Below are 115,343 nucleotides of genomic sequence, written 5' to 3'. Positions count from 1 at the left end.
GTTCTATCTAGTTGGTGGTTTTGTTAGCAAAACCTACCTCCACTCCTCATGCACCTAGCGTGGTGGGTCAATAAAATGACGGCTCTTGCTTGAGATTAAACTAGTATACTTGCACAGCATTAACATTATACTATATAAAACTTTCAAAATAAATTATATATTTTACTTCTCACAATAATATTGATCAGATGAGTATAATATTTTAGTTAGCTTATAAACAATCTTTGACAAACACTTCGTAAATTGGGTGTTCAAAAGTAGAAAGCGATATGCTGGCTAGAGTGAGCCAACCTTGAAAAATTACCCGAGCATCTTCATCAATTTTATGTTCTGTAATAGTGAATAACATATAAGTATCTTCATTATATGGATCAAGATTTTTCATACATTTATGGAGCTTAATCTGGATATTACCAAAATATTGTGGTTCCTGTGGCTTAAGCAATAATTCTTGGGAGGTAGCGGTGATTTTATTTAAGGCAATAATCCTGCCCGAGGAACAGCTTGTTAATTGTGAGCTTTGATTATCTAGCTTTCCTGCAGAATCATGAGGCAAAGTATTATTGAAGATAAAATGATTTTGTTCATCAGTATTATTAATGATTTCATCAGTAGTATCAAGGACGTCTATATTAGTGAATACAGAATCTTCTTGTCCGTAAGCTGGCAAAGTACATAAAAAAAACGCTATATTTATAAATATCAAATATTTTATTAGTGGTTGTAGCATTGAAAATAGTGATTATAATTAAATGGTAAGTTACAGTAATCTTTGCACATTACTTTGCAATAAATTATATATAAGAATATTAAGCTTGTATATATTTATATTGAATAGCATAATGCGCAGTTGCTCAGGCTATATCCTGAACGCACGGAATATATAAATGAATATATAAATATTTAGTAGTTTTAGTAATTTTTCTATTGTAATTTATTTTTCTATATAGCATATTTATTACTTATTGTAATTCTAAGCCAATCTTAAGAGTTTAATGTTAAGTTGGTGTTGTGTGCTGAATTTAATATATTCATTTGCTTTCAAGAATTATTTTTCATTTTATCAAGGACTTAGCTTTGCTCAGTTGCTAGTATGCTATTTCTGCGGGCCTACTTACTGGTAAATAAAATGAGGGTTCCTGAGATCAAACGAGTATATATTATATATTTTAATACTATTTGAGTGAATATTGATGCAAGCTGTTAATCATTTGATGTTAACTGACCAGCAGGTTAGTAATAAAATTAGAGTTGTCCTTTCATATTGTTCTATATTACTTTTTATAGGTTTTACTATTTTTGTCACTTTATCTATCAATAAATTTGTTAATGATAAGATGTTCATTACAGTAGTACAGCCAGAAGCTGAAGCAGTGCCTGAAGAACTACCTGAGGCAATTTCAAAAACTATCATTGTGCAAAAAGGGGATACTTTAAATGCCATCTTGTTACAACAAAAAATTCCAAATAATGAAATAGCGTCAATAATAAAATTAATACAAGACAAAATCTCTCAATTTGCATTAAAGGTAGGGCAAACTCTCATATTTGATTATGAAATTAAAATTACTGAAGAAGAAGGGCAGGATCTTGCCTCTGAGTCATGGACTCTTAGTAAACTCACTATAGTTTTTGATAAATTAAATTCTTTGGAAATTATTAGAGCAGATCAGGGTTTTTATGCCCAAAACGTTGTGGTGGCTCTTAATAAGTTTTTAACTAAGTCATCTGTAGTGATTAATTCAAGTTTTATGGCAGCCCTAAAATCTTTGGGCTTATCGAATAATAGCATTAATGAGTTAGTGAATGCTTATAGCTATCAAATTGATTTTCTGCGACAAATTAAAAACGGTGATACTGTGTCTGTTATCACTGAAAAATTTGTGACTAAAGATGGTAATTTTTCTCATCATGGAAGGGTTTTATATGTGAATCTTAATTTATCAGGACAAGAATATAATATTTATCGATATTCTCCAGATAATCTCAAAGATAACCATTCGTTTTTTTCGGAGGATGGGAAGAGCGTTAAGAGAAGCTTATTAAGGAATCCAGTTAAATTTATGCGAATTTCTTCACATTATGGGATGCGAAACCATCCAACTTTAGGTTATAGTAAAGCGCATAAAGGGGTTGACTTTGCGGCGCCAACTGGTACTCCAATTTATGCGGCAGGCAATGGGGTGATTACTGAAATAGGGTGGAAATCAGGTTATGGAAAATGGGTGCAAATAAAACATAGTCAAACTTTATCCACGAGTTATGCCCATGCCTCTAATTTTGCAAAAAATCTTAAAGTAGGCAGTACAGTAAAACAAGGACAAGTAATTGCATATGTCGGGAGTACTGGCAGGGCTACAGGACCCCATTTGCATTACGAAATTAAAATTGCTGGTAAAAATGTTAACCCTATGCACGTTAAAACTACTCCTGGAGTAGAGCTGACAGGTAACAAGCTGGCTCAATTTAAACAATTTAAAAATAAGATAAAAACTTTAAGTAATGAACTTGATACTAAAATTGAAGTGGCTGATAATGCGGATACAAAGTTTTTTTGAGTCATTTTCTTAGAGTTAACTATTTAATGTTCTTGATATTAACCCGCACCCTATGAAAAGTTGCAATTTAAATCATGTATATCCCATTTAAATTAAAAAAATTTTTACTCATTATACGCCGCAGTAGTAATATAATGCTTAAGTTAGTGATTATAGATCAGGCAGTAAAATGGTGGTTTATAAATTATTTCATAAGCAATAAGGTAAGTTCATTAAAAATAACCAGCTTTTTACACATGGTTGAGAGCTGGAATTATGGGATAAGCTTTGGATTATTACGACATTATTATCAATATAGTAATATGCTATTTTCAGTATTAAATTCTGCTATTACCATATATTTATGGAGTATCTTAGTCAGGTGTAAGTCCATGATGGAATTTATTGGGTATAGTTTTATAGTTGGAGGGGCAGTGGGGAATTTAATGGATAGGTGGTTTAGAGGTGGGGTATTTGATTTTATTTATTTTCATTATAAAGATATTGGTTTTCCAATCTTTAATTTAGCCGATAGTTTTATTTCATTAGGGGTCGGAGTATTATTATATGATTATTATCAAATTAAAAAAATCGTTGAACAACGCAAGGTAGTGCAATATAATGATGCGGTAATTCAGAGTGAAGCGAATAGGATTCGTGAGCTTGCTTATAAACACAATATGAATGAAGGAGATTAAGTGCGTATATTCTTTTTATTAATCGCTATTTTCTTAACATTGTCTGCGTGTAATAAAAAAATAAAAGAAACTATAGGAATGGCCACCACAGGGCCTAATGAATATTTAGTGAAGCGTAATAAGCCGTTAGAAATGCCTCCTCATTATGAATTGCCTTTAGTAAAAACCATTGAGGAAAAAAGTAATACTCAGCAAGTGACAGATCAGCTTAATGATGGAGAAAAAGCTTTAATCAACGAGATAGGTAGATAATAGATTGCTTAAATAATTTGAGTTACGCGACAAACTCTATCTCTATATTAGAGAAGATAAATCATCTTTTTGATATCCACAATAAATGTTAATACAATATGTCATTGCTGCTTTCACAAAAGCATAAAAAAATCGGTATATTTGGTTTAGGCAAAACTGGTATAGCTTCTTATGAAGCGCTTTATAAAGTGGCGCAAGTAATATGCTATGATCAAAATAGTGTTAGTAGAGAGGCTTTTACTAAAATTTATGGCGATGATAAACTAGTGGATTTATCGGATTCTAGATGGCAAAACCTAGATAAAATTGTTTTAAGCCCTGGCATTCCCTTATCTCATGAGATTGTGCAATTAGCTACTGCTAATGATATATTAATAACTTCCGACATAGAATTATTATTTGATGAAGTGAGAGGGGCAAATTTCATCGCTGTGACTGGCACGAATGGTAAAAGTACGACAGTATCATTAATTGGTTATATTTTACAAGCCAGGGGTTTTAATTATCCAGTTGGTGGCAATATTGGTATTCCAGTTTTGGGTATGGATTTAACAGCTCCTGGCTATGTATTAGAAGTGTCTTCATTTCAGCTAGATTTATTACAAAACTTTAAAGCGAAAATTGCCATACTTCTCAATATTACTCAAGATCATTTAGATAGGCATGGTAGTATGGAGAACTATATTGCTGCTAAGCAGAAGGTTTATGATAGATTAGATAAAGATTCCTTTGCTGTAATTAGTGTTGATAATGAAATCACGAAGCAGCTTTTTGAGCAGTTAGCCACAGAAAATAGGACTAACTTGCTTCCTATTTCTACCCGTAAAATTCTTGCTACAGGAGTGTCAGTTTATCATAACATGATTTATGATAATATAGCATCCTCTCTTATTTTACCACTTGCTAATAATAAATATTTATTAGGCTCTCATAATCAAGAAAATATTGCCGCTAGCTACGCGGCTTGTCGTATCCTTGGCGTTAGGCCAGAAGAAATAATTACTGCTATCATGGAATTTAAGGGCCTCCCGCATAGGATGCAGTATATTGGTACAATCTATTCAGATATTGCTGATTTTAGTAAGAGGCATTATTTAGGCGATAATAATAGCAATAAGGTGAATTTTTATAATGACAGTAAAGCTACGAATGCGGATGCTGCTTCTAAATCGCTTGCCTCTCTTGATAATATATATTGGTTAGCAGGAGGAATCTCCAAAGATGCTGGTATTGCGGAGTTAGAACCACTATTTCATAAAATTCGTAAGGCTTACCTTTTTGGTCAGGCTAAGGAGATATTTGCTTTAACACTCGAGAAGAAAGTACCATATCAAATTTGTACGGATTTAACAGAGGCGTTTAATATGGCTATGCGAGATATCAAGGTAGATGAGAGTAAAATAAAAAATATTTTATTAGCGCCAGCTTGTGCTTCGTTTGACCAGTTTAAAAATTTTGAGGAACGCGGAGAATTATTTATAAAATTATATAATGCTGCGGTTAATGATATAAAAAACATGGCATAAATAACGATGAATGGTAATCCAACGAAAGACATATCTAATAATTCTATCAAATGGTGGTGGCGTAGTATTGATCAAAAATTAATTATTGCTGCCGTCATTTTATTTGTTTTTAGTTTAATGTTAGTGACCACTACTGGTACCACAATAGCTAATAGGGTTGGGTTAAGTAAGCATTATTTTGTTATAAGACAAGCAATATATCTAGCCTTAGCTGTGGTGTTGATTATTTTTTTCTCATCAATTTCCAAAAACTGGTTAAAAAGATTTTCGATTCTAAGCTTTATTATCTGTATAATAATGTTAATTCTAGTTAAATTTTATGGATATGAAGTGAAAGGCGCTACGCGTTGGATTAACATTCTTGGCCTATCTATGCAGCCTTCCGAATTTATCAAACCTTTTTTTGTTGTGATAGTAGGGTGGATATTATCTCTTAAGTTTAAAGAGAATTTCCCAAGTTTTTTTGTTTGTTTAATGCTCTATAGTTTAGTTGCTTTATTATTGATTATTCAGCCTGATTTTGGCATGCTAGTAATGATTACTTTGGTTCTAGGGGTCCAGCTTTTTATTGCGGGAATGCCAATATTTTGGATTATACTTGCTACTTTTATGGGGCTAGTAGGTATTATAGTAGCGTATTTTTGGCTACCTCATGTCACAAAAAGAATTAACAGTTTCTTAGATCCAGATAGTAGCGAGAACTACCAAGTGAGCAAATCAATTCGAGCATTTGAGCATGGAGGTTTATATGGTCGCGGTCCTGGTGAAGGAGCAGTGAAACAGGTACTACCTGATTCTCATACTGATTTTATTTTTGCCGTTGCTGGGGAAGAATTTGGAGCTATGATTTGCCTTATCATTATTGGAATCTTTGCTTTTATAGTAATTGGTAGTATACTAAAACTGATAAATGAAAAGGATAAATTTACTCAATTAGCGGCCAGTGGGATTGCAGTGCAGTTAGGCTTACAATCTGTAATTAATATGGGAGTGACATTACACTTGTTACCAACTAAAGGTATGACCCTGCCATTTATTAGTTACGGGGGTTCTTCTACACTCGCCACTGCCACTGCCATAGGTATGTTATTAGGTTTTACTAGGCATAAAACTTCTTTGACTAAATATAAAATTCAAAATATTGATATATGAAAACAATAGTTGTAGTCGGTGGAGGGACAGCCGGGCATTTATTTCCTGCTATTACTTTAGGGGAAGAATTAATCAGGCGTGGTTATAAGCTCCATTTGTTTACTGATATTAGATGTCAGAAATATATTACTAAAGATTTAAAATTAATCGTACATATAATCAATATTAGACTCTTTCCTAAAGGTATAATTAATAAACTGAAATTATTTATATCTTTATTATTGGTAACGTTAAAGTTAGTATTCTTGTTAAGCAAAATCAAACCTTCAGTTATAATTGGCTTTGGTGGATACCCAACTTTTGCGCCATTGCTGGCAGCTTTATTTTTACGTATTCCTATAATAGTGTACGAACAAAATTGTTTCTTAGGAAAAACCAATAGATTTTTCTTAAAATATGCAGCCAAGGTAGCGCTGACTTATGACGATACTCAAAATTGTACTGATTTGGATAGTAACAAGAAAATAGTGATCGGTAATATTGTGCGGGAAAATATTAGAAACTTAGAGATAAAAAATGATTTTAATCATATTCCTTTTAGGATTTTTATTTTTGGTGGAAGTCAAGGAGCAAAGTTTTTCTCCATTCTAATACCTACGGCAATTCAAATCTTAGTTACTGCTAATCCTAATATTCAACTGCATGTCACAGAGCAAGCAGCGCTAGAAGACCATGCCAGTATTATTGGGGTTTATAGTAATTTAAAATTATCCTATAAATTGGCCGATTTTTTCTATGATATGCACTACCAATATTTAAATCATGAATTAGTAATAGCAAGGGCAGGAGCATCAACTATTGCTGAACTGAGCTATATAGGGCTTCCTGCGATATTTATTCCCTTGCCTAGTGCTGCTGATAATCATCAATTTTATAATGCACGGGCATTAGAAGAAAGTGGAGCAGGGTGGTGTTTTGAGCAAAAAGACATTACTGCGTCTATATTAGCAGATAAATTATTAGTGTTAATAAAAAATCGTGATATATTAAAACAAACATCTTTAGAATTGTTAAAAAGAAAAAATGATGGTACTAAAATTTTAGCAGATGCAATAGAAAGAGTTGTGAGTTAACTCTTATACCAAATTGCTTTCTTCACATTAGGTCGTCGTATTTCGGGATTCGTCGTGCTCACCTAGATCTCCTAGGTTCCGCGCGCCTCACCACTCATACTCCTACTACTGTCTTGAAAGCAACTTGGTATTATTATTTGTGACCCATCGGGTTTAACAAATCAATTGTATCAGTGCCATGAAAGTTGATAAAAGGATAATTAGGTATGCTTATGTTAAAGAAAATTATTATTAATGTGTTGGGATTATGTCTACTGTCTGGTTGTACTGACAATTTTCGAGGATATTTTAAAAGATCAGCTAATAATAAATTGATAGATAGAACAGGCTTTGAAGGTAGAAAACGCCCGCCGCTTTATAATAAAAAATATATAGCAACTGCCAAAAGGAATGTGGTAGAAGAAAATTTTGATGATGAGGAAGAAGAGTTGCTTAGAGAGGATGAGACAGAAACAATAAATCCAACTTTAAGGAATCGGAAAATGTATCTCAAAATGATTAAGCAAGATATGGAGCATATTAAAGATAAACCATCGCCTAAAGAAACAAGAAAAGGGGCTGCTAGGTTAGCGGTAGCCAATAATAAAGTCAAAAGTAAAAGCCAAGATGATGCTAGTGTAGGGATGCAAAAGCAGTTAGAGAATATTAAAGCTCTCCTCAATGAAACTAAGCAAGAATTGGAAAAACATAGATGTCCTGGTACTATTTTGCCACAGGATGATAGTATCAAAAATTCTGAGATAATATTTCCTAACAAATTAGAAGAAGGAAGAGTTGAACAAAATAATAAATTAGATCGGAATAATCTTAAGAAATCTGAGATAAAAAAGAGATTTTTAACTGAAGATTTTGATGAACCAATAACAAATGAGTCTTTACCACCTCGTAGAATAAATAATACTATTATAGAAGAATATGAGAAGACAATAACTCCCCCGCGTGAGATATAACTTCTTCAATTCACTACCTATATCTCATTATACCATAAAACTATTAAATCATAGTATATATACTCGATGAAAATCAAGAATTGCATTGTCGTCTTCAGGGTTTAAGGTAGCAACGTACTAATATGTACTGCTTTTGCTCCTGCTACTCTTGATTTTGATTCTATCGTCTATCAACTCTTCAGGTGAGAGCAGTATTCTCCTCTTCAGATAAATTTTACAAAAATCATCTATAAAACTATATAATTCTGTGATATCTTTTTTCATGTCTATGCTGTATTTAACTTGTTCAAACACACTATTTAACGCAGGTGTCATGACCTTGCAACCCCTATTCTAATCAACTATTTCTTCTTACCTTATCCCGAATTCGCGTAAATCGTAATATTTATATAGATAGTAAATATCATAGTACCCCACAGATTTTACAGGAGGGTTAAAATAATAAATTGAATAAGTGACTGAGAGTCACTAATCTCCGCTGAGAAACAAGCAACAGGAGGTATTAATGGACTCTCAATCACTATACCAAATATTATACATATTTTTAGATTGGCACCCAGCACGAATTAAAACATTTGCAGAATTAATTTGTGCAGTAGTAAAAGCTAAAACTGTGAGAATCAAAGAATTAGCACTGTATGTCGCTTCTAAAGGCAATTTGCATGCCAAGATTGTTAAAGTTGAGCGTTTGCTTTTAGAACAAAATATGTGCTTTATCATAGTACCCCACACTTATTGTTGAAGTTGAAAGGCATGCATAATGTGTTTTCGTAGTAATGAAAACAACATAGCAGGGGTATCACTTAACGAGTTATAAAAATAATCTTTTATCCAATCAAATCCGTAAGTAAATAATGAGTATAATTTACGACCATGTTTTTTGATCTTTATAGGATAAATTTTGTTCTTAATGTCACCAGCAAGCACGCAAATAGCTAAGGATAAAGATACTATTGCAAATAGTTTTTCCAGCTTTTTTTGATCTGTAATGTGGGTATCTTCAATATTAAATCCAGATGACTTGAGAGACAGAAAAGGTCGCTCAATGCTCCACCTCTGCTTATATGCTAGCAAAGCACATTCACCAATAAGCACATTACTAGCAATAAATAGTTGCTCTCTTTCTAATTGCAAACAAGTTATTTTAATTGCCATACCATTGTAAATTTTGCTTTCTATAGTTTTAGTGTCACCCATTTGCATATCGGCAAAACATTTATTCAACTTCATCTTGCCACCGTTGAAATGCTTGACCTTCTCACTTTTTCTTAGCCTGATAGCAAAAGGTAATTTTTGGATTCCACCCATATATTGCAACCATTCCTCACCAACAAATTCCCGATCGGCAAGGATAAGCTCTATCATTTCCTTAGGTATAATTGTTAAAATTTGCTCAATCAATTTCTTTCTTTCATTAGTAGAAGAGTTGCCTTTTTTATCAAGTAACAACCATGCTATAGGAATTGAAATATTACCATAAACGATAGTTGCAACAAAAAAATTCAAATTTTTAATACCAAATTGCCAGCTGGTTCTATCTATGGCAAGGCTAATTTTACCTGTTAGACAGAGCAATTTAACAATAATTTTCCCTAAACTTATAAAGCACATATTTTGTTCTAAAAGCAAACGCTCAACTTTAACAATCTTGGCATGCAAATTGCCTTTAGAAGCGACATACAGTGCTAATTCTTTGATTCTCACAGTTTTAGCTTTTACTACTGCACAAATTAATTCTGCAAATGTTTTAATTCGTGCTGGGTGCCAATCTAAAAATATGTATAATATTTGGTATAGTGATTGAGAGTCCATTAATACCTCCTGTTGCTTGTTTCTCAGCGGAGATTAGTGACTCTCAGTCACTTATTCAATTTATTATTTTAACCCTCCTGTAAAATCTGTGGGGTACTATGGGAGAAGGTATGTTGTTAAAAGAAATACTTACTTCTTTTTTAAGATTCTCTATATATTTATTAAGGTGTTTGTGCTTATTCTTAGAATTTCCTCCTTTCTTCTTAATCTTAAAGCTTTTACTTTCCTTCTTTCTCAAGTATTTTTCTCTCTTAAAGTCATCCGCCGCCTTCTCTATACTTGCTTCCGTAGCCTTTATCATACCTACAATATACTCAGAATCTGCATTTGTGTTATTATCTGAAACGCTGTAACACAGTCGATATACCGCCCGTTGATATGCAAGTTGTTGTTGTTCTCCCACTGCAATAGGAAGAGGTAAGGGGGTGTTCCCGTTTTTGTGATCTTTTGGTGTATTATTTAAGTCATTCAAAAAGAGACTAGCTAAAGAATCGCTTTCAATATTTTTTTTAGGGCTCCAGCTCTCAAAAGGTTCAAGCGAAGAAAAATTAGCACGACCACTCGCTTGTGCGGCAGTGATGAATATAATTGCCAAATTACTCTTTATAAAAACAATAAGGCAATATTTCAGCAGACTAACTCTACTCTTTTGCTTTGAAGCATTGGTTCCAAAAAGGTGCCAGGAATTCGTGCGCTCAGATAATATACCTACCTTCCTATCACTCCCCCCTTGTTGTACGTTCCAATTTTTAGAGTCATTTGAGAATATATTAAATCTCTTGCTCATACCTTACTCAAGTTAGTTAATGATGTTTTAAGCTGTTAGATTAGTGGGGAACGTTAATTAAATTGTTTATTAAAAAGCAATAGATATATTAAAGTACGTATGAATCATATATCTTGACTATTACGAATAAAGTCTGATAAATAAATTACCTTACCATATTGTTTGGATGAAAAACTTTTTGATTCTAACATTTCAAAGTGGCGTATCCCAAACGCAAATCCTAGAGATACTGGAACCATAATAATTAATATCCCCCAATGACCACAATATTTGGTCAAATACACTATCCCAAAGAAAGTAAGAAGGTGCATAACAATACGCGACAAAGCAAATAAGATACTAGCGTAAGTAAAACGTTTGAATATAGGAAAGTGTTTTAAGGTAATTGAAACAGCGGGCATTATATCAATTGCAACTAGGACAATAGATGATTGTATTACTAATAAATGAAAGGAAGTACTTATATGACTTATTAAATAGGGAAAACACAATATAAGAATAAAAAATATAATCATCCTAACTTTCACAATCTTTAATGGATATATTCTATAACTTAGAAAAGCAAATAAAAATATGCCCAGTAATTGTATTATTGATACAATAAAACTCTGATGAATTACTTGGGCAGAGTTGAACCCAAAAGTAGACTTTAAAATAGTTCCACAATAAATATACGAAAAATAAAAGCAGACAGGGTAGCCACATGATATTAGAAAATAAGATAATATTGTTTGCTTACTAACTTTTATGTGATCAGTTAGATTACTTGTTAATTTTGTATTCCTATTAATTTTAGCTAATTCCTTTTTAATTTGATATTTTGCTTTAATAAATTCTGGTGTTTCTCGTAGCGATGTTCGCGCTGCTATGCCAATTATTGCTACTGCAGTACCAATCCAAAATGCTAAACGCCAATTAAGTTGAAAGGAAGTCACAAGCGAAGCAATACATAAAGCAGTGGCCCCACCTGCAACAGTAAAAACTGAAATTAGTGTTACCAGTAAATATTGTGCAGGACGTTTTGTTATTTCAATTATATAAAGCTCTGCCCCTATTAGTTCACCCATAGAAGCCACTCCTTGTAAACCACGACAAATTATAACTAATATGGAGGCGGAGATTCCTATTTCTTTATAAGTGGGAAGGTTAGCCATAATTAGGCAAGAGATAGCCATAATAAAGGTGGTTATCGTAACAGTGGCCTTACGTCCTATCTGATCTCCGATATATCCAAAAATTAGTGCCCCTACAGGCCGTAGTAGATAAGTAGTACAGAAAGAAACAGCGGTAATAATAGAAGTGGTATGAGGATCTAGCTGAGGAAAAAATAATTCATTTAACAATACAACCATATGCACATAAAGCATCAAGTCAAAATATTCTAAGAAAGTACCGATATAGAGTAACCCTACAGCTTCTTTTTGCCATCTTTTTAAAGAGGTAATAGCTCCTTCATTATTTAGTGCATATTCTTGCATCGACAATATTGCTAAATTATTAGTTACTAAAATGTCTTATATGTTTTTGCCTACTAGCCTAAAATTTCTCTATCACAAAGAACAAAGTAGTGTGTATAGTGCTAAATTGGGCTAATTTCCCCAGCGAATATCTTCCTAATAACTTACATAACTTGTAAATAGGCTATTGTTAATTAGGTAGATTAGTTTTAAATTCTTAATAAGAATAAGATAGTAAATAAACTATTTGATATAAAATGTGGCGCATTTACGATATATTATATATTCTGCCCTTAGTAGCGGTTGTTTTTCTTTCATATTGCCAATGATCTGCTGTCCCATGCTTGGCATACTCACTCATGGTGTGGGTGCGTATTTGAATCTCTATATTTTTTTGCTCTGGCCCTATAACTACAGTGTGCAAAGATTGATAACCATTAGGTTTTGGAGAGCAAATGTAATCGTGCAATTGTTCTACCCCACCTTGATATTTATTATGTATAACCTTAAGTGCCTGATAACATTGCTGTAAATTATCAACTATAATTCTAAACACTAGAATATCGTATAATTCTTTTACACGAACATTTTGCGGTCGCAGTTTTAACCAGATAGAGTAGGAAGTTTTAATTTTACCGAATATTTTAGCTTTGATACCTTGTGCCCTCAAAGTATCATGTAATACATGCACGGTTTTAGCTATTGAAGCTTTGATATCTCGACCAAAGATTGTATATAATCGTCTCACAATATATTCTTTCGTGCCTGGTAGTATGATCATAAAACAAATTTCCTGCAACTCAGCTGCAATTTCTTTGAACTCAAGTTTTTCCATTAACGGGATATAAATTTCCATGATTTCTAAAACAGTAGTAATATGTTGCTTAAGTGATGGATTTAAGTTAAAGACACTAATATCATGTACTAAGTAACTTAGCTTGATACATAATACTTCTTTAATCATTTTTTCTGACATTAGCATTAATAAGTCATAAAATTTCTGACCTTGAGTACTGTCATAAGGTAAATAATTAATTGTTGATAACTTAATAACCGCTTCTACAATATTTGCTACTTCTCCACCAAAATTATTAGAAATTTCTTGTAACTGCAAAATAGCCGTGGGCAAAGTGGCTTCCTTTAAAGTGCTAAATAACAACCCTGCAACGAGTGTATTAGTAGTTGGGTAAATTTCTAGAAGAATGGCAGTTATTTCAAATAGATAAGCGCTATAGTGGCCACGATAAATAATATAATCTATAGCTTCTTGTAATTTTTCTTCATTAAGCTTAACAATACTTTGAGTGAGCATAAATATAATATTTGTAATATTGAATTATGCGACTTTCTTGCTAAGTTTAGGGAAGTGATTTTACTGAATCAGCAAATAAACATATAAAGCTTCCCTTTGATACAGTGATATTGGGAGCTAAAAACCATGCAAACAATCATACCCTATCACCTTCACGCAGAAAAGCGCTATTGTATAGTGATAAGACTCCCAGCATAAAGCACAAGGAGTCCGATATTACAGTTCAGAACAAACCGTTGTTTGTATGGCGTTTTTAGTACCAAAGTTATTAACTTTAATAGAAATTGTAGAGCTCGTCAATATTTAATTAAAATTTATTAATTATAATTAATTATTCTTCATTGCTTATATTATCTTTCTCTCTTCTCTTAATTAGTACAGCATAATCCATTAAGTTTCTGACATTATTATAAAATTAATTTAGTAATAAGATATTAAGAACATAAAATTTTATTATTAGAATGAGTAAGCCATATCCGTACGCACTAAGAATAAGAGCCTTAAAGCTAATAGGGAAATGGTATTACACATAGTTGATTATAGTTTTATTGAATATATAACATATTATATATTTTACTGCGTTACTTTAACACGAAATCAGCCACTCTTTAAGTTTAGAATAACGCTGGATGTGCGTTTTATCTTGAACTGCTATAGCTATAGCCTTCTTTTGGCCAATTAGTATCACTAAACGTTTTCCTCTGGAAATAGCTGTATATAACAAATTTCTTTTTAACATGATATAACTTTGGATAGTAATTGGAATAATGACCGCAGGATATTCAGATCCTTGAGATTTATGAATAGTTATAGCATAAGCCAACGTAATCTGATCTAGGTCATTATAATCGTATATAATATCACGTTTATCAAATGTAATAACTAATTCCTGTTCGATATTATCAATATTTTTAATTATACCAATATCTCCATTATAAACCTCTTTATTATAATTATTCTCAATTTGCATCACTTTGTCATTAATTGCAAAATACTGGCCAAACTTAAAAATTCCAGCTTCGTAAGTAGGATTTAAGGCTTTTTGTATCTCAATATTAAGAACTCTAACTCCAGAGTTGCCTCGTTGCATTGGGGCAAGGATCTGAATATCATTTATGGGATTGAATCCAAATTTTTGAGGGATACGTTCCTTAATCAAATTAATTATTTTAGTTAAGAGATCATCACCTGGCTCTGCATTAACGAAGAAAAAATCTGAACTCTGAGCAGGTAGTAAATCAGGCATTTGCCCATGGTTTATTTTATGAGCATTCTTAATAATATTACTAGCAGCTGCTTGCCTAAATATTTGTGTTAGCTTAATGGTTGTTATCACGTTCGAATTAATAATATCGTGTAAAACTTGCCCTGCGCCAATTGAAGGTAGCTGATCAACGTCACCCACTAGTATTAAGGAGATATTTTTAGGTAAAGCTTGCAGGAGTGAATAAAACAATGAGACATCAACCATAGACATTTCATCAATAATCAGATAATCACATTGCAGTAAATTATCTTTATTGTACTTGAAACTACCATGATTAGGGTCAGTAGCTAATAAGCGATGGATTGTTACTGCTTCTAGCTTGGTAGTTTCTGCAAGTCTTTTTGCCGCTCTACCTGTAGGAGCGCAGAGTTTAATAATTAAATTTTGTGTTTGTAATACTGTTAGTAGTATGTTAATTAGTGTTGTTTTACCCGTTCCAGGCCCACCTGTAATGACCATCACTTTGCTCTGCAAAGCGTGAATTAAGGCTTGCTTTTGATGTTCTGCTAAGGAAATATTCAGCTTATCTTCTACTGATGCGATAGCTTGTTGGTAATTTATCTCGTTACAGATAACAGACTGCTTGTTTAAGGCAAGCAAAGTATTAGATATGTATTTTTCATATATGTAATAAGATTTTAAAAATATAATTCTGTTATTAGCTATAGTATCTAGAATAATCAATCCTGCTGCACTCTCCATATTAACTGCTTCTATTACCAGATCTAGATTTATTCCAAGAAGTTGTCTGGTTTTTTGTATTAGTGTATCTTGCGGTAATCCACAATGCCCTTCTGAAGTTGCTTCTAAAAGCACATGTTTAATACCTGCTCTTGCTCTAATAATTGAGTTTTCTGCTATACCAATATTTTTAGCAAGAATATCCGCAGAAATAAAGCCTATACCTCTTATGTCTTGTGCAAGTCTATATGGGTTTTGTGAAACAATTTCTATTGCCTGCTCTCCATAAATCTTATAAATACGGGTTGCTCTATTGGTACCAATGCCATGAGATTGCAAAAATACCATAATCTCACGTACCATTTTTTGTTCATGCCAATTTTTACAAATACTGTCTGCTCTGACCTTGCCAATGCCAGAAACGGTAGATAATAAATGAGGTTTTTGTTCAATGACTTCAAATACTTTATCACCAAATGTGTTAACTAATTTTTCAGCGTAGTAACATCCTATACCTTTAATTAAACCTGAAGCAAGATATTTTATTATTCCTTCTATGCTGCTTGGAGGTAACGCTTTAATAAAAGTTGCTTTAAATTGTTGACCGTAATTATGGTCATTATACCATATACCACTGCATTGAATATATTCTCCTACGGTTATACTAGGTATATTGCCAGTGATTGTTACTAAATCTTTATAATTCTTTACTTTGATGCGTAAAACACAAAAGCCATTTTCAGGACTATGGTACGCGATACGTTCTACAATGCCAGAGAGATATTCTTTGTGATTTTGAATGTTGGTCAATGAATATGACTATTTTCTTATTAATATCTTAATTTTAGCGCAATAGCTCTGTTCTTAGCAATTAGAATAAGCTTTACTTGAATAATAAGTCTATTTTGGCTGCTAGAATAAAATCATTTTCGGTAAGACCGTCAATTTTATGTGTCCATATTGCAACGGCACATATTCCCCAGGCAATCATTAAATTAGGATGATGAGCTTCGGCTTGTGCAAGCGTTGCAATATGATTGGCAAAATTCATAGCGCTGATAAAGTTTTTAATGGTCGTTTTCTCCATTTTAGTTGGTCTAAGGGTGATAAATGATAAATCCACTTTAAGTATTATACTAATTATGATATGTATGATGTTGTTTTACATTAGTTTTGGCATTGGTATCCCAAATATACTCAGTAAAGGCACTCATGTGCTATCAAGATACTATAGGTGCTGCTAGTTCAATATTTGTCTTTGGTATTGGCGCATTGCTACTTAACTCGTTACTTACTATGCCCCTTTATTTTTTAATAATTAGTTTGCTGATGGTAAGCTGTACTAAATATATTACCAATAAAATTATTGCAAGATGAATCATCCAGTTTCCTTTCTGTGGTCAGTAATAAAACCATACAAATACGCATACCTCATAATGATGATTGCCCCATTTGCCAATGGTGTATATCCGATTATGTACAATTATGCTGTAAAGCTTTTAATTGATTTATTTACTCAGAATCAGCATATTACTTTTATGCAAAGCTGGCAACCAATAGCATTATTCGTAGGAGCACAAGTTATTCTTGACACCGCATGGCGCGCCCATAATTTTGCTCAATTAAGATGCATGCCGTATATTTTGCAAAATATATTGGATAAAGCTTGCAAACATTGCTTTAATTTATCATATAGTTTTTTTCAAAATAATCTTTCTGGCTCAATTGTTGGCAAGATAAAGGGCATTGGTGATCACTACTTTAATATGCATCAAGCTCTTGAACATCAACTTAGTAAACCGCTATTAGTTACATTATTTTCTGGAATTGCCTTGTCTTTCACTAATATAAAGATATTTCTTTTTGTGGTGATATTTATAGCTATTTACTCACCACTAGCATTTATCTTTTTTACAAAGCTTGCTAAAATGGAGCAAGATAAACTAGATTCTTATTATCATTTATTTGGAACAGTAGCAGATCGTGTTGCCAATATTTTTACAATTTTTTCTTTTGCTACAAAATATCTAGAATTACAAAAGATTCGTGATTATTACGATAATGTACATAATCCCCTAATGATCAAATATTATAAGTATGATTTAATTATCTCCATAATAGTATGCCTATTTTTTTGGGCATTTTTAATATCGCTATTTTGCTATGTTATCCATATGCGAAATAGCGGCGAAATTTCAATTGGTGATATTGCCTTCGTTATGTCCCTGACATTTTTATTTACTGAAAATTCTTGGATTGCCTCAATGGAGGTTAAAGATTTTTTGGAAAATATAGCTGCTTTTCGTTCTGCTTTTACAGTGATGCAAGTTCCTCAAGATACAATTGACAAACCTAACGCTACTGAAATAAAAATCTCCAAAGGTGAAATTATATTCCAGAATCTCTCTTTCAATTATCAAGGCAATAGCAATATATTAAAAAACCTAAATCTTTCTATCCAGCCAGGTGAAAAGGTTGGTATAGTGGGGCATTCTGGGGCTGGAAAATCAACATTAATCTCTTTGTTGCTCAAAAACTTTCCAGCAACAAATGGCGATATTATCATTGATGATCAAAGCATCTATGATATTTCTGCCGATAGTTTACGTTCTCAAATATCATTAATCCCCCAAGATATTATGCTTTTTCATCGCTCTATTGGCGCAAATATTGGATATGCTAGAGAAAATGCAACCCAAGCTGAAATAGAAAACGCTGCAAAAGCAGCGAATATCCACGAATTTATTAAAAGCTTACCTGACCAATATGCTACCTTAGTAGGCGAAAGAGGTGTAAGGCTAAGCGGTGGACAGCGTCAACGTATTGCCATTGCCAGAGCTATTCTGAAAAATGCACCAATTTTGATTTTAGATGAAGCAACTTCGGCCCTTGACAGCCAAACTGAGCAGGAAATTCAGAAATCAATAAACACCATGCTTGCAGCTAATAACTCTACAGTAATTGCCATAGCACATCGCCTTTCAACCCTAAGGCATTTGGATAGAATTGTGGTGATAGAAGAGGGAAGAATTGTTGAAGAGGGCAATTTTTCAGCACTACTAGCAGTGCAAAATGGTAAATTTAAGGCGCTTTGGGAGCATCAGGTAAATGGGATGCTAGTTTGAAGAGCGTTGCCTTCAACAACCCGCAAGCTACTCTTGCAACATACAGCAGCCAGCCAAACCTCCACAGTCTATCATGCCACAATCGCTCCAACCAGAACAGCAGTCATTATTAGCATCTACTTGATATGTATGAGGTAGAGCTTCTGTATTATCATCCCATGATCCTGCTACCACCTTATTCTGGGTGGGGTTTTTGTAATTAGCGTACTGATTATTTGACCCTATGTACTATTCTCTAATAGACCTCTTGCATAACCTAAAGATAATTGAGGAATTTTTAGGAAAAACGAAGTCGAGTACCGCAACGTACTTAAATTGTACGTGAGGAACGGAGATGAGTTTTGACAACAAAATTACCAATTAGATTAGGTTATGCAAGAGGTCTAATGTTTATCTTCATAAAACAATTATATACTATTGTTTATTAACTATAACCTTATGTACAAATCTACCAAAAAGGACAAATAGGGCGGCAAGTCCTAAGTTAAATATTGCTATTTTCCAGAAGCCTTCTTGATATATCTCCAAAGATTGTAAACAATCGACTTCACCATTTACAGTAGGGATTGACATAAATTTGGATATTATAATTCCAGCCAAATTAGCAAATGCTGCCGCAAGCATTACTATACCCATGACAAAACCTTTCAAGTTTTTAGGGGCAAGTAAGCTAGCTTGCTCTTGAATTAATGGGGCGATACATAGTTCTCCAAGGCTCATAAATGATATAGCAGTGACCAGATATAAATACCCTACTTTACCTTGCAAATCAGCATTTAAACATCCGATATATAGGATGAAAAAGCATATCGGCATAGTTAAAAGACCAAAAGCAAAGATAGAAGTTGCGTATTTCTTGTCAAACTTCATATAGAATCCAAGTAATACTCCTAATATGATTATCGATAAAGGGTTAATGGCTTGAGAGATAGAAGCTGGGATTTTGGTACCTAATAACATACTTACCACATTTCTTTCAGCAAATAAATTAATTAAAGAGCCAAGCTGCATCTCTAACGCAAAGAAACAAGTAAAGAATATTAAGAGTATAGATAACGCTATTAACTTTTTTCTTTGCTCTTTTGACGATCTCAATATCATATAAGCAAATATACCGAAAACTGTTACCCCTATCAGTATAAGAATATTAGCGAAAAATTCACTATATTTAAGCATATTAGAAACTAATATTGCTACAAAACAGCTACCAACAAGCATCATGCTAAACACTGCTTTAGTCATTAGGTCAGGACGTGGTGAGATCCCATTCTCTCCTAAAAGATACTGAAATTTAGTAAAGGTAATAAGCCCTATGAACATGCCAATACCTGCTAGACCAAAACCATAGTGCCAACCATATAAGTAAGCGATATAACTGCATGAAATAGCAGCTAGGAAGGAGCCGACATTTACACTGACATAGAATAAGCTAAATCCTCTACTACGTTCTGGATCGTCCTCTTGATAGCAAGAGCCGAGCAAATTTGTTACATTCCCCTTAAACATCCCAGTACCTACTGCTATTAGCGTTAGTCCAAAATATATTAATTCTGGTTTAAGCTCAACTAATGTCATAGATACGTGACCTGCAGTAATAATAATGCCGCCTAGCATCACCATGTTACGAAATCCCATTAATTTATCGGCTATGAAGCCGCCAAGTACGGGGCCCGCATACCCTATTGCTGCAAATAAAGAATAAATCGCATAAGCTTTTGCATCTTCAAATCCTAAATTAGAAGTTAAAAACAGTACTAATAATGATCGCATACCGTAATAACTAAAACGTTCCCACATCTCAACAAAAAATAATATTTTCAAGAAAGGAGGAAATTTATCTGTTTTTGATAAGTCTATGACTTTACTCATAAAATTTACTTCATATTATAAATGTTAATTTTACATAGATTAAAAAAAGTTAAAATGCTTTAGATTAAGCTATGTACCAAGGAAAATATATTGCTCATTAAGAATTGGATTTTATTTTAAGTAGTAGAGTGAAGCATACAAATAGTAGCAAGAACGCTATCACGCAAAAACAATGCTTAGAATAGGAGCAGTATATAGAATTTAAATTATTTTTTGACTATTAGAGCCAATGAGAACAGAGAAGAGAGGAATGCATGAATAGAGAGGAAGATAAGGAAGCTGTAATATTATTTCTATCTATTAATATTTGCCGATTCTGTGAATCGCTTGGCGCTTTTGACATAAAAACCTAAAATATTGTCTAAAAAAAGTGGTGTATATACAATAAATTTAAAAGTTTTAAAGGTCAAGCTTAATTTACAGATTGTCCGCACGCTAAATAATTCTAGTAAAATTGCCTTCGAAGAATTAATTTATTCATAGCTAAAAAAAATCATGTTTTTAGTTGAATCAGTCAGGAATTCATATTCCTTGGATAACCTTTAAGCGCAAATGCGACTTTTAACCCGCCATGACTATAACTTTGTCCCCTAAACTGTTGCCACATCTCTTATGTAGCAATACATTTAATAGACTTCTTTCCAAACTCTACGGGCGATGGTAATTTGGACAATAAATCTAGGCTCAAATCCTCACATACATTTAAGTATAGCCTTCGTTTAGCTGGTGACGCTTGAATTTAAAGGTGAGGTTGCGAAAACAGTATAAAAGAATAAGTAAGCCTAACAAAAATCCTGCAAAATCAAGTGTCACCAGCTAAACGAAGGCTATACAAGTATGATCTTTATGCAAGCAGTTTATTGAGACCCTCCTGGCTCTGGTGAGGTTGCTGTCATTAATTGAGCTAGCACCTCAACCTCTTCTAGAGATAGTGCTACGTTATTTGAATCTGAAGCGTCAGAAATATTATCTTCTGTATTTGTTAGTTTACTCCTTAAATATTTATAGAGCAAACCAATACCAAGACCACTAATAAAAGTGGCCACTCCTACTAGACAAACTTTAAATATGCCGTCTTCTGTGGTGGTGGCCTTTCCTTCTGCTTGGTGCAAAGCCAAGGCTGTAGGCCGATCTACAGATACTATAAATTGCTTTTGTTGATTCTCGGTTATGCGATAAGATGGTGATCTTCCATCTTCTGGGGGGTTCATAAATCTTTCACGAAAATCAGCATTAGATATTGCAGTCTGAGCTTCCTGTAAGATCTTTTCAGCTTGCACAATTGCAGTTATTTCCTCTGGCGTCTTTATTTTGATACAACGAGTACCAGAAGCTGGGGTATCTATCTTAACAATTTTACTTTGTGCAAGATAAATCACTCCCTGATTATTAATTCCCTGCACCTGATGATTAGTACCATTTGGTTTAACTATTAATAGTGGTGTATTGCCACTATTTAAAACTGGATGTCGCAGGTAATTTCCCTCTAAAGCCATGATAACCAAGGGTCCTTCTATGCTTATAGGTGTGTTACATTCAGAATGTTTAGCAAGAGTTATTAAAGCATTAATTAGAGTTGGAGCATTCCTGATATTAGCAAATGGAGTGTTAAGTATATATTCAGAAGAAAATCTACCTATGGGCGCTTGTGGTATTGGGTTGAGAGGATAAGGTGCAGTGGAACTTGTTGTGTCATGATACAAGGATGATACATTATATACATTATCCTGATTGTCTTCTATTGTTCTTTTATTCCTAACCTCTCTAATATGATCGGCTATAGGAGTGAATTCCATCTTCTTATCAAAATCCGCATTTCCTTCTTCAACATTATCAAAATTTTTAAGGACAGATTGGGCTCTCTTTATTGTGTCATTTGAAAACGCAGTGAAATTCGGCTTTAGAGAAGATTTGGCCTTAGCAGAACGGAAATCGGAGTCACTTGGAGGTATATAACTTGAATTATTATAGAGAGGAGATAGTGAATTAGTTGTAACATTGAAATTTAGCGGCATAATAACCTCTTTTTTAAACTATGTTATACGAATTTTATTAGTAACAAGTCATACTACACTAAGTTTTTAAGGTAAAAGCTTTGTTGCAACCTCATTGCGAACCTGTGTTAGCAGGCATGACAATCCAGACAAAACCTTCCAAAATGCAATAACTTAATTATTTGGAATTTTCCTGGCTTGCCGCACTTTCTAATGTTTGCTCGCAACGACAAGAGGGTTGTACCTCCTATAACAAATGTAGGGTAGTATGGAGGCGCACGAGCTTGCGTGGCTTCAACAAGATGGCACGACCACTGCTTGTCATTACTACTTATAGTACAAGTATTAGCGCCATTATCAATTAATAGATCAATCGCGCGAATAAGTCTAGCATTTTTTAAGAACCAGTCCAAACTTTCTTGTTCCCTTTTTGTTAAGTTTATACGGACCTAACTACCAACTAGATCGGCCTAGTACTACACCATCCTGTCGCATGTATTTACAGGTAAGGTAAAAGCTGATATAAAGGTATAAAATAAAGTTAGCAACCTTAAAAGGTCATTTCAAAACCTAGCATATTGGGCTTAAGTGACTTATTTTTTTATGTTATTTACACTATTGCGATAGCTGTCTACATTTTTATTATGCTCACTGATATTGCTAGCAAAATTATGTCCGCCATTACTATTCACCACGAAATATAAAAAATCTACGTTAGCAGGGTTGACAACCGATTCTATGGACTTCGCACCTGGACAAGAAATAGCTCCTGGTGGTAAATTAAAAACATAATATGTATTATATGGCGAAGGTAACGCTAAGTCTCTTTTAGTCAGCATCCTACCTAGCTTTCCTTGTCCCAAAGTTATAGCATAAATAGTAGTGGGATCTGCTTGTAATTTCATTTGTTTCTTAAGGCGGTTTAAAAATACTGCTGCTACTAAAGGTTTTTCTGAATCTAAATTTGTTTCTTTTTCTACAATGGAGGCTAGAATTAATACATCAAGACGAGTTTTGAGAGGGGAATCGGTAGGTAATTTTTGAACCGCTTTGTCAATTGCTGCAGTCATTAATTTACGCATCTTGTTAATAATTTGTTCTTTTTGATCTCCATATGAGTAATAATAGGTAGAAGGCATTAAAAATCCTTCTGGTACCGCTCCTAAAATCTCTCCCATTAAACGTTCTTCATCGTTAATTTTTTTTATTATCTCACTTACCATTACTCCTTCAGGTATAATTAGCTTATGAACTATTGATTTTCCATGAGCTAATATCCTCAAGGTTTGTATGGGAGAAATATTTTGAGTAAAAGTATATTCGCCACTTTTTAATAAATGTTTTAAGGAGTATATCTTGGCAAGTATAGTAAATAAAGCAGGCAATTTTATAATTTTATTCTCGTATAATATGCTGGTCATTTGCTCAATTGAGAGCTTGGATTTGATTATTATGGTCTTCTCCTCTTTTAAGGAGCCGGGAACAAATAAATAAACTATAGCAAAATTAATTCCGCTAATTAACAAAATTAATATGGTAGTTACTAAAGCAAATTTGATCCTTAATATTTTTTTAAACAATTTAATACCTACAATATAAGGGGAATTTCATAAAATCTAGTTATAGTCAATTGATGAGAAGTTGGTGACGTCGTTACTCGTCGCTCGCCTATTATCTATAGGCTTCGCTCCATCGCGCCTAGCACCAAATTCTCCTGAATTGACTATAGCAGCATATGAATGAGGGGAGTATTATCACTTTGGCTAAGGTAGTGGCTATTTCTCATACCAAATTGCTTTCTTCACATTAGGTCGTCGTATTGCGGGATTCGTCGTGCTCACCGAGAGCTACTAGGTTCCGCGCGCCTCACCACTCATACTCCTACTACTGTCTTGAAAGCAACTTGGTATCAGACTGTGTTCAAAAAATTAAGATGAGATTTCTGGTATATATGTTAACCGAGCAATCGTATTATCTCTACCAATTATAGAAATAATTTCAAAAATACTTGGAGAAGTTATAGAGCCAGTTAATAATGCTCTAATTGGTTGCATCAGTTCTCCCAGTTTCATATCATTATTTTGCGCTATTTCTTTAAACCCTATTTGTATTGCATCTTGATCGAAAGTTGTTATATTTTCCAATGTATAGATAACTTGTTTAACTAGCTTTTGATCATAATGAACAAGTATTTTTTTAGCTTCCTCACGATAGATCAATGGAGAATTAATCAAGTAAATTTTAGCCAGTTCAGCGAGTTCAATTAAATTAGTACTTCTAATTTTTAAACTAGGCATTGCTTTTAGAATATACTCGACTTCTTGTTGACTAATTGTATGATGGCGGCGTAAAATATTAGCAACCCTCTCTGTTAAGATGCGGGGATCGATTTGCCGTAAATAATGAGCATTTAAATTATTCATTTTAGCACTGTCTAAACGTGAAGGAGATTTCCCCAATCCTTCAAGGTTAAACCAGGCTATAGCTTGCTCTCTAGAAATAATTTCGTCATTTTGATGAGACCAGCCTAATCTCAATAAATAATTGCACAAGGCTTCCGGTAAATATCCCATCTCTTGATAAGCCTCAATTCCTAAAGCACCATGTCTTTTTGATAATTTTGCTCCATCCTCCCCATGAATTAAAGGTATATGGGTCATATTCGGTATAGGCCAGTCAAAAGCTTGGTATAGCAGAATTTGCCGCGCTGTATTAGTTAAATGATCATCTCCCCTAATAATATGGCTAATTTGCATGTCATGGTCATCTACTACTACTGCTAGCATATAAGTTGCTGTGCCATCGCTACGCAATAATACCATATCATCAAGATGAGAATTTTCGATTACTACCTCTCCTTGCAAATTATCACGAATAACCGTTTGGCCTTTTCTAGGCGCTTTAAGCCTGATCACTGGCTTAATATCCTTAGGATAAGCAGCAGGGCGCGCCTCCCGCCAAGGGCTATTAAATAGAAAATGGCCTTTATTAACTATTGCTTCTTCTCTTTGTTGATCTATCTCACTTTGTGAGGTAAAACAATAATAGGCCTTGCCTGCCTCCACTAATTTTAATGCAGCTTCTTGGTATAAGTGATTGCGTTTAGATTGGAATACTACTTCCCCATCCCAGTTAAGACTAAGCCATTGTAGTCCTGTAAATATTGCGTCTAGGGCCTCTTTTGTTGATCTAGCTTTGTCAGTATCTTCAATTCTTAGTAGAAACTGGCCATTATTATGTTTAGCAAATAAATAGTTAAATAAAGCAGTGCGAGCCCCACCAATATGCAGAAATCCTGTAGGAGAAGGAGCAAATCTAGTAATTACCTTTGCTTGAGTTGCGTGTGTAGCCATAATATTTTACAATATTTCTAGGTTAAGAGGTTAAAGGAGTTAAATAAGCAAAATAATTAACTTCAATATTATCACTTAATTGCCACTCCTGATTTAATAAATTATAACTAAGACCTTTTAATGCTTTAAGTGCAATATTATTTTTATAAAACATTGAATAAATTTCAGAAGGTTTTAAAAATTTACGGTAATCATGCGTACCTTTTGTTACCCAATGTAAAAAATATTCAGCCATAATAATAGCTAACATATAAGCTTTTAGGGTACGGTTAATAGTAGAAATTATAATCATGCCATTTGGTTTCACTAAATTAGCAAGGTTTTGTATAAAATCCGCGATATTATCCACATGCTCAATTACTTCTAAACATAACACTATCTCATATTGTTTATTATCCGTGATTAATTCTTCAACCGTAGATTTAAGATATTTGATAGATAAGTTTTGTTCTTTAGCATAGATAGTAGCAATATCAATATTACTTTGCAGTGCATCTATACCGGTAATAGAAACATTTTTTATATATTGAACTAAACCAGCGCTCACTAACCCTCCTCCACACCCAACATCCAATATATTTAACTTAAGATCTGGATATTCAGCTTCATTTATATTGAAGTGGGATCTTATTGTGTCCATAATATAAGAAAGACGAATGGGATTTATTTGGTGTAGTATTTTAAATTCGCCCTCGTTGTCCCACCATTCTGTAGCTAGCGGCTCAAATTTTTCTAACTCTAGTTTATTAATAGAAGTTTTGCTAGACATAGTTACTTGCTAATTATACAATTCTCTCTAATATAGCACAAAAATGTTGGTCTACTAACTGTTAGATTAGGTTCTGTTGATAAAATTTCATGTTCTTAATAATATTAACCATCATTCTAATTAGTTTAATTTTTGCGCCGCTTGGTTGTATAAGCCTATGGAAGAAATATGTTTATTTTGGCGACGGGCTAGCGCATGCTAGCTTACTTGCTGGCAGCATTAGTATTATCTGCCATTTTTCTGTTATTTCCTCAGGCGTAATTGTTGCTATTCTCTTTGCCATTTTAGTATTTATTCTAAACAATAAAGCAGTTGGCAGTAGCGTGGTGATTTTAGTATCAAGCTTTATGCTATCTTTAGCGTTAGTAATAAGTTATTTAAAACCAGCGCAAATCAACATTAATAATTTGCTATTTGGCGATATTTTAGCAGCCTCCTTCAATGATATAGGAATTTTATTGCTATTACTGATATTGGTCGTTTCGTTTATTTGGTATTTTTATGATCAAATTCTATTAATTGTGATCAATAAAGATATTGCCAAGATTAAAGGTATAAACGTCCGAATTATTGAATTAGTGTTTTTAATATTTTTATCTTTAGCAATATTTTCAACTATCAAGATAGTGGGTTCTCTTTTAGTCACTAGTATTTTGCTCATCCCGGCCATGACTTCGCGCCTTATTTCTCGTACTCCAGGACGAATGATTATTAACGCCGCAATTATCAGCTTAGCGATAAATTTTATAGGTTTAATTTCTTCCTTTCATTTTGATATTCCTCTTACCCCTATTATCACTTTAATCAATACTATTATTTATTCCCTAATTTATTCTATTTCTTACGTTAAGAAAATCCTCCTCTAAATTTATTAATCTATTAATCTATTAATTTCTCATTAAATTTCTATCGTTAGTTCATGTAAAAAATTAACCATTAGTTTGATAAGCTAACCCACATTGTTACTTAACAACACATAAGTTACAGTTAATTTGTCGATTAGTAAATTAATTATTACAAAATTAATTGACAGCAGCAAAATTTAATATATATTGTCGGTCAAGACAATGCAATTATTAACATCTATTAAAATATTAATAATTTCTAAAATTAATCTATTGACTAATTGTTCCAAAACTTAGTACTTACGCCCCTTATACCAAGTTGCTTTCAAGACAGTAGTAGGAGTATGAGTGGTGAGGCGCGCGGAACCTAGTAGAGCTAGGTGAGCACGACGAATCCCGAAATACGACGACCTAATGTGAAGAAAGCAACTTGGTATTAGATTTCATTTTACGCCTATAAATATCCATATAAATATTAATTATGGGCGGGGAAGCAAGTAACACCATATCCTGGAAACATTAATTAAATATTTAGCATGGAGAAAATAATGACGAAAAATAATAAATCACGACCTTTAAAATATCTGGTAACCTCAAGTCTGTGTGTGCTTCTGGCCTCTACTTCGGCGTATGGGGTAATAACCCCAATACAGGAGAATACTATAGCAAAATATGTCCTTAGGGAACCTGAGAAGTCTGCTAAGGAGATAGCCCACCAAATAAGTAAGAACCCTAACGATATGCAGCAGCTGAACTACATGGAAAGTGAGCGCTTGGAACAACTCATTAAGGAATATCATAACTCGTGTATGCTAAACAAACAAAATATAGAAACAGCTGGGGCAGTAGCACACGCTCCAACAACACGCAAAACAGGTTTCTTGTCTAAAACATTAGCCAAAGCTAAGTCGTCAGTCACACAGCAAACTAATATAGCTGGAGTACCAGCTATAGGTACACCGCTAGCTCCCGGAAATACAGCTCAACCTCAACAAGAAAAGAGGCCTCAAGATTCACCTACAGCAAATACCGCCCCTAAAATCGCTACAGCTTCAAGCTCAGGTGCTTCTACTTCGGTTTATGAGGGAAACCCAACGCGGGATGCTATTATAGCAAAACATATAACAAAAAATCCTGGTAGTAGTGTTGAGTATATAGCCCAGCAAATACGTAAGGACCCTGATAGTTTGGAGCAGTTTGGCATAATAACTAATAGAGACTTCCAACAACTCGTTAAGGAATATAATCTGTCGAGTCAGCAAGTAGGAAATCAAAATGTAGGTGCAGCTGTGAGAGGAGGGCAAGCTTCAACATCAGGTGCAACAGCTTCAGATATAGCTAAAAATAAACAAGGAAATAGTAGGCCTGCAGCGCTCCCCCCTTCACCGCCAGTGGAACGTAAAATGGCACAAGCTAGACTGGATTCAATACCGGAAGAGCAGAGGGCACCTATACAGCTAACTTCATCAGGTACAGCACCTAAGCCTTTAGCAGCTTCTACTTCGGCTTATGGTGTGCTCTCTACGGAGCAGGAAAACGCTATAAAGAGTACAAGGGAAGATTTTCCACAATACGATGAGGTAGGTATAGCGACGGCAATATGGACCGATCCAGAATATGACTCCCTATTTCATAGTGATAAAGAAGTCCTGAAGGCAGTGCAACAATATAACGCTACTAAGTCTTCTTCTCCCGTTAGAGCAGCTAATGCAGGTACATCTAAAGTTAACTCAATCGAACAACCAACTAAAACAGCGGAAGGGTCAGCTAACGCTACCCTGTCTACAAAAGATACAGCTGAAGCTAACACAGTAGTTAGGCCTAGAGTGCCACCCCTTCCAGCGCTAGGGGCACCTAAAGGGGCAACAGCTTTCCCTGAACACGGTCATCTAGATTCAACTTCAGCTGATGCGGGTACATCTAAAATGGCTACAAAAGAGATAACTCGTGTTGTAAAAGAAGAGAAGCCGAGAATATCGCCCCCTCCAACGCCGAATGGTACTAATGGTAAAAAAAATCTAACCCCGCCACTTATAAAAATTACTGATGCAGATGGAAAAGATGTAAGTAAGCAAGAATCCAATTCACCTCCTTTATCTCCAACTTTAGCAGAGGTAACACCTAATTTAACAAAGTCAATAGATAGCCTAACTACCGCCACCCGTAACATCGATCTAGGTGCTTCTAATTCAACTATAAAGAAGCAGCGTTCACCTGACTCAGTTGTTAATACTGATACGGAGAGGAATAAGGTATGGTTCACTAGCCATGAAGCAGCTGAGATAATGACAGAAAAGGTGGATCAGAAAATGGAGCAGCATCTAATGCCAATACACAATGAGCACAAAGAGTTACGCACTGTGCAGAAAAAATTCAGTGACCGCTTAACCGCCGTTGAAAAGTCAATTCAGTCTTTCGAAGAGCAGCAATTAGCTATAGATGAGCAATTGGTCAAGTTAAGAGCTGACTCCTCTCAAGAGAATGGTAACGTTCAAACAGCATTAAATGCGTTAGGGCGAGTATACAAGAAGTTAGCGCATGAAATTGCAGAAATAAAAAAGCAATCTGCAGAGTTAAAACATGCGATAGTTTTAACCCCACAATTTATCAGTGAGCAAGAAGAGTTAAATCTAGCTAACCAGAATACAGCACAACACGTCGAAGAGCTCCAAACACTAAAAAGTGAACAGAGTGCAATAAAACAATCCCTAGTAACATTAGAGTACGATCTAAATAAGGTAGAACAGGAATGTCAAAAAGAACTAAATAGGATACAGAATCAATGGGTATCCCAACAATCTGTCCCTGTAATAAAGGTGCTAGGAGTTGAAAATATTGGAACTCAAACTATAGAAGAGAATATGCGGTCTGAAACAGATACAGTACCTAAAACTCCAATCAAAGGCATTCTACGTGCAAATAGTGCTCCTTCTTTACCTAACAAACATATACATTCTCCATATCCAAAATTTGTATCTTGGGGTGAGAAGAGGGATGATGATACCGATAGCTACCGTGAGCATCACCAAGCTCTGACCAGCAATGCCCAAACTGCGCAGAAAAATTTAGAAGTTGCAAGACAAGCTTTAGAAAATGAAGAGCAGAAGAAATTGGACGAGTTAGCTTTAATAATTTTACCAAATAAAATACAAGAACGGGAACAGGAAATTTTGGCTAGCAGTTCATACCAACAAGCAAGACAAGTATATAAGAAAGCGCAACAAGCAGTGCATAAAGCACACACAGCTCTACAGGAATTTTATGGTAACAATCCTTCTTCTGGGTCTTTACAAGCAAAACAAAAGCAAGAACCAATAGAAGCTGCAACTCACTCTAGTACTGCTATAAATGGTATAGGCGTGATTAGTGCTAACTTAGCTTCCATGCACGCAAAGAGCAAACAGGCTGATGCAGACTATAGGTTGGCTGAAGCAGATTATAGCAACCATGAAAGGAATTACCAGCAAGCTAAAGCAGCTTATAATCAAGCATGTACAGAAGTGAAAAATGCAAAAGTTGCTTTCGTACAAGGAGATGCGGATCAAATGCAATTAAAAGTTGCATTAGAAAAGCAAAAGCAAACCAAATTGCTATCAATACAATTAAAGAGCGATCAAGACCAAGCTCGCACTCAAGAGCGATCTGCATGGCAAGCTCGAAGTCAAGCTATAAAAGCAGAACAACAACTGCAAAATCTAGATCGTGATCTTCGAGCTCAACTTAAGGGAGGTTCTAGTACAAAAATTCAGTCAGTTAAAATTGTTCCAACACGATTGGAATCTGCAGAGCAGGATGTAGTACACGCTAACAAACGATTAGAAACTGCACAAGCCACATCAACGCGGACGCAATCTCCTTATGATACTTTAACCGCTCTGGACCATTTAAGAGCTGCAGGCGAGATTGTTGACCTCGCTAATACACAATTCTACAACGCAAAACGCGAACAAGAGGCAAAAAATGCTCTAGAACAAGCTGGAGAGCAGGTAAAAGTAGCAAAACTCGCAACTGCACAAGTCCATGATCTATACTCTGCTGTAACAGCATCAAGACTAGAAGAGGCTGCACGCAATGCGGTAATATTCGCTACAGCCCAATTACAAAATATACCTATTGATACTGTGGATGCATCGATAGATTCAAAGACATCAAATAATAGGCGTAAAAGAGTAGTGAGTCTAAATTCAGATATGCAAGTAAATGGAGCACAGGAATCGAACAGCCAGCCAATGTTAACAGTTCCAACACGATTAGAAGTTGCAATACAGGACCTAGAGCAAGCTAAACAACAATTCGCAACTTTAAGTAGTAACACACCATCTTCACTTCAGTCTCCACACGATGCTCAAATCACTGAAAAACAGTTAGAGACTGCACAGCGTACTTTACAACGGGCCGAAATACAACTTCGTATTGCAAGCCAATTACAGGGGGCAAAAAATGCTTTAGAACAAGCAAAAGCAGAAGAGGTATTAGTAACAGATCTGGCAGTAGCAACCCACTCTCTAAACTCTAGAGATCTACTAACCTCCCGCTCATTAGACGAGGCACACAACAACGTAGTACAAGCAGAAAAAGTAGTACAAAAGCTCCAAAAAATACAAGACAAACATGATGCAGCAGTAGAGGCTCAAGTAGAAAAATTACGAGCTATCACAGTAGTTCAAGAAGATGATAATATGCTTGGTCATGTTGGAAGGATCTTGGGAGAAGATGATCAAGATGTACTGGAAGATCCAGATGCACCACGTAACAGGCGTCCAAGAGCAGCTCCAGCAGCGCCGCCTGGGAGAGCTGCGAATCAACCAGGTGCAGCCCCTGCAGCTAACCAGCAAAACCCAACGAATGATCAAGTAGCCGCTCAAGATCAAGCAGACGCTCAAGCCCAAGCTACAGCAGATGCAGACTCTCAAGCTAAAGCTATAGCAGATGCAGATGCTAAGGCTAAAGCCGCAGCTCAAGCAGCCGCCGATGCAGCAGCGCAAGCTAAGGCGCAGATAGAGGCAGCTGAGAAAGAGCAAGCTCAAAATATTGTTAAAATGCATACACCAGTGGGGTCAAATTCAATTAAAGTAGGTGTTGATTCTATCCAAAACAGACTTGGCTCATTTGTCGAGCAAACCCTGGTAGCTGCTGGTGATGAGCCGGATAGTTTACCTAAAGGTGTGTGGATTAGCGGAGTGTATGGCAATAGTAAACAAGGCACCACGCCTAACAACGCTAAGTATAACGCCACTCATTTTGGTCCAACTATTGGGGCGGATGTAAATATTAATGATAATAATATTGTCGGAATTGCCTATAGCTATATTTTAAGTAATTACAAATTTAAGGATAACTTAAATAGAAAGCTAAATGCTAAAAGCAATGTTATATCCCTATATAGTCATTCTCAAATTAATGAAGATATTATATGGGATAATATTTTATCTGTCAGCTTTAGTAAGGTGAAAGTAAAAGATTTGGGGTTAAATCCTGGTACCAGCTCACAAGTCAACGGAAAATATAATAACACGGCTTATAGGTTAGATACCAAGCTTGGTTATAGAATTCCAACTGATGATAAGAGTTTCAGTATAATACCTTATATTGGACTTGGGATCGGGCACTCTAAAGATAGTAGCTATACTTTAGGTAAAGTGGCGGTGGATGCGAAATCCGAATCACCAGTGGCAGGCGTTATTGGCGCCCAGATAGCTAAGAAGTACCGGGTTTCAGAAACTACCACCATTACCCCGGCCCTTGATTTAGCGATAGAGAAGAATTTCAACAATAAAAACAAAGTAGTAAAAGCTAAATTTGTTGGAACGAATGAATATTTCCCAACGCAGGCTTATAAAAAATCCAAAGGCTTAGAATATAATATTGGTGCTAGCGTGCTAGTTAACCATAAAAATATTGATATAGGAGTTGGTTATAATTGTAATCTGCAAAAGAAATATCAGGCTCACCAAGGTTATCTAAAACTAAAAGTGGCGTTATAAATCTTCTATATACTGCTCGCATCTGAAGAGTTGATAGACGATAGAATCAAAATCAAGATAGTAGCAGGAGCAAAAGGGTCAAGGAGCAAAAGCAGTACATATTAGTACGTTGCTACCTTGAACCCTGAAGACGACAACGCAATTCTTGATTTTCATCGAGTATATATCCACTATGATTTTGTAATTGTTAATCAAACATTACAAAATCAAGTTGATATACCTTAAACAAAATGTTCCCTCTATTACCTTCAAACCCTCCCTCTACTGTTAGAAGGCTCTGTAGTTTTATTATTAAAAAATGTTTTTACAAAATTTTCCCCTATTATCGCGCCAGCTTCTAACCCTGTTTTTGTCTTATCAAGCTGGGCCAAGATGCTAGCGGGCAGAAAAGTTTTAGTATTACTTTTAATTAAGTTTCCAACATCTGCGATTATTTTTTGACCGCCAGGCAGAGTTTCAACTTTATCCTTGATGAGCTTCTCAAGTTTAAATAAACTTGTTACAGCTATACAAGTGTCCTTTATCCTATCATAAATATTGTGTTTTGGGTCTAATGCTCGATGAAAATTTTCTTTGATCTCAACAGAAGCTTTGGTAATAGAATTGTTTAACTCTTGATCGTTGCCCAGGATGTTGTTCAGAATCTTCTTAATTTCTTTAGTTAATATATCTATTACTTCCGTTATTTTATTAGGAGAACTAGCTGCAGATGATTGTATAAACTCCTGCGATTTAAAAAGCTCTATTAATTTTTTTCGGTTGCATTTCTGCAACTCTTCCAGAGGTAAGTGGGGTTCTGCTATCTGCACGGGAGTATATACACCTTTTGTTTCCTCCGATAGCTCGACAATTTGTTTTACAGTTTGGTATTTTTGTTGAAAGCTTTTATCGTTTTTTATATCGGAGATTTGCGTGTCCAGCGTTTTTGCTTTATTGTGCCAGCGTTCTTGTATTTTTGTTAAAGATTCCGAAGTAAAAGCACTTTTTATGCGATCTACTAATGGCTCAAGGATACTATCTCTCCCCACTTTAACCACTAGCGCCACTATAGGCATATGGGTCGCTAGTAGGGCAATTAAAAAGTGATCTATAGCATCAATTATTTTTTTTGATGCATCAGGATATAGACTATCTAGCATTTGTTGAAACTTTATAATGGAGTTGATCACTTTTATTAGCAAATCTAGAAATTCAGTTTCAAGTAATAATGCTTCTTTTTTTATTTCTTCTTGCTCTCTAAGATATTGTGCTAATTTCTCTATATCAGGTCGTAGGTTTTCTTCAAAAGCCTTAATGATGTTTTGGGAATATTGTTCCTCTGGTGAATATAACAATGTGTCTTTTAGATATGTAATTTTGTCCTGTAATCTTTTAATATCATCAGAAAAATTTTTTATTTTTTTATTGATATCATCTAAGATACGCATAGAGTGAGCAGATGATCCAAATGCGGAATGATTGTTACTCATAATTAAATATTGATTTTAAGTTTAAATTTTAAATTATTTTATATATTTTCGTTAATAAAAGCTATAGTTATATTGCTCTTACGGTCGGTTTTTGCTATGGTAAGTGCTTGCTTTATCACAATAGGAATAGCATTTATAAAAACAAAAACATTTTTAAGATTTTTGTATTATTACCGGTTCTTATATCATAAACATTTTAAAAAGCCTAATTATGAAGAGATTGATTTACCTTATTATTATTTTTTTATTTCACCCTTCTGTTTTCTCTATAGAATTGCAAGAAGCTTTAACTACTGCATATACTAAAAACCATGAGCTCCAACATATTAGAACCAATTTTTTAATTGAGATCGAACAGTTCTCGGCAGCGTTCTCTGGTTTTTTACCTAAAGTGGCATATCAGATTAATCTTGAACATACTAAAGGAAAAGTGATAGGTCGATATAGTGAAGATCCTAGTACTAGAGAGAAGGCTCGTAGTACTCAAGGAACTCAGAGTCAGCAAGGAGCTTTCATACTAGAGCAACCTATATTTAGTGGGGGCAGTAGTGTGGCAGAGTTGAAGGCAGCGCAATCTGCGTTTAGGGCAGCAAGGGCTAAGTATTATGCTGGAGAACAAAAAGTATTATTAGATTTAATTACTACCTATATTGGTTGTTACGAAGCAAAAGAAAAGTATAATATTGCGGCAATTAGTGTAAAAATTAATAAACAGCAGTTAGAAACAATTGATGAAAAGCTCAAATTAGGGGAAGCAACCTTAGTGGATATAGCTGCTGCTAAAGCTGGTTTGGCAAAGGCAGAAACTGCAGAACTTACTGCATATGCTAATTTACAAGCAGCAAATGCTAAGTTTGCTGAGGATTTTGGTATAGAAGTAGAGGATGTGACAATGCCGCAGTTGCCCGATAATATACCTAGCACCAAAGAGGCTTTAATGCAAAAAGCTATAAATATAAATCCTAATATCGATAGAACAAGGCATGAAGTTAAAAGCCTTAAAGCTAGCGAACTCGCAGCTAAAGCTGACCTTTTACCTAAAGTAAGTTTCAAGGTGCAAACAGGTAAGATTAATTATGACCATCAAGATCGTTATAATAATAAAGTAAATAATAGAAGTGTTACCTCAACTTTGTCAGTAAATATTCCTATTTACTCGCAGGGAGTTGAATATTCAAGAATTAGAAAGGCAAAAAACAACACTAGGAACACTGTAATTCAATTAGATAATACAATTAAACAAGTGCAAACAAATGTTGTGAGAAGCTGGGAAGGATTTGCCGCCGCTAAATCCAAGATTATTGCGGCAACGCAAGGGGTAGAAGCCAGCCAGATAGCATATGATGGAGTAATGCAAGAAGAAATAGTGGGCTCTAAGACAGTCTTAGATGTTTTAACAGCAGAAGAGAATTTATATAAGGCGAAACTATCAAAAGTTGATGCTCATAAAGAAGAAATTTTAGCAGCTTATCAGATCAAATCATTAATTGGTGAATTGACCGCAAGAAGCTTAAAATTAAATGTCAAATATTTTACTCCTGAAGATGCACTTAAATCGTTGAAGAAAAAGCTAGTTATCGGTTCGTAGGTTATGAATATGGAATGTACAAAAAATCTTGATATGTCTGTTGAAGAGATATTAAAGTCTATTAAAGAAGTAATTAATAATCACAATTCTCAAGATAATGACGATATATTGGAACTAACTCATATAATCGACAATAAAACAGTTTTAGACAACACCAAAAAACTTCCTCAGAGCTTATGCAATGATTTAAATAGCAAAAACTCTCAAACAGTACCAGAACCTTTAATATCAAGGAAAACTGGCGTAGACACTACTAATATCTTGCAAAATTTTTCCAAAATAGCTGGGGAAAGGGAAGAAAATACTACGGACTTTAAGGCGAAAATTTTAGAGGATTTGATAGTTGAGTTATTACGTCCACAGTTAACTAAATGGCTGGACCAGAATTTACCGCTTTTAGTAAAGCAACTGGTAGAACAAGAGATCCAAAGGTTAATGCCAAATAATCAAAAATGATTCTATACTCGTCAGCTTTCAAGTACCCTCATTTTATTGGCTAAAGGGAACGCCTTGCTATTTATTATTGTCTTATGGTAAAATTGAAATAAAGCTTTCTATTTTATTTCTTAAATCTTAGTAAAAACTTGAAAATTGCTTTCCTAATTCTTTAAGTTTTTGCAGTATATAATAAAAATATAATGTAGGAATTAGAATGTATATTACTTTAGGGGTAAAAAGTAAAAACATAAATATTCTAAAATTATTAGCTAAATTCAGCTTGAATAAATCTATACTAATAATTTTAATAGCTATGTTCCTATTTATTAACCGTGCTGATTCTGCGCTGCCTCCTCTTCCTTCAGATTTACCTGAAGCAGAAAATTCTAAACCTACCAACAAGCAATCCTGGTTTGAAAAAATTTTTAAGACTAACAAATCTGACTCTCCTACAGTGCAGGCAAGAAAGCAAGAAACAGCCGAGCCTTCTCCTGATAATAATATAGAATCAGTAGAACCTATCATTGATTTAGGTGATAAGAAATTGCCTATTTTAGAAGGGGGGAGTACGCCAGAAGAACGAAAAGCTATTAGACAAGTATCTGAGCCCTTATATAACACAAATTCCATTGACTATATTAAAAAAGATCAACAAAATATTGATAATTTGGTTCCTTCGCTACCTGTGGGTTCTAAGCATAACGTGGCACCTTCTTTATCATCACCGCTCCCTCCTGATGCCTTACCTGTTCTTCCATCTGTGCTCAATAATGCCCCAGATAACCCTCAGCAAGTTGAGGGAGTAGAGGGAGCGTCCCCTACAGCTCAATCTGCTACTAAGGACAATATGCCAATTACTAAGGTACCAGAACAACAAAAAGTTCAGGAAAACACCAACCTACCTAAGGCAGATAAAGAAATATTGCCACAGCTAGATAATAATCCAACTCAACAGCAACAAGCTCCGAAATTAGTAATCCCGTCTACATCTCAACCTGCTACTAAGGACAATATGCCAGTTACTAAGGTACCAAAACAACAAAAATCTCAGGAAAGTGTTAACCCTAAGGCAGAAACTTTATCTTCTTCGCCTCCTGCAGCTATTGCTCCTGGTCTAATCATGCCTGAGTCCGTGCCAGGTAAGGTACCAGGCAATATTGATGTGAAAGCAGGAGAGGTCAATTCTACACCCACTACTCCCCTGCAGCTCAAAGATACTATAATTAGTAAACCAGAGGAACATACTCCTATACCAGTATTTGTAAAAGAGAAACAACAAATTGATGAAGGGGACCAAGATATTCAAAAGAAAAAGAGCACAGAAGCAGGAAGAGAGGAAAGCAATAAACAAGAATCAGCACATAAACCTACCTTATTAGATAGTACTGCTTCTCACGTAAATAAGGGGGTTGATAATACTAATTCTGAAGAAAATACCAAGGAATTAGCGCTCTTTATTACAAAAGAAAGACAAATGCTATTAGATGTAGAAGATGATGACGTAGTACTAGGGGTACTTACGGAAGAAGCTCGCATAGGAGAACCAATGGATATCCGAACATTTATTACTATATTCCGGCCAATTTACGAACGACAGAAACGAGAAGTACAAAGAAAAAAGATAGATAATTTTATTAATCATTATAGCCTGTATTTCCGTTTTAACAAACGCCCTATTAACAATAGTATTTTATTGGACAACGCTTTTGAAGCTATTAGAACAAATAACTTGATTGCCTTAAAGGCTATATTAGATTATTACCCTATTTTACAAAAACAGGGAATGGATGATGATACACTTTTGCATGCAGCAGCTGAACTAGGCAACTATTATATAGCCAAATTTTTGATTATTCGTGGTATAAATATGAATATTTTAGATAAAGAATGTAGAACAGCGTTAGAAGTGACGAATAAGTATGAGAATATAGCTTGTATAATAAGGCAAGCTATGGGATCCCAATAGACTGAGACTCTGAGATGGTAATGATACAAAGCTAGGTATGGCTTATTGTCATTTTGTTGTGCTTTATTAGGTAGTGAATAAGCTCCTCAATCACACCATTTTTGATATTATTAACAATATTATCTTTGTTTTTTTCTTGAATGACCTGGCTTTTGGTGTGATCAGTTTTGACTGATTTGATATAAGCAAAATAGGCAATATCTTGAGATTGAAAAACAGGAGTGGCAGATTTAGGAGTAGTTTGAAAAATTGATAATAACAAATCTTCAGGCAAGTGTTTATTATCCCGCAACTCAGACCGGATAAAATGGGCTGCTTTATTAATAGCTATTCCAGGAATAGAGATTTTTTTACCTAAGACATAGTCAGTAGCAAGAGCTTGTATTTTTTGAAGATTATAATCCTTTAAATATTCTTCCCTCCATAATTTTTTTAATTGCTCTTTTACCAAAGCAAGTTCTTGGATTTGATTTGGTTTAATCTCTTTAATTGCCACTAATATAAAAGAATCTTTTTCTTCTAGGGGATATGACAGTTCTCCATCTGTTAGTTTAAAAATACTATCAGCATTTTGTGAAATATCAGGATTCTTAAGGGCTTCACTGTAACTTATATAGTTCATGTTGTGTAGAGGTAATTTATATTTCTTGGATATTTCTACTAAATTTGAGCCAGCTGCTACTTCATCTCCTAACTCTCTTATGAACTGCTGGAGCAATATATCAAATTGCTGTTTTTGTAATAATTGCTCCACTTGTTTTTGTACTTCACTAAAATTTTTATTATTAAATTCCTCTTTATTAGCAAGATAGAAATTTAACAATTCTTCCTGACTAATATGAATTTGTTTTGGTAAGATATCATTGGTTATTTTTATATAAGCTATACTGCGTTGTTCTGGTAATGCGAATAAACTCTTATTTTTTTGGTACAAATCTTCTAGCTGCTCTTGAGTAGGAGCCGGGATAATTAAGCCTTTAGGTTGTTGTTTCAAATTAATTTGTAGAAGATCCACCTCTCTTATTTCCGCCATATAATTCACAATATTTTGTACCATCACATTAGGTACTGGTAAGTTTTCTAAAAAAATACTAATCACGGTATTCTTTAGGATTTGTTCTTTCACTTCTGCTAAATATTTGGCTTCATTAATATAAGAATTTTTTAAGAAATTTTTAAATAAATTTATGTCAAATAAACCTTGTTGATTTTTAAAATCAGGCGCTTCTTTGATAAATTGCAACATAGTATTATTTGATAGATCTAGATCATAGTAACTAGCTAAGTAATTCAAAATATTATTATTGATAAGTTTTTTGAGAATCAAATCATCCAGGTGTAATTGTTTTATATCTTCCTCATTCAGAGCTACCTTTGTTTGACTTTGAATGATACGTATTTGTTCAGATTTGGCTTTCAAGAAATCATCTTGACTAATATTTGAGGCATAGGTAAATTTCACTAAGTCAAAATTCTTATTAGATTGTAATACATCTTTTATTCCCCAACCAACAAAGGCAAATATAATCATGCCAAGCAGAATTTTCATTACAAAACTATCGGCAGTTTTTCTAATATTATTTAGCATAAATTATACATTATTTATTTAGAGCTCATTATTCTTTAACGTCTTCACAAAATATTAAGACAGACTAAGTCAAATTAGTAAACCTTTACTAAAATAGTTCTGTGCTTTAATATCTGCAAGTTATTTTCTCTACTTATGAGTAATTTTATGACAAAGCTAATCATTGCTAATTGGAAAATGAATTTGAGTTTAAAGGATTCATTTGCATTTTGTATTAATCTCTCTGCTCTACAATATGATAATACTCTTATTATCGCACCTCCCTCTCCTTATCTTGCGTATTTATCGGATAAATTTAAATCACTTACATTTTGCGCGCAAAATGTAAGCAGGTATGAAGGACAAGGCAGTTATACGGGAGAATATTCTAGTTTACTACTTAAATTGAGTAATATTAATTATGCTATTGTGGGGCATAGTGATAGGAGGAATTTATTTAATGAAACCAATGAAGTAATAAAACAGAAAGTAGAGAAATGTCTGCAGGTGGATATTACGCCTATTATTTGTATTGGTGAGGATTTGGAGGCAAGACAAAACAAACATTATCAAGAATTTTTATTAACTCAGCTTACCGAAACGTTACCGAATAATTATAAGTTTCTAAATAAGAATAAAAATATCATAAGTGCCTATGAACCAATTTGGTCTATAGGCACTGGTAATCTTCCCATAAAAGAAGAATTAATAGAAATATTTATGATTATCAATTCATTTCTTCAAGAAAGCCAAGTTGCAAATAATTTCCGGTTGGTGTATGGTGGTTCTGTTAATTTAGCTAATACCAAAAACATACTAAATATACCATATATTGATGGAATTATGGTAGGGAGAGCTTCTCTTAATCAACAAATCTTATTTAAAATGTTAAATCATAGGTGTTTATAGATGATAAATATATTACTTTTTATTCATATTGTAATAGCAGCACTATTAATCATAGTAATATTAATGCAAAAAACTGGGAATGATGGTCTTAGCAGTATAGGAGGCAATAATATGGGTGTTATGGCTGGACGAACTGTAGTGAATTTTTTAACTAAAACTACAGTAGTATTGGCAATTTTATTTATAATCAATGCTATTATTCTGGCGAATCTTTCTTCTAGAAAAAACCCCAGTATCATTGAACAAATTGATACTAAGCTAGAAAACACTAGTTTACCGATTGCTAAATAGTAGGAAGAATTGCAGAATAAATGTTTTTAGGTCAAACTTAAGCTAATGCAAGGAGGTATAAAAATGCAACAAATAATTACCCTGAACAATATGAAGATTGCTAATACACTACCATTTGTCCTTATTGCTGGTCCTTGTCAGATAGAGAGCTTAGAACATTCCTTATTTATGGCTAAAAAACTAGTTGCTCTTACTTCAAAGCTGCAGATCCCATTTATCTATAAATCATCGTTTGATAAAGCTAATAGAACTTCAGTAAATGGTAAAAGAGGGGTTGGTCTTGATCAAGGATTAGAAATTCTAGCTAAAATAAAAGGAGAATTTAATTGTCCTATACTTACTGATATCCATACCGAAACTCAATCTATCGCTGTGGCAGAAGTTGCAGATATACTACAAATTCCTGCGTTTTTATGCAGGCAGACAGATTTACTCCACGCTGCAGCAAAAACTAATAAAATTGTGAATGTAAAAAAAGGCCAGTTTCTTGCACCATGGGATATGAAAAATGTCCATGCTAAGCTTGAAAAATTTGGGGCAAAAAATATTATGCTTACGGAAAGAGGTGCAAGTTTTGGCTACAATACATTAGTATCAGATATGCGTAGTTTACCGATTATGAAGGAAACTGGCGCCCCAGTAATTTTTGATGCTACGCACTCTGTGCAACAACCTGGAGGTAGTGGAACAAGTAGTGGTGGGGAAAGAAAATACGTCGAAATCTTTGCAAGAGCAGCAGTGAGTGTCGGGGTTGCTGGCATTTTTATGGAAGTGCATCAAGATCCTGATAATGCTCCAAGTGATGGGTCATGCATGATAAAATTAGATAATTTAGAGGGAATATTAACCTTATTGCAAAAATATGATTATTTAACTAAAGACAACTTATAAAAACGTTGTAGTATAGATATACTCCTACGATTTGAAAAGTTGGTATATTCTTCGGCTTTCAAGAGTTGTTTTTGCATTTTATCGGGGTTTTGCGTGCTCACGTACAAGTGTACGTTCCGCGTGCCTACCTACCGCTTAAAATAAAATCCAACTCTTGAAATCCATTGAGTATAGATGATTGAATCAACTTCAAGAAGCGTTAGGCAGTAGCAAAGCCTGAAGGAATGCAAGCAGTACTATATACGGTACGTGAAGCACCTTGCTAGCTTGAGGACACGTGTAAGTTCGCCAATTCTTGAAGTGCCTAGAGTATCATGCATATTTTCCCTAAAAAGCTGGTTATTTCCTCAAATTATTATCAACAAATTTTATTAATATTGAAACAAGGCGGAGGAGCAGCTAGGGTTGTTGGAGGAGCAGTTCGAGACGCAATTTTGAATCACCAAAATTATGACATTGATATAGTAACCAATTTATTACCACAACAGACAATAAAAATTTTAAGCAAGTCCAATATTCAAGCCCTGCCTACAGGAGCTAAATATGGTACAGTTACTGCTTTTTTAAATAAAGAAAAATTTGAAATTACCACTCTTAGAAAAGATGTCCAAACTGATGGGCGATATGCTAGCGTCATGTTTACCGATGATTTTTTCCAGGATGCTGCTAGGCGAGACTTTACTATTAATGCATTAAGCTATTGCCCATTTGAACATAAAGTTTATGATTATTTTAATGGGTTACAAGATCTACAGGAGTCGAAAGTCAGATTTATAGGACAAGCATATAAAAGAATTCAGGAGGATTGCTTACGAATATTGCGATTTTTTCGCTTTTCATGTTACTATGCTAAACAGTTAGATAGTAACGGGTTAAATGCGTGTGTTGAGTTGAAAGAAAATCTAAGGTTTTTATCTAAAGAGCGCATAAAATGGGAAATGGATAAACTACTTATTGCAGTTAATAGTCCTAATATTTTACAACAAATGTTTAATGTAATGATCTTACAGTTAATATTTCCTATTACTAAATTTGATCAAACAATTTTGTTAAGGGCTATTACTCTTTCTAAGCAAATAGGTGGTCTTAAATTATATCACATATACTCATTATTATTTTACCATATTCCCAACTTGCAGCTACGTGACTTACTAGATTTAAAATTTTCGCGACAAGAAGCAAGCAAAATTATTTCTATGATTAAGCTCATTAATACTGAACTTTTAGCAGTGAATACTCATATACTAAGAAAAATTTGGTTAGAGAACAGTGATTATTTGCAGTGTATTAATATTTTAGTAGCTCTTGATAAATTAGAATTAAGAGTAGCGCAAAAATTCATTACGGACTACTCTTTATTAAAACCGCGTCCCATATTTCCATTAAATGGGCATGATTTGCATATACGAAATATTCATGGTAAAGTTATTGGTAATTTAATAGACAGATTAAAGAAATTATGGATAGATAGCGATTTTATGTTAACTAGGGAGCAATTACTTAACATGTTAGAAAATGAACATGAAAACTATTATTAGTATTTTTATTTTGTTATTTCATTATCAAGGCTTTGCAGATCAAGGTAAAATCAAAATTGTTACTAGTATCACTCCGCTTGCTGCTATTATCGCAATGTTAGTTAAAGAACAAGCAGAACTTGTTTCTATTGCGAATAATAGTGGCTGCCCACATCACTATAATTTAAAACCTAGCGATTTAACAAAGGTACGAAATGCTGATATCATATTCCACATTAATGAGCAGTTTGATGGCTTCATAGGAAAATTAATGAATGGTTATAGTAAAAATGTGATTAAAATTAGTGATTTTCCAGGTTTAAATATTGTTAAAAATGACTCTTATAATAATTGGCATATTTGGCTAGATTTAGATAATATCATAGTCTTATTAGAGCAAGTGGCTAAAATATTAGTAGAACAATTCTCTGGTACTAATATATATATTCATAATAATTTAGAAGAAGCAAAAAAACAAATAGAAATACTGCGTCAAATTAAAAAAGAGCGGTTATCTTTACTCTCAGATGTGATTTTACTTACCGATAGTGTGGAATATTTTTTTGCTGATCAAAAGTACCCTATAACAAGGTTATATAATTCTAACCAAAAAAGTCTTAAATATATAAGTAATATTGAACAAATATTAAGCACTTCTAATAGTAAATGCTTAATAATAAGCTCTGACCAAAATGCATTGATTTATAACAATCTTAATGCTAATACAATAACAATTGAAAGTGAAAATTGGCAAGTAAATAAAATCAATGAGAGGTTATTTTATCAGCAATATTTTAAAATGATTAATCAAGTAGCTAAATGCTTAAATTATTAAACCCTCATTATTTTAGTAAGTTAGTACAATTTATGGCTCCCATATTAGGGGTAGCAATGTTGTTAATAATGGGCATGGGGATATATCAAGCTTTAATAGTTTCTCCTCCTGACTATCAACAAGGTGAGATGGTGAGGATAATGTACATCCATGTGCCTTCTTCGTGGATGGCTCTAGGGGTTTATACTTTTATGGCTATTTGTAGTCTTATTAATATCGTATGGAAAGTGCGATTGTCATTTTTAATGGCGGTGGCAAGCGCGCCTATTGGGGCAACTTTCTGCCTGATTAGCTTAGTTACAGGCTCTTTGTGGGGTAAACCTATCTGGGGTACTTGGTGGGTCTGGGATGCTAGGCTTACTTCTATGTTAATATTATTTTTACTATATTTGAGCTATATAGTAGTTGTAAATAGTGATGATAATATAAGGCGCAGTGAAAAACCAGCATCAGCAATTGCGATAATTGGTTTTATTAATATTCCGATAATCAAATTCTCCGTAAATATTTGGTATAGCTTACATCAGCCCGCAAGCATTTTAAGGTTAGATGGCCCTACTATCCATAAATCTATGTTATTACCATTAATGTTAATGTTTATAAGTACTATCTTATATTTCTTACTGGTTTTTGGATTAAGATGTAGCCTGTTAATAGCAAATCTTAAGGAACAAGAAAATTCATGACTTATGTAGTTACTGATGAATGTATAAAATGTAAATACACCGATTGTGTAGAAGTATGTCCGGTTGATTGCTTTTATGAAGGAGAATTAATGTTAGTAATTAATCCTGAGGAATGTATTGATTGTGGGGTATGCGAGATTGAATGTCCAGTAAATGCTATAAAAGCTGAAGCAAAAGAGCTAATTGATTGGGTCGAGCGCGCTAAATTTTTTTCTAGTCAATGGCCAAATATTACTGTCAGGAAGGCCGCATTTCCTGGGGCAGAGTATTATAAGGGTGAAAAAAACAAGTTTGAAAAATATATGACTTAATAATTATTAACTAAATAGTGTGATTTTTGCAACAGCTCAGCTTATTTGCTGAGTTGATTAATGATATATCTAATTTTTTATTTTGATAAGAGTAATATCATGCTATATATAATCGGGTTAAAGTGGCCAGTGGAATCTAAGAGAAATTTTTTGTTTCGCAGGTGTTGTTGAAAAGAGTTGTGAGCTCTTATTTTATCATTAAGGAGAAATAAATTATGAAAAAATTACTTTTAATCGCAACCATCAGTACTACACTTTTTACCTCTACTATCTCGTTTGCTGAAGAAAATGAGTTTTATGTTAAAGCAGAGGCTGGGGCAACCTTTCTCAATAATATAAAAGATAAATTTTTTAATACAAAGATGAAATCTAAAGCTATTGGGGTTTTTGGCCTTGGCGCTGGTTATTATGTAATGGAGAATGTGAGGACTGATTTGTCCCTTCATTTTCTTGCTAATCCTCAATTTAAAAAATCTACTGGTGGAAACTGGGTCAACAATTCTGTAAAACATAAAGGGAAAGTAATGACATTATTATTGAACGGTTATGTTGATTTATTTGATGGAGGAGTAGCGAAATTATTTGCTGGGGCAGGTATTGGTTGGTCTCAAGCAAAGGAAAAAATTGAGGGTCTTGTGAGTGGGGTCACAAAGAAATATTCTACTAAGAAAGCAAATAATTTCGCTTATCAGTTAACTATAGGTGCTGCTGCTGAGGTAACTGAAGGGGTCGCAGCCGAGCTTTCATATAGATGGAGCGATTATGGAAAAACTAAAAAAGTAAAAGAAGAACAGCAGCTAGGTAACACTAGTTATAAAGGACATAACGTGATTCTTGGGGTAAAATTTGATATATAATCTATTAATAGGTTATGTCACATCTGAAAGAAAATATATCAAATTTTTCCTAACTTTTCTAGCTAAACAGGCTGGTATGTGTTAAATGTTAGTGACGATAGAGTAAAAAAAATAGGTGATTACTTATATTTGAGAAATTAAAGTACTAATGTTTATTAAAGTTTTTATTTAATAACAAATATTTAAGGAGAAATAAATTATGAAAAAATTACTTTTAATTGCAGCTACAAGTACTGCTCTTTTATCTTCTGTTTCAGCATTAGCTTGTGATGGTTGTGAACCTGAAGTAAAAGTAATGCCAGTCGCTACAGTTACCACTGTTACAACTGAAAACCAATTTTATGGCAAAATTGAAGGTGGAGTAACATTTTTAGATGGAGCTAAAGATACCTTCTTTAAAGTGAAGATGAAAGGTAGACCTGCGGTAGGTTTTGGTGTTGGCGCAGGTTATTACATCATGGATAATTTTAGAACAGATCTAACTTTTCATATGCTAGCGAACCCAGCATTTAAAAAGTCTTTTGACCCAAACGGTAGAGCGTTATCTGTAAAACATAAAGGTAAAGTGTTATCTGTATTACTCAATGGTTATGTTGATTTATTCGATCTTAATGGTGCCAAAATCTTTGCTGGAGCTGGTCTTGGTTGGGCACAAGTAAAAGAAAAAATAATCCTACAAAGCGCAGGTAACGCTCCTGTTAGCAAGTCTAGCAAGGTTAAGAATAATTTAGCTTATCAATTATCTCTTGGTGGTTCGGTAGATCTAAATGAGACTATAAAAGGGGACCTTTCTTATAGTTGGAGAGATTTTGGTAAAACCAAAAAGATATTAGAAGGCGGTAGGGAAAACGGTAAAACTCCGTACAGAACTCATAATATAACACTCGGCTTAAGATTTAGTATGTAATTTTTTTTAGAACTCCCACCTAAGTTCGAGGTAGTTTACTATATCGAACTTAGCGGGATTGAAATTATTATATATATTCCTAACTACATAAATTTAATAGTGACCTAAGTAACCAATATACTAGCTATGATCATATTCAGAAGTTAATAGGTCATCACATTTAAATATCTCATGAATGGTAAAGGTAAAAATATTGATAAGGTTGTGATCAAGCAATTCTTTAGAATCTTGAAATATAATTTTATCTTTATCAATTTAAAAATATTAGACTTGCTGCGAGGTAAAAATTTAGTTAGTATTGATAATTTAAGCTTATTTTTGCAGAAATTGGGAAAATAAAACTCACACAAGATCTGTAGAATAGCAAAGCACGATGTTTTCTTTATTGTTGTAACCTTTTCAATTCTAACCTTAAATATTTTGAATGTTTCGCAGCAGGTCTATTAAAGCTCTTAAAGAGAATATAGATGGTTACTTTATGAAAAAACAAGAACTAACATTATCAATCTTTTTCCTTAATGCTTAAGTCCATTATAATTGTGTAATACCATTTCCAAAACTAAATTAGCACTAGGAGTACGAGGGTCGGCTACCTGCGCGTAAATACTAGTATGTGAGGAGTAGAAGATCATGAAGTACGACGAACGTAGATAATTAGTTTTCGGAAATGGTATAATATAGTATAGGGTGAGCCTTTATTTTGCTTAGGCAGTTTGGGTTGATGTACTCATGTAACATTCAACACCTAGCTCTTCCTTTAATAACAATTTATGGTATATTCAGTTGCGTTCCAGTACAGCTTTTTTTATTGTATCAAGGATTTTAGAGCTATGCACATGTACTAGTATGTCACACTACTGGACAAAAATAGAAGATGGTTGAAAAAGTACAAAAATTGTTATCTGCTAAAGCTCGTTTTTAGCAATTATTATCTCAAATAATAACATTTTGTACTTAAAATAATATGTTTTTTTAACCATTTTCTATTTTTGTCCAGTAGTGTGACTAGTATGTACACAACGCGTTCCTACCGCTGGAAAATCAAATCCAATTCTTGAGATCAAGTGAATATATACACTAATATAGAGATAAATAGTTAAAAGCATCATTGAGCAAGTTATGTTCTCTCAATTATTTCTTTAATAGTCACTTATGAACCTTGACACCAGAATTAACTTTATATATATTTCCACCTGTATATTACCATTGCTTCAATATTATTGTTCAGTTTAATGGTTGACAATTTCTGGGGGTGTAGCTCAGCTGGTTAGAGCGTCTGCCTGTCACGCAGAAGGTCGCGGGTTCAAGTCCCGTCACTCCCGCCAAAGACTTATTAGGGTTTCAGGACTTTTCCAATTTCACTAAAAAATCCATATGTGTTCTATATGTGTTATCCAAGTTAAAATTCCTGACATATAACATCCTAAAAAGTCCATCTCTAACTGGTCTACAGAGGGAGGTTATATGACGGAAATTTTAACTTTTCCCTCCACTTTTGTCGATAATCGTGATACTATCTTTTACAATGTAGTTGACAATTTCATTCCATATGAGTGGCGAAATCTTACTAACAATTATGGCAAGCGATTAAGTATCACCGCTCGTCAACTTTTGTCGTTGATAGTTTCTCGCCTACAATTTGATAACAAGAGGGATAAGCAAGTAGAAGAATTACAGGAAGGCTATCTTTTTTTCCAGCAAAAGCTAGGAGTTGGTCAAAGACGGGTAAGGCAATGTCTATTAGAACTAAAAGACAGTGGTTTGATTGATTTTTATTCAACCACTCTGATTATACGTAATATGAGATGTCCTCATATTCAATGTATCAAACTTCTTAAAAATTTTGTCAGTTCCCGTAAAACTAATTATCACTCTAATCAACAAGAATTTTTAAAACAAACTGAAACAAACCATAACTCAATAGGTCAGAATATTCAGCCTAACCCGCAAAAAATTTCAGGTCAACCTGAAAAAAATTGCACCTCAACTGAAAAAATTGAAAAAAATTTTTTTCCACTCAATATAATAGATAATAATATATTTATATCTAGATATGGCAAAAAAAAATTTTTGAAGAAAATTGTGGACAAAGTTTGGAAGAGAGTAAATCAACGGAAGAGCAAAGTTTACAATCGGAAGCAACGGTAAGTTCAGTAAGTAAGATACTACCGTTAAATTCTAGCGATGATTGTGGGGAAAATAAAAAAAATTGTGAACAAAACTGGGTAGAAGGTAAGTCAACGCAAGAGCAAAACTTTCAATCAGAAGGAGTAGTAAGTTCAGTAAGTAAGATACCACCCATAAATTCTAGTGATTCCTCTCCAATCAGCGATTCAGGCAGTGAGTCAGACTCTGACTTAAAAGATGATGATGCAGGTAGTGGTGGGGTTAATCAACAATCTTGCCACAAATTGGCTGGTGTGATTAGCAAAATTGCCAGCAAGGTTAAAGGTTGGGGTTTGCCTCAGAAGTTAGAGGAGTTTCACCCATTGACTGAAGACGATGGCGATGTGCTAAGAATGAGATCAGGCCGTGACTTCAAATTGAGTTTTATCAACAAGTTGTTGATGAGACTAAGCGAGCAACGTCCCAATAATTACTTTCGCAATAAGCAAGCCGTGCTAAGTTACATGACTTTGGCTTTGATGCATGAAATGCGTCAACCGGCTTTGGCAAATAACGAGAGCTTTAACTTCAAAATGGATGATACTACTAGGACTAGAGAGAGTTATTTGCAGAAGGTAGAAGCGAGTCTAGACACTAGTCCAACAAATCAACTAAAATATAAGATTGCTGGAGTCTTTGAGCGTGATACTGCCTATAAGTTGCTGACTAGTTGTAGTTTCTTAGGGGTCTTTGGCGATGCATACAGGATTAAGCTAACACAGGATATTAGCTTGCTTGAGCATGAAAAAAGCAAATTATTCAATCAAGTACAAGCGGTATACGGCAACAAGGTACAGCACTTGGAGATTATTAACAAACAAACTACCACAACTACCGATAAATCAAAATCAAACTATTTAGGACTAAGCCAGCTAAATCCACAGTCAGTGTGGTACAAAGTACGGCAATATTTACTGGAATCTTATGGTGAATTTGTTGATAAAGCATGGTTTAGCCAGTTAGAAGTGGTTGAAGAGGATATGAGTTGCAAAAAAATCATTCTCAAGCCAGCAACAGCCTTTATTGGTGATTACATTAAGCAGAAGTATGGTATGGATATAAGGCATGCTTTTAACAGTCATAATTTTACTTTTGAGTTTATAAAAGTTGATAATGGTGCAATGGCAATTTAGAAAGATAGCACTTAAAGCTATTTAAAGCATATTTATAAGAGGATTATAATTTTTAGCTAGAAAAGAAGATATTAAAAACAAATAACACTATTGTACAAGCCTGTATTTGCGAAATTTTAAGATGTTATTTCAATAATTGGTCAATTTGTTTTAAAAAAACATAGTTTAGAGTGATGAAACGTGAGAAAAGCGAAAATTTGAATTGGCAGTTATAGTTTAATAAAACTAATTGTATTAGTTGAGAAAAAATAATTACGATAGAGTAATAAATAATAGAAATTTGGTTAATGAAGGTGAAAAATACATATAGAACACATATGAACAAGAATTTGTTAATTCTAAGAGTTATAGGGTTTATAAGACTTCCGCCTTCTGCCAGTTTGGCAGAGACTCTTGCCCTAAATTAGTTATTGATAGCTATTTTAGCAAGATTTTATACTATTTTTTATTGGTTTTTTCATTTTTTTGCAAAAATAACCCCGCAGAGTCAATAGGGGGGGCTATGAGGCATAAAATCAAGTATAGGGGGGCTTTTTGTAAACTTTTTTTTAAGGTAATTAATCGCTTATTATTAATAATTTTCATTTTTTTATTACTAGCAATAATCTGTGTTATTTGATAAAGTTAAATCTAAAAAAAGGGAAAGTTATGAGTAATATTAACACTAAGTTTTATATACCATTGGTGTCACTACTTGGTATATTCATTTGTTTATTAAATTTAAATTATTTTAATAAAATATCTCAGTGTTCTTTAATATTTGTGTTTTTAGCTGTAACTACCAATATTATATCTGAGCTATATGGTAGAAAGAAAGCTTTGACTGCTGTGGCGTTATGTATAATAGTAAGTTTTGGTTTGTTATGGAACTTCAATTATTATATTCATGGTCGTGTTATTAAAGGAGTTGTTTTTGCATCTTTTGTATCTGTATTATTATCAACATATTGTAGTACAAGTGTATTTTCACAACTTAAGCCAAGATGTTCTTTGAATACAAGAAATTTTGCTAGTTTAATAAAATGTGTGCGGTCGTAGATGGTATTGTGATGTCAGGATTTTTTATAAATGTATTCTCTACAAGTAGAGTTTTTTCGATATTTTATAAAGAAGTATTATATAAATGTGCATATTCATTAACAGTTTATATATGTATATTTTTAGGATCATTTTTAGTTCAAAAATTATATGGCAATAATGGGAGTATCCGCGAACTGAAAAATTTTTGAGTAAAAAATATAGCTAACCTCAGCTCGATGTAACAAGCTATATAGTAAATTTAGTATTCTTGGCTATAAGAGTATGAAAATGTAAAAAGTAATTCATTTGCAAGTAACACTGAATAGAGCTATAATATAAGATATTGCAGGTATTCTATGGATTATTAATGATCAAGAGTTACAGTTTATTTGAAAAATATTTAAAAAAGATATCATCTAACACTATCAGCAAGTTTGGCTCAATAGATAAGATATCTAGTTTTCTGTTGTATCTTGGTGAGTGTGGCAACATTATTACTGCTGTTAGCAAGGCTGGGTGTATTTCGCCGCTTATGTTACACCGGATCATTCATAGTGATAAATACCTAAACAAATGTGTTAATTTAGCTTTGCAATGTGCAGTAGATAGAGCAGAAGGGGTTTTGTATGATCGAGCTATTAACGGCTATGAGGAAATAACCTATAACAAAGATAATCAACCTATTGCTATTAAGAAAAAATATTGTTCCAAATCCCTGCTGGAATATCTTAAAGCTAATTCTAAGAAATATCAAAATCAAACTAGGAAAGGTGATAGTAGTAGTAATAGGAAAAGTGCTAATAGTACTGAGCAAAGAGCAAGGGATGTAGATATAACTAGGATGGTAACTAATTTTGAGGTAGAATCCTACGGAGCAGAGAGTTGCAGTAATGAAGAAAAATGATGTTAAGGTAGAAAAAAGTATTAGCAAAACTACTACTGCTGAAGCTACCAAAGCTATTCCTAGCTCTAAAAGCTTTAAATTCCCAGTAGACTGGTCACCCTATCCATTCCAACTACCTTTGTGGAGGTATTTGTATGCTGGCGGTAAGAAAGTCATAGCCATTTGGCATAGAAGAGCTGGTAAGGATATTATGGGTATTAACTGGATAACTGCTAGTGCTATTCGGGAAGTTGGCATTTACTGGTATGTCTATCCTACCTATAATCAAGCTAAAATGTCTGTTTGGGACGGTATGACCTTGTCGGGTCGTCCCTATATGTCATTTATCCCTGATGGTATTATTGCCCGCAGTCAGCAATATAAGCAACGGATATTGTTTAAAAATGGTTCGGTGATTCAGTTTGTTGGTAGTGATCGTTATGCCAGTATCAGGGGTAGTGGTATTAAGGGAGCAGTAATTTCGGAATATTCCTACCATGATCCAAGGGCTATGAGTTGTGTTATAGAGCCAATGGTAGTTCGTAATGATGCTTGGTTGCTTTATTTGTATACGCCAAGTGATAACCCGAAACTAACGCATGGTGAGGAGTTGTATCTTAAATACCAAGATAGTCCTGGGGTGTTTTGTCAGGTCAGAACTATTGAAGATACTACTGATAATGAGGGCAAACCATTAGTTGATAAAAGTAAACTTGATTCAGTCGATATGACTAATGAAGAGATTCGCCGAGAATTCTATTGTGATTTTGCTGCTTATCGTTATAAAAGGGCTGATCAAGGCGGTACTTTTGTTGAACAATTACGGCTAGCTGAAGAAGAAGGACGTATTGGTTATGTACCACATGACCCAGCCTATCAGGTTCATACTTACTGGGATATTGGCATTGTTGATTATACAGTGATTTGGTTTGTCCAAGAAAAAAAGGACTCTATTGATATTATCGACTTTTACATGAACAGGGGCAAGGATTTAGAGTTTTACTTGAATCATTTAAGAACTAGACCTTATCAATATGGACGCAATGTGTTACCGCATGATATGAGTCGAAGACAAATGCCAACTTTGGATACTAGGTTACAACAAGCCAACGAGATTGCCCCGCAAGTAGGATTTTCACCTTTTACCATTGGTAGGAAATATTTACGAGAGGAGATGATAAGTAAGGCAAGAATGCTACTAGGTAAATGCCGTATCGACGTCCAAAAATGTCAACGTGGTATTAACGGACTTTATGAGTTTGATGCCAGCAAAAGAGGGGTGCATTCTAATTCCTCTAGAGCTACTGACATAGTAGAAAGTTTTTGTTATCTCGCGATGGGCGTTAAAACTGGTAATGAACAACAGCAGTCACAATATAATATATTGCAACACCGTAGGGTAGTGAATGATTATAATGCCTTGGAGATAGGAGTTAAGAAATGAGATTAACATTTTGTTCAGTTATATTTTTACTATTAGTAGGTACTATAGTAATATCTAGTAATATCTATAAATAATTTACGATAGGATTATGGGTGGAATTTGGAATTATCTTACCGGTAAAGATAAAAGACTACAGAATCGTCTGTACAATGAATCACGAGATCGTTACAATAATTACGCTAGTGAAGCACAAACTACTATCAATAATTTATCACAGCAATTGCAACATGCTCAGCAGGGTTTGCGTTCTTTAGAAGAGCAACAATACCAAGCTAGCATGAGAAGCTATGAAATGCAGAACCAACTAGATTATTATACTAGACAATATGAGAGTGGTTTAAAAAACTTAGAGTCACAAAGATCTAGTTTGTCCGCATCAGCCAATCAACTGCAACAAGCTTTTGAAGGATTTAAACAAAAAACTCCTGCTCTTGATGCAAAAATAAGTGAGGTAGAGCAATTACCAAGCAGCTTCCAAAACCTGTATGATCAGATAGCCCAACGAAAAGAAAGTTTGAAAGGTTTAACTGAAGAGGAAGCCGGTAGCCACATTTCTAAATATCAGCAAGACGTAGAGAGTCTAAAAAAGCAACGTGGCGAAGTGGAAAGCAAAATACGCCATTCGATGGATAGTATCACCAAAGAGCATCAACAACTAACAAGGGAAAAAGCTAATCTTGAACATCAGCTTGCTCATCACCAATCACAGCAAAATCGATTGTTGCAGGATAGTAGTAACTTTGATAATACTAGACAACAATTAACCAGAATTATTGAACAATACAAGGAAGAACAAAATAGACAAGAGCAAATTGCTGCTGACTATGCAAGACAGCAATCGCATGCTGAAGGGTTGCAAAACCAGTTAAAGAGTTATGGGGCAGCAGCTCAGAGTCAGTTGGATAGCTATGGCAGAGATTTAGAATGGCGGGCTGGGAAGTATCAAAAATCTGCAAGAACTACTGGATTAGTACAAGGATTGGGGCTAACGGCTTTAACCTTTGGACTTGGGTCAGGATTAGGAGCAATTGGTGCTAAGGGTTCAGTACTTGCTGGGATAGGTTCAGGAATCAAAATATTATCTCCGCTTGTTGGTATAGGTCATTATATGAATAGAGCCGATATTGGTCGTAAACTTGCTGGTTTTGAAAGAATTAATCTTAACAACAATGATCCAAGTATAGGTGCTGATTTGTCGCGAATAGCAAAATACGGTCCATCAGGATTAGGAAAAATGGCAATAGCTGAGCTTGGTGGTCTAAAACAATCGCTGGAACATTTTAATATGCGATCAGTACCACGATTAAAAGATTTACCGCCGTTACATGAATCTCTTGGCAAGATCACATCCCTTAGGGATATTGAAGGATTAACCCTAGGCTTGCCTAGTATGACTGCAGCTAGTGGCAAAAAATATAACCATGAAGTGCTGTATAATAGTGATTTCCTCAAGAAACTTAAGAAAGTATCAAGAAAATTGGCAACACCATATTTAACAGCTAATACAAGTTTGAACTCAAGAGTTATGAACTATGCATGATAATGAATTAAACAAAAAGATTGAATATTTTGATAATCTGAAAAGCAAGCGGGAAAAATGGAATCAGATATGGGATGAGCTAAAGAGATATGTCTGTCCACAAACTGAGAGTAATAAGGTAATATTTGATTCTACTTCCATTTGGTCAAGGGAACAATTAGCCTCAGGTTTACAAAGCTTGCTAGTTAATCCATCAATGAACTGGTTTAACCTGAGCATAGTAGTTGAGGATGAAAATCAATACCAAAGTAAATTAACATCAGCTGAGCTGAACATGTTAGCCCAAATGATAGAAAAAGCCATAATGGATATATTCAACAATCCAGCTTCTAATTTCTACAATCAGATTCATCAGTTTTTTCTAAATCTAGCTGCCTTTGGTACAGCGATATTCTATGTTGAAGAAGACCTATTATTGCCCCAAACTCTATTTTTTCGTAATATTAATTTACAGGAATGTTACTTTGAAGAAGATAAATTTGGTTTTGTTAATACCATGTACCGACTATTTAGCATGCCAATTAAAGCTGCATCAGCTAAATGGTCAGACTTTGCCGATTTCAAGGAAAGACTAGCTAAGAATCCTGATGAAACAGTAGAGATATTGCACATAGTTAGCCCACAAAGTGAGAATCAGAGAGGTAAAGGTGGAAAAGGGTTAATGACAACACTTGCCTATAGCTCAGAATATATCTACTTATCTGAACAAAAAATTATCAGTCAATCAGGATATTCGTATTTTCCGTTTTTTGTTACGCGGTGGATTAAAGAAGAAGGTCAAGTATACGGCTATGCTCCAGCTCACCATGTACTACCCGATATAAAACTACTAAATAGTTTAAGACAAATTACCCTGAAAGTAGCCCAAAAACAATTAGACCCACCATTATTAGTTCCCAAAGATGGCTACTACTTACCGCTCTATACTACTCCAGGTAGCGTTAACTTCTACCGTAATGGTATGGCAGATAAAATAGTACCATTAACTGGCATGGAGAGTATCATTCCAACTGAAATTGAACAAAATCAATGCCGCGATGCGATATTTAAGGCATTCTATATTGACATATTCAGAATGCAGAAAGAAAACAAAGAGATGACTGCTACTGAGGTACAAATTAGAACGGAGGAACAATATCGGTTAATGTCACCAATGGTTGGTAGAATCGAGACGGAATTTCTAAACCCGTTAATCACTGTAATATATCAGACTCTTATAAAATATAACAGAGTACCGATCCTAGAAGGAGCAACTAACCCACCTGATATTGAGATTGAATATGTCTCACCATTATCCAAGGCTCAAAAATCATCAACGATATCTGGGGTTGAGCAAGTAGTAAGTTTTTTCCAAAGGAGCGGCATTAGTAACTTTTATCCTGAAATTTATGACAATATAAATTGGGATGAGTGTTTTAAACTATTTTGTCAATTGCGGGGTACACCGAGCTCAATTCTCAAGAGTGAACAGGAAGTATTACAACTTAGACAGCAACGCAAAATGATGCATTTACAACAACAGATGCATCAACAAATACAAGGGCAACAAAATGAAACTATCAATTAATTGTTCAGCAATTTCTCAATCTTCATTCCAATGCTCAATACTCACAAAAGAGCAATTAAAATCAATTTATTGCAAGCTTTTTAATGGAGAAGATGGTAGAATAGTCTTAGAAGATTTAGCCCAAGTCAGTGGTGTATATCGTAGCAACTTCATTCGGCAAGAAAGTGACTATACCGCCTTCCTAGAAGGGCAAAGAGCTTTGTTGTTGTATATATGCTCACAAGCGTCAAGGGATGAGGGAGTTAATAATATCGATGGTGCTAAAAATACTAATGAGTCAGATAAATAAAGGCAACATTTAGTAACAATTAAGAGGTTATATTATATGGGTTTGTCAAAGTTTCTTGATCCTAAAAATGATTTTTGTTTTCGCCAAATCTTTGGTACTGAAAAAAACAAAGACATACTTGTTCATTTCTTAAATGATGTTCTCAAGTTTGAAGGAGATGAGAAAATAATTGATGTAACATTTTTACCAACTATCCAAGACCCTGATATTGCTGCATATAGGCAATCTATTGTTGATGTGTTATGTAAAGATCAACACGGTAATCAAATAATCGTAGAGATGCAGGTAAGTAAGCATCCAGGATTTGAGAAAAGAGCTCAATATTATGCTGCTAAAGCATATTCTAAGCAAGTACTCAAAGAAGATGAGAACCATAAAAAGCTGGCAGTATATGCAAAATTAAAGGAAGTAATATTTTTAGCGATAGCGGATTTTGTGATGTTTAGCGATAGAAAACATTGGAAATCAGAACATCGTATTTTAGAGACAGAGACCTATGCCAATGATTTAAAAGATTTTCATTTTATTTTTTTAGAGTTGGCAAAATTTAAAAAAACTATTAATGAGCTAAAAACGATTGAAGAGAAATGGATGTACTTTTTCAAGCATGCAGAACATAGTACATTTAAAGAAATAGAGGAGTTAATAGGTAAGGATGTAATTATTAGAAGAGCGTTTGAGGCTGTAGACCAAGCTAGCTGGTCAGAGGCAGAACTTAACACCTATGAGCAAATAACTAAAACTCGTCTTGATAATTTAGCGGTAGAGCTGCAAAAAATTGAAGATGCTGAAGCTAGAGGTGAAGCTAGAGGTAAGGCTGAAGAAAAAATAGCAATGGCAAAAGAGATGTTGAAAGAAGGGTATCCTATAGAGACTATAAGTAAATTAACAAAACTATCTATAGAAGAAATAAAAAAGCTACGTGATGATTTGGCTAAAGAGACAACTACTGATAATTAATGAAAATTAAATGGCAAAGAATATGGGCTTATTGTATTGCCAAAATAGAGGATTACGTTGGTCATCCGCTACATAGCTAAGGACTCTAGTAGTCATAACCATAATACTAATTATATTGTTAATGAATATTATATAAAGTTTTTTGTCAAATTTCTAAGAAAATTACGTATGAAATTATCAATGAGTAAAATATGAGTGAAGAAGCAAATATTATTAACCATGAAACTGGCAGCAGCAATAGCAATGATTCATGGTTAGCTAGTTTGCCGGAGGAGATACGCAAAGCTGAATCACTGAGCAAGTTTAAAGATGTCTCTTCTTTGGCACAGAGCTATTTAGAAGCAGAAAAAAGCTTGAATCAGCGGGTTGTTGTGCCAAAGTCTGAAGCTTCAGAAGAGGAATGGAGTAAATTTTATTGTCGCTTAGGCTTGCCTGAGGATAAGAAATATACTGATAAAAGAAGTAAGGAAGATGAAGAATATCTAGCTCGCTATGAGGAGATGTTTTACCAAAGCGGTTTATCTAAAAAGCAGGGCGAGAAGTTACTGGAGAATTTGTATGCTTTCTCGCAGGATTTGCAGAAGCAGCAGCAAAAAGCTATTGAACAAGCTAGCCACTCAAATATTGATTGGCTAAAAAATAATTATGGTAATGAGTTCGACAGCAAGATGATAGTAATGCAAGCAGCCTTGTCTAAATTCGGTACTAAGGAACTAGCTAACTTAATTGAAGAATCAAGTTACTCGCCAGCTTTAGTAGATTTATTAGTTCGGGTTGGTGAAACCTTAAAATCTGATTCATTGGTTACCGGTAATGAACCACCGACAATTAGCAGTCAAGATAAGGCATTGCAAGAGATTAATAGACTTGAATCTGATGGGGAATTCATGGTAAAATTAAATAGCAAAGAGCATACGGGACATGATCAAGCTGTTAAACGTATGGAGGAATTGTACAAGATAGCTTATGATAAAAAACAACAATGAATAACAAAAATAAAGTGAAGAAATAACAACTAAAATAGGTGATGACTCGTTTTAAAGGCTGCTGCTCGCAATAACCTATCCTAAAAGAGCCACTGAATATAGTGCTTTAAATATTAGATTTTTTAAAATAACAAATTATTTCTCAAATTAGATTTTAAAAAAAAATTATTGATAGGAGAAAGAAAATGCAACAAATAACTGATAGCCTTAAGGAACAATTTGCTAAAAATATTAGCTTAGTGATCCAGCAGGAAGGATCAAAGTTACGGAAATGTGTTACTAACGGTACGCAAGATACCGAGGTAATTAGCTTTGAGTCAATGACTAACCATGAGGTTGAAAGTAGAAACCGGCAGCCAATTGATCCTGATGATCATCTGCATGGTCATTATGCGGAAGCCGGCAATGCTCAGCGATTAGAACAAATAGAGTTTAAAATACCGACTATTTCAAGGCGGTTTCTGACGGCATCGAGCTATCACTGGAATGCTACAATGGATAGGAACGATAAGCTAAACCTGTTAACTGATCCAACCTCGCATTTTCCTAAGATGGCCGGTTGGGCAATGGGCAGACAACAAGACCGAGTAATTATCAAAGCTTTTGCCGGGTCGGTTCGAGCAGGTCGTACTGGCAGTAACGTCATTAACTTTGATATAGCTAGTAATTTAGTACCAGTGGGCTTTAAGGTTACTGATGCTGATTTAACTTTAAATGCTCAGGTATCGGCTGTTGAGAACAAAGACATCATTCTACAGAAAAGAGCGGGATTAACTGTTGAAAAATTAATAAAAGCCCATCATATCTTAAAAAAACGTTCTTTTGGTATGTATGATAAATTATACTTACTATGTTCAAGCAATCAAATCTCTGACTTGCTAGGTGATCCGCAAATAACCAATTATGATTATAATAACGTTAGAGCCTTAGTTAGCGGTGAAATTAATAGCTTTTTAGGATTTACCTTTATTACTAGCGAAATGCTGGGCGGGATATTTGATAATACCGGTGATGCCGGTCATCCTAAATATGCTGTTAGGGATTGTTATGCTTTTAATGAAGGAGCAATGAGATTTAACACAGTCAATGGTTCTAGCAAGAAAGGTATAGAAGAGCTAGTACAATATCATTATGCCAAGGTGCTATATTACAGTGAAGCATTTGGTGCGAGTCGAGATAATGAGCAAGCAGTGGTAGTAATTAAATGTTTAGAGAATTATGACCCAACTAGCCATAATGGTTCACTGTGGCAAGCAGTAGCTAATACTCCTCACCGAAAAGGTTTACATAGTATGACTATGCCGTGGCAGATGTTTGGTAGTCAATGTCGTAATGTTAATAATAGTGAGGATATTGATGATAAGCATTTAGCAGTAATGGCCAACAACAACTTAGCTACTATTAAAAAGCCACGGGTACTAGTAATGAGAACAGCAGGTGGCGATGTTGGTGGTGACAATGATGATACAGATGGTGGTATAGTTGAGAGTGAAGATGATGGTGATGATAAAACGATAAATGATTAATTACCGTGAAACAGGAAATTATCAAGAAAGCAGTGGTAATACTTGGAGCAAATGGCGGTATTAGTAGTAGTAGCGGTAGAATATCAAAAGCCGAAGAATTATGTGAGGAATTTGTCAATACTGCCATTGAAGATACTGTACTAACGGTTAAATGGTCATTTGCCCTGAAGAGAGTTGATAATATTGAAGCTCATGAAATTACTGGCAACAACTTTACTGAAGTAGCAAATATTAATGATTGCATTAAATGTGCAGTAATAGTGCCATCTAATCTGCAATTTTACACTGAAGCAGGTAGGATTTACTTCAAGGGAGATAAACTTACCTCGCTGTTTTATTACTCTAAAAGAATTATTGATAATTTGCTAAATAACGATACTACTACTTGGCAACAAGTATCATCTGGGTTTAAGTTACTAGCTGCTTTATCATTGGCTTGGCAAGTATCATTTGCTATGTATTCTGATAGTTTGTTTACCGATGGACTGAAGAAGCAATATTTAATTAAATTAGATGAGACAACAAGGATTTACTCTGTCGATTATAATCTGATTAATTCCGGGGAGATATGATAATTTTGCCAATAAATTATATATATGCAGCAAGAACAATTTGTCTATTCGCAAAAAAACAACTTTTCAGGTGGTGAGCTAACTCCAACCATTGAAGGAAGAACAGAGCTAGCTTTGTATCAGAATGGCGTTAAGAAGCTGATCAATTTTATGCTACTACCGTCAGGTGGTATTATGCGAAGGCATGGGACGCAGTTTGTTCATTTGTTCAGTGATAATGTGCCAAGGAAAATGGCAGCAGTGATGTTTTCAAGGAAATTATCATATTTATTAGTCTTTGAATCGCACAAGTTATACACCAACTGCTTATTTTTTGTTGGCGGTGAGTTGTTGCTAACCAGTAAGATTATAAAGGATGATGGGCAGGATTTTCATTTCCGTCTCAAAGATTTTTCTTATGTAGTGTTTCAAGGAATTGCTTATATTTCTTTTGGCGATAAACGACCAATTTTTAAATTCTCTATTGACCCGGAGATTGTCGAGCAGTTTTATGAGCATATTAAAGATCAGGGTAGGCAAAGACAGGAAAAATATAATGAAAGAGCTGAAATAGCCTCGAATATTAGCATGGAGCTAGCCGGCAATTTTCCTGATAAAGATAAGATGTTTATTATTGAGCCGCTAAAATGTCAGGTAAATTATTTTACCACAGGACAAACTAGCTTAGATAGGCAAGCTAACAAGATACAAAAACCTTTCAACGAAGTAATTTATGGAGCAGAAGTAGATAAAATTAATGATGAGCTAAAAGCCATTCACCAGCGGGCAATTAGACAAGCAGCAGGGCAAGAAGCTGGTCAAAGTAATATCTATCAAGCTAGGTCGGAGAAATTATATTGTGCTTCGGTAGTAACTTTCGAGAACCGACTATGGTGCTTTGGGGTTAATAAAAACATCCACTCAATTTGGGCAAGTTATAAGGGTGATTTCAGTGATTTTAGAATGGCTTATAAGACTTTACTGGAAGCCCGAAATCCATTAACTGCTTTTGCAGCTACTTTTTCTTCGGCTACTTTTGATAATGTCCTATGGTCGATTCCGTTTGGCGATGAATTATTACTAGGCACTAGTGACGGTATTTATTTGGTTAAAGAAGGCGATCGAGCTAAGGGCGAGTTTATTAAAATCCACAAAGAGATTGATCTACCAATATCCTTAATTCAACCAGTAATACTTGGTAAAACTATCTTTTTTGTTTCCGGTAACGGCTGTAAAATTAACAGTTTATATTATTCACGGGAAAAAGGTGGTTTTCAGATATCTGATATCACTGCCTATGCTGAACATATGTTTGCTGGCGGTATTAGGCAAATTGTTGGTAGTAATAGTCCATTTTCGATGATAGTGGCAGTACTAAAAAACGGATCTTTTGCGAGTTTTATCTATTCGCAAGATTTAAAGATTATGGGCTGGTCCATAGTACCCCACACTTATTGTTGAAGTTGAAAGGCATGCATAATGTGTTTTCGTAGTAATGAAAACAACATAGCAGGGGTATCACTTAACGAGTTATAAAAATAATCTTTTATCCAATCAAATCCGTAAGTAAATAATGAGTATAATTTACGACCATGTTTTTTGATCTTTATAGGATAAATTTTGTTCTTAATGTCACCAGCAAGCACGCAAATAGCTAAGGATAAAGATACTATTGCAAATAGTTTTTCCAGCTTTTTTTGATCTGTAATGTGGGTATCTTCAATATTAAATCCAGATGACTTGAGAGACAGAAAAGGTCGCTCAATGCTCCACCTCTGCTTATATGCTAGCAAAGCACATTCACCAATAAGCACATTACTAGCAATAAATAGTTGCTCTCTTTCTAATTGCAAACAAGTTATTTTAATTGCCATACCATTGTAAATTTTGCTTTCTATAGTTTTAGTGTCACCCATTTGCATATCGGCAAAACATTTATTCAACTTCATCTTGCCACCGTTGAAATGCTTGACCTTCTCACTTTTTCTTAGCCTGATAGCAAAAGGTAATTTTTGGATTCCACCCATATATTGCAACCATTCCTCACCAACAAATTCCCGATCGGCAAGGATAAGCTCTATCATTTCCTTAGGTATAATTGTTAAAATTTGCTCAATCAATTTCTTTCTTTCATTAGTAGAAGAGTTGCCTTTTTTATCAAGTAACAACCATGCTATAGGAATTGAAATATTACCATAAACGATAGTTGCAACAAAAAAATTCAAATTTTTAATACCAAATTGCCAGCTGGTTCTATCTATGGCAAGGCTAATTTTACCTGTTAGACAGAGCAATTTAACAATAATTTTCCCTAAACTTATAAAGCACATATTTTGTTCTAAAAGCAAACGCTCAACTTTAACAATCTTGGCATGCAAATTGCCTTTAGAAGCGACATACAGTGCTAATTCTTTGATTCTCACAGTTTTAGCTTTTACTACTGCACAAATTAATTCTGCAAATGTTTTAATTCGTGCTGGGTGCCAATCTAAAAATATGTATAATATTTGGTATAGTGATTGAGAGTCCATTAATACCTCCTGTTGCTTGTTTCTCAGCGGAGATTAGTGACTCTCAGTCACTTATTCAATTTATTATTTTAACCCTCCTGTAAAATCTGTGGGGTACTATGATCTTTGCCTATTGCTGCTAGGTAATCTTCTGGCACTGTATGGCTTTTGCCTTTGAAATCATGTATCACTACCTCGCAAAATCGAAGTGTACCGAGGTTATAATTAGGATCAAATTTGTTTTTCATTATTTGCAAGTCCGCTGTTATTTTACTCTCAATTGTTGTAGAGCAAACTTTGTGACTATAGGCAATGAAATTTGTTATGTCTTGTTCTTTATATATTTGTAGGGCGGTAGTCATATTTTCTGCTGCAGCAAATCTTTCTAATGATTTTATTGCGTTTTGGAAATTTTGAAGCTGATTACTATTAACTACGCCCTTGGATAGTTCTAGCTCAATAGATTTAATCTGATTATCCTTATGACCTTGTGCTAATCTTTTAATTTCTGGTACTAATAGTTCTCTGATTGGCTCTGGTCCTTGAGTCTTAAGAACATCATTAAAATCACCAGGCTCTTTTTAGGTGTTACTACTGAAACTAGGGCATCTTGCTGCTCTAGTGTTGCTTTGGCATTGTGTACAGCTTTTAGTGAAGGTGCACTTAAGCCATCATTATCTGCAGCGATTATGCTGCGCTCGTTTGTTTGTGGTTGATAGTTTTTGATATTACTAACTCCAAGGCTGCAGAGGATTTTACCTTTAATACCAGCTTCTTGTAAGCTCAAAGCAGTTTCAACTCCTTCTGCGATGATTGTGATATTGTTCTTTTTGTTCGTAGGTCTTTGCTTGAGAATAAAATCTATCTGAATCAAGATCTCTTAACCAAGTTGCTTTATTTTTATAGTTATTAGCCATTCCAACCATATCTTGCAAGTATTTTTTTGCTTGAACAAAATCACAGTTTTTCTCCCTTTGCACTAAGGTAAATAAATCTCCGCCTGTATCATTGCTAAAGTCATGCCAAATACCAGCTTTGCTACCGGTAATTTTCATCACTATTTTGCCATTTTCTCCCCAACGCAGTGTGTGGTTATTGGATAAATATTTATTTGGTGTGCCAAGCAAAGAGTAAGCTACTCTTTCCGCTCTCAATGAGAGTTGTCGCTTTAAGTCAGTCATTTCTTGCTTACGGTTTAGCTCATCAAGATATTTCCTATGGGAATAGGAATTATAAGTAAGGGTAGGAGTATTGGTACTGCTATAGAGATTGTTAACTTTCAGATCATTCTTAATTTTTGTTATTTCTTGCTGATCGACGGCTATTTTATCAATTGCCGCTTCACGGATTTTACCAGCTTGTTGATTATTATCGTTAATCGCAATAGCATCAGCGTTTTTTAATGTTGCCGTAGTTTGTATCGCTACTGCTTCGACTTTAGCTGTAGGTTCTATATTATCTTCAATTTGGTAATATTGTTGGTTTAAGTGAAATCTATCACCAATATTGATGGTGATAGATTTAAGCCAATTACTTGCTTTCTCTAGAATGGTTTGAGGTTTATTTTTTGTAGGTGCTATTAAATCTGCACTGGTCAAAAAATTTACACTGGCAGATTTATCATTTATCCTACTCAACTGCGATATCAACCCTGCTACCCCCTTGCTAGTCTCCATATTGGCATAAAGCCCTACTTGCTCGATATATCTAGTCATCTCAACATAAGAGCTTCTGCTATTGCCGGCCAAATTATGTAACACATATACATCCTTGATTGAGGCGCCTTGGGCTTTATAGACTGTGCTGGCATAGCCGTGTTTGAAATTGATATCTTGAGGGTTAAATATTATTGTCTGTCCTTTATCTGTTTTAGCTATAAATTTATTTTGACTTACTTCAATTAAAGTAGCAAACTCACCATTTTTTGTTTGTAGCTCCTTATTGCTAGTTTTAAAGATAATACGATCACCTTTCATATAATCTTCAGATATTTCTTTACCTAATTGATGATAGAAGGTAGTGCGTCTATACTCTAGGCCTGTCAGCACCTTTTGCTCCTTTAATAGTTTCCGTATCTCTAGGTTTAGAGCGGCTACTTCCTTGTTACCCACGGTAATTATTAGACGCTCTTCTATCGAAAATTGGCTATTGCTCCAATCATTAACTAGCCTATCTATAGATTGCTGTAATATACCATTAAACTTTAGACCTTGATGTCTGGCTAGTAATTGCACGCCTCCTACAATATCTCCCTCAGCAAAGCACATTGCCATCTGGCGCCCCCACGCTTGGCTTTGTCTTCTAATATCGCTTAAAACATAGGAACCAAATGTAGAGGCAAACACTTCAAACATACCGCTGCGCTCGATAGAGGTTAACTGCCGCTCATCTCCTGCTAATATGATTTGGCAGTTATATTTCCTGGCAACCTTGAATAGTTCTAGATAATCTGAGGTTCCTACCATTCCTGCTTCATCTACTACAAGCAGGCTGTTATGTGACAAATTGAGCCGGCCATTATATAGTTTAAATAAAAACCCTTTAACTGTATGACATTCCAGGTAACCTTTATCTTTGAGCTCGGTGACAGCTTTATGGGTCGGTGCTAACCCTATCACATTTTGTCTGCGACTAGTTGCAAGTTGATAAGCTATGCCTAAGACATGAGATTTACCAGTGCCAGCTCTACCCTTTAAGATTCTTACTCCTTTATCGGTTACTAATATAGTTTTTAGCGCTTCTCTTGAGGGCTCGCTGATATTCGTTAGATTTTCTATATCTTTGTTAAAAGAATAGATATTATCATAGTGAGTACGCTGGTTCACTTTGTCCGCTATCCGCAGCAAGCGTACTTCTTCTTCTCGTACTTCTATAGTAGTATAATAATTTGTTGCCTTACCATCTTTGTGGTATAATTTTACTAACCTTGGGGAATTCATTACTTGTGCTATTACTTGCTGTTGTATTGTTCCATCTTCTACCTTCTGGATGGCTTGCTGCAGGTCTTTTTTAATAAAAATAGCTTGATACTTAGTAATGTGATCCAATAATCCATTCGCTTCTTTGAGGATCTTTAAATTGGCGTCCTTAACTAACTCGTTCTCCTCTACAACCTTGTTGATTAAGCTTCGCATTCTAACGGGACCAATATGTTCTTGCGGCACCGTACCTATAGCGTCTACGCGGTTTTCTAAGCCTAATTTTTCAAAATATCTATTAATCACCTCCTTACTCCTCTCATGAATCATTTCTTCTTCGGGGATGATAAAAGCCTTGCCAGCAGCAGTCTTTTTAAATTGTGGATTTAAATCTACGGCCTTAGCCCCTAAATTTTTACCATCTGCTGTGAATCTACGAGTTGTTACTAACACATGCGCGTGCCAATTCCTCGTACCCTTGTGCGGGTTATTGATATCTACCTGCGCCCCTAAGCCATTTTTTACCCATCCTATTTCCTCAATTATTTCATGAGTGATAGCTATTCTATCTTCTAGGGTTAGTTCCTTGTCATCTGGTAAAGCAATCACTACATCTTTTAGTAACTGGCTGTTCTTTCTTTTCTCTAGTTTCTCTACCTCATTCATTAATATAGCAGTAGCTTTGAATTTTTGATCTACATGATTAGGTAGTAAAATTATGTGATAAACATTGCCACCTCGCTTGGTAAAATCATAAGTGATATTAGTCTGTTCATCTTTGATTTTTGTTCTAGCATTATAAGCGCCTTTACAGCAAGCGTTGTCGCCTTTACTCCTACTCACGATCTCTATTCTTACAAACTGTATTGCCATTATTAAGTCTTAAGTAATATTTCTAATCCAGCATTACATTAACATGGAAAAAGTTAATCTGTGAGCGAAAGAACAACTTAAAAAGCAATAAACTTTAGTTTATATATTGCGTATAGCCTGCTTCTTGGGAAGGCAGTCTATAACCTTGGGGCTCGTTGTTTTCTTCTATGTCTCCAGTTAGAGACACCAGAATTTGCGTTTACTGTTTTATGGCGTGGTAGGTTTTGGGGATCAGTATAATCGGATTGTGAGAGGTGTTTGTTTAGAGTTAGCGATGCTGGTTCAAGAAAAAATTTTAGGTAGGTGTATCTAACACTTGACTGTACCCAGCAGTTTGAGCATCCTGAGATACAAGACAACTTATGTAGAAAATTATGTTAAATAGTGAAGAACACAATGCTGAAGCAACAGTAGCGAACCCAATGCACGAGACTGCGCAGCAAAAACAACGACTACAGCAGAAAAAAGCTAGGCTGATCATGGAAGAAATCAACTTTAAAATCAAAGAACGGAAAATGCGTACTCGCCACTTAATTCAAGTAGGAGGATTGGTTGTAAAAGCAGAACTTGATAACCTACCTACTAATAGTTTGCTGGGTGCTCTATTGTCTTTAAAGCAAGAATTAGCTAAAAGCCCTAATATCCAAGATCATTGGGCTACAATAGGTCGCAATCTCCTTGACCAGGAGGAAAACAGTAGAACTGCTGTTATCTTGAAGTTTGAAACTAAACCTATCGAGTCAATCCGTACCCACGTCAGGCAGCATGGCCTTAAGTGGAATGCTTTGCGAGAAGAGTGGTACGGCTATATTTCTGATATCTCTGCCCTAAAAAGCGGACTTTTGAATATTCAATATCAAATGGAAATTGTTAAATAAATATAGCACTCTTACTTAGCTAAATTTATAGTAAAAGTACTGTGTTTATTACTTTAAATGTATATAATTGCAATTTATGCTTGCACTTGTGTATCCATGGTAGAATACAAAGAGCTATCCGGAAAATTATGCGAATATACTGATAGATGTTCATCCAAAAACCTTAACTCCATCTCTACTAATTTATTACGCCATAGATCTAACTTCTCTTCTAAATATTTTAGCTCATTACTATTATGCTCTTTGTAATCATCATCAACACAAGGCTCATCACTAGCATAACATTGCTGACATGCTATAAAATAGTTAAGTGAACTTATTCTTTCTTTAAGTTTTGAAATTTCTTGTCTTGATTGCAAGATTTCTTTTGCATAGCTTGATAGCACTAACAGGTAGTTATAATCCTGTGATGCCATATTTAATTCCCGTAATTTCTGTAAATATTCTGTGATCTCGAGATTATTTTCTAGGATAGGACTAGTGTTAAGGTAGCTGCGATGAGCCGCCACATTTAAACAGGGAATTCTTTAATCTTTTTTTCATACTCTGGTTGGCAGTCTACGAGTGATAATTTTGAATATATTTCAAGTGATTGACGACTATCATGCCCCGAATAAGGTTGGATTAATGCATCATCCACGCCTTTTTTCTTCATCCATGTAAAAAGAAAATGCCGTAATTTATGTGGTGATATTGAATTCTCAATGCCAGCTTCTTTTGTGTAATTCATTAATATTTTCCTAATACCTCGATCAGAATACGGTTTCTTCCAACTAGATTCAAATAGGTAAACTGTCTTATTTTTCTTTGCACTTTCAATGTGTACAGCTAATACTTCTGTAAATGCATTAGGAAACGGAACTATTCTATCTTTACTACCCTTTCCGTGGTTAATAGGACCAGTGTTAAGGTAGCTGCGATGAGCCGCCACATTTAATGCAAAGTTCTAACTTTTTAAGTTCCTAAAAGAATATTGTTGACACTTTTTGATATTTATATTAAAAGATATAGCTCATAATATTTAATTATAGGTAGTATTGTTCGTAAATAGTACCGATATTAGGTATTCTAGGAATATACAAAATAATATATGTCAAATTTACTATCATTAGAAGATTTTAATCTATGCAACACAAAAACTGGTAAAATCAATCAACTAGCTTTTGGAGTAATGTTAATTTATTTTCGGTCTCACATTAAATTCCCTGCAGCAGAAGAAAAACCAATATCATTAAAATTAATATCAGCCATTGCTTCAGAGTTGGATATTGAAGAGTCTATTCTTTCAAAATTTAATTGGAGCGGTAGAACAGCCGAAAGATATCATCAGGATATTAGAAAATATTTGGGATATCGCCAAGCAAATAATAATGATGTTTTAATATTTACAGAATATCTAACAAATAATATTCTACCTCATTATCCATCTAATGAATTATTAATGGAGCAGACTAGGTTATTTTTTGACCAAAATAAAATTGTACTATTCAAGAAAAAACAGTTGGATCGTTATGTTGCTTCAGCAAAGCATCAATTTGAACAAAAATTTCTTGAAAAGATATTTAAAAGTTTAAGTCAAGATAACTGTTATTTGATTGAGCAAATCCTTGAACAAAGCGAACAGTCAAAGAATGGTATTATAGAATTATCAGAGTTAAAAAATGATATACCTGGGGTTAGGCTAAAAAATGTTAATTTTGCTTTGGATAAGATCGCTTTATTAAAACAAATTACTTTGCCCAAATCGATTGTAGATTTAGTAGATAGAAAATTACTGCTGAAATATTATGATCGTATCATGGCTTTATCGCCTAGTAATATTTTAGAGTTTAGCCCTGTGGCAAAATATGCGACTATGGCAATATTCTGTTATATAAGATTGCAGCTAATATTAGATAGTTTAGCTGATACATTAATTAAGCTTATAAAACGTATGCGTTCTAGTTCTGAAAAATACGTAGATAACTATATTGTAAAGGAGGTTAAGCGTGTTGATGGAAAATTTGATATTCTAGAGAAATTAGCATCTTTATCAATTAACAATCCTAAAAGTACAATTGAAGATAAGATTTACCCTGAAGTTTCTAAAGAAAAACTAGAAGCAATAATTACTGATTTACAGCAACGCGGTAAATGGTATCAACAACAGGTACAAAATAAGATTCATTCAAAGTATGCGTATGGAAGTAGAACCACACTACTACCAATACTACAAACTTTTCAGTTAAAAGAAGATAACTCTAGTTATCAACCGATTTTAAAAGCTGTTGAATTTATTAATAAGTACTGGAATGAATCAGACTCAGAGTATTATGAAACGGAGCCGCCTATTGAAGGTATAATACCTACAAATTGGCATCCAATGGTTGTTCAAGTAGATAAAGATGTGATTAAAGTTAATAAATATAACTATGAGCTTGCCGTTTTAGAAGAATTGAAGCGTTTTTTAAACTTCAAAGCAATATGGATTAAAAGAAGTTATCGATATAGAAATCCTGAAGAAGATATACCAAAAGATTTTGAACAAAAAAAGCAACAATATTATCAAGAACTTGGTCTACCTTTAGATGATAAGGAGTTTATTACAAAGTTACAAAATGCCTTAGAAAGGGGTTTAGAAAATCTAAATAGCAAAATACCTAATAATAATCTTGTTAAAATCAAGACAAGTACTGTTGGGAAGAATATTACTATTACCCCATCAGAAGCACAAAAAGATCCAAATAACATCATTGCACTACAAAAGGAAATTACAGGTAGGTGGTCAAGTATAAACCTTATTGATATTTTAAAAGAAACTGATCTACTTACCAATTTTACACAGCAAATGGAAACTATTGCTAAAAGTAGTAGTATTGAACCGTCAGGCCTTAGAAAAAGACTTTTATTGTGTTTATATGGTATAGGTAGCAATACAGGATTGAAGAGAATAAGTATTGCCAATGGTGATGTTAATTACAGCGATTTACGTTATATTAAGAAGAGGTATATTAATGCTACAAATGTTAGAAACTCTATTCGTCTAATTATTAACAATATTCTCAAAATACGTAATCCAGATATTTGGGGAGAAGCAACAACATCAGTAGCATGCGATTCAACAAAGATAAGTAGTTGGGATCAAAATCTTATTAATGAGTGGCATCACCGTTATCAAGGTCGAGGAGTAATGATTTATTGGCATGTTGATAAGAAATCATTATGTATTTATTCACAATTAAAAAGTTGTTCATCTTCAGAAGTAGGATCAATGATTAAAGGTATAATTGATCATGATACAGAGATGAACATGAACAGAGTATTTGTTGATACTCATGGTCAAAGTGTGATAGGTTTTGCTATTAGCTACTTACTTGATTTTGATTTACTACCTAGATTAAAAGCAATAAATAAACAAAAACTTTATGGGGTTGCATCTGGAGATAAATGGAAATACCAATATATTTCTGAAATAATTAAAGGTGGTATCAATTGGAAATTAATTGAGGAGAATTACAATGAAGTCGTTAAACATCTTGTAGCATTAAAATTGGGTATTGTAGAACCTGATGTATTAGTAAAACGTTTTAGTAATAATAATTACGAACATCCTGTATATAGAACTTTGTTAGAAATTGGTAAAGCAAATAAAAGTATTTTCCTATGTAAATACCTAGATTCAGAATATCTTAGAATTGAAATCAATGAAGGGTTGAATGTAGTAGAACGCTTAAATTATATAATGGATTTTATTTTCTATGGGAAACTAGGAGAGCTCACAACAAACAATATTGGTGATCAAGAATTATCAATATTATGTCTACATTTATTACAAGCTTGTATTGTCTATATTAATACTCTTCTTATTCAGCAAGTATTATCTGAGCCTCACTGGCGAAACAAACTGACTCCTGAAGATTACAGGGCATTAACACCGTTACTTTCAACGCATATTAATCCATACGGTTTGTTCCCAATTGATTTTAACCAACGTATATTAATATATTCGCAAGCTGGGTCGGGGTATTACCGATGACAATAATAAACCGTACTCCTGTAAGAGAAAAAGCCAAATACTTTTTGAAGGATTTAAAAAAGGAACAACCAGATTATAATTACTTGAGAGAATTATTTAGACATATTCGTAAAGAACTCGATATAACAGTAGACAATAGCACCACAAAGAAATTACCTTATGTACCAACAGAAGAGGAAATTAGTAAGTATTATAAGGCTGTATGGAAATCAAGAAATATGAAGCATGTAATAATTATTAAGACGTTACTTTATACTGGGGTACGAGTATCGGAATTGGTAAAAATAAAAATATCAGATATAGATTTAGATAGTTGTCAAATTAGAATTAACCACGGAAAGGGTAGTAAAGATAGAATAGTTCCGTTTCCTAATGCATTTACAGAAGTATTAGCTGTACACATTGAAAGTGCAAAGAAAAATAAGACAGTTTACCTATTTGAATCTAGTTGGAAGAAACCGTATTCTGATCGAGGTATTAGGAAAATATTAATGAATTACACAAAAGAAGCTGGCATTGAGAATTCAATATCACCACATAAATTACGGCATTTTCTTTTTACATGGATGAAGAAAAAAGGCGTGGATGATGCATTAATCCAACCTTATTCGGGGCATGATAGTCGTCAATCACTTGAAATATATTCAAAATTATCACTCGTAGACTGCCAACCAGAGTATGAAAAAAAGATTAAAGAATTCCCTGTTTAAATGTGGCGGCTCATCGCAGCTACCTTAACACTAGTCCAAGTAGTGGGTTAGTTGTTGTTTTTGATTGTTGGATAATAATTTCGTGCTTTCCTGATAATATTGTTCTAAATATCTATGTGTTTCATATAATTTTATTATTTGCATTTGTACCTTAGACTCTATCTCCTTATAACTACTACCTTTCACATCCTTAAAATTTATGGAAATAACTGGGTAATTACCCTGTTGAGCCATGGCATATTCATTAGTGCTAATCTTTAACGGGTTAAGGGCCCTTTTACCTTTAATACCTAAATCTACTGTACCTCCCCAGAATAACTTATTATTTGTCTTCTCTCCCTCAGGCAAAGGCACACCTGTATCATCTACTTCTATTTCAAAGAATTTCTGGAGCATATTCATATTCAAGCTCTTACCCCAACGCCTTGGACGGGTAATTAAAATTACATCTCCACTGTCTTCTAGCAATTCTTGAATCATTAAACTTTTATCAACAAATACATCGCTATTTAACAACAATGTTTTAAAGTCATCAGTACCTACCCTCATTCTAGGTAGCTTATTACCAGCTGGAAAGGGAGTAATAGCTTGATGGATTGGATTAGTATCCGAAAATTGACTGATCATATTATTTGTTGTTATATTTGAGAATTACTGTAGAGCTTTAAACTATAAGAAATTATAGCATAAATACATTAGACCACTAAGTAATTTAAGCAAATAATTTATTGCTGTAAATTTATAAGGCTTACAGCAACTTGTTGTAGGCTAACTAATCAGTACTGTTTGGCAATTTCACCGGCATTTTACACTCAATAGTAGTAGTTTTTCCTTCTTCACTTGATAATGCAATTGCACCTTTCATTTCATGGATCATCTGTCTCACACATATGGCACTGTTAACAAAATAGTTCACAAAAGAAGGAATAGGGGTTAAAATAATTGAGCAAGTAAGAAGGTTTAATTATGAAAGAAGAAAGGAAATATCCAATCAGCGAAAGTAAGTTTGAAGAATTGATAGAGCCGTTTATAAGAAGAGAACTGAAGAAACCAGGTCGTCCCACAAAAGTAAGTCACTATAAGTTTTTCTGTAGTGTATTATATGTGCTAAGGACTGGCATATCATGGCGTGACATTCCATCAGAATATGGTAATTGGCATACAATTTATACAAGATATAAAAGATGGAGTGAGAATGGATTTTTTTGGCGTTTATTATACCAATTACAAAGCTTGAAGCAATTGATAATGGATATAGTGTTTGTTGATGGGTCAATTATACCTATCCATAGACATGGAGGAGGTGCTTAAGAAAAAGAGAGGGCCGCAATCAATAGGAAGAGGCAGGAAAGGGATAGGCACTACGATGCATTTATCTATTGCTCAAAATAGCGTAGTTAATTGTCAGCTATTTCCCGATCAAAGACAAGATTGTAAAACAGTTGAGCAACTATGGCAAGATTTGCCTTGGGAAAAAATAGGCTTTGGTGTAGCAGACAAGGGATACGATAACGGCAATATTAGGAATTTTATTAAATCGAAAAATGCTATTCCAGTTATACCTTTCAAAGGAGTTTATTTACCTACCTATTCCTCTTTAACACCAGAAGATTTTTATGATACTAAGCTTTATCAAAAACGACACATTATTGAAAGGCTTTTTGGGAGACTTAAAGAAAACAAACGAATTGCTATGCGATTTGATAAACTTGACTGTACCTTCCTCAACTTTATCGCTCTTGCTCTTATTAAAGCTTATAATTTATTTTGTTAACAGTACCATATTTGGCTGTGTGAGCATCATGATACGCATAAATAATTAATGGAGCAATCATGTTAAATAGCGAAGAGCAAAATTCTGAAACAATATTAGCAAGTTCTATGCAGGAAACTTTGCAGCAAAAAATTAAACTCCAGCAGAAAAAAGCTAGGTTGATCATGGAAGAAGTAAAATTCAAAATCAAAGAACGAAAAATGCGCACTCGTCATTTAATTCAGGTGGGAGGTTTGGTTGCTAAAGCAGCACTGGACGATTTGCCGACCAATAGCTTACTTGGTGCGTTAGTAACCTTAAAGAACGAGCTCACAAAATGTCCTGATGTTCAAAATCACTGGACTAAGATTGGTAGAGATATTTTTGACCAGGAGGAAAAAACTACCACTGCTGTTATCTTGAAATTTGTGTCCAAACCTATCGAGTCAATCCGCACTCACATCAGGCAACATGGACTTAAGTGGAATAGTTTGCAAAAAGAATGGTATGGATTCGTAACTGACATGCTATCTCTAAAAGATGGCTTAGTTAATATAGAATACAAGCTAGAGGTGGTAAAGCCAGAGCAAATTAGGAAATAACATCATCGATTTGATGCTGCAGAACCACTTCCTTCCCACAAAAAGCCATCGAGATCTTAATGATCTTTTTAACATGTTTATACTCTTTTATTTTGCTATCATATTGCCTATCCATAATTTGCTTTAACCCTGCTTTGGCAGCAGATTCTAGCTCTTCTGAAGTAGTACATATTTTATACTCAAGGATAATTGCGGTATCTGCTCCCTTAACTATTGGAACTAAGATATGATCACACCTGCCATGACCCGATTCTCTATTAGATTCTATCATATATCTACTGACTAAAGGTGCTAGCAGCCCTCCCATTAAATTATGATAATCCCTTTCCTTACTTAAATCATGATAACTAGTTGAATTTAATAAATATCCTTGCAACCTTTTGCCAAACTTCTCTATTTGCTGTAGTAGTAGGAGATTAATAAAATTATCGTATTCATTCATTTTTATGTTTAATTGCCTAGTAACCCATTTTGTTACCCTAGCAATATAAATATACCGTACCTCTTTATTAGGCAGGGTCAAATGATAAGTTGGAGCTTCGGGATTATCATCAGCAAGGTAAGGATTCAAATAACCAGCAAATACTAATAGGCTGTAAAATATATCTTCATCTTCTTCTAGCTCTCCTAGGGAAATTTGCTTATACAACTTTTTAATTATACCTTTACCTACTATTAGCGCCTGCAGATCTTCTTGTATTTCATCTGATAATAAAGCCTTATCAACAAGCCCTGTCCCCCCACTATCTAACCAGTAATGATCAAGCTCACCCTCACGCGCTAGACATTGCATAATTGACCAGGGGTTATAGATAATTTCCCCACCAAAAGTATAACCATTATACCAATCTTTAATCTTCTCAGGATCAGTTTTTGTTGGTACTTTTGTAAGTAAATCCTCAACTTCGACTTGAGTAAACCCATAAAACTTCGCAAATTTTTTATCCAATAGAGTATATTCACTAACATTATTGAGATCTGAGAATAAATTAGCCTTAGCAACTCGCAGGATGCCGGTAATTATTCCTTTCTCTAAGTATTGGTTAGTTTTTAGGGCGCTACCAAAAATACCGCGGAATAATTCAAGTACCTGCTCGAATTCTTCTGATCTGGAGCCAAACTTAATATACGAGCTATTGATCGGTGTATCATATTCATCGATTAGTATATAAACTTTCTGACCAAAATGCATAAAAAGTAATTCACTTAAAAATCTTACACTATACTTTAAATCTTCTTTCGTCAGATCTTCTGTAAAATATCGTTCTAATTTTGCTTTTTGTGCCTTATCTAACAATCCTATATTTTTAGTTAGATAACGTTTTAAATAATAATGATTAGCAAATAGCTGTATAATCTGATTTCGTATACCGCTTTCAATTTCCTGGTAACTACTACCTTTAACGTCCTTAAAGTTTATGGAAATAACTGGAAACTGACCTTGATATTCAGATATTATATCTGAATGCTGTGCTATTTGAAGTTGTTTAAGTAACTTCTTTCTACCACTAGCTAATCCTAAATCTATTCTACCTCCAACAAACAATTTATCATTAACCCTTTGCTCGAGCGGTAAACAATCACCATTTTGATCCATTTCTATTTCAAAGAATTTCTGGAGCATATTCATATTCAAGCTCTTACCCCAGCGCCTTGGACGGGTAATAAGAATCACTTTACCACTATCTTGTAGTATTTCCATAATCATTAGGCTTTTATCAACGAATACATCGCTATTAACTACCAAATCATAAAATTCATCGGTACCTACTAACATTCTAGGTAGCTTATTACCAGCTGGGAAGGGGGTAATAGCTTGATGTATTGAATTAATATCAGAAAGGTTAACTGCCATATTAGTTGATTATACTTGAGGATTATTCTAGTTGTTTAAACTATAACAAATTATAGCATAAATAAATTAGACCACTAAGTAATTTAAGCAAATAATTTATTGCTGTAAGTTTGCAAGGCTTACAGCAACTTGTTATAGCCTAACTAATCAGTACTATTTGGCAGTTGCACCGGTATTTTACACTCAATAGTAGTGGTTTTACCTTCTTCACTGCTCAGCTCAATCTTCCCCTTCATTTCGTGGATCAACTGTTTCACATATATTAATCCTAAACCTAGCTCTTTACACTGGCTAGCAGAACCAAAACTCCCGAGCTTTTCACAAATATCTTGCTGCTTTTCTTTAGAAAGGCCAATTCCAGCATGCATTGCCTAATACGCCTTTGACAAACTCCGAGTGATTGTTCAAAGAAATGATAAGATTCTTGTAATTCATCATCTTGGAGATTGTTACGGCTATTATGACAAACCTGAAGGCGGAAAACTACTAGCGACAATAATTGCTTAGCAGTTTTGCTGAAAGCTTTGTTGCCACTATCTTGAAGATCACGCCATTCTGGAGGAACAAAATTACCAACGAAATTATAGAAGATAGTATCATTTTGGTTACTATTAGCAGAAATATAAGCAAGAGTAGAAGAGGAAGAGTTGACTAATTGCTGCATAATCCCTCCATCTGAACATCAGATCTGATAAGGGTTTTCGCGCAATTTAAATAGCCATAACTGTATTTAAAAGCAGCATATGACCAGCATATGGAATTTCGAGGAAGCTTAAGGAAACCCTGAAAGGCTGATGGGTAATATGGTGGGCGATGAGAGACTTGAACTCCCGACCCTCTCGGTGTAAACGAGATGCTCTAGCCAACTGAGCTAATCGCCCTTAATAAGTATTCATTATAGTCAAACATACTCATTGTCTGATAAGAATTACTTTATTCTGAAGCCCTATTTTATCACGCTACTTCTGGCTATAGTTAAAGACAGCAATCCTAAGCTTAAACTTGCAATCTGCCGTTGTGCTCACGTATATTTATACGACCTTAGAGCATCCTACCATCAAATTCATGGGTCACCACTACCTCTCTTGGTCTATAATATTACCCATTTTCATGCCATAAGTTTTAAGACCAACTTATAATTCTTAAAATATGAGCGACATATTGACTTATTTCCTAGGAAAAAGCAAGTAATTTCTCTAATTTATTATGTCTTATCTAAAGACCTTCAAGATTAAAGCATTAGACTTCCCATATAAGTCATAGTGGAGGATTGAGGGTTTTTTCAACTTATGCAGGAAGACTAATGCTTTATTTCAAGCTGGGGCCATGTAATAGATCTTCTCTCTTCCCAAGCTCTTGGTAAAGACTAACATCGATATTGCCGCCTGATAACAGCACTAACACTTTTTGGGGAGTAGACTGTTTTTTTAACCAATTAACTACCCCCCCCATATTTAAAGCACAAGAGGGCTCACAAGCAATTTTTAATAAATGTATTAACCAATTAGTCCAATAATATATTAAATGTTCCTCGGCCAGAAAAATATCATCCAGTTTTTTTAAATAGTTAAATGTACGTTCGGATACACTTAACGTACGCAGCCCATCCGCTACAGTATTTGGGGAATCAGTAAATCTATATATAGCATTTTGTTTTATAGATAAAAAAGCATCATTCGCTTGACTTGGTTCTACCCCTATTAGCAAAGTAGAGGGAGATAATAATTCCTTTGCTAAATATGATCCTGAAAGTAACCCCCCTCCTCCACAAGAAGCGAAAATAGCATCTGGACAAAATGGTAATTGTTGCAAAGCTTCATAACACATAGTACTGGCTCCCACGACGCTAGAATTACTATTAGAAGGATGCAAGTAATAAAAACCATTTGCTATATCCGCTTTTGCTCTATCTTCTGCTACCTGTCTAGTACTTGTCAGTATTACTTCAGCCCCATAATATCTTGCTGCTTGTTGCTTAATCAGCGAAGTATTTTTAGGTAAATAAACTCTAGCATGGACTTTAAGGATTTTTGCAGCCCAGGCAAGTCCAAGACCATGATTACCCGTACTATATGCTACTATTTTAGCCGGTAAGGATTTTTGTTCCTGTAGCTCTAATAAATGATTCAATACTCCCCTTACTTTAAATGCTCCTGTTTTCTGCAAGGATTCAGCTTTAAAAAAAATCTCATGCCCCAACATTTCATTTAACGTGCTAGATTGAATTATTGGAGTTAAATACAGATATTCTTTTATTCTATTACTTGCTATTATTATAGGGTGTGTATGCTCAATTGGTAGCTTCATATTGACTTCGTTAGTTTCGTTGTGTTTTCAGTAAAAACGGAGCTTTATTGTTAGGTTGTGTCAACAAAATTATCAAGTTTAAAAGCCATATTTGATGATATAACTTATTGAACGCTTAAATAACCTGTATAATTTGCCATATCCATTGGACTTGCTCTGCTTCAAAGCATTTGCAAGCCCCTATGCTATGATATAGTGGCAATAATGAAACTATAACACCACAAACATATTCTGCAATTGATGATAATTTAAATTAATTAACTGTTTTTAATACCATAAAGTTGCTTGAAATCCTAGTATGGTAATATTATATAGCTAACAGCTGCCCTAGTATATAAATTTCTCAAGGTTTTTGTATGATAAATAAAGAAAGATTACCACTTCTTGTATTAAAAGATATGGTGGTATTTCCTGGTATGATTGCTCCTATATTTGTTGGTAGAGCAAAATCTATTCATGCCCTACTTAGTACTGACAATATAGATAATAGGCGAATATTACTAGTATTGCAAAAACAACAAAATCAAGAATATCCAAATATTCAAGACCTTCATTCGGTGGGAGTAATCGCGAAGATTATACAAACTGTGAGAGTACAAAATAATGCAAAAGTTCTAATTGAAGCAATTGATCGGGTTAAGCTTTATAACATAACTAATAATGAAACATTCGAAGCGGAATATAGCGTAATAGAAGATGAAGAAGTAACGGATATAGAAAACTTGAAAGTTGCTACCACCAACGTTATTGAATTATTTATAGATTATACTAAGAATCATAAGAAAATTAATCCAGAAATCATTGAAACCATAGCTGCTGAAATCAAAAAAGATCCTACAAACTTTAGTTATATTACTAATGTTCTATCTTCTCATTTGGTTGCTCCATTATTAATAAAACAAACTTTACTAGAAGAAACAAAACCACAAGCTAGAATTAAGACTATAATAGATACATTAATCTCTGGGATGGCGCAGTTAGAAGCTGAGCAATCTCTACAACAACGTCTAAAAAAACAAATAGAGAAAACTCAACGTGATTATTATTTGCATGAACAAATGAAAGCTATACAAAAGGAGCTTGAAGATGACAAAACAGACTTTTCAGATATAGAAAAAAAAATTAAAACCCTGAAACTGTCCAAAGAAGCAAAAGAGAAAGCGGAGAATGAATTAAAAAAACTCAAAATGATGAACCAAATGTCAGGTGAATCATCAGTAATACGTAATTATCTAGATACTTTATTAGCTATGCCATGGGGGAAATTTGATAATAGTAAAATCGATATTAACAAAACAAGAAACATTTTAGATCGTGACCATTTTGGGCTTGAAAAAGTAAAAGATCGTATTATCGAATATTTAGCGGTGTTACAACGTTCAAAAAAAATTAAAGGTCCTATAATATGTTTAATTGGACCTCCAGGCGTAGGTAAAACCTCATTAGTGAAATCCATAGCAGAGGCAATAGGTAGAAAATATACTAAATTCGCTCTTGGTGGTGTTAGGGATGAGTCAGAAATTAGAGGCCATCGAAAAACATATCTTGGGTCTATGCCTGGGAAAATCATCAACTTAATTAAAAAATCTAAAACTAGCAATCCTGTTATGCTACTTGACGAAATAGATAAAATGGGTTCTGATTTCCGAGGGGACCCTGCCTCTGCTTTACTCGAAGTATTAGACCCCGAACAAAATAGTCATTTTGTTGATCATTATTTAGAAGTAGAATATGATATATCTGAGGTGATGTTTATTGCCACAGCCAATTCTTATAACCTACCTAGAGCATTATTAGACCGCATGGAAATAATTAACGTTTCTGGGTACGTGGAAGAGGAAAAATTACAAATTGCTAAAAACTATTTAATTCCTAAACAGTTTAAAATGCATAGGATGCGGAAAAATGAGCTCTCTATTGATGAGACAGCTATTTTAGATATAATCCGGTATTATACCAAGGAATCTGGAGTGAGATCCCTTGAAAGAGAAATTAGCTCTCTTACCCGCAAAGCTTTACAAAGAATTTTAAGCAATAAAACAATTAAAAATATCTCTATAGTATCCCCAAATCTGGAAGAATATTTAGGGGTACAGAAGTATAACTTTGGTTTAGCAGAAAAGGAGGACCAGATAGGTAGCACTACTGGGCTAGCATATACCGAAGTAGGAGGTGAATTATTAACGATTGAAGCATTAACATTTCCTGGTAAAGGAGAAATTAAAACTACCGGTAAGCTAGGAGATGTAATGAAAGAATCAGCACAAGCTGCTTATAGCTGTTTTCGTGCGAGGGCAAATAGTTTCGGTTTAAAATATGAAGATTATAAGGATCTAGATATTCATCTCCATGTACCTGCAGGAGCTATACCCAAGGATGGTCCTTCTGCTGGCTGCGCTATATTTACAACTATTGTCTCTCTTATGACTAAAATACCAGTAAAACGAACTATAGCCATGACAGGAGAAATTACTTTAAGAGGAATGGTATTACCTATTGGGGGGCTAAAAGAAAAGCTGCTAGCTGCTAGCAGAGGAGGCATTAAAGTAGTGTTAATACCTACTGACAATGTCAAAGATTTAAAAGAAATTCCTCTTACTATCAAAAATAACTTAGAAATTTTGCCTGTATCTACTATAGATGAAGTACTCAAATTTGCTTTAGTGAATACTAATTTTATTCCCAGCTCAAGTTAATTTAATCTTACCCTGAGCCGTATATTCTTCGCCGATAATTGCTGTACTATAATCTTCTATTTGATTATAATATTACAAAATAGTATAATTAAATTTATTTAATAGTATTGATTATGCAAGGATATGCAATAAATAATACTGGAACATTTGCTTCGTTAACCAAACAACAGAAGCAGTCTATAGGATTACTGTCAATAGGAACGTTCTTAGAATATTTTGACCTAATGCTTTACGTACACATGGCTGTATTCCTTAATGAACTGTTTTTTCCGAAAACTGATTCTCACACGGCTGCTCTTTATTCGGCGGCTGCTTTTTGTTCTACTTACGTATTGAGACCTTTTGGAGCATTAATTTTTGGATGGATTGGGGATCATATAGGACGTAAAGTAACTGTTGTAATAACCACTTTCATGATGGCTATTTCCTGTATTATTATGGCTAATCTTCCAACTTATGAACAAATTGGTATTACCGCTGCATGGTTAGTCACATTGTGTCGTATTATACAAGGGATTTCTTCGATGGGGGAAGTAATAGGAGCAAAAATTTATCTCACTGAAATAACAACTCCCCCTGTACAATATTTCGTAGTAACGCTAATTTCAGTTTTTTACGTTATAGGGTCAACAGCGGCATTAGGTATCGCATCTTTAGTGTTATCTTTTGGATTAAACTGGCGTATAGCATTTTGGATAGGAGCAGTGATTGCTATAATTGGTACAGTAGCTAGGACTGTGCTGAGAGAAGTTCCAGAATTTGCTGATGCACAACGTCAGATTAAGAAAAAGTTTAAGCGTGCCAAGATAAATATAAAATTATTAAAAGATGATCCAATTTATACAGAAAAAACTAATAAATTAACTGTCATATCATTGTTTTTTATATCGTGTGGCTGGCCAGTGTGGTTTTATTTTGTTTATATTCATTGTGCCCAGATTTTAAAAACTACTTTTAATTATAGTGCAGAACAAGTAATTCATCACAATTTTATTATTTCAATTATAAACTTATTAGGATATTTTGTATTATCCTATCTAAGTTATATTATATATCCACTAAAAATTCTTAAGATTAAACTCTTGATACTATTTCCTGTTACTCTAATGACTCCTTATTTACTTACTCATATCAATACTCCATTACAGCTGCTTCTTCTTCAATCATTTTTTATGCTGGTTGTTCTAAGTGGCAATTCAGCTGAGCCAATTTTTTATAAATATTTTCCTATATTCAAACGTTTTACCTATGTTAGTTTTTTATTTGCTTTTGCGCATTCCTTGATGCAGGTTATTATTGCATTTGGAACAGCGTATTTAACAAAGCATTTTGGACAATGGGGCTTAGTGCTGTTTATCATGATGCCAGTAATGATAGGATTCTCATTTGGTATATATCATTTTCAACAATTAGAACAAGGTGCTGCCACATGAAGGAAGTTGTAGGCTAGAAAGGTATTGAGTAGAGGGTGCTGCTCTAATAATTACCCTTAAGTTTTTGTTGACATCTTTGGTTAGGTGGTATGCCACGAAGAGCAAATAAGTTATACCAAATTGCTTTCTTCACATTAGGTCATCGTATTTCGGGATTCGTCGTGCTCGCCTAGATCTACTAGGTTCCGCGCGCCTCACCACTCGTACTCCTCCTACTGTCTTGAAAGCAATTTGGTATTAGCTGCTGAATTAGCCCAATCATTAACCTAGGCCTGTGTGAAGGAAATTTTGATAGTATTAGTCAATTTATAGAGCAATTTAATAGAAAAATAGTATGTTTGGTAAGGAAGATAATATACCTACCACCTAACTAAAGCGGAACCCCAAGTGACCCCAGCCCCCATAGCGCTAAACAATAGTATATCACCTTTTTTGAGAATATTACTATTTTTAAGAGTATCCAGTGCTAACGGGATTGAGGCAGCAGAACAATTCGCATGTTCTGTTACTGTTTTGACTACCTTATTGGGATCAAATTTTAGTCTCTCTGCGATTGCCTCTATAATCCTTATGTTGGCCTGATGGGGGACAAAATAATCTATATCATCGGCGATCAAGTCATTCTTAAACATTATCTCTTCTGCCGACTTGGTCATTTTTTCTACGGCATATTTGAATACTTCTTGGCCCTTCATTCTTAATTTACCACTTTTACCATTCATACTAACCCCTCCATCGGTATAAAGGAGATCATAATAACGGCCGTCTGAGTAAATATGACTATCGATTACCCCAGCATTATCATCACTATATTGTAATACTACCGCTCCCGCTCCATCCCCAAATAATATACAAGTAGCTCTATCATCCCAATCGAGTAAGGACGACATTTTTTCAGCTCCAACCAATAAGATGGTTTTATATTTACGAGAACTAATGAAGGTATCGGCTACATGTAAGCCATAAATAAAGCCCGAACATACTGCTTGCAGATCAAACGCCGGGATACTGCCAAGTGCAAGGAAGCCTTGTAACCTAGAGGCAATAGAAGGAAAACTATTATCAGGAGTTGTGCTACAAGTAATTATTAAATCTATCGCAGTAGGGGAAATGTTAGCATCTTCTATAGCCTTCCGACTAGCTTCAAGAGCTAAATGAGACGTATATTGATTATCCCCAGCAATATGTCTTTTTAATATCCCAGTCCTGGAGCGAATCCACTCATCGCTAGTAGCAACGGATAAAGACAGAGCCGCATTGCTCACAATAGTTTCAGGTAAATAGGAACCACACCCAATAATTTTACATGCCATTACAATTTATGCTACTTCTTCGTCTGCTTCTGTTTTTTTTACAATCACTTGTCTTCCATTATAAGTCCCATCCACCAAAGAAATATGATGGGGAAGCTTATACTCTCCTGTTTCAGAATCTACGACTACATTAATTCGACCTAGTGCAAGATGAGAACGGCGCATATTACGTTTGGATTTCGAGGTCTTCTTTTTTGGTACTGCCATATTCCCCTTATAAAATTAAATTATTTACTTAATAAACATTAGCCCTCTTGCATAACCTAATCTAGTTGGTAATTTTGTCGTCAAAACTTGTCTCCGCTCCTCACGTACTTCCATGTATGCTGTGGTGCTCGGCTACGTTTTTCCTAAAAATTCCTCAACTATCTTTAGGTTATGCAAGAGTTCTATTATATTGTAGCTTCAATTCGATATAAAATTAATTGTCGAATTGACGTGATACAATAAGAAACAAAGCGCACTCCAAGTGGTGCGGCCAAGATGCTAAAACTTTTTCATTTACTGTAAGTTTTAATAGGCTTCGATTTAATACTCCAGAATTCTATTTTAGTAATCTCAATTTAGCTTATTATATCAAAATTTCCTTAAGCTGTTAGGATACGAGGAGCTAGATATCTCTAGTATTATCCAAATCCATAATTTTTAAAAACACTCTTTTATAGTGACATTTATAATTTTATGTATAAAAAGTATTTGTCAAATCGATACGGCAGTATATTATATTTCCATTACAAAATCTAGGAATTTCAAGAATAAATTTTATGAAAACTTTTATAATGAGAATTTGTCTCCCTATCGCTATCTTGCTAGCGATATCTAATTGTCAAGTGATTGAGTCAAGAGGTCAATATGTGGAGAATAATTTATTACCTATGCTTGAGAATAGCAAATTGAGCAAAAACGCAGTAGAAGATTTAATTGGAACAGCAACAATTATTCCTAACTATTCGCCTAATACTTGGTACTATGTACATCGTTCTTTATCCAAACGAGCTTGGTTTAATCCAAAGGTTCTGGAACAGAGAATAATAAAAATTACTTTTAATAACCATGATATTGTTGATGAGGTGTTAGTGCTTAATAATTCTCATCAAAATGACATAAAGATTGTTAATGAATGTACTAAAACTTATGGTACAGAACTTAATAGCGTGCAAAAATTTGTTAGAAATATTGGCAGATTTAATCAAACTACAGAAAGTAAGAAAAAGAAGAGAAAATAGGGGGCAATTAATTATAAAACTAAGATAATTTCATGCTTGCATTATTTTAAGTATAGTGTATAAACTGAAACGCTGTTACTTATATAAGTATAGTATTATGGCCCCTTCGTCTAGCGGTTAGGACACTACCCTTTCACGGTGAAAACACGGGTTCGATTCCCGTAGGGGTCACCACCTTAATCAATATTTTTTGTGTTGCATTAAAGGATAGTTATATTTTGTATCAATAGTAATGCTTTAGAGAAAGCAAAGTAATAACCTATGCTCACCTTAAAATAATAATGATGGTGCTGGTATCAAGCTATCCTTGAAAATAATGCACAATTTATGTTTTAAGCAGTTTTACGTATGCATTGTCGATGATAGTGTAGTAGTGTACCTCCATAATCTTTCTCCAGCTTATATATTAGGTTACATCCCAATAACTTATAAGTTTTATTACTGCACTTTGCAAAAACTTACAATGATAGGATTATAATGTCACAAAAACTTGGTTTTTGGTCAGTTTTTGCATTAGTTAGTGGTAGTCAAATTGGGACAGGCATTTTAGTGCTCCCAACAAGCTTAGCACCTTTTGGAGTATACGGTTTAGCAGGCTGGGTCGTGTCATCATGTGCCGCAATAATCTTAGCATTATTATTTGCGATACTTTGCTCAAGATTTCCGCAGACAGGGGGCCCTCATGTATATTTAAAGAATATCTTTGGTAATGCAGCGGCATTTTTTACGGGCTGGACCTATTGGCTAATTTCATGGGTTAGTACGGCGACGGTTGTGATTTCAGCTGTCAGATATTTAGCTCCTTTAATAGGCTCGTATAATGGGTTACTATACTTATGTTTAGAAATATTATTATTATTGGCAATTATGCTGTTAAACCTAAAGGGGATCGCGCTAGCAGGACGGGTGGAGTTTATATTCACGATGTTAAAATTTATCCCTCTGGTAATTATCCCAGTTGCAGCATTATATAAATTTGACAGTAGAAATTTTGTTATAGATCAAACCACTAGTAATTTAACTTTTGCTCAAATACTTAGTGAAGTAGTATTATTAACATTTTGGGGATTTATTGGTCTAGAATCGGCTACTGCACAAGCTGGATCAGTAATTAATCCTTCAAGAACTATACCTAAGGCAATAGTGACTGGTACTCTGTGTGTAGCTATAATATATTTAATTAATAATATTGGCATTATCGGGATCATTCCCAAAACAGAATTAATCTCCTCTAGTGCACCTTATGTAGATGCTACTCAAATAATTTTCGGAGGTAAATGGCATATAATAATTTCATTAATTGCCGCAATTATTTGTATTGGAACGTTAAATGCTTGGATATTAACAAGTGGGCAAATCGCCTTAGGTTTAGCCGAAGATAGATTTATGCCTGCCTTTCTAGCGAAAACAAATAAACATGGGGCGCCAATTTGGAGTATAATTATCAGTTGTATGGGGATATTACCATTGCTAATTATTACCGCAAATGAAAATTTATCGGCGCAAATTACCGAAATAATCGATTTTTCAGTAATAGCCTTTTTATTTGTGTATTTAGCATGCAGTATTGCATTTTGCAAATTGTTAATAATTCAACCAACCCAAGTTCCTTTATATATGTGGTTGATCGGCGGAGGTGCCATTATTTTTTGTGTATGGACTATTTATCAAACTCCTATTAGCACTATAATAATTGCTAGTTCATTTACATTAAGCGGAATTCCTGTATATTATTTTTGGTATAAAAAGCAGCACTAACGACTTTAAATACCCCGCTAAATCTATTATTTAGCAGTGGAATTAAGGACTTAAGAGAGGGACAGCGGGCGCAAGCACAGCTCAGCAAATTACAGGAAGGAAGAACAAAGGCGCAGCTTTGCCAGGCAGACAAATCAATATACTAGAATAGAACTTCTTTTAAAACTCTACTCAAGATGGTAATTTGGATAATGCCTCTAGGCACAAATCCTCACATACATTTAAGTACGATGCGGTTTGAAGCGAAGAGCCTTCTTCAAATTCCCTACCAGAAGCAAGCTCTAAAAGAAGTCTAATATATTTACTTTCATGAAGAAGCCGTAGCTCAGTTGGATAGAGCGAGTGATTCCTAATCACTAGGTCGGAGGTTCGAATCCTCTCGGTTTCACCAATCACATAGTTTAGTACATTTTACGTATGCGTTGCACTAGGTTGTGTGAAGGAAATTTTTATAGAAGTGATTTATAGAGAATTGTACTCGAAAAATAGTGGGAATTTTGCAAGTCAATAGTCTACCTATTTCAAAAATTTCTGCTATTTTGCAGATAAAATACGCATAAATCAAGCTATAAAAATTTCCTTCCCAACCTTAAGTTTTCGTATCATTATAAATTATAGAATTGATAATTGCTTCTCGGAAGTAAGATATGTCTAATTGGTTAGCAATATTATTCATATCCACTTTCATGACTTTATCTGCCGGAATCTGTACAACCACGTTACTCAATATTGCAAAATACAAATCTTTAGAAGGGATATACCCTACTTCACTACGTACCCCAAACCCAGTACTCCCCCCTGAATGATGAAACATCAGATCCTTATCATTTAGTTCGGCAATAAAAATACCATACCCTGTATATGTTTTATGTAGTTTTTGGGCAAGATTAATAATAGAACCCTGCTCACCACTAGGCTTATCATCTAGCGCATCAGTTCCCTGCCCTCTTGTCCCTTTTCGGTGAACTAAACTAATGTTTAGTAGTCATAAGTTTATAAGAACTTGCCGACAATATTTTACCTTGGTGCAGTGCACGGTGCCATTTAATAAGATCAAATGTATTAGATACTATCCCTCCATCCGCATAAGGAATCAGTGGAAATTTGGAAGCAAATGGAAGTTGCGAGTTCATTAATATAAACTTAGGCTTACTATTGTTAGGTTGCACTAAATAACGCAACGGATAATTTGATGTAGTGGAATTTTTTTGCATTTCTTTTGCTTCAGAAAAAGTAGCTAATTTAGTTGAATTCATTTTTAATGGCTTAAAAAATTCGTCTTGTAAAAAGCTCCTTAAATCTTTCTTACTAACTTTTTCAATAATCATACCTAAAATGATAAAGTTAGTGTTACTATAGTTGTATTTATTTAGCTGCGTATTGAAAGCAGGCAGTGTCGAGAAGGTATATTTTATGATATTCTTATTATTTTCTTTTTGCGATATAGTTAAATCAGTTTTTACTTTATTCACATATTCTGGTAAACCACTAGTATGGGTTAATAGATTATGAATAGTTATTGCCTGGATAAACTTAGGAAGTTTGTCGTGAGGCCAATATTCGAGGCTTATATAGGTAGAAATTTTATCTTGTACATTCAGTAAACCTTGATCTTGTAACCTTAATATTGCAACAGCTATAATAGGTTTTGTGGCAGCTCCAATAGCCATTTCCTGATTAGCTTTAAGTTGTTCCCCATATATTGAAAAAAGCCCTTTAGCTCCTACTATCAAATTAGTGGTACTATCAGCAAATAAGAAACTCGCATTTAGAAAACGGCTTGAGAGATATTCTTGGGTAGTTTTTGCTATTGTTGCTTGCATACCAGCCAAGCTGACCGCACTATTTAGCATTAGCACCATAAATAAAGTAACATAGTACCTCATGGAATATATTATCCCCTTTTAATTATGGGGTAGGGAGTAATATTCAACTCTTTTAAAGCTTCTCCTTCTACGTAATGAGGAGCCTTCATTAATAAATCTTCTGCTTGTTGATTTAATGGAAATGCTATTACTTCTCTAATATTATTCGAGCCAGTTAATAACATAACGATTCTATCAATGCCTGGGGCAATTCCCCCGTGTGGAGGAGCTCCAAATGTAAAAGCTTTAATCATTCCTCCAAACTTTTCATCTACCTCTTCTTTACTATAGCCGGCAATATCAAACGCTTTATACATTATCTCAGGTTTATGATTTCTAATGGCGCCACTTGATATTTCAATACCATTACACACTATATCATATTGATATGCTTTAATATTTAGTAATTCCTCTACGGTATTGGCAGTTTCAAGCGCAATCATCCCTAAATGCGGCATAGAAAAAGGGTTGTGGCTAAAATCTATTTTACCAGTTTGTTTATTTAATTCGTAGAATGGAAAATCAGTAATCCAGCAAAACTCAAAACTATCTTGCTTAAGTAATCCCAATTCTTCTGCTAATTTTGTTCGTAATTTGCCAGCAAGCTTTGCCGCTACCTCTATTTGATCACTAACAAAGAAGACAGTATCACCTCCTTGTAGATTGACACTGGTTTTTAACTCAAGTAATTGCGGGGCAGTTAAAAATTTTGCGATAGGACCTTTACTACTACCATCTTCTAAAAATTGAATATAACCTAGTCCTTTAGCGCCTTCTAACTTAGCAAAATCAAGCATCTTGTCAAAAAAACTTCTAGGTAAATTCGCAGCCTTAGGAGCAGGAATAGCCCTAATCACTAGCCCGTTTTTGATATTTTCTTTAAAGATTATAAAATCAGTATCTCGAAATAGTTCAGTAACATCAGTAATAATAATTGGATTCCGTAAGTCCGGTTTATCAGTACCATATTTTAATATTGATTCCTCATAAGGAATACGGATAAAAGGAGTATTGGAAATTTTTTTATCGGAAAATTTAGAAAATATTTCATACATTATGGGTTCAATAATGTTAAATATGTCCTCTTGTGTAACAAAAGACATTTCAATGTCGAGCTGATAAAACTCCCCGGGAGATCTATCAGCCCTAGCATCTTCATCTCTAAAACAAGGGGCTATCTGAAAATATTTATCAAATCCTGATACCATCAGTAGTTGTTTAAATTGTTGAGGAGCCTGTGGCAATGCATAAAATTTTCCAGGATGCAATCTGCTAGGAACTAAAAAATCCCTCGCCCCTTCAGGGGAGCTACCCGTGAGAATAGGTGTGTGAAACTCAGTAAAACCATTATTAGCCATAAGTAAGCGTAAATGAGAGATAACTTTTGTTCTCAACATAATATTATTATGCAGCTTTTCACGTCTTAGGTCTAAAAAACGATACTTTAATCTAGTATCCTCTGGAGCTTCTTGATCAGCATTAACTACAAATGGTAAGGGGGCAGCATGCGATTCAATAATTAACTCCTCTACTAATACCTCAATCTCCCCTGTATCTAATGAATTATTTATTGTTGCAAGGGTTCTGGCAACGACCTGTCCTATAATTGTTATCACTGATTCGTATTTTAAGCAGCTGGCCTCTTCCATTAAAGTTAGATTTTGATCACTAAAGACTAACTGCGTTATACCGAAATGATCTCGTAGATCAATAAATACTAAGCTGCCATGATCTCTTCTCCTATGCACCCAACCAGATAGCTTGATTCTTGCTCCAACATTTTCTATCCGCACCTCTCCACAATTATGCGTCCTATATTTATGCATCTTTTATTCTATAATTATTTAATGATATAGATATATAAAAAATATTCTCGTGACGCAATAGGCATGTTATAAAATGGTAAAATATCTTTTTTTTATGTCAGCCTAATATTAGCATATTTTAACATACTTTCCACATAAGGCGTTATAGAGAGGGGATTTTGTCGTTGCAGCGTACCTCCATTCCTCACCTATAGCCTACGCCCTGTGGACAGAATCCCGTCAACATTTTCAATTTATGCAAAACATCTATTACCTTATGCTTGACCGACCATTTTTGTTAGCAGGTTCGTTCTTCTCCTCTAATATTTTTTTCGTAAAAGATACAGTTTGCGGTGGCGCAGCAGAGATAACCTCTTTAGAAGATATTGTAGTATCTACAATATCTGACTGTTTTGCAGGAGTCTCTACTTTGTTAGGTAAAAATTCTTTATGTTTACAGACTGTCTCCACTACGTTTTGTACTGCCTGAAGAGTAATACCACCCTGCTTATTAAACTCTTGATTAAACTCTCGATTAAAGTCTTGTACTAACTGTTCCTCATGATTTTTTCGATATTTCTGATCAAGATTGGAGATCCCTTCCGTTAATTTCTCGCGAATCTGCGCTTGAAAAGATGCATCAATTTTGAGATGGGGGGTTTTTATTAAGTTAGTCATTATTTTGGTAACCAGAGGATCTGGTTCCTCAGATCCCTTGTATAATGTAGTTAATTCTATAGAAATATCCTTTAACTTATTGGAAGCCAGTGATCCTACGGTAGGATCAAAACCAGGAACCAAGCTTTTAAACTTATCAACCCAAGTTTTATTTTCGTTAAGACACTTTTGGAGATATTGTACAATCTCTCCCTTATGTGTTTGTAACTTAATAAAGTCTAAATTGGTTAAAATCGGAGTTAACTGCCGGAACACTTCCTGATGCTGCGCAGATAAAGCATTACGTGAAGCTCCTGTAATACTTCCGATAGCTTGTTTAATTAAGTTTTCTGCCATATCAGAAGTCAGCCTTTCATATTCTTGTTGGAATACTAAGTTAATCGCCGAGATAAATTTATTACTCTGCTGCTCAGGAGGAAAATTTTTTATGGCTTCACTGATATCATTAATCTTTTTATCCCGTTGAGTAGCAATATTTTGTAGTAAAGCATAGACTAACTCTTGATGTATAGTTATTGATCCTATATGAGGCGTCACCTTTACCAAATCTTCTTTGTCTAAATTGGCTTTCAGTATAAACATTTTTGCAGCATTCTCTATTTCTGGACTCCACTCGCCTATTTTGTTAAAAGGTAGTTCTGTTATGATTGAAGTAATTACTGCATTAGTGGCTTTAGAAAGGGTAGCACGCTCTATGGCATTAAGGTGTAAGGAATATTCTTTCATTCTCTCCTTTTGATCCCCTTGCTTAATTATATCCTCAAACTCTTTTATTTGATGGGGAGTTTTGTCTGTTTGTGCCCAAAGTTCTTTAGCTTTATCAGTTACCGTACTAACATATTGGTCTTTTGGAAGATGCTGATCTTGAACTTCTAGCAGAATGCTTTTAACAATTTGAAAGGCTTTAGAATCATCAGGTAAATGCGGTAATATAAATCCTTTTAAATTTGCCTCTAATCTTGCTAGCAAATAATCGGCCTTGTTTTTTTCTGCCTCTGAATCCATAAGAGCTTTAGCAGCCTCTGTATTCTCCTTAAGCCCCTTTAACAGCTCCTCTATTTTTTCATCCGATGCATTATTGCGGAGCCACTCTCCGCCTAACTCTAATACGGATAGTGTGGATTCATGATATGCCACAGGTTTCCTATCTTGTGAAACGGGATCGCACAGGACCACTTTATAAGTATACAACCTCCCTACCAATTGACCTATATCTTTTAACTCCTTTGCTACCTTTGCTACCCTAGATGATATAGAAGGATCTGGGTCCTTTACAGCTAAATCTTCATGGCTACCATACCCTTGATCTAAATCTGATAGATTAGAAGTGATAACAGGGTTAATATTAGCTGACTTAGTATCTTGTTCCTCGCTCATTACCAGCCCTTCTTGCAGGCCAAATCCCAAGGACTCCATAGAGGAGGCAGCTGTTAAAAATTGATTGTCATACTCATTATTGCTAGCACTAGAAACACTCCTACTAGATATACTCCCTCCTATCCCCGAATCTACGGAGGTGGATCTTATTAGGGTGTTATCATCTCTTAGAGTATGATTATTATTGGGATCTATACTATCTAAGTTTTTATCGCTCTCGGGCTTAGAAATTGGCAAGGCAGTACTGCCAATATCAAAGGAGTCAGCTCTTATGGGTTGCTGATCTACTGCCAGGGTACTATCGCTATGATAGCCGGCACTATCAGTACTAGTGGAACTTCTAGATGATATGGAACCTATTGGAGTGTTAAGTAACTCTTCGGCACTTCTATCACTAATACTTGAACGCGCAGAAGTAGAAGAATTGATAGATTGATTATCCGCCCTAGACGCTTGCAAACTATTTCGTGCTTTATTTACTTTATTCTTCTGATCTATTATTTTTACTCTATCATCATTAGGGTTGACTATATCCCAGGCTTTTAACTTCATCTTCGATATTGTAGTATCACGGAATCTTTCTTCTTCTACCTTAATATCTGGCAGAAATTTTTCCTTAAATTCTACCTTCTTATTCTCTCTATTTGTGATATCTTCGGGTAAGAATATAGTGGAGTCAAATAATTGAGGGTCAAGTCTCCTCAGCCTAACTAGTTGCTCATTAGTAATAGCTGATAACATTTTTGACGACTCTGGCAAATTCTGGAGAGCGCGCAGTTGTTCTGTACTAAAAATCTTTTCTCGTTTTATGACTTCTTGCATATTGTTAGTCTTAACAATAGCCTCAACTCTCTTATAAAGCTCTGTATTAGGCACTTGATGTTCAAACAATTTCGTGGTAAAGAGTTCTAACCCTGATGCAACTTGTTGGGCGACAAATTGACTATTTGCTTGTTGATGATTATCCTCTATCAATTTTTTGACTTTCACAAGGGCCTTAGTAGAAATAGTAAACTGCTGATTTCGTTTATTAATTTCTCCATATTGATTAAGAGATATTGTTATCCCGCTAATAATCTGTTCCTGCTCATTCGCTAAATATTGAGAATCTAAAGATGATAAAACTTCATGTAACTTATTAAAGATTTTGTCTACTTCTTTTGATTCTATTTTTCCTCCACATCCTTTCACCACTTCTGCCAATATATCTGTAGCAAAAGCTTCACTACTTTTTGTGAGGTTGCCTTTCTTACTCAATTGAGCAAGAATTTCCTTACCTTGTCTATTTTTTTCTGCATTTTGTTTTAAGTCCTCTTCAGGAAAAACGATACTATCAAATATTCGAGGGTTAAGTTTCCTCAAATCAGCTATGTGGGCAAAATCGTATTTTTTACTTTCCCCTTCAACAAATTCTGCACCAAAATTACCTTGCCGATCTTGAGTATTCACAACAAATTTTGATAGTCTCTTTTCTAATTCCGAATCAGATATTTTATGATTAAACAGTTCCTTTTTAAGATGTTGTATAACAAACTCTGTATTTTTTGCAGTAATGTCGGATTTAAGGTTTAATAAATATTGGTCCAGCTTTTTAAACTTCATATTAAGAGATTTATTAAACCAACTACCTTCTACTGCAGTGCTAAGGTTATTTACAATATTTCTTACTAGAGCTTCTTGATGCGTTTTGATATACCCTTCATCACATGTATCTAATACTGCTCCCAATTTTCTTTGCAAATTATTGCGCTCTTTCCAGCTAAATTTCCCTTGCCTTTTTGTTTCAATTAATTTAAGTGCCTTATTTATTATTTTGGTATTTAATACATCTATTTCAGCGATCTGCACGCCTTGTATTTTACTGTATTCTGCCCTTTCATTAGCACTAATAATTTGGTTTAATTCTGTACTAGAACTATTATTAACGTTTATATCTTCTGTTAATTTTCCTACCAACTCAGCATTTTTAATATTAGCCACATGAACGTTAGCCAAATCGCTGCTCTCTATATTACTAACTGGATTTGTTAATGGTAATTTATTAATCTTATCTTGCACTATCTCGTTGTTCTCAAATATCTCCTTAAACCTCTCTATAGCATCCTGCGCTACTTCCTCATTTTTATCACCTTTGAAATCTTCAATCCAATTCCTAAAATCACGCCATTGCGCGCCTGTAATATTTGCTACCTGAGCCGCTGGAATGCTCATCTGATTATCAACATATTCTATACCTAAAATCTCAGCGATTTCGTCTTCATCAAAATCAAAATGCTCCTGAATGTAACTCGATAGTTCTGAGGCTAGCTTAATATTTTGAATATCATTGGCAAATTCTTGGTTGAGATTTTGAGAATTGCGGTGATCTTGCGGAAAATATCTTAAAATATATTCAGCTTCTTGCTCAGTTAATTGTATCTTTCTATCAGCAGTGTAAATACTATCGAGATCAGCCTCTTTTCTTTGTAGAATGCCATTGATAACATCTCCAGCAATTGCATGATCATTTAAAAACTTAGACAATCTTTCATTAAGAAAACTTATTTGATGTGGTACTGGTTCTGCTGTCTCGTCCGATACTCTAGTTGAATGATATGGAGTTCTTATGGTCATAATAACACCTTAGTTAGTTGTTAATATTTTAGAGATAAGATCACTCTATAATGCTACATCATTTTACAATAAATACACTAAAATCGCAAACAATTAATTACAAAATGAATTTATGCTGCGGCCCGAGGTAATTTAGTTGTTTAGTTGAGGAAATTCTAATACAAACATCATCAGGTATTTCCATAAGGAACCTAGAAGGAGACGAACGTAATATTTCATGAAACATCCTGCGACTTTCAGCAAAAGTAATATATAATTCTTTCTTGGCCCTAGTAATACCCACATAAGCAATGCGCCGTTCTTCCTCTAAACCTTTATCTCTTTCTTCACTTAAAGCACGCTGATGAGGAAATACTCCTTCTTCCCAACCTGGTAAAAACACTAAATCAAATTCCAGTCCTTTTGCTGCATGCAGCGTCATGATAGTCACAGAACCTCCAAAATTAGTTTCGAGTTCTTCATTTTCCATCACTAAGCTAGAATGTTCTACAAAATCATGAATATCCCCAAATTCTGCCACTGCTTTCAGCATTTCATTAATATTCTCAATTCTGCCCAACGTTTCATCAGACTTGTCTTCTTGCAGCATTCCATAATATCCAGATTCTTCTAATAATAATTTAGTTACATTCACAGCTGGTTCTTCAGTATAGCACCTCTTCCAATTATCTATATTAGTAATTAATTTCTTTAAATTATCCCGGACTTTGCTTTTAAAATTCCCTTGTTCTAACATTAGGCGTATCGAAGATAAAATAGGTAGATTATGGGTAGTAGCATAATCTTTTATTTGCTTTAAAGTAGTATTGCCTATGGCTCTTCTGGGCACATTGATAATTCTCTCCAGCGCTAAATTATCACTATGATTTAAAGTAATACGTATATAAGCAAGTAGGTCGCGTATTTCCATACGTTCGTAAAATTTCAGTCCTCCTATTATTTTATATGGCAGAGCATTACTAATAAACACCTCTTCAAACGCTCTAGTCTGAAAACTAGCGCGCACCAAAATAGCAATGCTACTAGCGTTATATTGGTTTTGTTTGATTAGTTTATCAATTTCTGAGACAATAAATCTTCCCTCTTCTTTCTCATTCCAGCAGGAAATAATTTTAATTTTCTTACCATCATTTTTATTGGTCCACAAAGTCTTCTCATGGCGATTTTTATTGTTATTGATCACATTTGAAGCAGCTGTTAATATTTCAGAACTTGAACGATAATTTTGCTCTAATTTTATAATCGTCGCGTTAGGAAAGTCTTTCTCAAAACGTAATATATTGCCTATTTCTGCCCCACGCCACCCATAGATAGATTGATCATCATCACCTACGCAGCATATATTTGTAGTGCTGCTTGCCAACATCCGTGCCCACAGATACTGAACAGCATTAGTATCTTGATATTCATCGATTAAAATATATTTAAATTGTTCTTGATAATATTTTAATATATTCGGGTTTTTGATAAACAACTCATTATTGTAGAGCAGCAAATCACCAAAATCTACTACGTTTGAGGCAAGTAAATTGGCTTGATATATCTTATAAATAGATTGAGCTATTTTATGAATTGGCAACTTAATATCTGATTCTGAAATTTTATAAGGTAACAAGCCCTGATCCTTCCAGCGTGATATAATAACATGTAAAAGTTTAGGAGCATATTTTTGGGAATCGATATTTTCCTGCTTAATTATTTCTTTAATTTGTTTTATTTGCTCATCTTGACTAATAATAGTAAATCTACTGTTTAAGCTTAGGTTTAAATGTTCCGCTTGGCTCCGCAAAATCTTTGCTGCAATAGAGTGAAAAGTACCTATGTTTAGGCCATAACAATCAGTCATTTGTCTTATTCGTTCTTGCATCTCTTTGGCGGCTTTATTGGTAAAGGTAACTGCTAAAATATTCCAAGGGCTAGATAAATCTTTATGAATTATATTGGCAACTCTAGTGGTTAATACTTTAGTTTTGCCGGTGCCAGCACCAGCAAGCACTAGAAGAGGGCCTTCTGAATGAAGAGAAGCAGCTAATTGTTCAGGATTTAGAGAATTTAGGAAACTGTGATCCATTTAAACTGTTATTGAGGTTAAGAATAAATTTGTTAGTAGACTTTAAATCTATCTAATTTTAACACACTTCACAAATTGCTGCCATTTCTTGTAAGTCACCGCTACAATGCAGTACCACATCACAACCTGCCTCTTTTGCTTGAACAGCAACTTTAGCAATACTGTCAGTAAATATTGCTTTCAGTTGCGGTAATACTCCCACTAGCTGTTGTTTTTGTTCTGAGAGGTTAGCATCGTCCGTAATAACCTTGCCTGTAATAAGTTTTGCTAGAGTTTCATTATATCTAGGGTTGTCAATATCCTGCTTATCTAACAAGCTTAGCAGTTGTTTTGCTAAAAAATAAGGTGTACAATCTTTTGTACTGCCTGTCTCTCTTGTATGCAGAGCATGCATACAAATATCATCGGTAATTAATGTACCTTTGAAACCAATATCCTCTCTAATAAACTTGATCGCTTCTGCCGATAAGGTGACTGGTTTGTTAGGATCTAACGCTTTATATATAATATGAGCAGTCATCGCCCATATATCTTTGTTACTAGTAGCTAGTTGCCTAAATACTTCAAAGTCGGTTTCTTGTAATTCATTTAAGGGAGCATCTATCACCGGCAAGTTATAATGACTATCACAAGTAGCTCTACCATGACCTGGTATATGTTTAATAATAGCAATGCCCCCTTGATTGGCGATTGCCCTGATTGCGGCACTCCCTAAATCCACTACTTTTTGTACTCCGCTACCAAAGCTACGATCTCCTATCACCTTATCAGCCCAAGAATAACGTAGATCTGCAACTGGAGCACACGGGGAATTTATTTGATACTCTTTTAAATCACTCATTAAACTAGAATAATTTTTATAAACCTTATCACATGCATCTTCGACATTATTATCATACATTTTCCCAAAAGACTCAGCTGTAGGATAGTTATTCTTTATAAGTGGCGGCCTTAACCTAGCTACCCTACCCCCTTCTTGATCAATCAAGATTAAAGGTTCATCAGAATATAAACTTTTTAAATCTTGCACTAACCCTTTGAGCTGCTCAGGATCAACTATATTTCTTTTAAAGAGAATAAATCCCCAAACTGGATTTTCGTGAAATAATTTTCTTTCCTCTTGGCTCAGAGCAGGTCCGGCTAAACCAAATATTAACGATTTTTTGGACATATAATTACCTATCTATTTTTTTTTGTAAGTTACTAAATTTTGAATATTGACTATCATAGTGAAGTTGCACATTACCAATAGGACCATTACGATGTTTAGCTATGATAATATCTGCAACATTATAGACTTTGTTTAATTTATTTAACCATTCGGTATGTTTCTCATCTCCTGTTGAAGGTTCTTTTCGTGTTAAATAATATTCTTCACGATAAATAAACATAACTATATCTGAATCTTGTTCAATAGAACCAGATTCGCGTAAATCAGATAACATAGGTTTTTTATCTTCTCGTAGTTCTACTGCTCTAGAAAGCTGCGCTAAGGCAATTATTGGAATATTTAATTCTTTAGCTATCGCTTTTAATCCTTGAGTAATTTCGGAAATCTCATTAACCCTGTTTTCTGATTTGCTGATTCCTCTAATTAATTGTAGATAATCTATAAATAATATGCCTAGATTATTCTTACGTTTCATTTTTCTAGCTCTGGTACGAATAGCACCAATCGACAAAGCTGGCGTATCGTCAATGAAGAACGGTAAGCTACTCAGGTTAATCACTTCTTTACGTAACGTATTATATTTATCCTCAGTAATGTGACCAGACCGCAAAGCAGATGAATCAATTTCTGTATACATTGAAAGAAGGCGCGTTGTAAGCTGCTCTGACGACATTTCAAGCGAGAAAAATCCTACTGATTTAACAGCTTCATCTGACTCAAGCTTTTGAGAGAGCATAAAATTACACGCATTGACCGCAAGATTTATGGCAAACGTTGTTTTCCCCATCGAAGGACGCGCCGCAATGATCACTAAATCTGAATTATGAAAGCCTGACAATATTTGATCTAAATCAATTAAACCTGTAGAAATCCCTATCACGTGAGCAGAATTCTTCATAGCTCTATTGATGCTCACCAGAGAGTCAGCTAAGGATGCAGCAATCTTAATAAAACTCTTATCGTTAATCCCTTCACTAGCTAAATTATATAATTTCCCTTCAGCGTGCTCTATTTGCTGGTTAGAATCATATTCTAGTGATGAGTCATACGCATTATTAACAACTTCTTCCCCTATTTTAATTAAGTACCGCCTTACTGCTAAATCATAGATTATCTTACCATAATCCAGAGGATTAATTACCATCATTGACATAGTAACTAGCCTACCGAGATACTCACTACCCCCTAAATTTTTGAATAATTCATCTCTCTCTAGCATATTTTTAAGCGTGACAGGAGTAGCAATTAAACCTTTTTCGGTGAGTAATTCAATGGCATTATAGATTTTTTGATGTAATGGCTCAAAAAAATGATCTACTCTTAAAAATTCTGATACCCCATTTAAATGATCATGATTCACTAATATTGCCCCAAGCAACATTTGCTCGGCTTGAATATTTGAAGGTAACACACGACTAACAGGAGTAACCTTTGGTACCTCATTTAACTGAACTACTTGACTTACCTCTTCATTAATTTTGTTGCGAGCCATAATTTACCAAATAAAAATACCTCATTATACTCATCAAGCGCTTAAAAATCAGGGCTCTGTTAAGAAAAATTATGCTTTTAATGCGGGTTACCTAAATGATCATAATAATCATCCGCTGGTTTCCTCTCATCCTGCCCTGCTTTGCTTAATTGCGGATCGACATCGCGTTTAGGGAGAAACTTCTTCAGGAAATTGTTATTTAATATAAAATTAAATAGCCAGTTCACTTTTACCTCCTTGAGCAGACTGTTTTATTCCATTGAATCTATGAATTGCTTCTCCGATTTTTGCAGCAAATATATAAATTATATGACATACTAACTAAATATATAGGAACTTATCCTTGATTTAAATATTTTTCTGCTTGAAGCGCTGCCATACAACCAGTACCAGCAGCCGTAACTGCTTGTCTAAAAATTTTATCCTGCACATCTCCGGCTGCAAAAACTCCTTTAATACTAGTTTCTGTAGAATTAGGTTGTGTGATAATGTAATTATCTTGATCTAGATCAAGTTGCCCTTTAAATAAATTAGTATTAGGTATATGTCCAATTGCTATAAATATACCTGTGCAATCAACTATATTTATTTGACCATTCTTAGTATTTTCTAATTTAGCGCTAGTGACAGATAGCGGGTCTAGCGTCCCCTGCACTTCTATTAATTTATGGTCCCAAATAACTGATATTTTGGGGTTCTTAAATAATCTATCTTGCAGGATTTTTTCTGCGCGAAAATTATTGCCTCGATGCACAACTGTAACTTTAGCAGCATGATTAGTTAAATATAAAGCTTCTTCTACTGCGCTATTTCCTCCCCCAATCACCAATACATTTTGATTTTTAAAAAAAAATCCATCACAGGTAGCACAAGCAGACACTCCATAACCTTTAAATTGTTGTTCGGAAGGAATATCAAGCCATCTTGCTTCAGCCCCTGTACATATTATAACACTATCTGCTTGATAATTTTTACCAGAACCAGTAGTAGCAATAAAGGGCCTGGCTAGTAAATCAATTTTTGCTATATAATCAGAAATGATCTGGGTACCTACCTTTTCTGCTTGCCTAGCCATTTGCTCCATTAACCATGGCCCTTGTATGGTGTCAGCAAAACCGGGATAATTTTCAACATCAGTAGTAATGGTTAATTGTCCTCCTGGCTGCATGCCATTAATTAATATTGGCGCTAATCCTGCTCTTGCCGCATAGATTGCAGCAGTGAAACCAGCAGGACCTGACCCTATAATAAGAAGTTTAGTAGAAAAATTCATGCATTACCTATCTTCACACGTTAGTTTTTTTTTAAAGACAGTTTGTTATACCCCAGACTTCAATTTAAGTCACTTAAAAATATGCTCACCATAAGTGGCATATATATCACCACAAAAAGTAATGAAAGAAAAACTGTAGTAGCAACTTTTTCTGGATAGAACTTCTGTAAATTTGCTATAACAATTATATTCGCAGCCATGGGAGCGGTAGACAATAATTTTAAAGCATTGTAAAGATTCTCGTCATATATTTTAAAAATTAATCTATCTAGCAAAATAAATATCCCTACCCCTATAGGGTAGAATAAAAATTTTGCTAAAAAAGTGGCTAGAGTAAATTTAATATCTATCTCAAATTTTTGTAATACTGACAGTGCGAGCCCTACCATGACCATACCCAAGATAGAGAACGCTCCTCTCATATTATGGGTGAAATCATCTAAAAAATCAGGTAAAGTAAAACCTGCGAAACTAAATAAGCAACCCAATAAAAAACCATTTAAAATTGGTAATTTTATAACTTTTAAAATACTCTCACTAGTATTAGAAAAGCTTCTGGCACAAATGTAAAAGCCTACCGTTGTTTCGAAAATATTTACCCCAATCACTGCCATCATATACAGGCTCAGCGTATAATCATCAAAAAGCGCAGAGGCAATAGGGAGCATAAAATACCCACCATTAGCAGTCCCTGCCGATAACGCTATAATATTTCGTGTATGATCCTGCCAATAACTACCAAAAAAAAAATAGGAAAATAAGGATAGTAAAGTAGCGATACAAAACGTGATGACAGTTACACTTAATGCTGATAGCGTTAGAGTAGTACTAGCGGGAATAGCAAAAAAAACAATCGGGGAGATGAAATAGAATAATAATGAGGCTATACTATCTCTTTCAACCTTAGAGTATCGTCCTGCTAAAAAACCAATTATTACACTTAGTAATACGGAAATTGTTTTAAAAAAGACTATACTAAAAATTGCCATTTAACAAAATCCAGGGGATATAGTATCACTATGTGTTAGGTTGTGTGAAGGAAATTGTTAGAAAATAGCAGATTTACTAAGAAATGAGAAGTGATTTTTCTGGTTGGCTAGGCCAATTTATCATAATAAATAATTTACCACTGGGACTGGCTAATCTATAGTCTTCATTACTAGGCGTAGAAGTTATTTTTCTCCCTTACTTCCCGTAAACCAACACATAAGTTTCCCACTTCTGTTCTATATATTTTGTTATTTAAATAATTACTCTCTAATCTTAGATTTTTAAAATCTTTATCACTGATAGGTAAATATTGACAAATCTTAACTAAATCTTCATCAGTAATAAAATGTCTTCGCGGTACATCTATTTTACTGGCCCCTTCTTCCCTATATCCTGCCATAATTTTCATTTTATCAATAAAGGTAGAACTATAATTATCAAATCTTACTTTCTTCCAAGCATTAGATGGGTTAACAATATAATTTTCAATATTAAGCAAAGATTTAATTTGAGCGTTATAATCTTGCTGTAAATTATTATTTGCGATAATAGGTTGTAATATTTGATAAATTGGCTCTAAATATTCAACATCTTTAATAGCATAATCTAGCATATCCGCATTAATAGGACGCTTTAACCAATTAGATCTTTGATAAGTTTTATCGACTTGGATTCCACAAATTTTACTGCATATATCAGCATAACTTAAATATTTACCAAAATTACTGAGACCCGCTGCAATTTGGATATCAAAAATATTCTTAGGCAATTTTTTGAATAAACGATAAAATATTTCAAAATCCTCTCTGGGAGCATGAAATATTTTTAAGATCTGATCATTAAGAAATATTTCATTAAGAGGGGATAGGTCTATTTTACTTAAATTATCAATTATCATCTTATGATCACTAGTGATAACTTGGATAATACTAAGCTGAGCAAAATATGTCCTTTCTCGCACAAATTCAGTATCAACTCCTATAACCTTATACTGCAATAGCTGCTCACAAAAGTTATTTAATCCATTTTGATTATCTATAATCAGCATCTTGACATTGATATTGCGATATTAATTTAGGTCTATATCATAAATTGACAGTAAATTCAGAACAATTAATTACTTAATGTTAAAAAATACGGTACATGATCAGAAGGCTGTAACCAATTTCTAGCATCTGGTAAGGAATTGATAGAGACAATATTATCTTGTAAATTATTGCTAGTCCAAGCATGATCTAGCCTCCGTCCCCTATTTGTTTTTTGCCAATCTACATTCCGATAACTCCACCAAGTATAAAATTTCTGATCATAGGGTACCAAATGGCGGCTACTATCTATAAATTTTAAGGAATGCTGTAATTTCAACAAGGCGTCTCGCTCTACCTGCGTATGACTTACTACATTGCGTAACTGCCGACTAGACCATACATCATGTTCGTGCGGCGCAATATTCAAATCTCCCATTAACACAATTTTACTCTCCAAGCCACGATTGCAACAAAACCATTCTTCTACTAACCGTATATATTCTAGCTTATGTTTAAATTTTGCATTAAGATGAATATCAGGTATGTCTCCACCTGCTGGCACATAAAAATTATGTATCTCTACTCCCCCTATTTCCACCGCGATATGTCTTTTATCTTGATTATACAATTCAAGAGAAAATTTATTAGTGAAAGGTAATTTAGATAAGATAGCTACTCCATTATAAGATTTTTGTCCAGAAAAATATGTATGTTCATATCCCATATCAATAATAGCTTGATATGGGAAAAAATCATCTATTGTTTTAATTTCCTGCAAAGCTATCACATCAGGCTGATGTTCTTCGATTAACTTCTTCAGTAAGCCAAGGCGTAAGCGCACTGAATTAATGTTCCAAGTCACCAACTTCATTATAATTCTCCAAATTATTTCACTTTAATTCAAGCTAAGAATAAATTCTTGTAAACTAATAGCATAATAACATAAAGAAAATGCCTATAAAGCACAAGCACTTCATAGGCATTTTTCTTAGGGCATTAATTTTTATTACAAAAATGATCAGATTATCTACTAACACCCTTCACAGGAGGCTTAGGGACAAGTTTTGGCTTTGTTGGAGCTTGTTTAGTAAGCTTTTCTTGCTTTTGGCTTATGATTTTTTTTAAGTCTGTATGCATCTTATTGTATTCTTGGCTGCCAATAACATGCTTTAATAGCGCTTTAGCTTCTCTTGTAGGTATTTCAATATTGTCTTCTGGGCTTTTTTTTGCCGAACGTACCATTAGATCCTCAATCACGCCTGATACCACTCTATTTTCTGTTTGTGCTTCTAGCTGTATTATTGCTGTTACTAACTTTTCAGCCATTATTTTAGGTATTTTAATATCTTCTTCTTGACTGTTTTTTAGACCATCTAATAACAACGCGATACTATCAAATAATGGTTTGCTGCTATTTTCTTGACTTTTTTCTCGCTGCAGTGCTGCTATTAATATTGGCATATCTTTTTTAGCTATCTTGATATTTTCTTTTTTATTATCTATAACAGCTTCGTGTAATATCTCTCTAGCTTTTAAAAACTCATGAATGCTGACAGCCTCTAGCCCTTCCCGATCTGGTGTATCAACCAATTTAAGATTTGGTAACTTTGTGGGATCTTTAGTGAGAACAGAAAATACTGATGTTATATCATTATTACCTCTTAAACCTAGTTGCTCTAGATTTTTTAAATGGGGAGAATTAACTATAGCATCCAAAGTATTATCAGTAATACCTTGCTTTGTTAAGTGCAGATATGTTACCGAGCCCATTGGGTCAGAATTCACTAAATCTACAATCTCTTCTTGTTTTAGCTCATTCTCTCTTAATACTAGGTCAGTAACACGATTATCCTTCATAAAGTCTTTTAGCACTGCTATTCCACCAGGAATAGGTGTATTCTCTATACGAATTTCCATATTTGAAGGATCACTCTTAGCGTAATATTTCTCTAATTCTTTTCTTATCTCCTCGTCATTTTTAACTTTTGTCATAAAATCCTCTAATTTTTACCTTTATACTTTATAATATTAGGGAAAATGTTAAATTTATGTTAGTAAAAATTAAGAAAAATTGTTGAATATTGATAAAAAGTATTAAGGAGCGTTAACTTTGCTACTATTCTCTATTAATTTTCTCTAACATTTCTTTTATGGAATGTTTTAAAATGCGTAACATTTTGGCCTCGAAGCTAATATTCTTAGCGGCCCATTTCTTAATCCACGGCTCTATAAGTTGCCATATATTAATTGTTGGATCAAGCTGCTGTCCTACACCTTCTACTACTACTATAGTCTTTTGTAATAATAATAATTGCGGTTGCACTTCCATCCCAAAATCTTCAGTTATTTTAAATAATTGCCCTAGTAAACTACCTATGGCAATATTATTAATTCCTTGCTCTAAAATGGGAGTCGCTACTGCTCTACATTTCTGCGCAAAATGATCTAAATTAGTATGAGTCGGGATATAACCAGCGCGCAAATGAACTAGGGCTACTAATCTGTAGTTTTTAGTAAAAAACCCAAATAAACTCTCTGCTATCGCTAACCTATCTTTATTTGCTAATCTGCCCATGATACCAAAGTCTAATAATACTATACTACCGTTTGGTTTCACTAATACATTCCCTGGATGTAAATCCGCATGGAAAAAACCATCTCTATATACTTGATTAAAAAATACCGTGGCAAATTTTTGAGCAACTTGTTTGGGATCAATATTACATTCGCGCAGCTTAACTTGATCATATATCGATATACCATCTATCCATTCAGTAGTTAATATATTTTCCTGCGTTAATTGCCAATAAATTTTTGGAATATAGAGATCCTGATCATTTTGAAAATTATCTGCCAGTTCAGAAGCAGCTGCTGCTTCTAGCCGTAAATCCAGCTCAAATTTCATAGCTACCTTAAAAACATCTATAACACCTACTGGCTGCAGTCTTTGGGATCTCCGAGATAATTTTATTAATAATTTTGCAATATAATAAAGAAAGGTAATATCGCGATTATAAATACGATGAATTCCTGGCCTTAATATTTTTACTGCTACTAATTCACCAGATTTTAAGGTAGCTTTATGTACCTGCGCTATCGATGCAGCAGCAACTGGATTATCATCAAAGTGAGTAAATAATTCATTAATCTCTTCTTCAAAAGCAGCATGAAGAAGTTGCCGTACTATTTTACTATCAAAAGGCGGTAATTTATCTTGCAATAACTTCAAATACTCCGCTACTCTATTGCCTACCAGATCTGGGCGGGTAGAAAGAGTTTGTCCTAATTTGATGTAGATCGGTCCAAGCTCTTGCAAACAGTTAGCTAACCGTATGCCAAAATCAAGCTGGGGTCTCCTAAAAGCGCTAATAGGATAAATTATTAGAGCTATAAGCCACCCTATCGCTTTTAATCGCCTTGGTAATTTTATAGTACCTGGATAAACTAATATTTGCTGTTTACTGACCACATATAATAAGCATAATAAGCGCCACAAATTAAATAACAAACTAAACATTTAGACCATCATTTTATTATAATTTGTAACCACTATGAATAGCAGTAATACCACATGTTAAGTTTTTATAGCTCACTTTACTAAAACCAGCATCTTTTAACATTACAGAAAATGTATCCTGGTCAGGAAAATTACTAATACTCTCTACTAAATATTGGTAGGCGGATTCGTTATCTGCAATCACCCTGCCAATCTTAGGAATAATGTTAAAGGAATAAAATGCATATATTGGTTTTAACCATTCATTGTCTACTTTAGCAAATTCCAAACATAAAAATTTACCCATTGGTTTTAAAACACGATATGCTTCCTTTAGCGCATTATTAATATTTGGAATATTTCGAATACCAAAGCTAATAGTATAATATTCAAAACTATTATCTGCAAAAGGTAATTGCTCTGCATTATTCGTTACGTATTCTAATCCATGTAATATGTTGTTATTTATCGCTCTTTCCTGCGCTATTCTTAACATATCTGGATTAATGTCGCATAAAGTAATATGGCAAGTACGCGCACGTAAATCAGCCCGCTTTTTTATCCTAAAAGCTATATCGCCTGTGCCACTTGCCACATCTAATATATGTGATTGTAAATTAGCAATTTGCCTAACCAATTCATCTTTCCATAGGCGATGCAGCCCTAAGCTCATTAGGTCATTCATCATGTTATATTTATTAGCCACTTGAGAAAACAGATCTTGTACCAATTGTCTTTTTTGCTCAAAAGTAACTTTGGAAAAGCCAAAATCTACTTGCTGGGAGCTATCCTCATCATTTTGCATATTCATTACTGTAAATTTATATGATACCATTTACCTAAAACTAAATTAGCACTAGGAGTACGAGTGCCCGCTACCTGCGCGTACAGACGTATCACACTACTGGACAAAAATAGAAAATGGTTAAAAAAACATATTATTTTAAGTACAAAATGTTATTTTTGAGATAATAATTGCTAAAAACGAGCTTTAGCAGATAACAATTTTTGTACTTTTTCAACCATCTTCTATTTTTGTCCAGTAGTGTGACAGACGTATACGTGAGGAGCAGAAGATCATGACGTACGACGAACGTAAATAATTAGTTTTCGGCAATGGTATGACTTAGCTTCAATTGATTATAACCTTATAAAAAATATAGCACAAATGCTTTCTCTACTAATATTTCAAACAAATAAAAAAGGGAATTATTCTAGCAATACCGTACTATCTGCCAGGTCTAAATCCTTTATCACGCCTTGTAGAAAGGTTTGTGTCAAGTTCTTAATATTAAATAAGGCAGCAATCTGACAATCTGGCAGTCTGCCTTGTGCTGTTAGCGCTAAAAAATTAAAGTTCTCAGCGGCTTCATAAGTAACTTGATTAAATCTTTCATTAATTTCATGGATTATTTTATTATATAGTTGAATTTTTTCTATTTGTTGTTCCTCAATTTGACGGTGCTCCTCTGGGCTGACTTCCGGTACTATAGATTTTTTAGTAAAATATTGTTTTAATTTTTTAAAAAATGTTACATTTTCTTTTTTGGCTATTTTAATACTTTGCTGATGTTGAGAATCATAAGTGACTAATAAGTCAACAAACTTTTCTCGAAATTTTACGATATCGGTGCTAACCCTACTTGCGATTTCATCAACTTTTATAAACTCATTAAATTTTATAAAATTTAAATATAATTCTGCTTCATAAGTTTTCTCCATTTCTAACCAATATTTCATTTGTTCAGTCTTCATAACTGAAGGACCGCTAATAATAAATTTACTAGTCATATAAAATAACGCAATAGGAATTATATCACACCAATTTTTTCCTGGTGCAAAAAATTGATGTGGCACAGGATAAGGCAAGGGAATTTCTAATCCCCCTCCCATTGGACTGATCAGCGCTTCCTGACTAACTATATTGCTGAATTGTTGTTTATAAGGGAGAATGACATCTTTTAGAGATACTGAAAAAAAACAATATTTACTAGATTTTTTAGTTATTAAAAGGGGAGTAATGGCTTCTTTATTAATATTTAATCGCTGGGCTAACTCTTCCTTATTCTCAGCCGAGACATTATGAAAATATTGTTCTAAAGTATCTCGACTACCATATCTTAATAACACATACTTAGCAGCATGAGTATGTAAATCTTTGAGCTCATTTTTGGTATAGATAGTAGTAAAATATAAAGGTAATCCTGCCGCATGATAGACAGATTGCACGTAATCCGCATTACCTGATAACTCAGTATAAGATGTCTTTATTTTACTTTCCACTTGATCCACAACATATGTATAAGCCTTAGCAAATTGCGCAGCTGTTAAGGGAATAATATTTGTTGTTATGCATTGGATCAGCTTATAACTTTCTATTGCTTGAATAGAACCATACACTGCGATAAGTTCCGATTTAATTATTTGAGAATCTATTAAGTTATCTAAGAATCCTACTTTAATAGGATATTTATTAAAGAAGATCTCTTTGCCTTCCCGTTCTAACCCAATATAAAAATGCCCTGCTAATAATTTCTGATCAGTATAACGTGTAGAATCAGTACTGAGTCTAATACTTCGGTGATGGATATTCAGAGAAAATTTTTGTCCTTTAGCCATAGTGTCTCTCCTATTTTTATAATTCTATGAATGAATATAAACATAAATATTGTTAACTGTTTTGATAACTTATTATTAACATCCTTAATAGAAAAATACAATCTAGAGTTTACCTAAAAATTACCCTAAATTTGCTCGAACAAATTAGAATTAATATGTTTGCTTGACAATTTTTATATTTTTTAATAGGCAGATTAGTGTTAAATTGATTGTTATAGTGTTATAATGGATGAGCCGATGCCCGAATTACCTGAAGTCGAAACATTGAAACGTTCTTTAGAATCAACGCTAGTTAATAATATTATAGATAGGCTAGAAAAGCGACGTGATAACATACGTTATAGATTAAGTAATAGTCTAGAACAGGATGTAAAAGCTGCCAAAATTATCATGCTACGGCGGAGAGCCAAATATTTAATAATAGATTTGGATAATGCTTATTCCATTATTATTCATTTAGGAATGAGTGGCAGATTAAGCATACAATCTAATGATTACAGCCTACAAAAACATGATCATATAATTTTTTATTTAAGGAATGACAAGAAACTAGTTTTTAATGATTCAAGACGTTTTGGTATGATTTATACTATCCGTACTTACCTAATTGAAACGCAATTTTTCCATAATATTGGTTTAGAGCCCTTATCGTCTAATGTATCTGTAACCTACTTAAAAGAAAAATTTTTAAAACGAAATATGCCAATAAAAAATCTATTAATGGATAATCAAATTATGGTAGGTATAGGTAATATATATGCTTCTGAGAGTTTATTCCTAGCAAAAATACATCCATGCAAACCTAGCAATACCTTAACTGATGAGGAAATAAATCGGTTAATATTAGCAGTACAGCAGGTTTTAACAAACTCTATCGCAGCTGGAGGTACTACGCTTAAAGATTTTGTTAATGGGGACAATAAAGCCGGCTATTTTCAACAACAATTGCAAGTATATGCTAGGTACAAACAGCAATGTCTGTATTGTAACATGATAATAGAAAAAATAAAACAAGCAGGTAGAACCACGTTCTTCTGTTCTGGTTGCCAAAAATAATCTGCCTTACTTTCACCTTCTCAAGCCTAGCCTTATACCATTTCCGAAAACTAATTATCTACGTTCGTCGTACTTCATGATCTTCTGCTTCTATAAAGTTTTGAAAAGGTTTCTTGAAATTTATAGTCTATAGTTTATAGTAGAATCACAGATATATGTAAAGAGCAGGAAAATATGGCTAGAATTACAACCGAAGACTGCACAGAAAAGGTTAAGGGCGAAAGGTTTAAGCTGGTGGCATTAGCAGCACAAAGAACAAAAGATATTCTGTCTGGCAGTAAGGTCACTATTGCAAATGACAGAGAAGATAAAGCCCCTGTATTAGCATTACGTGAAATTGCAGCGGGTAACATCAAAATTTCTACCTTAAAAGCAGAATTACTTAATCGCCTGAGAACCAAAAGTAGAATTGAGCCAATTGACGATGAAGAAACTACCCATTCAGCTGAAAACACTGAAGAAAATTTTGATTATTTACCAAGTGGTTCAGATCTATATGTTACTGAAGACTATTCCGATTTAGCAGAGCAAGTATTTGATGATAATGTGACTGAAGAAGAACAAAAAAATTAACACTATTAAAGACTCAATTATTACAGTTACTGGAAAAATTTATCGTGATTATCGGTATTGGCACAGATATAGTGCAGATTCCAAGAATAGCAAGACTATTAAAGCTATATGGCCAACTTTTTATAAACAAGATCCTATCTTCCTATGAAATACAGCAATTAACTTCTGTCAATAAGGAGTTATATAGTCATTATCTTGCTAAAAGATTTGCTGCTAAGGAGGCTATTGCCAAAGCTTTTGGCCACGGAATTGGGTGCGGCATCAACCTAAAAGATATTTCTATCCTAAATGATAATTTAGGTAAACCATTCGTTAAAATTTCCTCTCCTCTGGATCCAGATAAGTTTAATAATTTGGAGGTTTATATTTCTCTCTCTGATGATTACCCTACTGCTATAGCATTTGCACTAGTTAGTACTAAATTATCAATATATACTCGGTGAACTTCAAGAATTGGCGGCGTCGTGTCTAAAGATTTGCGGTGCTCACGTACTATATGTCACACTACTGGACAAAAATAGAAGATGGTTGAAAAAGCACAAAAATTGTTATCTGCTAAAGCTCGTTTTTAGCAATTATTATCTCAAAAATAACATTTTGTACTTAAAATAATATGTTTTTTCAACCATCTTCTATTTTTGTCCAGTAGTGTGACTATATGTACGCTGTGCTCCTCAACTTTGCCACTCCTAGCTCTTCTTGAAGTTGACCTTCGTATCCAACTCTTGAAAGGGGAAGAGTATAAATGAATTATCGTAAATTAATGGTCATATTATTTCCACCACCACATTTCCCATATCCCTAACTATACTGTTTGTATTGTCCTATCCCTTAAGTTTTTATATTATATGTAAAATTTATATTGAATAATTAAAGAATTTATGTTTAAATAGCTTTATTTATCTTAAGTTATATTAATATTTTATCATTTAATATCGCCTTGTGATAGCTATTTTTTTATCAGCTGTAAAAATTATGTGTATTACTTGTACGAAGAGTTGGAGACGATTGAATCCACTTCAAGAAGAGCTAGGCAGTAGCAAATCCTGCAGGAGCAAAAGCAGTACATATATTTACTTAAAAGAATCTTATATATTACTGGAAGCTGCAATAGAAAATTAGCGTATGGCCTACAAATTTAACAGATTAACTTACAATTATCTTATTTATCTATAATTTTTAAAGCAAAGTAAAGCTATGACCGCTCTAACAAAACCAAAGCCCCTCCAAAAAATTATCTCTTTTTCCGAAGATAAAGCTGACATAGAGAAAACTCAATCTATAATCAATGAAGGCTGGTCAATAGTCAAATTAGTACCATGCGGTAATCACTATGTTGGAGTTATGGAAAAAGTCACTTATGATCATTCGATCAGTGCTGAGGAACAGCTTATTTATATCCCGCCCAAAAAAAAGATCTCATTTAGTTAAAGATATTTTAAACTTAAATTTGAATAAAAATCCTTTCATGATATAAGTGTTATTGGGGTTATTAATAGGCTGTAAAAAGCTAACTTTGCAGCAACAATTAATTCTAAAACTCACCTCCAATCCTAATTATTTCTCGATATGTAGCCAGGGTGTTTGTTGAACTCTAGATTCAGATGCATTTTCCTTGATTTTGCCTAATCTACCTGATATAAAGGTAACTATTCTCAATCACTGCTTAAATTATTATGTTACGACATCTAAAAATTCTCCTGAGCTTATTATTTTATATTATATCACCAGTGGAAGCACGATGGGGTCAATATGAAGATGCGGCAGTTGATATCAAATTTTTTAATAATAACATTAAAATAAATAAAAATGGGACTTCTGAAACCATAACAGAGTTCAAGGCTACCATATTAAAAGAAACAGGGCGTAGTAACTTTTCCCAGTATAATTTTACCTATAATGGAGATAGCTCACATATCACTATTTTAGAAGCTAAAACAACTTATAACGGGAAAGAATACATAGTTACCAAAGAGATGATAGAAGATAAACCTCTTGCTAGTGTAGGGCAAGGGTTTGATCAGTTAAAGCAATTAACTATATCTTTTCCGAAAGTAGAATTAGGCGCCGAAATATATTTAAAATATAAACGAGTTGAAACAAAAGTCCCTATTGATAATTTTTACGGCCATAATCTATTTTACGGTGGGGGCGGTTATTGGCAAGCCAGCGTTACTAAAATTAATTCTGCATTACCGTTGAAAATTAAAATTAATGATCCAAGAAAGGTATTAAAAGTTACCCAAAACTCAAAGAACAATTTATATTCTATTAATATTACCTTAGAAAAACCTATTTATGAAGGATTAGTAAATGAGCCAAGTAATGGTATATTAGATATTAAATATTCTACTTGGGTATCCATGTCTAGCTTATCGGACTGGGAAGTGTTCGCTAAAAAATTAGCGCCTGGCTATTATAAGGTAATCAACCAACCGCTTCCTGAAATATTCCTGGCAATAGCAGATGCTGCAGCTAATAAGAGCCAGGATGAAGAGAGAATCAATTTTGTTACTGCTTCATTAAATGAAAAAATTCAATATATGGGCGATTGGAGATCAATAGCGGGGCGTTTTTTTCCAAGAGATTTAGAGAAAATTGCTCATTCTCAAATTGGCGATTGTAAAGATTTTACAGCAAGCACAGCAG

General features: G+C 34.2%; 93 protein-coding genes, 4 tRNA genes and 2 pseudogenes (1 of these 99 only partly in view). 54 read left to right on the top strand and 45 right to left on the bottom strand.

Annotated features, from left to right (window positions below; translation table 11 throughout):
* Positions 1 to 211 precede the first annotated feature (211 nt).
* On the bottom strand, positions 212 to 715 hold the full coding sequence (locus ACFELV_RS04285; protein WP_375327510.1) for a DUF2155 domain-containing protein: 504 nt from the start codon (positions 713 to 715) through the stop codon (positions 212 to 214).
* Between the two features lie 478 nt (positions 716 to 1,193).
* Here ACFELV_RS04285 and ACFELV_RS04280 point away from each other — a divergent pair, with 478 nt between their 5' ends.
* From ACFELV_RS04280 to ACFELV_RS04245, 8 genes are all read left to right on the top strand, one after another.
* Entirely contained in the window at positions 1,194 to 2,558 is a 1,365-nt protein-coding gene (locus ACFELV_RS04280; protein ID WP_375326902.1) for a M23 family metallopeptidase, read from the top strand.
* 74 nt (positions 2,559 to 2,632) lie between these two features.
* Positions 2,633 to 3,235 (top strand): signal peptidase II, encoded by a 603-nt coding sequence (gene lspA / locus ACFELV_RS04275; protein WP_375326901.1) that lies wholly within the window; start codon positions 2,633 to 2,635, stop codon positions 3,233 to 3,235.
* Entirely contained in the window at positions 3,236 to 3,487 is a 252-nt protein-coding gene (locus ACFELV_RS04270) for a DUF3035 domain-containing protein (protein WP_375326900.1), read from the top strand.
* A gap of 107 nt (positions 3,488 to 3,594) precedes the next feature.
* Positions 3,595 to 5,013, top strand: coding sequence for a UDP-N-acetylmuramoyl-L-alanine--D-glutamate ligase (gene murD / locus ACFELV_RS04265; protein WP_375327509.1), 1,419 nt, complete (start codon positions 3,595 to 3,597; stop codon positions 5,011 to 5,013).
* A gap of 6 nt (positions 5,014 to 5,019) precedes the next feature.
* The gene (gene ftsW / locus ACFELV_RS04260; protein WP_375326899.1) at positions 5,020 to 6,165 is read left to right on the top strand and encodes a putative lipid II flippase FtsW; all 1,146 of its coding nucleotides are present in this window, start codon (positions 5,020 to 5,022) and stop codon (positions 6,163 to 6,165) included.
* On the top strand, positions 6,162 to 7,238 hold the full coding sequence (gene murG / locus ACFELV_RS04255) for an undecaprenyldiphospho-muramoylpentapeptide beta-N-acetylglucosaminyltransferase (protein ID WP_375326898.1): 1,077 nt from the start codon (positions 6,162 to 6,164) through the stop codon (positions 7,236 to 7,238). Before ftsW ends, murG begins: the two co-directional genes overlap by 4 nt.
* A 212-nt stretch (positions 7,239 to 7,450) precedes the next feature.
* The gene (locus ACFELV_RS04250) at positions 7,451 to 8,188 is read left to right on the top strand and encodes a hypothetical protein (RefSeq protein ID WP_375326897.1); all 738 of its coding nucleotides are present in this window, start codon (positions 7,451 to 7,453) and stop codon (positions 8,186 to 8,188) included.
* Between the two features lie 505 nt (positions 8,189 to 8,693).
* Positions 8,694 to 8,930, top strand: coding sequence for a hypothetical protein (locus ACFELV_RS04245; RefSeq protein WP_375326287.1), 237 nt, complete (start codon positions 8,694 to 8,696; stop codon positions 8,928 to 8,930).
* Here the strand turns inward: ACFELV_RS04245 and ACFELV_RS04240 are convergent.
* The 6 genes and pseudogenes from ACFELV_RS04240 to ACFELV_RS04215 form a co-directional block, all read right to left on the bottom strand.
* Positions 8,921 to 10,000: an IS4 family transposase gene (locus ACFELV_RS04240; protein ID WP_375326208.1), complete on the bottom strand. Its 1,080-nt coding sequence runs from the start codon at positions 9,998 to 10,000 to the stop codon at positions 8,921 to 8,923. The genes ACFELV_RS04245 and ACFELV_RS04240 overlap by 10 nt on opposite strands.
* A gap of 55 nt (positions 10,001 to 10,055) precedes the next feature.
* A complete protein-coding gene (locus ACFELV_RS04235) occupies positions 10,056 to 10,787 on the bottom strand; it encodes a hypothetical protein (RefSeq protein ID WP_375326896.1) in 732 nt (243 codons plus the stop codon).
* Positions 10,788 to 10,891: 104 nt separating this feature from the next.
* Positions 10,892 to 12,265, bottom strand: a complete 1,374-nt coding sequence (locus tag ACFELV_RS04230) for an MFS transporter (protein WP_375326895.1) — start codon at positions 12,263 to 12,265, stop codon at positions 10,892 to 10,894.
* A 247-nt stretch (positions 12,266 to 12,512) separates the two neighbouring features.
* On the bottom strand, positions 12,513 to 13,556 hold the full coding sequence (locus ACFELV_RS04225) for an HD domain-containing protein (RefSeq protein WP_375326894.1): 1,044 nt from the start codon (positions 13,554 to 13,556) through the stop codon (positions 12,513 to 12,515).
* A gap of 586 nt (positions 13,557 to 14,142) precedes the next feature.
* Positions 14,143 to 16,314 carry an ATP-dependent RecD-like DNA helicase gene (locus ACFELV_RS04220; protein WP_375326893.1) on the bottom strand — a complete coding sequence of 724 codons (2,172 nt, stop codon included), beginning with the start codon at positions 16,312 to 16,314 and terminating at the stop codon, positions 14,143 to 14,145.
* Positions 16,315 to 16,387: 73 nt separating this feature from the next.
* Positions 16,388 to 16,570 (bottom strand): annotated as a pseudogene (locus ACFELV_RS04215) (4a-hydroxytetrahydrobiopterin dehydratase); the annotation flags it as partial.
* A gap of 107 nt (positions 16,571 to 16,677) precedes the next feature.
* Between ACFELV_RS04215 and ACFELV_RS04210 the strand changes: the two are divergent.
* Positions 16,678 to 16,881 carry a hypothetical protein gene (locus ACFELV_RS04210; RefSeq protein ID WP_375326892.1) on the top strand — a complete coding sequence of 68 codons (204 nt, stop codon included), beginning with the start codon at positions 16,678 to 16,680 and terminating at the stop codon, positions 16,879 to 16,881.
* Entirely contained in the window at positions 16,878 to 18,629 is a 1,752-nt protein-coding gene (locus tag ACFELV_RS04205; RefSeq protein ID WP_375326891.1) for an ABC transporter ATP-binding protein, read from the top strand. Before ACFELV_RS04210 ends, ACFELV_RS04205 begins: the two co-directional genes overlap by 4 nt.
* A 27-nt stretch (positions 18,630 to 18,656) precedes the next feature.
* Here the strand turns inward: ACFELV_RS04205 and ACFELV_RS04200 are convergent, their stop codons facing one another.
* The 7 genes from ACFELV_RS04200 to ubiG form a co-directional block, all read right to left on the bottom strand.
* Positions 18,657 to 18,803, bottom strand: a complete 147-nt coding sequence (locus tag ACFELV_RS04200) for a hypothetical protein (RefSeq protein WP_375326890.1) — start codon at positions 18,801 to 18,803, stop codon at positions 18,657 to 18,659.
* Between the two features lie 240 nt (positions 18,804 to 19,043).
* On the bottom strand, positions 19,044 to 20,498 hold the full coding sequence (locus ACFELV_RS04195; RefSeq protein ID WP_375326889.1) for a peptide MFS transporter: 1,455 nt from the start codon (positions 20,496 to 20,498) through the stop codon (positions 19,044 to 19,046).
* A gap of 857 nt (positions 20,499 to 21,355) precedes the next feature.
* Entirely contained in the window at positions 21,356 to 22,513 is a 1,158-nt protein-coding gene (locus ACFELV_RS04190) for a hypothetical protein (RefSeq protein WP_375326888.1), read from the bottom strand.
* 107 nt (positions 22,514 to 22,620) lie between these two features.
* Positions 22,621 to 22,905 (bottom strand): hypothetical protein, encoded by a 285-nt coding sequence (locus tag ACFELV_RS04185; RefSeq protein WP_375326887.1) that lies wholly within the window; start codon positions 22,903 to 22,905, stop codon positions 22,621 to 22,623.
* A 180-nt stretch (positions 22,906 to 23,085) separates the two neighbouring features.
* The gene (mltG, locus tag ACFELV_RS04180) at positions 23,086 to 24,072 is read right to left on the bottom strand and encodes an endolytic transglycosylase MltG (protein WP_375326886.1); all 987 of its coding nucleotides are present in this window, start codon (positions 24,070 to 24,072) and stop codon (positions 23,086 to 23,088) included.
* A gap of 348 nt (positions 24,073 to 24,420) precedes the next feature.
* Entirely contained in the window at positions 24,421 to 25,845 is a 1,425-nt protein-coding gene (gene gltX / locus ACFELV_RS04170) for a glutamate--tRNA ligase (RefSeq protein ID WP_375326885.1), read from the bottom strand.
* Positions 25,846 to 25,867: 22 nt separating this feature from the next.
* Positions 25,868 to 26,614, bottom strand: coding sequence for a bifunctional 2-polyprenyl-6-hydroxyphenol methylase/3-demethylubiquinol 3-O-methyltransferase UbiG (gene ubiG / locus ACFELV_RS04165; RefSeq protein WP_375326884.1), 747 nt, complete (start codon positions 26,612 to 26,614; stop codon positions 25,868 to 25,870).
* 89 nt (positions 26,615 to 26,703) lie between these two features.
* Here ubiG and ACFELV_RS04160 point away from each other — a divergent pair, with 89 nt between their 5' ends.
* Together ACFELV_RS04160 and ACFELV_RS04155 are read left to right on the top strand one after the other, a co-directional pair.
* Complete coding sequence (locus ACFELV_RS04160; protein ID WP_375326883.1) at positions 26,704 to 27,480, top strand: metal ABC transporter permease; 777 nt, start codon at positions 26,704 to 26,706, stop codon at positions 27,478 to 27,480.
* Positions 27,481 to 28,007: 527 nt separating this feature from the next.
* Positions 28,008 to 33,443 carry an autotransporter domain-containing protein gene (locus ACFELV_RS04155; RefSeq protein ID WP_375326882.1) on the top strand — a complete coding sequence of 1,812 codons (5,436 nt, stop codon included), beginning with the start codon at positions 28,008 to 28,010 and terminating at the stop codon, positions 33,441 to 33,443.
* Between the two features lie 248 nt (positions 33,444 to 33,691).
* Here ACFELV_RS04155 and ACFELV_RS04150 read toward each other — a convergent pair whose 3' ends face one another.
* The gene (locus ACFELV_RS04150) at positions 33,692 to 34,912 is read right to left on the bottom strand and encodes a hypothetical protein (RefSeq protein ID WP_375326881.1); all 1,221 of its coding nucleotides are present in this window, start codon (positions 34,910 to 34,912) and stop codon (positions 33,692 to 33,694) included.
* A 211-nt stretch (positions 34,913 to 35,123) separates the two neighbouring features.
* On the opposite strand from ACFELV_RS04150, the gene ACFELV_RS04145 reads away from it, so the two are divergent.
* The 3 genes from ACFELV_RS04145 (at position 35,124) to ACFELV_RS04135 (ending at position 38,904) form a co-directional block, all read left to right on the top strand.
* The gene (locus ACFELV_RS04145; protein WP_375326880.1) at positions 35,124 to 36,500 is read left to right on the top strand and encodes a TolC family protein; all 1,377 of its coding nucleotides are present in this window, start codon (positions 35,124 to 35,126) and stop codon (positions 36,498 to 36,500) included.
* Positions 36,501 to 36,509: 9 nt separating this feature from the next.
* Positions 36,510 to 36,956, top strand: coding sequence for a DUF2497 domain-containing protein (locus tag ACFELV_RS04140; protein ID WP_375326879.1), 447 nt, complete (start codon positions 36,510 to 36,512; stop codon positions 36,954 to 36,956).
* Positions 36,957 to 37,152: 196 nt separating this feature from the next.
* Positions 37,153 to 38,904 carry a hypothetical protein gene (locus ACFELV_RS04135; RefSeq protein WP_375326878.1) on the top strand — a complete coding sequence of 584 codons (1,752 nt, stop codon included), beginning with the start codon at positions 37,153 to 37,155 and terminating at the stop codon, positions 38,902 to 38,904.
* A 31-nt stretch (positions 38,905 to 38,935) separates the two neighbouring features.
* Here ACFELV_RS04135 and ACFELV_RS04130 read toward each other — a convergent pair whose 3' ends face one another.
* The gene (locus ACFELV_RS04130; protein WP_375326877.1) at positions 38,936 to 40,492 is read right to left on the bottom strand and encodes a peptidylprolyl isomerase; all 1,557 of its coding nucleotides are present in this window, start codon (positions 40,490 to 40,492) and stop codon (positions 38,936 to 38,938) included.
* A gap of 147 nt (positions 40,493 to 40,639) precedes the next feature.
* Here ACFELV_RS04130 and ACFELV_RS04125 point away from each other — a divergent pair, with 147 nt between their 5' ends.
* The 22 genes from ACFELV_RS04125 (at position 40,640) to ACFELV_RS04020 (ending at position 63,201) form a co-directional block, all read left to right on the top strand.
* The gene (locus ACFELV_RS04125) at positions 40,640 to 41,380 is read left to right on the top strand and encodes a triose-phosphate isomerase (RefSeq protein WP_375326876.1); all 741 of its coding nucleotides are present in this window, start codon (positions 40,640 to 40,642) and stop codon (positions 41,378 to 41,380) included.
* Positions 41,381 to 41,671: a preprotein translocase subunit SecG gene (secG, locus tag ACFELV_RS04120; RefSeq protein ID WP_375326875.1), complete on the top strand. Its 291-nt coding sequence runs from the start codon at positions 41,381 to 41,383 to the stop codon at positions 41,669 to 41,671. It begins immediately after the preceding gene.
* A 63-nt stretch (positions 41,672 to 41,734) separates the two neighbouring features.
* Positions 41,735 to 42,562, top strand: coding sequence for a 3-deoxy-8-phosphooctulonate synthase (kdsA, locus tag ACFELV_RS04115; RefSeq protein WP_375326874.1), 828 nt, complete (start codon positions 41,735 to 41,737; stop codon positions 42,560 to 42,562).
* 377 nt (positions 42,563 to 42,939) lie between these two features.
* Entirely contained in the window at positions 42,940 to 44,100 is a 1,161-nt protein-coding gene (locus tag ACFELV_RS04110) for a CCA tRNA nucleotidyltransferase (RefSeq protein WP_375326873.1), read from the top strand.
* A complete protein-coding gene (locus ACFELV_RS04105) occupies positions 44,084 to 44,914 on the top strand; it encodes a metal ABC transporter solute-binding protein, Zn/Mn family (protein ID WP_375326872.1) in 831 nt (276 codons plus the stop codon). Before ACFELV_RS04110 ends, ACFELV_RS04105 begins: the two co-directional genes overlap by 17 nt.
* Positions 44,899 to 45,600 carry a heme ABC transporter permease gene (locus tag ACFELV_RS04100; RefSeq protein WP_375326871.1) on the top strand — a complete coding sequence of 234 codons (702 nt, stop codon included), beginning with the start codon at positions 44,899 to 44,901 and terminating at the stop codon, positions 45,598 to 45,600. The genes ACFELV_RS04105 and ACFELV_RS04100 overlap by 16 nt, the downstream gene beginning before the upstream one ends.
* Positions 45,597 to 45,911: a ferredoxin FdxA gene (gene fdxA / locus ACFELV_RS04095; protein WP_375326870.1), complete on the top strand. Its 315-nt coding sequence runs from the start codon at positions 45,597 to 45,599 to the stop codon at positions 45,909 to 45,911. The genes ACFELV_RS04100 and fdxA overlap by 4 nt, the downstream gene beginning before the upstream one ends.
* A gap of 215 nt (positions 45,912 to 46,126) precedes the next feature.
* Positions 46,127 to 46,768, top strand: a complete 642-nt coding sequence (locus ACFELV_RS04090; protein ID WP_375326869.1) for an outer membrane protein — start codon at positions 46,127 to 46,129, stop codon at positions 46,766 to 46,768.
* A 199-nt stretch (positions 46,769 to 46,967) separates the two neighbouring features.
* Positions 46,968 to 47,675, top strand: coding sequence for an outer membrane protein (locus ACFELV_RS04085; protein WP_375326868.1), 708 nt, complete (start codon positions 46,968 to 46,970; stop codon positions 47,673 to 47,675).
* A 1,248-nt stretch (positions 47,676 to 48,923) separates the two neighbouring features.
* Positions 48,924 to 49,000, top strand: a tRNA-Asp gene (locus ACFELV_RS04080).
* A gap of 139 nt (positions 49,001 to 49,139) precedes the next feature.
* Positions 49,140 to 49,823, top strand: a complete 684-nt coding sequence (locus tag ACFELV_RS04075; protein WP_375326867.1) for a hypothetical protein — start codon at positions 49,140 to 49,142, stop codon at positions 49,821 to 49,823.
* Positions 49,769 to 50,974, top strand: coding sequence for a DnaA N-terminal domain-containing protein (locus ACFELV_RS04070; protein ID WP_375326866.1), 1,206 nt, complete (start codon positions 49,769 to 49,771; stop codon positions 50,972 to 50,974). The genes ACFELV_RS04075 and ACFELV_RS04070 overlap by 55 nt, the downstream gene beginning before the upstream one ends.
* Positions 50,975 to 52,361: 1,387 nt before the next feature.
* Positions 52,362 to 52,898, top strand: coding sequence for a hypothetical protein (locus ACFELV_RS04065; protein WP_375326865.1), 537 nt, complete (start codon positions 52,362 to 52,364; stop codon positions 52,896 to 52,898).
* On the top strand, positions 52,885 to 54,321 hold the full coding sequence (locus tag ACFELV_RS04060; protein WP_375326864.1) for a hypothetical protein: 1,437 nt from the start codon (positions 52,885 to 52,887) through the stop codon (positions 54,319 to 54,321). The genes ACFELV_RS04065 and ACFELV_RS04060 overlap by 14 nt, the downstream gene beginning before the upstream one ends.
* A gap of 88 nt (positions 54,322 to 54,409) precedes the next feature.
* Entirely contained in the window at positions 54,410 to 55,861 is a 1,452-nt protein-coding gene (locus ACFELV_RS04055) for a hypothetical protein (RefSeq protein ID WP_375326863.1), read from the top strand.
* Positions 55,854 to 57,428, top strand: a complete 1,575-nt coding sequence (locus ACFELV_RS04050; protein WP_375326862.1) for a portal protein — start codon at positions 55,854 to 55,856, stop codon at positions 57,426 to 57,428. The genes ACFELV_RS04055 and ACFELV_RS04050 overlap by 8 nt, the downstream gene beginning before the upstream one ends.
* Positions 57,412 to 57,717 carry a hypothetical protein gene (locus ACFELV_RS04045; RefSeq protein ID WP_375326861.1) on the top strand — a complete coding sequence of 102 codons (306 nt, stop codon included), beginning with the start codon at positions 57,412 to 57,414 and terminating at the stop codon, positions 57,715 to 57,717. The genes ACFELV_RS04050 and ACFELV_RS04045 overlap by 17 nt, the downstream gene beginning before the upstream one ends.
* A gap of 36 nt (positions 57,718 to 57,753) precedes the next feature.
* Positions 57,754 to 58,677, top strand: a complete 924-nt coding sequence (locus ACFELV_RS04040; protein WP_375326860.1) for an Rpn family recombination-promoting nuclease/putative transposase — start codon at positions 57,754 to 57,756, stop codon at positions 58,675 to 58,677.
* A gap of 191 nt (positions 58,678 to 58,868) precedes the next feature.
* Complete coding sequence (locus tag ACFELV_RS04035) at positions 58,869 to 59,663, top strand: hypothetical protein (RefSeq protein ID WP_375326859.1); 795 nt, start codon at positions 58,869 to 58,871, stop codon at positions 59,661 to 59,663.
* A gap of 185 nt (positions 59,664 to 59,848) precedes the next feature.
* A complete protein-coding gene (locus ACFELV_RS04030) occupies positions 59,849 to 61,189 on the top strand; it encodes a phage capsid protein (RefSeq protein WP_375326858.1) in 1,341 nt (446 codons plus the stop codon).
* Positions 61,190 to 61,194: 5 nt separating this feature from the next.
* Complete coding sequence (locus ACFELV_RS04025) at positions 61,195 to 61,761, top strand: hypothetical protein (protein ID WP_375326857.1); 567 nt, start codon at positions 61,195 to 61,197, stop codon at positions 61,759 to 61,761.
* 24 nt (positions 61,762 to 61,785) lie between these two features.
* Positions 61,786 to 63,201: a hypothetical protein gene (locus ACFELV_RS04020; protein ID WP_375326856.1), complete on the top strand. Its 1,416-nt coding sequence runs from the start codon at positions 61,786 to 61,788 to the stop codon at positions 63,199 to 63,201.
* Here the strand turns inward: ACFELV_RS04020 and ACFELV_RS04015 are convergent.
* The 4 genes from ACFELV_RS04015 to ACFELV_RS04000 all read right to left on the bottom strand — a co-directional run bounded on the left by ACFELV_RS04015 (position 63,192) and on the right by ACFELV_RS04000 (position 68,041).
* Complete coding sequence (locus tag ACFELV_RS04015) at positions 63,192 to 64,271, bottom strand: IS4 family transposase (protein WP_375326208.1); 1,080 nt, start codon at positions 64,269 to 64,271, stop codon at positions 63,192 to 63,194. The two genes, ACFELV_RS04020 and ACFELV_RS04015, sit on opposite strands and share 10 nt — an antisense overlap.
* A 68-nt stretch (positions 64,272 to 64,339) precedes the next feature.
* Positions 64,340 to 64,612, bottom strand: coding sequence for a hypothetical protein (locus ACFELV_RS04010; RefSeq protein ID WP_375326855.1), 273 nt, complete (start codon positions 64,610 to 64,612; stop codon positions 64,340 to 64,342).
* A 152-nt stretch (positions 64,613 to 64,764) separates the two neighbouring features.
* Positions 64,765 to 65,037 (bottom strand): hypothetical protein, encoded by a 273-nt coding sequence (locus ACFELV_RS04005; RefSeq protein WP_375326854.1) that lies wholly within the window; start codon positions 65,035 to 65,037, stop codon positions 64,765 to 64,767.
* Positions 65,038 to 65,044: 7 nt separating this feature from the next.
* The gene (locus ACFELV_RS04000) at positions 65,045 to 68,041 is read right to left on the bottom strand and encodes an AAA family ATPase (RefSeq protein WP_375326853.1); all 2,997 of its coding nucleotides are present in this window, start codon (positions 68,039 to 68,041) and stop codon (positions 65,045 to 65,047) included.
* 422 nt (positions 68,042 to 68,463) lie between these two features.
* Between ACFELV_RS04000 and ACFELV_RS03995 the strand changes: the two genes are divergently transcribed.
* A complete protein-coding gene (locus ACFELV_RS03995; RefSeq protein WP_375327507.1) occupies positions 68,464 to 68,919 on the top strand; it encodes a conjugal transfer protein TraD in 456 nt (151 codons plus the stop codon).
* 74 nt (positions 68,920 to 68,993) lie between these two features.
* Here the strand turns inward: ACFELV_RS03995 and ACFELV_RS03990 are convergent, their stop codons facing one another.
* Positions 68,994 to 69,428 carry a hypothetical protein gene (locus tag ACFELV_RS03990; RefSeq protein WP_375326852.1) on the bottom strand — a complete coding sequence of 145 codons (435 nt, stop codon included), beginning with the start codon at positions 69,426 to 69,428 and terminating at the stop codon, positions 68,994 to 68,996.
* A gap of 2 nt (positions 69,429 to 69,430) precedes the next feature.
* Positions 69,431 to 69,850, bottom strand: a complete 420-nt coding sequence (locus ACFELV_RS03985) for a tyrosine-type recombinase/integrase (protein ID WP_375326851.1) — start codon at positions 69,848 to 69,850, stop codon at positions 69,431 to 69,433.
* A gap of 159 nt (positions 69,851 to 70,009) precedes the next feature.
* Here ACFELV_RS03985 and ACFELV_RS03980 point away from each other — a divergent pair, with 159 nt between their 5' ends.
* A complete protein-coding gene (locus ACFELV_RS03980; protein ID WP_375326201.1) occupies positions 70,010 to 72,934 on the top strand; it encodes a Tn3 family transposase in 2,925 nt (974 codons plus the stop codon).
* Positions 72,931 to 73,644: a tyrosine-type recombinase/integrase gene (locus ACFELV_RS03975; RefSeq protein WP_375326202.1), complete on the top strand. Its 714-nt coding sequence runs from the start codon at positions 72,931 to 72,933 to the stop codon at positions 73,642 to 73,644. Before ACFELV_RS03980 ends, ACFELV_RS03975 begins: the two co-directional genes overlap by 4 nt.
* A gap of 30 nt (positions 73,645 to 73,674) precedes the next feature.
* Here ACFELV_RS03975 and ACFELV_RS03970 read toward each other — a convergent pair whose 3' ends face one another.
* Positions 73,675 to 74,271 carry an AAA family ATPase gene (locus ACFELV_RS03970; RefSeq protein ID WP_375326850.1) on the bottom strand — a complete coding sequence of 199 codons (597 nt, stop codon included), beginning with the start codon at positions 74,269 to 74,271 and terminating at the stop codon, positions 73,675 to 73,677.
* A gap of 339 nt (positions 74,272 to 74,610) precedes the next feature.
* On the opposite strand from ACFELV_RS03970, the gene ACFELV_RS03965 reads away from it, so the two are divergent.
* The 3 genes from ACFELV_RS03965 to ACFELV_RS03955 all read left to right on the top strand — a co-directional run bounded on the left by ACFELV_RS03965 (position 74,611) and on the right by ACFELV_RS03955 (position 75,999).
* Positions 74,611 to 74,955, top strand: a complete 345-nt coding sequence (locus tag ACFELV_RS03965; RefSeq protein WP_375326849.1) for a transposase — start codon at positions 74,611 to 74,613, stop codon at positions 74,953 to 74,955.
* Entirely contained in the window at positions 74,912 to 75,418 is a 507-nt protein-coding gene (locus ACFELV_RS03960) for a transposase (RefSeq protein ID WP_375326848.1), read from the top strand. The genes ACFELV_RS03965 and ACFELV_RS03960 overlap by 44 nt, the downstream gene beginning before the upstream one ends.
* Before the next feature lie 107 nt (positions 75,419 to 75,525).
* The gene (locus ACFELV_RS03955) at positions 75,526 to 75,999 is read left to right on the top strand and encodes a conjugal transfer protein TraD (RefSeq protein ID WP_375327506.1); all 474 of its coding nucleotides are present in this window, start codon (positions 75,526 to 75,528) and stop codon (positions 75,997 to 75,999) included.
* Here the strand turns inward: ACFELV_RS03955 and ACFELV_RS03950 are convergent.
* The 5 genes from ACFELV_RS03950 to ACFELV_RS03930 all read right to left on the bottom strand — a co-directional run bounded on the left by ACFELV_RS03950 (position 75,989) and on the right by ACFELV_RS03930 (position 80,161).
* A complete protein-coding gene (locus tag ACFELV_RS03950) occupies positions 75,989 to 77,854 on the bottom strand; it encodes an AAA family ATPase (protein WP_375326847.1) in 1,866 nt (621 codons plus the stop codon). The genes ACFELV_RS03955 and ACFELV_RS03950 overlap by 11 nt on opposite strands.
* 143 nt (positions 77,855 to 77,997) lie before the next feature.
* Positions 77,998 to 78,222, bottom strand: a complete 225-nt coding sequence (locus ACFELV_RS03945; protein WP_375326846.1) for an ATP-binding protein — start codon at positions 78,220 to 78,222, stop codon at positions 77,998 to 78,000.
* Positions 78,129 to 78,518 (bottom strand): hypothetical protein, encoded by a 390-nt coding sequence (locus ACFELV_RS03940; protein ID WP_375326845.1) that lies wholly within the window; start codon positions 78,516 to 78,518, stop codon positions 78,129 to 78,131. Before ACFELV_RS03940 ends, ACFELV_RS03945 begins: the two co-directional genes overlap by 94 nt.
* A 140-nt stretch (positions 78,519 to 78,658) precedes the next feature.
* Positions 78,659 to 78,735, bottom strand: a tRNA-Val gene (locus tag ACFELV_RS03935).
* 427 nt (positions 78,736 to 79,162) lie between these two features.
* Positions 79,163 to 80,161 (bottom strand): serine/threonine dehydratase, encoded by a 999-nt coding sequence (locus ACFELV_RS03930; RefSeq protein WP_375326844.1) that lies wholly within the window; start codon positions 80,159 to 80,161, stop codon positions 79,163 to 79,165.
* Positions 80,162 to 80,520: 359 nt separating this feature from the next.
* On the opposite strand from ACFELV_RS03930, the gene lon reads away from it, so the two are divergent.
* Positions 80,521 to 82,857, top strand: coding sequence for an endopeptidase La (gene lon / locus ACFELV_RS03925; protein ID WP_375327505.1), 2,337 nt, complete (start codon positions 80,521 to 80,523; stop codon positions 82,855 to 82,857).
* 113 nt (positions 82,858 to 82,970) lie between these two features.
* Entirely contained in the window at positions 82,971 to 84,290 is a 1,320-nt protein-coding gene (locus ACFELV_RS03920) for an MFS transporter (protein WP_375326843.1), read from the top strand.
* 359 nt (positions 84,291 to 84,649) lie between these two features.
* On the opposite strand, the gene ACFELV_RS03915 is transcribed toward ACFELV_RS03920, so the two are convergent.
* Entirely contained in the window at positions 84,650 to 85,603 is a 954-nt protein-coding gene (locus ACFELV_RS03915; RefSeq protein WP_375326842.1) for a beta-ketoacyl-ACP synthase III, read from the bottom strand.
* Between the two features lie 6 nt (positions 85,604 to 85,609).
* Positions 85,610 to 85,810, bottom strand: coding sequence for a 50S ribosomal protein L32 (gene rpmF, locus ACFELV_RS03910; RefSeq protein WP_375326841.1), 201 nt, complete (start codon positions 85,808 to 85,810; stop codon positions 85,610 to 85,612).
* Between the two features lie 557 nt (positions 85,811 to 86,367).
* On the opposite strand from rpmF, the gene bamE reads away from it, so the two are divergent.
* From bamE to ACFELV_RS03890, 4 genes are all read left to right on the top strand, one after another.
* The gene (gene bamE / locus ACFELV_RS03905) at positions 86,368 to 86,829 is read left to right on the top strand and encodes an outer membrane protein assembly factor BamE (RefSeq protein ID WP_375326840.1); all 462 of its coding nucleotides are present in this window, start codon (positions 86,368 to 86,370) and stop codon (positions 86,827 to 86,829) included.
* 99 nt (positions 86,830 to 86,928) lie between these two features.
* Positions 86,929 to 87,003: transfer RNA gene (locus ACFELV_RS03900), tRNA-Glu, on the top strand.
* 303 nt (positions 87,004 to 87,306) lie between these two features.
* Positions 87,307 to 88,587, top strand: a complete 1,281-nt coding sequence (locus ACFELV_RS03895; RefSeq protein WP_375326839.1) for an APC family permease — start codon at positions 87,307 to 87,309, stop codon at positions 88,585 to 88,587.
* 314 nt (positions 88,588 to 88,901) lie between these two features.
* Positions 88,902 to 88,978: transfer RNA gene (locus ACFELV_RS03890), tRNA-Arg, on the top strand.
* Between the two features lie 198 nt (positions 88,979 to 89,176).
* Here ACFELV_RS03890 and ACFELV_RS03885 read toward each other — a convergent pair.
* From ACFELV_RS03885 to ACFELV_RS03815, 15 genes and pseudogenes are all read right to left on the bottom strand, one after another.
* A pseudogene (locus tag ACFELV_RS03885) lies at positions 89,177 to 90,473 on the bottom strand (serine hydrolase domain-containing protein).
* A gap of 8 nt (positions 90,474 to 90,481) precedes the next feature.
* Positions 90,482 to 92,278, bottom strand: coding sequence for an aspartate--tRNA ligase (aspS, locus tag ACFELV_RS03880; RefSeq protein ID WP_375326838.1), 1,797 nt, complete (start codon positions 92,276 to 92,278; stop codon positions 90,482 to 90,484).
* Positions 92,279 to 92,527: 249 nt separating this feature from the next.
* Positions 92,528 to 96,925: a hypothetical protein gene (locus tag ACFELV_RS03875; RefSeq protein WP_375326837.1), complete on the bottom strand. Its 4,398-nt coding sequence runs from the start codon at positions 96,923 to 96,925 to the stop codon at positions 92,528 to 92,530.
* Positions 96,926 to 97,022: 97 nt separating this feature from the next.
* On the bottom strand, positions 97,023 to 98,996 hold the full coding sequence (locus ACFELV_RS03870; RefSeq protein ID WP_375326836.1) for a UvrD-helicase domain-containing protein: 1,974 nt from the start codon (positions 98,994 to 98,996) through the stop codon (positions 97,023 to 97,025).
* Between the two features lie 58 nt (positions 98,997 to 99,054).
* Positions 99,055 to 100,167 (bottom strand): glycoside hydrolase family 3 N-terminal domain-containing protein, encoded by a 1,113-nt coding sequence (locus ACFELV_RS03865; RefSeq protein ID WP_375326835.1) that lies wholly within the window; start codon positions 100,165 to 100,167, stop codon positions 99,055 to 99,057.
* A gap of 4 nt (positions 100,168 to 100,171) precedes the next feature.
* Positions 100,172 to 101,659, bottom strand: coding sequence for a replicative DNA helicase (locus ACFELV_RS03860; protein ID WP_375326834.1), 1,488 nt, complete (start codon positions 101,657 to 101,659; stop codon positions 100,172 to 100,174).
* Between the two features lie 77 nt (positions 101,660 to 101,736).
* The gene (locus ACFELV_RS03855) at positions 101,737 to 101,886 is read right to left on the bottom strand and encodes a hypothetical protein (protein ID WP_375326833.1); all 150 of its coding nucleotides are present in this window, start codon (positions 101,884 to 101,886) and stop codon (positions 101,737 to 101,739) included.
* Positions 101,887 to 101,996: 110 nt separating this feature from the next.
* Positions 101,997 to 102,932 (bottom strand): thioredoxin-disulfide reductase, encoded by a 936-nt coding sequence (gene trxB, locus ACFELV_RS03850; RefSeq protein WP_375326832.1) that lies wholly within the window; start codon positions 102,930 to 102,932, stop codon positions 101,997 to 101,999.
* A gap of 59 nt (positions 102,933 to 102,991) precedes the next feature.
* Positions 102,992 to 103,921: an AEC family transporter gene (locus ACFELV_RS03845; RefSeq protein WP_375326831.1), complete on the bottom strand. Its 930-nt coding sequence runs from the start codon at positions 103,919 to 103,921 to the stop codon at positions 102,992 to 102,994.
* Between the two features lie 170 nt (positions 103,922 to 104,091).
* Positions 104,092 to 104,970 (bottom strand): ribonuclease D, encoded by an 879-nt coding sequence (locus ACFELV_RS03840; protein WP_375326830.1) that lies wholly within the window; start codon positions 104,968 to 104,970, stop codon positions 104,092 to 104,094.
* A 65-nt stretch (positions 104,971 to 105,035) separates the two neighbouring features.
* A complete protein-coding gene (gene xth, locus ACFELV_RS03835; RefSeq protein ID WP_375326829.1) occupies positions 105,036 to 105,821 on the bottom strand; it encodes an exodeoxyribonuclease III in 786 nt (261 codons plus the stop codon).
* Between the two features lie 152 nt (positions 105,822 to 105,973).
* Positions 105,974 to 106,942, bottom strand: a complete 969-nt coding sequence (locus ACFELV_RS03830; RefSeq protein ID WP_375326828.1) for a hypothetical protein — start codon at positions 106,940 to 106,942, stop codon at positions 105,974 to 105,976.
* 124 nt (positions 106,943 to 107,066) lie between these two features.
* Positions 107,067 to 108,458, bottom strand: coding sequence for a 2-polyprenylphenol 6-hydroxylase (gene ubiB, locus ACFELV_RS03825; protein ID WP_375327504.1), 1,392 nt, complete (start codon positions 108,456 to 108,458; stop codon positions 107,067 to 107,069).
* 25 nt (positions 108,459 to 108,483) lie between these two features.
* The gene (ubiE, locus tag ACFELV_RS03820; RefSeq protein WP_375326827.1) at positions 108,484 to 109,251 is read right to left on the bottom strand and encodes a bifunctional demethylmenaquinone methyltransferase/2-methoxy-6-polyprenyl-1,4-benzoquinol methylase UbiE; all 768 of its coding nucleotides are present in this window, start codon (positions 109,249 to 109,251) and stop codon (positions 108,484 to 108,486) included.
* 404 nt (positions 109,252 to 109,655) lie between these two features.
* Positions 109,656 to 111,065 (bottom strand): hypothetical protein, encoded by a 1,410-nt coding sequence (locus tag ACFELV_RS03815; protein WP_375326826.1) that lies wholly within the window; start codon positions 111,063 to 111,065, stop codon positions 109,656 to 109,658.
* Positions 111,066 to 111,302: 237 nt separating this feature from the next.
* Here ACFELV_RS03815 and mutM point away from each other — a divergent pair, with 237 nt between their 5' ends.
* The 5 genes from mutM to ACFELV_RS03790 form a co-directional block, all read left to right on the top strand.
* Positions 111,303 to 112,121, top strand: coding sequence for a bifunctional DNA-formamidopyrimidine glycosylase/DNA-(apurinic or apyrimidinic site) lyase (gene mutM / locus ACFELV_RS03810; protein WP_375326825.1), 819 nt, complete (start codon positions 111,303 to 111,305; stop codon positions 112,119 to 112,121).
* Between the two features lie 174 nt (positions 112,122 to 112,295).
* Positions 112,296 to 112,694, top strand: a complete 399-nt coding sequence (gene rpoZ, locus ACFELV_RS03805; RefSeq protein WP_375326824.1) for a DNA-directed RNA polymerase subunit omega — start codon at positions 112,296 to 112,298, stop codon at positions 112,692 to 112,694.
* A 44-nt stretch (positions 112,695 to 112,738) separates the two neighbouring features.
* Positions 112,739 to 113,137, top strand: coding sequence for a holo-ACP synthase (acpS, locus tag ACFELV_RS03800; protein WP_375326823.1), 399 nt, complete (start codon positions 112,739 to 112,741; stop codon positions 113,135 to 113,137).
* A gap of 754 nt (positions 113,138 to 113,891) precedes the next feature.
* Complete coding sequence (locus ACFELV_RS03795; RefSeq protein WP_375326822.1) at positions 113,892 to 114,125, top strand: DUF2674 domain-containing protein; 234 nt, start codon at positions 113,892 to 113,894, stop codon at positions 114,123 to 114,125.
* A 245-nt stretch (positions 114,126 to 114,370) separates the two neighbouring features.
* On the top strand, positions 114,371 to 115,343 hold the 5' portion of the coding sequence (locus tag ACFELV_RS03790; RefSeq protein WP_375326821.1) for a DUF3857 domain-containing protein. Its footprint extends 911 nt past the window's final position; the window shows 973 of its 1,884 coding nt (coding positions 1-973); its start codon is at positions 114,371 to 114,373; the stop codon falls past the right edge of the window.

Origin of the sequence: Candidatus Tisiphia endosymbiont of Nemotelus uliginosus (genome assembly GCF_964264835.1) — a bacterium.
In the GTDB taxonomy this organism is placed as follows: domain Bacteria; phylum Pseudomonadota; class Alphaproteobacteria; order Rickettsiales; family Rickettsiaceae; genus Tisiphia.
This window is presented reverse-complemented; position numbering and strand designations above follow the sequence as displayed.

Excerpts from the sequence above, each read along its gene's own strand:
- ACFELV_RS04250 (WP_375326897.1), top strand. The coding sequence starts at position 7,451 with ATGTTAAAGAAAATTATTATTAATGTGTTGGGATTATGTCTACTGTCT.
- ftsW (WP_375326899.1), top strand. The coding sequence starts at position 5,020 with ATGAATGGTAATCCAACGAAAGACATATCTAATAATTCTATCAAATGG.
- gltX (WP_375326885.1), bottom strand. The coding sequence starts at position 25,845 with ATGGCTACACACGCAACTCAAGCAAAGGTAATTACTAGATTTGCTCCT.
- ACFELV_RS03815 (WP_375326826.1), bottom strand. The coding sequence starts at position 111,065 with ATGGCTAAAGGACAAAAATTTTCTCTGAATATCCATCACCGAAGTATT.
- rpmF (WP_375326841.1), bottom strand. The coding sequence starts at position 85,810 with ATGGCAGTACCAAAAAAGAAGACCTCGAAATCCAAACGTAATATGCGC.
- ACFELV_RS04130 (WP_375326877.1), bottom strand. The coding sequence starts at position 40,492 with ATGCTAAATAATATTAGAAAAACTGCCGATAGTTTTGTAATGAAAATT.
- ubiG (WP_375326884.1), bottom strand. The coding sequence starts at position 26,614 with ATGTCTAGCAAAACTTCTATTAATAAACTAGAGTTAGAAAAATTTGAG.
- ACFELV_RS04050 (WP_375326862.1), top strand. The coding sequence starts at position 55,854 with ATGCATGATAATGAATTAAACAAAAAGATTGAATATTTTGATAATCTG.
- ACFELV_RS03955 (WP_375327506.1), top strand. The coding sequence starts at position 75,526 with ATGCAGGAAACTTTGCAGCAAAAAATTAAACTCCAGCAGAAAAAAGCT.
- ACFELV_RS04015 (WP_375326208.1), bottom strand. The coding sequence starts at position 64,271 with ATGGACTCTCAATCACTATACCAAATATTATACATATTTTTAGATTGG.
- ACFELV_RS04020 (WP_375326856.1), top strand. The coding sequence starts at position 61,786 with ATGCAGCAAGAACAATTTGTCTATTCGCAAAAAAACAACTTTTCAGGT.
- ACFELV_RS04145 (WP_375326880.1), top strand. The coding sequence starts at position 35,124 with ATGAAGAGATTGATTTACCTTATTATTATTTTTTTATTTCACCCTTCT.
- ACFELV_RS03795 (WP_375326822.1), top strand. The coding sequence starts at position 113,892 with ATGACCGCTCTAACAAAACCAAAGCCCCTCCAAAAAATTATCTCTTTT.
- ACFELV_RS04150 (WP_375326881.1), bottom strand. The coding sequence starts at position 34,912 with ATGAGTAACAATCATTCCGCATTTGGATCATCTGCTCACTCTATGCGT.
- ACFELV_RS04140 (WP_375326879.1), top strand. The coding sequence starts at position 36,510 with ATGGAATGTACAAAAAATCTTGATATGTCTGTTGAAGAGATATTAAAG.
- ACFELV_RS04230 (WP_375326895.1), bottom strand. The coding sequence starts at position 12,265 with ATGCAAGAATATGCACTAAATAATGAAGGAGCTATTACCTCTTTAAAA.
- kdsA (WP_375326874.1), top strand. The coding sequence starts at position 41,735 with ATGCAACAAATAATTACCCTGAACAATATGAAGATTGCTAATACACTA.
- ACFELV_RS04065 (WP_375326865.1), top strand. The coding sequence starts at position 52,362 with ATGATCAAGAGTTACAGTTTATTTGAAAAATATTTAAAAAAGATATCA.
- ACFELV_RS03980 (WP_375326201.1), top strand. The coding sequence starts at position 70,010 with ATGTCAAATTTACTATCATTAGAAGATTTTAATCTATGCAACACAAAA.
- secG (WP_375326875.1), top strand. The coding sequence starts at position 41,381 with ATGATAAATATATTACTTTTTATTCATATTGTAATAGCAGCACTATTA.
- ACFELV_RS04045 (WP_375326861.1), top strand. The coding sequence starts at position 57,412 with ATGAAACTATCAATTAATTGTTCAGCAATTTCTCAATCTTCATTCCAA.
- ACFELV_RS03975 (WP_375326202.1), top strand. The coding sequence starts at position 72,931 with ATGACAATAATAAACCGTACTCCTGTAAGAGAAAAAGCCAAATACTTT.
- ACFELV_RS04090 (WP_375326869.1), top strand. The coding sequence starts at position 46,127 with ATGAAAAAATTACTTTTAATCGCAACCATCAGTACTACACTTTTTACC.
- fdxA (WP_375326870.1), top strand. The coding sequence starts at position 45,597 with ATGACTTATGTAGTTACTGATGAATGTATAAAATGTAAATACACCGAT.
- aspS (WP_375326838.1), bottom strand. The coding sequence starts at position 92,278 with ATGCATAAATATAGGACGCATAATTGTGGAGAGGTGCGGATAGAAAAT.
- mutM (WP_375326825.1), top strand. The coding sequence starts at position 111,303 with ATGCCCGAATTACCTGAAGTCGAAACATTGAAACGTTCTTTAGAATCA.
- ACFELV_RS03865 (WP_375326835.1), bottom strand. The coding sequence starts at position 100,167 with ATGTCCAAAAAATCGTTAATATTTGGTTTAGCCGGACCTGCTCTGAGC.
- ACFELV_RS04040 (WP_375326860.1), top strand. The coding sequence starts at position 57,754 with ATGGGTTTGTCAAAGTTTCTTGATCCTAAAAATGATTTTTGTTTTCGC.
- ACFELV_RS03860 (WP_375326834.1), bottom strand. The coding sequence starts at position 101,659 with ATGGCTCGCAACAAAATTAATGAAGAGGTAAGTCAAGTAGTTCAGTTA.
- rpoZ (WP_375326824.1), top strand. The coding sequence starts at position 112,296 with ATGGCTAGAATTACAACCGAAGACTGCACAGAAAAGGTTAAGGGCGAA.
- ACFELV_RS03940 (WP_375326845.1), bottom strand. The coding sequence starts at position 78,518 with ATGCAGCAATTAGTCAACTCTTCCTCTTCTACTCTTGCTTATATTTCT.
- ACFELV_RS04125 (WP_375326876.1), top strand. The coding sequence starts at position 40,640 with ATGACAAAGCTAATCATTGCTAATTGGAAAATGAATTTGAGTTTAAAG.
- ACFELV_RS04055 (WP_375326863.1), top strand. The coding sequence starts at position 54,410 with ATGGGTGGAATTTGGAATTATCTTACCGGTAAAGATAAAAGACTACAG.
- ACFELV_RS03930 (WP_375326844.1), bottom strand. The coding sequence starts at position 80,161 with ATGAAGCTACCAATTGAGCATACACACCCTATAATAATAGCAAGTAAT.
- ACFELV_RS04035 (WP_375326859.1), top strand. The coding sequence starts at position 58,869 with ATGAGTGAAGAAGCAAATATTATTAACCATGAAACTGGCAGCAGCAAT.
- ACFELV_RS04235 (WP_375326896.1), bottom strand. The coding sequence starts at position 10,787 with ATGAGCAAGAGATTTAATATATTCTCAAATGACTCTAAAAATTGGAAC.
- ACFELV_RS03960 (WP_375326848.1), top strand. The coding sequence starts at position 74,912 with ATGGGTCAATTATACCTATCCATAGACATGGAGGAGGTGCTTAAGAAA.
- murG (WP_375326898.1), top strand. The coding sequence starts at position 6,162 with ATGAAAACAATAGTTGTAGTCGGTGGAGGGACAGCCGGGCATTTATTT.
- ACFELV_RS03915 (WP_375326842.1), bottom strand. The coding sequence starts at position 85,603 with ATGGCATGTAAAATTATTGGGTGTGGTTCCTATTTACCTGAAACTATT.
- ACFELV_RS03945 (WP_375326846.1), bottom strand. The coding sequence starts at position 78,222 with ATGCATGCTGGAATTGGCCTTTCTAAAGAAAAGCAGCAAGATATTTGT.
- lspA (WP_375326901.1), top strand. The coding sequence starts at position 2,633 with ATGTATATCCCATTTAAATTAAAAAAATTTTTACTCATTATACGCCGC.
- ACFELV_RS03965 (WP_375326849.1), top strand. The coding sequence starts at position 74,611 with ATGAAAGAAGAAAGGAAATATCCAATCAGCGAAAGTAAGTTTGAAGAA.
- ACFELV_RS04085 (WP_375326868.1), top strand. The coding sequence starts at position 46,968 with ATGAAAAAATTACTTTTAATTGCAGCTACAAGTACTGCTCTTTTATCT.
- ACFELV_RS03845 (WP_375326831.1), bottom strand. The coding sequence starts at position 103,921 with ATGGCAATTTTTAGTATAGTCTTTTTTAAAACAATTTCCGTATTACTA.
- ACFELV_RS03970 (WP_375326850.1), bottom strand. The coding sequence starts at position 74,271 with ATGATCAGTCAATTTTCGGATACTAATCCAATCCATCAAGCTATTACT.
- ACFELV_RS04100 (WP_375326871.1), top strand. The coding sequence starts at position 44,899 with ATGCTTAAATTATTAAACCCTCATTATTTTAGTAAGTTAGTACAATTT.
- ACFELV_RS03995 (WP_375327507.1), top strand. The coding sequence starts at position 68,464 with ATGCACGAGACTGCGCAGCAAAAACAACGACTACAGCAGAAAAAAGCT.
- trxB (WP_375326832.1), bottom strand. The coding sequence starts at position 102,932 with ATGAATTTTTCTACTAAACTTCTTATTATAGGGTCAGGTCCTGCTGGT.
- ACFELV_RS04075 (WP_375326867.1), top strand. The coding sequence starts at position 49,140 with ATGACGGAAATTTTAACTTTTCCCTCCACTTTTGTCGATAATCGTGAT.
- ACFELV_RS04135 (WP_375326878.1), top strand. The coding sequence starts at position 37,153 with ATGTATATTACTTTAGGGGTAAAAAGTAAAAACATAAATATTCTAAAA.
- ACFELV_RS03875 (WP_375326837.1), bottom strand. The coding sequence starts at position 96,925 with ATGACCATAAGAACTCCATATCATTCAACTAGAGTATCGGACGAGACA.
- ACFELV_RS04240 (WP_375326208.1), bottom strand. The coding sequence starts at position 10,000 with ATGGACTCTCAATCACTATACCAAATATTATACATATTTTTAGATTGG.
- bamE (WP_375326840.1), top strand. The coding sequence starts at position 86,368 with ATGAAAACTTTTATAATGAGAATTTGTCTCCCTATCGCTATCTTGCTA.
- ACFELV_RS04195 (WP_375326889.1), bottom strand. The coding sequence starts at position 20,498 with ATGAGTAAAGTCATAGACTTATCAAAAACAGATAAATTTCCTCCTTTC.
- ACFELV_RS04155 (WP_375326882.1), top strand. The coding sequence starts at position 28,008 with ATGACGAAAAATAATAAATCACGACCTTTAAAATATCTGGTAACCTCA.
- ACFELV_RS04160 (WP_375326883.1), top strand. The coding sequence starts at position 26,704 with ATGTTCTTAATAATATTAACCATCATTCTAATTAGTTTAATTTTTGCG.
- ubiE (WP_375326827.1), bottom strand. The coding sequence starts at position 109,251 with ATGCAAAATGATGAGGATAGCTCCCAGCAAGTAGATTTTGGCTTTTCC.
- ACFELV_RS04280 (WP_375326902.1), top strand. The coding sequence starts at position 1,194 with ATGCAAGCTGTTAATCATTTGATGTTAACTGACCAGCAGGTTAGTAAT.
- ACFELV_RS03830 (WP_375326828.1), bottom strand. The coding sequence starts at position 106,942 with ATGACAAAAGTTAAAAATGACGAGGAGATAAGAAAAGAATTAGAGAAA.
- ACFELV_RS03895 (WP_375326839.1), top strand. The coding sequence starts at position 87,307 with ATGTCACAAAAACTTGGTTTTTGGTCAGTTTTTGCATTAGTTAGTGGT.
- xth (WP_375326829.1), bottom strand. The coding sequence starts at position 105,821 with ATGAAGTTGGTGACTTGGAACATTAATTCAGTGCGCTTACGCCTTGGC.
- ACFELV_RS04225 (WP_375326894.1), bottom strand. The coding sequence starts at position 13,556 with ATGCTCACTCAAAGTATTGTTAAGCTTAATGAAGAAAAATTACAAGAA.
- ACFELV_RS04060 (WP_375326864.1), top strand. The coding sequence starts at position 52,885 with ATGAAGAAAAATGATGTTAAGGTAGAAAAAAGTATTAGCAAAACTACT.
- ACFELV_RS04205 (WP_375326891.1), top strand. The coding sequence starts at position 16,878 with ATGAATCATCCAGTTTCCTTTCTGTGGTCAGTAATAAAACCATACAAA.
- ACFELV_RS03840 (WP_375326830.1), bottom strand. The coding sequence starts at position 104,970 with ATGCTGATTATAGATAATCAAAATGGATTAAATAACTTTTGTGAGCAG.
- ACFELV_RS03920 (WP_375326843.1), top strand. The coding sequence starts at position 82,971 with ATGCAAGGATATGCAATAAATAATACTGGAACATTTGCTTCGTTAACC.
- ACFELV_RS04030 (WP_375326858.1), top strand. The coding sequence starts at position 59,849 with ATGCAACAAATAACTGATAGCCTTAAGGAACAATTTGCTAAAAATATT.
- ACFELV_RS04190 (WP_375326888.1), bottom strand. The coding sequence starts at position 22,513 with ATGCCGCTAAATTTCAATGTTACAACTAATTCACTATCTCCTCTCTAT.
- ACFELV_RS04245 (WP_375326287.1), top strand. The coding sequence starts at position 8,694 with ATGGACTCTCAATCACTATACCAAATATTATACATATTTTTAGATTGG.
- ACFELV_RS03870 (WP_375326836.1), bottom strand. The coding sequence starts at position 98,996 with ATGGATCACAGTTTCCTAAATTCTCTAAATCCTGAACAATTAGCTGCT.
- ACFELV_RS04010 (WP_375326855.1), bottom strand. The coding sequence starts at position 64,612 with ATGACTACCGCCCTACAAATATATAAAGAACAAGACATAACAAATTTC.
- ACFELV_RS04000 (WP_375326853.1), bottom strand. The coding sequence starts at position 68,041 with ATGGCAATACAGTTTGTAAGAATAGAGATCGTGAGTAGGAGTAAAGGC.
- ACFELV_RS03950 (WP_375326847.1), bottom strand. The coding sequence starts at position 77,854 with ATGGCAGTTAACCTTTCTGATATTAATTCAATACATCAAGCTATTACC.
- ACFELV_RS04105 (WP_375326872.1), top strand. The coding sequence starts at position 44,084 with ATGAAAACTATTATTAGTATTTTTATTTTGTTATTTCATTATCAAGGC.